Origin of the sequence: Streptococcus sp. SK643 (genome assembly GCF_000259505.1) — a bacterium.
Classification (GTDB): Bacteria; Bacillota; Bacilli; order Lactobacillales; family Streptococcaceae; genus Streptococcus.
This window is the reverse complement of the sequence record NZ_AJMM01000026.1, coordinates 1-115343: the sequence shown is the minus strand read 5'-3', so window position 1 is coordinate 115343 and position 115343 is coordinate 1. Positions and strand designations below refer to the sequence as shown.

The window sequence follows — 115343 nt, the reverse complement described above, 5'->3', positions numbered from 1 at the left end:
CATTTTTTCCTTTATAATTTCCCATAAACTTCTCCTTTTTGTATTAGTAGTTTTATTATCTCTTAAATAGAATAAAAAGGCAAGTATATTTTAAGGGGATACCTTGTATAAATCTAAATAAATAAGAAAGAGCAGTTGAAAAATTACTGCTTTTTTGTTACACTAGATAGAAAGACTGTAAAGGATAATCTGGCTTTTTGCCATTATTCTAGAGAAATGTTATTTCACAGACTGACTAAAAGGAGACACAATGGCAGACCGAGGCTTACTAATCGTTTTTTCTGGTCCTTCAGGGGTTGGAAAAGGAACGGTTAGAAGAGAGATTTTTGAGAGTTCTGAAAATCAATTTCAATACTCTGTATCGATGACGACACGCGCACAACGTCCTGGAGAAGTAGACGGTGTTGACTATTTCTTCCGTACTCGCGAAGAGTTTGAAGAGCTGATTCGTCAAGGACAGATGTTGGAATATGCAGAATATGTCGGCAACTACTATGGAACTCCTCTGACCTATGTCAATGAAACCTTGGACAAGGGAATCGATGTTTTCCTTGAAATTGAGGTTCAAGGTGCTCTTCAGGTCAAGAAAAAAGTTCCAGATGCTGTCTTTATCTTCCTGACACCACCAGATTTGGATGAATTACAAGATCGCTTGGTAGGTCGTGGAACAGATAGTGCAGAAGTGATTGCCCAACGAATCGAAAAGGCCAAGGAAGAAATTGCCCTTATGCGTGAGTATGATTATGCGATTGTCAACGATCAGGTGCCCCTAGCTGCTGAGCGTGTCAAACGTGTTATCGAAGCAGAGCACTTCCGTGTGGATCGTGTCATTGGTCACTATCAGGAGATGTTACCAAAATCTCCAACTACCCGATAAAATTTAGAAAATAGGTACAAGCAAATGATGTTAAAACCCTCTATTGATACCTTGCTCGACAAGGTTCCATCAAAATATTCACTCGTAATATTGGAAGCAAAACGTGCTCACGAATTGGAGGCAGGTGCACCAGCAACTCAAGGTTTCAAGTCTGAAAAATCAACTCTTCGCGCTTTAGAAGAAATCGAGTCAGGAAACGTTACGATTCACCCAGATCCAGAAGGAAAACGTGAAGCAGTGCGTCGCCGTATCGAAGAAGAAAAACGCCGCAAAGAAGAAGAAGAAAAGAAAATCAAAGAGCAAATTGCTAAAGAAAAAGAAGATGGTGAAAAAATTTAAGGTTGGGGGGACTCAATCTTATTTTTTCTATTGCAAGAATGTAGTGACAAGGAGGAGGTGAGAAGATGGCCGTAGCTAAGATTATCGTAGATGTGCCCTTGATGCAGACGGACCAGCCCTATAGTTACAGGATTCCAGAGGAATTTCTGGGAATGCTTGAAGTTGGGATGCGGGTTCATGTTCCCTTTGGTAAGGGGAATCGCCTGATTCAAGGGATTGTTCTTGGTTTGGAGTCTCAATCAGATGAAGAAGAGGCAAATCAAGATTTAAAAGATATTGCCGAAGTATTGGATTTTTCTCCTGTGCTCACGCAAGAACAACTCTGGCTTGCTGAGGAGTTACGCAAGTCCGTCTTCTCCTATAAAATCTCCATTCTCAAGGCTATGCTACCAGGATTTCTGAACTCCAGCTATGATAAGATTCTCTATCCTCTGGCAGGTCTGAGTCAGGAAGACCGAGAGCGCTTGTTTGGTTCAGAAGATTCGCTTGTTTTTTCTTCTCTAGATTTAGCTAAGCAAGCTGAAATGATGCGTTTGACTAGAAAAGGCCTGCTTGGTCTGGAATATCAGGCAGTCGATCAAAAGAAGGTCAAGACCCAGTCCTGGTATGAAGTTCATCTTGCTCAATTAGAAGGTGTCGAGATCTCTGCGCGCGCCAAGAAAAAGTTGGAATTGAGAGATTATTTGCTGTCTCATCTAGAGAGTGCTTCCTTGGCTAGTTTGCTAGAGTTCTATTCGCGGGAGCAAGTCAACTTCTTTGTGGAACAAGGTGCTGTTACCATAGTCCAAAAGGAAGTTCAACGCTCGGCAGCTTATTTTGAAGGCATTGAGGCAAGTAGGCCTTTGGAGTTGAATCCAGAGCAAAGGCAGGCGCGTGATGCGGTTGTCAGTGCTATTGGCAGTCATCAGCCTCCCTTCCTCCTTCAAGGGATTACAGGAAGTGGGAAGACGGAGGTTTACTTGCAGATTATCCAAGGGGCCTTGGACAAGGATAAAACAGCCATTTTACTGGTGCCTGAGATTTCCTTGACTCCTCAGATGACGGAGCGTTTTATTGCTCGTTTTGGGGACAAGGTGGCCATTCTTCATTCAGGCCTATCCAATGGTGAAAAGTATGACGAATGGCGTAAGGTCGAGCGTGGAGACGCCCAAGTTGTTGTTGGCGCCAGATCTGCCATCTTTGCTCCGCTGAAAAATCTGGGGGTTATGATTATCGATGAAGAGCATGAAGCGACTTATAAGCAGGACAGCAATCCCCGTTACCATGCCAGAGAGGTAGCCATTTTACGAGCCCACTACAACCAAGCAGCCCTGGTCCTTGGTTCGGCGACACCGAGCTTAGAGAGCCGTGCGCGTGCTGGAAAAGGTGTCTATCAACACTTGAGACTAACCCAACGGGCCAATCCTCTAGCCACTATTCCTGAGGTTCAAGTAATTGACTTTCGAGACTATATCGGACAAAATGAGACGTCAAACTTTACGCCACCTTTGTTAGAAGCTATTCAGGACCGTCTGGCTAAAAAAGAGCAGGTGGTTCTCATGCTCAATCGCCGTGGCTATTCTAGCTTTGTTATGTGTCGAGAGTGTGGGACCGTGGATACTTGTCCCAACTGTGACATTTCCTTGACCTTGCACATGGATACCAAGACCATGAACTGCCATTATTGTGGTTTTTCAAAGGAAATTCCCCATACTTGTCCTAACTGTAAGAGTCGCAGTATTCGTTACTACGGGACGGGGACACAGAAGGCTTATGACGAGCTGGCAGAACTCTTTCCCCAGGCTCGTATTTTGCGGATGGATGTGGATACGACTCGTAAGAAAGGTAGTCATCAAGCTCTCCTTGACCAGTTTGGGCGAGGAGAAGCAGATATTTTACTGGGTACTCAGATGATTGCCAAGGGATTGGATTTTCCAAATGTGACCTTAGTCGGAGTGCTCAATGCGGATACAGCTTTGAATTTGCCTGACTTCCGTTCTTCTGAGAGAACCTTCCAACTTTTGACCCAGGTTGCAGGCCGGGCAGGACGTGCTGAAAAAGCTGGGCAGGTCTTGATTCAGTCTTACAATCCTCAGCACTACGCTATTCGATTTGCAAAAGACCAGGACTACGAAGGCTTTTACGCTTATGAAATGGGAATCAGACGACAACTTGGTTATCCGCCTTACTATTTCACCATTGGCATTACCCTTTCTCACAAGAAAGAAGAAGAGGTGGTCAAACATGCCTATGAAGTTATGAACATTTTGCGCTCAGGCCTGTCCGAAACCAGTAATATTCTTGGGCCAACGCCCAAACCCATTGCCCGTACCCACAACCTCTATCATTACCAGATTTTAATTAAATACCGTTTAGAAGATGAGCTGGGGCCGACCCTCAACCAAGTCTTGGCCTTGACTCAAGAACGGGAAAATAGTGAGCTCCGTCTCAGCATTGACCATGAGCCGCAGCAATTTTTATAAGAAGGAGAAGATATGACAAAATTAATCTTTATGGGGACCCCCGACTTTTCAGCAACAGTCTTAAAAGGACTTTTGACAGATGATCGTTACGAAATTCTAGCCGTTGTGACCCAGCCAGACCGTGCTGTCGGCCGTAAAAAAGTGATCCAAGAGACCCCAGTCAAGCAGGCTGCCAAAGAAGCGGGTCTTCCAATCTACCAACCTGAAAAATTATCTGGAAGTCCTGAGATGGAAGCTATTATGCAGCTAGGAGCAGATGGAATTGTGACTGCTGCTTTTGGTCAGTTTCTCCCAAGTAAGCTCCTTGATAGTATGGATTTTTCGGTCAACGTTCACGCGTCACTCCTTCCTAAACACCGTGGTGGTGCGCCTATCCATTATGCCTTGATTCAAGGGGATGAGGAAGCTGGTGTGACCATTATGGAAATGGTTAAGGAAATGGATGCAGGGGATATGATTTCTTGTCGCAGTATTCCTATCACAGATGAGGACAATGTTGGAACCTTGTTTGAGAAATTAGCTCTTGTTGGTCGTGATTTGCTTTTGGATACTTTACCAGCTTATGTAGCTGGGGAAATAAAACCTGAACCTCAGGATCCAAGTCAAGTTACCTTCTCTCCAAATATCAAGCCAGAGGAAGAGAAGCTAGATTGGAATAAAACGAGTCGTCAGCTTTTCAATCAAATTCGTGGCATGAATCCTTGGCCTGTTGCCCATACTTTCCTTAAGGGTGAACGCTTTAAAATTTACGAAGCTCAAGTAGTAGAAGGTAAAGGTCTCCCAGGGGAAATCCTTTCAATCGGTAAGAAAGAATTGATTCTAGCTACCGGAGAAGGGGCGCTTTCTCTCAAACAAGTTCAACCAGCAGGAAAACCTAAGATGGATATTGCTTCTTTCCTCAACGGTGTTGGACGCACATTGACAGTAGGAGAAAAATTTGGTGACTAAAATAGAAACGGCAAGAAGCGTCGCCCTTGAGGTACTGGAAGATGTCTTTATCCACCAAGCATACTCAAATATTGCCTTAAATAAACACCTCAAAGGAAGTCAACTTTCACCTACAGATAAGGGCTTAGCAACAGAACTCGTTTATGGAACAGTAGCTCGCAAGCTCACTTTAGAATGGTACCTATCCCACTTCATCAAAGACAGGGATAAATTGGATAGCTGGATTTACTTTTTGCTCCTCCTAAGTGCTTATCAACTCAAATATTTGGACAAGGTTCCCGATCATGCTGTCGTAAATGAAGCGGTAGAACTAGCCAAAGTCCGTAAAAAAGGTAGTGAAAAGCTAGTCAATGCTATTTTACGCCGTATTCTACGAGAAGGATGGTCAGATATTGCCAGCATCAAACGTAAAAACAAGCGTGACTCCATCGCCTATTCCCTTCCGGTTTGGCTAGTTGCAAAGCTCAAGGAAGAATACGGAGAGGAGCGAGCACAGGCTATTTTTGAAAGCCTCTTGGTGCGTAACAAGGCCAGCATTCGTGTAACAGATCTAGGACGAAAAGAGGAAATCCAAGCCTTGTTGGAGGCCAGTACTTCATCCTTGTCTCCTTCTGGTCTGGTTAAAGATCAAGGGAATTTTGCTGCGAGTGATCTGTTTACTCAAGGAATGGTCACTATCCAAGATGAGTCGAGCCAATTGGTAGCACCTACTCTTGATTTAAAAGGGCATGAGCAGGTCCTAGATGCCTGTGCTGCTCCAGGAGGAAAAACAGCTCATATAGCTTCTTACCTGACGACAGGTCAAGTTACTGCACTAGATCTTTATGACCATAAGTTGAGCTTGATCCAAGAAAATGCAGAGCGTTTAGGTGTGGCAAACCGTGTCCAAACCCAAAAACTTGACGCCAGAAAGGTTCATGAGTTTTTTAGTAAGGATTCTTTTGACAAGATTTTGGTAGATGCCCCTTGTTCTGGGATTGGACTTTTAAGACGAAAACCAGACATAAAATACAACAAAGAAACGGCAGATTTCGCGTCATTACAGGAAATTCAGCTGGAAATATTAGGTAGTGTTTGTCAAACACTACGTAAAGGTGGTATAATAACTTATAGTACCTGTACTATTGTCTCTGAGGAGAACTTTCAAGTCGTTCAGGCATTTTTAGAAAAACATCCCGACTTTGAGCAGGTAACACTAGAACATGAATGTAAGGATATCTTGAAAGATGGCTGTATTCTCATTACACCAGAATTATACGGAAGTGATGGATTCTTTATCAGCCAATTTCGTAAGATATCTGATTAGGAAGGAACTGACATATGGAAATTTCAATATTAACGGATGTTGGTCAAAAACGAACAAATAACCAAGACTATGTCAACCACTACGTCAACAGAGCAGGTCGTACTATGATTATCTTAGCTGACGGGATGGGAGGACATCGTGCAGGAAATATCGCGAGTGAAATGGCGGTTACAGATTTAGGTATTGCTTGGGTAGATACCCAAATTGATACCATCAACGAGGTGCGTGAATGGTTCGCTTATTTCCTAGAAGTTGAAAATCAAAAAATTCACCAGATGGGACAAGATGAAGCCTATAGAGGAATGGGAACAACTCTTGAGGCACTAGCCATTATTGATAACCAAGCCATCTATGCTCATATTGGTGATTCTCGTATTGGTTTGATCCGTGGTGAAGAATACTACCAATTGACGAGTGATCATTCACTTGTAAATGAGTTGCTGAAAGCTGGTCAATTGACACCAGAAGAAGCGGAAAGTCATCCGCAGAAAAATATCATTACGCAGTCTATTGGACAAAAAGATGAGGTCCAACCTGACTTTGGTATGGTAACACTTGAAGCAGGTGATTATATCTTGCTCAACAGTGATGGTTTGACCAATATGATTTCAGGTAGTGAAATCAGTGATATTGTGAATAGCGATATTCCTTTAGCTGATAAAACGGCGACACTTATTCGTTTTGCTAACAATGCAGGAGGTATAGACAACATTACTGTTGCCCTTGTTTCCATAAACGAGGAGGCAGCAGAATGATCCAAATCGGCAAGATTTTTGCCGGGCGGTATCGGATTATTAAACAAATTGGTCGAGGAGGCATGGCAGATGTCTATTTGGCTAAAGATTTAATTCTAGATGGGGAAGAAGTGGCAGTTAAGGTCCTGAGGACCAACTACCAGACAGACCCGATAGCTGTAGCTCGTTTTCAGCGAGAAGCCAAGGCTATGGCAGATCTAGACCATCCTCATATCGTTCGGATAACAGATATCGGTGAGGAAGATGGTCAACAGTACCTAACTATGGAATATGTAGCGGGACTAGACCTCAAGCGCTATATCAAGGAACATCATCCTCTTTCTAATGAGGAGGCAGTTCGTATCATGGGCCAAATTCTCTTGGCTATGCGCTTAGCCCACACACGGGGAATTGTCCACCGTGATTTGAAGCCTCAAAATATCCTCTTAACACCTGATGGAACAGCTAAAGTCACTGACTTTGGTATTGCGGTAGCTTTTGCAGAGACGAGCTTGACTCAGACTAATTCAATGCTTGGGTCAGTTCATTACTTGTCACCTGAGCAGGCGCGTGGTTCAAAAGCGACTGTACAGAGTGATATTTATGCCATGGGAATCATTTTTTATGAGATGCTGACTGGGCATATCCCTTATGATGGAGATAGTGCTGTTACCATTGCTCTCCAGCATTTCCAAAAGCCTCTTCCATCGGTTATTGAAGAAAATTCATCTGTACCTCAGGCCTTAGAAAACGTGGTTATCAAGGCAACGGCTAAGAAATTGACAGATCGCTACCAGTCTGCTGCAGAGATGTATGTAGATTTGTCTAGCAGTTTGTCTTATAATCGACGAAATGAACCTAAATTGGTTTTTAATGATACCAATAAGGCAGATACTAAGTCACTACCTAAGGTTCCACAAAGTACTCTAACTGCGATTCCAAAACCACAAGTCCAAAGTCCGAAACCGCAACCTAAAAAGGTTGTGCAACCTACTTCAACTAATGAATATGTAGAAAAACCTGTTAAGAAACGGAAGTTTAGATTTCGTTATTTAATTCTCTTGGCTAGCATGGCATTGGTTGCAGCTTCTCTGATGTGGATTTTATCTAGGACTCCAGCTACGGTAGCAATTCCAAATGTAGCAGGTCAGACTGTTGCAGAAGCAAAGGAAATTCTCAAAAAGGCTAATTTTGAAATTGGTGAAGAGAAAACTGAAGCTAGTGAAAACATCGAAGAGGGAAAAATTATTCGAACAGATCCTGATGCTGGAACTGGTCGAAAAGAAGGTACGAAAATTAATCTAATCGTATCTTCAGGTAAGCAATCTTTCCAAATTAGTAATTACATTGGGCAAAAATCGGTTGATGTTATTGCAGACCTTAAACAGAAGAAGGTGCCTGAAAATCTGATTAAGATTGAAGAAGAAGAATCAAGTGACAGTGAAGTGGGAACTGTCCTAAGACAAACTCCGCCAGCTGGGACTACTTATGATTTAACAAAAGCATCTACCATCACTTTGACGGTTGCTAAAAAGGTAACTAGTGCCCCTATGCCAAATTATATTGGCTCAAGCTTAGAGTTTACCAAGAATAATTTGATTCAAATTGTTGGTGTTAAAGAAGCGAACATTGAGGTTGTAGAAGTGTCAACAGCACCTGAAGGGACTGCTGAAGGTACAGTTGTTGAACAAAATCCAAAAGTAGGTGAAAAGGTTGATTTGAACAAAACACGAATTAAGATTTCAATCTATAAACCAAAAACACCAGCAACTATTTCGCCTTCTATCCCTTCACAACGTAATAATCAAGGTTCTAATCCTGTAACACCAAGTCCAGGAAATACACAAGGGAATACCCCTTCAACTGGTCGACCAAATACAGAGGTAAATATTGAAGCTCCAGTAAACTAATCGAATCTTTGTCATGATTTCATGGCAAAGATTTTTTTTGAATCATAATTTGTGATAAAATAAAAAGAGCAAACATAAGGAGGAAATATGGAAGAGTCACTAGAGTTAAATGCCGTCATCGATGTCATTATGTTAGCTGGAACAATTCTTTTGAAAAGTGGTTCAGAAATCCATCGTGTTGAAGATACCATGATTCGGATTGCACACTCACAAGGAATTGTAGATTGCAATGTTCTTGCCATGCCAGCAGCTATTTTCTTCTCGATTGAAAATACCAATATCTCTCGGATGAAACGAGTGACGTCATCTTCTTATAACATCGAAAAAGTCTGTGATGTCAACCATATTTCACGTCAATTAGTCGGGGGCAAGATAGATTTATCTACAGCTTTGAAGAAACTATCGGACTTGCAAAAACAAGCCCTACCCTATACCAAATTTCAGGTTACCATGGCTGCAACCTTTAGTGCTCCTTTCTTTTCGGTCATGTTTGGGGGTAATAGCTATGATGCTGTAGGTGCGGCAATTGCTACCTTATTTGGCTTTGCTTTTTCACTCTATGTTGAGAAATTTATCAGGATTCCTTTTGTAACAGCCTTTGCGGGTGCCTTTGTATTTGGTCTCATAGCCCAATTTTGGGCCCGTTACACAGGATTTCCTGCTACGGCAGATCTGATTATTGCAGGTGCGGTCATGCCCTTTGTACCAGGTATTGCTCTAACAAATGCTGTTAGAGATATTATGACCAACCATATTAACTCAGGTATGAGCAAGATGTTTGAGTCTTTGCTGATTACCCTTGCTTTAGGGGCAGGAACTTCTGTTGCCCTAGTATTGATGACCTAATATGACACTAACAAATATTTTACTCCAAGCTATTGCCAGTTTACTGGCTATCATCACGTTTTTAATCGTATTAAACGTTCAACGCTCTATGCTCTTGCCTGCTGGGCTTTTGGGTATGGTTGTGTGGTTGATCTATCTCCTACTCAAGGATCCGACAAATGTTATTGTTGCGACCTTTATTGCAGCTGTTATTGGCTCTTGTGTTAGTCAGATTTTAAGTATTCTTTATAAGACCCCGGCTGTTGTCTTTATCTTAGCTATTTTAGCCCCTTTAGTACCAGGTTATTTAACTTATCGGACAACTGCTTTCTTCGTAACAGGGGACTACAGTCATGCTATTACTAATGCAACTTTAGTCGTCATGTTGGCTCTAGTTATTTCCATTGGAATGGCTAGTGGTACCATTATTCTGAAGTTATATTCTTATTTAAGAAAATAAGAAAAATAGTATAAAAATCAGTAGGGAAAGAAAAGTCTTGATTTGGTGAATCAAGGCTTTTTTCTCTATTTTCCATCCATTTATGATAGAATAGTAGTGGACGATTTTTACATGAATGAATATACAGAGGTAAATATGACAATCGGTATTGATAAGATTGGTTTTGCAACCAGTCAATATGTCTTGAAATTACAAGATTTAGCAGAAGCAAGAGGAGTTGATCCTGAAAAATATAGTAAGGGTCTCCTTTTAAATGAGATTGCTATCGCACCAATGACTGAGGATATTGTAACCTTGGCAGCTAGTGCAAGCGAGTCTATTTTGACAGAAAGAGAAAAAGAAGAAATTGACATGGTTATCGTGGCAACTGAGTCAGGGATTGACCAGAGTAAGGCTGCTGCAGTCTTTGTTCACAGTTTATTAGGGATTCAGCCCTTTGCTCGTAGTTTTGAAGTAAAAGAAGCCTGCTATGGGGCGACAGCAGCCCTTCATTATGCCAAATTGCATGTGGAAAGTTCTCCACAATCTAAGGTTTTGGTAATTGCCAGTGATATTGCTAAGTATGGTGCAGCCACTCCTGGTGAACCAACCCAGGGTGCTGGTAGTGTGGCTATGTTAATCACGCAAAATCCACGCATTCTGTCATTTAACAATGATAATGTAGCTCAAACCCGTGATATTATGGATTTTTGGCGTCCAAATTATTCAAGTACGCCTTATGTAAATGGGTTGTATTCGACACAACAGTATCTAGATTGTTTGACAACTACTTGGGAAGAATACCAGAAGCGTTATAACTGGACTTTGGATGACTTTGCTGCTATCTGTTTCCATTTACCTTATCCTAAATTAGCTTTAAAAGGCTTACGCAGTATGATGGATCAGACTTTATCTGAGGAGAAACAACATAGCCTCCAAGAAAACTTCGATAAATCAATTCTTTACAGTCAAATGATTGGGAATATTTACACTGGTTCTCTTTTCTTAGGTCTGCTGTCCCTTCTAGAAAATGCCGAAAACTTGAAGGCTGGAGATAAACTGGCTCTTTATAGTTACGGAAGTGGCGCTGTGTCTGAATTTTTCAGTGTGGAATTGGTTGAAGGTTACGAAGCCTATCTTGATAAAGACCGTTTGAAGAAACTGAGTCAACGTACAGCTCTATCTGTATCTGATTACGAGAAAGTCTTTTTTGAAGAAGTTCAGTTGGATGAGACAGGCTCTACCCAATTCACAGGATACGAAAATCAAGATTATGCCTTAGTCGAGATTTTTGAACACCAACGTCGTTATAGTAAGGTAGAAAAATCATGAAGATAAGTTGGAATGGATTTTCTAAGAAATCATACTATGAGCGCCTTGAGTTGTTAAAAGCTCAGGCGCTCCTTAGTGCCGATAAGCAAACTAGTTTAGAGCAGGATGAGCAAGTCAGCTTGGTTGTTGCAGACCAAATGAGTGAAAATGTAGTGGGAACTTTTTCCCTTCCTTATTCCATTATTCCTGAAATTTTAGTGAATGGTAAGGACTACACGGTTCCATATGTGACTGAGGAACCTTCAGTGGTTGCAGCAGCTAGTTATGCCAGCAAAATCATCAAGCGAGCTGGAGGCTTTACTGCCCAGGTACATGAGCGTCAGATGATTGGTCAAGTTGCCCTTTATCAAGTGCCTGATATGGATAATGCTCAGGTTCAAATTAACAGTCAGAAAGAGCAACTACTGGAACTTGCTAACCAAGCCTATCCTTCTATCGTCAAACGTGGAGGTGGGGCGCGTGATCTGCATGTAGAACAGATTAAAGGCGAAACAGACTTTCTAGTCATCTATCTCCATGTTGATACCCAAGAAGCTATGGGTGCTAATATGCTCAATACCATGCTGGAGGCCTTGAAACCAGTCTTAGAAGAACTCAGTCAGGGACAGAGTCTCATGGGGATTTTATCAAATTATGCTACGGATTCTCTGGTAACTGCAACTTGTCGTGTTGCCTTTCGTTACTTAAGTTCTCAAAAGGATGAAGGAAGAGAGATTGCGGAGAAAATGGCCTTGGCTAGCCAGTTTGCCCAAGCAGATCCCTATAGAGCAGCTACCCACAATAAAGGAATTTTTAACGGTCTAGATGCGATTTTAATTGCCACTGGTAATGACTGGCGTGCCATCGAAGCGGGTGCACACGCCTTTGCGAGTCGAGATGGACGTTATCAAGGTCTCAGCTCTTGGCGTCTGGATTTGGAGACAGAAGAATTGGTTGGTGAGATGACTCTTCCTATGCCTGTGGCGACCAAGGGTGGCTCTATCGGTCTCAATCCTCGTGTAGCCCTCAGTCACGAACTACTGGGAAATCCATCTGCTAAAGAATTAGCCCAGATCATTGTCTCTATCGGGCTTGCACAAAACTTTGCAGCCCTAAAAGCCTTGGTTAGCACAGGAATCCAACAAGGTCACATGAAGCTACAGGCCAAATCCTTAGCTCTCCTCGCAGGTGCCAGTGAATCCGAGGTAGCTCCCCTAGTCGAGCGTCTCATCGCAGATAAAACCTTTAACCTAGAGACAGCCCAGCGCTATCTCGAAAACTTAAGATCATAAAAAAACTCAGACGAATTGGTCTGAGTTTTCTTGTGCTTATACTCTTCGAAAATCTCTTCAAACCACGTCAGCTTCGTCTTGCCGTAGATATATGTAACTGACTTCGTCAGTCTTATCTACAACCTCAAAGCAGTGCTTTGAGCAACCTGCGGCTAGCTTACTAGTTTGCTCTTTGATTTTCATTGAGTATTAAATGCTTTTTCCTGGTAATAGGGTGACTGGTAAGAAGTAGCCTGTTGTTGCCACGTCCTTGCCTTCGATCTTCTGCAAAAGGAGATCAACAGTGAGTTGGGCAATTTCTTCCATAGGTTGCTTCACAGTCGTCAAATGAGGATAGTAATTTTCGATAAAGTAGGTACCATCATAGCCAATGACTTTAAGCTCTTCTGGGACAGAGATGCCCAGTTCTTGAGCGATTTTAATGACCAGAATAGCTGTTAAGTCATCTGAAGCAAAAATGGCATCTGGTTTTTGACGGGTCAAGATATTCTTGATTTCCATTTCTTTTCTGACAGGAGAAAAGTCACTGGAAACATTGATAATAGGAGCTTTGGGGAGTACAGAAGCAAAACCAGCGTGGCGTAGTCCAGTTGGCGAATTGGAATTGTCATTCCCTGTAATCATGATGATAGATTGGGCGCCTGTCTTAACCAAGGTCTGGGCAGCAAGAACCCCACCAGCATAGTTGTCAGAGGAAACGACAGGAATATCTGGAGACAGGTTTCGGTCAAAGGAAATAATCGGCGCCGTCACGCGATTGTAGTCTTCGATTCCCAAGTTGTGACTACCAGAAATGATGCCGTCTACCTGATTGGCCTCCAGCATTTCAATGTACTCCCGTTCTTTTTCAGAGTCGTGTTCGCTGTTGCAGATGATGGTCTTGTAGCCATTTTTGAAGAGTTGGTGTTCCAGCTTATCAATTAATTCTGCATAGAAAACATTGGAAATATTTGGGAAAATCAAGCCGATTAATTTAGCCGATTTTCCTTGCAGACTACGAGCTAGGTTGTTGGGTTTATAGCCCAATTCTCGCATAGCTTCATTGACTTTTTGAATGGTTTTTTCAGATAAATAACCTTTTTTATTGATAACCCGAGAAACGGTAGTAGGGCTAACGCCTGCAAGTTTTGCAACATCAGTTAGTTTTGCGACCATAATCTAATTCATAGTAAGTTCCAGTTGGGTTTCCAGATTTAATCAGGATACCATTTTGGTCCGCATGTGGGAAGACACGACCGGAAAATACTTTTTCTCCTTTATTGATGAAAATTTCAAAAACAGAGTTATCGATGAAAATCGTAGCAATAGTAGCTTGATTGTCGATAGGGCAAGAACGAGTTGTGCCAAATTCTTGGGCGTACTGTTCACCAGCCTGGCTACGATCCACTGTCACTTGACCATTTACAAGGTCAAAGTTGATGGAAAGTCCCTTGCCTTCTTGATCAGCAAGTAAGACAATCTCGCTCTGGATATTAGCTTCCAAATTGAGTTCAAGTTCGTAAGTGTTCTTAGTTTTGGAACGGTTTGAGAAGGTTTCTTCAGAAGCACGGAGTTCCTTGATAGCTGCGACTGGGTATTGGTAGAGTTTGCCGTCTTTGATAGTGAGTTCCTTGACCAAAGAGAAGGTTCCTTGGTGGTCAAAACGGTCAGATGGATATGAAACATCAGGCAAGCCAAGCCAGCTAATAGTTAGAGCACGTCCATCAGGAGCGTTGAAGGCTTGAGTTGCATAGGCTTCGAAACCATAGTCCATGTTTTGAAGTTGAGATACATTTACCATTTTGGCATTTTCAGGGTCAAAGGAAGACCCAATCTTGTACATATTTGGATAGATATTGTCGTAGTCTAGAACTTTCTTATCCAATCCTTGCGGGCAGTAGAGAAGAACAGGTTGCTCCCCGACAAAGACCAGATTTGGGCATTCCATCATGTAGGCAGTACGGTCGTTAGCAAAGTCAAGATCGCCAACTGCTTGCCAGTTTGTGTAGTCGTTGTCTACAGCCTTATAAAGACGAACGAAGCCTTTTTTCTCCAAGTCCTGTCCACCGACGATAGCATAGTATTGACCTTTAAAATTAAAAATTTGTGGGTCACGGAAGTGGTCAGTTGAGTCTGCTGGCTGGTCAATCAAGATCTTATCAATCTTGCTAATTTTACCATCTTTATCCATCAAAGCCCCAATCTGGTAAGGGTGACGGATCCAGTTTTCATCACGGACATTTCCTGTATAAAATAGGAACAAGTTATCGCCAAACTGCATAGCAGAACCAGAGTAGGCACCGTGGCTATCTAATGGAGTATCTGGCAAAACTTTGACCCCAGTTTCTCTAAAGTGAACCAAATCATCACTTTCAAGCTGAACCCAAGATTTTAAACCGTGGGCTGCACCAAAAGGGAAGTTCTGATAAAAAACAATCCACTTGCCATCAAAGTAAGAAAAGCCATTTGGATCGTTGAGAAGTCCTGTTTTTGACTCAACATGGTAATGAGTATGCCAGGGAGATTGTGCCATATTATCCTTAATTGTCTTGATTTCTTCTTGTGTCCAATCTTCGTAGCGTCTGTAACGACGCTCGGTTGTCCATTCCATTATATCTTTCCTCCGAAAATCTTATCACTTTTAATAGTAACCGTTTTCGACCAAAAAAGCAAGCCTTTTATGTTAAAAAAGAGAAAAAACTGTCAAACGTTTATCATAAAATAAAAGCAGGAAATCAATCATCTATCTACAGAAAATTGAAAGAAAGTGAAATATAATTCTTTTAAACTCAGATTTTAAAGTATTTTTTAAAGAATACTTTCATAAAACTCTCATAATCTATCAAAATAAAAGACCTTGCTCTAAGAAATAACTATTTTTTCTGCAAAACGCTTGACATATTTTTGAAACATGATAAAATAAAAGTCGTAGGGCGAATAAAATCGCTTTCAAACAAGAACAAAATTTTATATAAGGAGATTTTTGCAAATGAACAATCAGGAAATTGCAAAAAAAGTCATCGATGCCTTGGGCGGACGTGAAAATGTCAACAGTGTAGCTCACTGTGCGACTCGTCTTCGTGTCATGGTCAAAGATGAAGGAAAAATCAATAAAGAAGTGATTGAGAACTTGGAAAAAGTTCAAGGTGCTTTCTTTAACTCAGGTCAATACCAAATCATCTTTGGTACAGGTACAGTTAACAAGATGTACGATGAGGTTGTTGCACTTGGCTTGCCAACATCATCAAAAGATGACATGAAAGCAGAAGCTGCGAAACAAGGGAACTGGTTCCAACGTGCGATCCGTACTTTCGGTGATGTTTTCGTTCCAATCATCCCAGTTATTGTAGCGACTGGTCTCTTCATGGGTGTGCGTGGTCTTTTCAACGCTCTTGAAATGCCACTTCCAGGTGACTTTGCAACTTACACACAAATCTTGACAGATACAGCCTTCATCATCTTGCCAGGTTTGGTTGTGTGGTCAACCTTCCGTGTATTCGGTGGAAATCCTGCCGTTGGTATCGTTCTTGGTATGATGCTTGTTTCTGGCTCACTTCCAAACGCTTGGGCGGTTGCTTCAGGTGGTGAAGTAACAGCTATGAACTTCTTTGGTTTCATCCCTGTTGTTGGTTTGCAAGGTTCCGTTCTTCCAGCCTTCATCATCGGGGTTGTCGGAGCTAAATTTGAAAAAGCTGTCCGCAAGGTTGTTCCAGATGTCATTGACCTCTTGGTAACACCATTCGTGACACTTTTGGTCATGTCTATCCTTGGACTCTTTGTCATCGGACCAGTTTTCCACGTAGTTGAAAACTTTATTCTTGTCGGTACAAAAGCAATCCTTGGCTTGCCACTTGGTCTTGGTGGTTTCTTGATTGGTGGAGTTCACCAATTGATTGTCGTGTCAGGTGTACACCACATCTTCAACTTGCTTGAAGTGCAATTGCTTGCTGCTGATCATGCTAACCCATTCAACGCTATCATCACTGCGGCTATGACAGCTCAAGGTGCTGCGACTGTTGCGGTTGGTGTTAAAACGAAAAATCCAAAACTGAAAACACTTGCTTTCCCAGCTGCTCTTTCTGCTTTCCTAGGTATTACAGAGCCTGCTATCTTCGGGGTAAACTTGCGCTTCCGTAAACCATTCTTCCTTTCATTGATTGCTGGTGCAATCGGTGGTGGATTGGCTTCAATCCTTGGACTTGCTGGTACTGGTAGTGGTATCACTATCATCCCTGGTACAATGCTTTATGCCGGTAATGGACAACTTGCCCAATACCTTCTTATGGTAGCTGTATCATTTGCCCTTGGTTTTGCTCTTACTTACATGTTTGGTTACGAAGATGAAGTAGAGGTTGCTGAAGGAACTACTACAGAACGCTTCGTTGAAGAAGCAGTTACTGGAAATGTTGTTGCTCTTCAAAATGAAACACTTGTTACTCCTATCGTTGGTGATGTTGTCGCTCTTGCTGATGTCAATGACCCAGTCTTCTCAAGTGGAGCTATGGGACAAGGTATCGCTGTGAAACCTAGCCAAGGTGTGGTCTACGCACCAGCTGATGCTGAAGTTTCAATCGCATTTCCAACAGGACACGCTTTTGGTTTGAAAACAGCTGATGGTGCTGAAGTTTTGATCCACGTTGGTATTGACACTGTGTCTATGAACGGTGACGGTTTTGAAGCAAAAGTTGCTCAAGGTGATAAGGTTAAAGCGGGCGATGTTCTTGGAACATTTGACTCAAACAAAATCGCTGCAGCTGGACTTGATGATACAACAATGGTTATCGTTACAAACACAGCTGACTACGCTTCAGTAGCTCCAGTCGCAACAGGTTCAGTTGCGAAGGGGGATGCTGTGATCGAAGTGACAATATAATCAATCTCTCTAATGTGAAAACGAACAAATGAAATGTTTGTTCGTTTTTGCTTGAATGGTAAGATTTACAGAGGAAAATCTAAAAAATAGAGAAATTTAGATATTTAAAATATGCTATAATAAAGAAAATAGAAACAATAAAAAAATAAGAGGTTTATCATGACAAAATTATACGGAAGCTTGGAAGCGGGCGGGACAAAGTTTGTCTGTGCTGTCGGTGATGAAAACTTTAACGTTGTCGAAAAAACACAATTTCCAACAACAACTCCAATCGAAACAATCGATAAAACCATTGAGTTCTTCTCAAAATTCGACAACCTTGCTGGTCTTGCAGTTGGTTCATTTGGTCCGATTGATATTGATAAAAACTCAAAAACTTATGGCTTTATCACAACGACTCCAAAACCAAACTGGGCAAATGTGGACTTGCTTGGTGCCCTTCGTCGCGCCCTCAACGTGCCAATGTACTTCACAACTGACGTAAACAGCTCTGCTTATGGTGAAGTGGTTGCCCGTAACAATGCTGGTGGCCGTATCGAAAACTTGGTTTACTACACAATCGGTACAGGTATCGGTGCAGGTGTCATCCAACGTGGTGAGTTTATCGGTGGTGCCGGTCACCCTGAGATGGGCCATTACTATGTGGCTAGACACCCAATGGATATTGAAAAAGAGTTTAAGGGTGTTTGTCCTTTCCATAAGGGATGTTTGGAAGGCTATGCAGCTGGTCCAAGTTTGGAAGCTCGTACAGGTGTTCGTGGGGAAAACATTGAACTCAACAACCCTGTTTGGGATGTTCAAGCCTACTATATCGCTCAAGCTGCGGTTAATGCGACAGTGACTTTCCGACCAGACGTGATTGTCTTTGGTGGAGGGGTCATGGCTCAACAACATATGCTGGACCGTGTCCGTGAGAAATTTACAGCTCTTCTCAATGGTTACCTACCAGTACCTGATGTGCGTGACTACATCGTGACGCCAGCAGTAGCAGGAAATGGTTCTGCTACTCTTGGAAACTTTGTTCTTGCAAAAGAAGTTTCAAAATAAAACACAAAATCCGCTTGGGAAACCAAACGGATTTTTTACATGTCAAAGCATTTGCCAGAAGAAGTCGATAATATAGGTCAGACCGTAGGTATAAACCACGAGGGTAAAGGGCTTAGTCAGAATGATGATGGTCATATAGCGCTTGAAGCTCATCTTGGTCAGGGCAGCTAGCATACAGAGAAAGTCAGCTGGACTAATGGGCCAAATCATCATAAAAATAAAGAAACGGTCAAAACGATTGCCCTTATCCAACCAACCGATATACTTGTCATAGGTGCGCTTGCTGACGACAGACTGGACAAAGGCAGCTCCGTAGAGACGCACCAGATAAAAGATAATGGCACATCCAATCACGATGCCGATATAGTTGTAGATGGTGCCAATGATGTGACCGTAGATAAAGACACCTGCCACCGAGGTCAAGGCCCCAGGAATAATAGGGACGACCGTCTGTAAAATCTGTAAGAAGATAAAGAGAGGTGGTCCCCAGATGCCTGCTTGCTGGATAAAGTCAGATAGGGTTTCTTTGGAATGCAGTATCCCAGCTTGATAGGCCCAGACTAAAAAAATCAGAGTCCCAATTCCTCCAGCAATCGATGAAATATTGATAATCCGCTGTAGAAGGGGAGATACAGCTTTCATTTGTTTATCCTGTGACATGTGAACTCCTCGTGGATAGTATAATTCTACTATACCATATTTTGGATGAGAAAGGGGGAATGAGTCTTTTTAATGAAAAATAGATGGGAATACAGACCTTCGAGATTTAGAATAGGTCTATTTCCTAAAGTTTACATGTATTTTAGGTTTAGAACAATCGTAATTCCATAAATTTAAAAGCATTCTACTGTTGACGGTGGTGGTCAATTCTCAAGAGGAATATGACCAAGTGGAAAGTAAGGCGCGTGCTTCTAAGTCTGCCAAGGAAGTTGGCAAGACTAGACAACTCCGTACCGAACTTTCAACTATCTATGATCTTTATATGCGCTATACCGCAGCCAGTGCAGAAGCCTATCCTGAAAAGTAACACCTGACTCAACTCCTCAAGGAACTCAATAGCATCCGAGATAACAAGCGCCGCCTCATCACTAGTAGCAAGAAAGATAAAAAGATCAAACCAGCAGAACCAGCCCAAATAGCAGGCTAAGGACAACCCCTTAGAAGCGGATTTCTAAGGGAATTTTTGTGGTTTCGTGGTATAATTTTATAAAAGTATAAGGGGATATAATTTATTTTTGGAAGAAATACTATGGATGATAGATTTATTACATTAGGGCATATTGATACCTCAGTTGCCGCTAAGAATATTGCTAAATTGCTAGAGGAAAATAAAACCTATTTTCTAAGTGGAAACTGGGGTTCAGGAAAAACAGAATTTCTATCTGAGATTAATAATAACACACATAAAAAATTAGTAATAATCGATTTTTGGAGATTGACCGATCATCGCTCAACGATTGAAATCATTTTTTCAAAATTGCATCCGTGGAAATATAGATTTTTAAGATTTTTCATAGTTTTATGTGTAGCATTATCAATTCTAATAACAAATGTAGTTGATTTGGGTTTAAGTTCTTTTTTTGAATTTTTTGGTGTTAAATTAATAGTTGGTAGTATTGTCTTACTAGTAGCAATATATCAATTTTTCAAAATCAAATCTGATGGATTTTACAGTTATTTGCTAACATTTAAGTATTTTTCATTAACTCGAAACGTTCTAGTTATTGATGATTTTGATCGAATGTCTAACAACCAACAAGAGGAGAGTTATAAAGTTTTTAGTTTGCTTAATGGCAAACTTCCAATTATTTTTGTTGGAGATATTGAGAAAGTGCATCTTAACGACAATAATTTCCTTTCAAAAATTATTGATAGACGGATAGAACTACCATTTGTTCTTCACCCATCAAATATTTGGCAAGATTATTTTGAGTTGTTAAGTAAGAAACTCAATATGAGCTTGTCAGATGATTTTTGGAGAAGGTTTAGCTTTGAAAACAGAAACTTGCGAGATCGCAATCATTTTAATGATTATGTTAATCAAGAATTTTTTTCAAGGGGTAAGTTGGGACATGTCCAAGAGGAACAGCAACTTTGGATTATCTATGCGTATCTTTTTTATCCTGAATTATACCAAAAACTATTAAAGAATGAAGAAATAAAAGCTAAGGATGATGAAAAAACTAGTTTTACAGGGATGTTCAAGTTTGGGCGAAGCATACAAGAAATATTGTGCGATATTCAGCAGTCAGATTTTAACCAATATCCACCGAGCTATAAGAAGAATAGATTAGCCTATTTCCTCTATGAAGAATCTCTAAATCGTACAAAAGAGGAATTTGATACATTACTTGAAATAAGTGGTGATGAGTTATCAAGAGAGTTAAAAGAGGCAAATTACAACACAGATTTTTATCAATATCTTTCAAGTGAATATAAATCTTTTTCTGAAAATCAGAAAGCTAAACTACTACGTATGACTATACAGGAATCTCTGAAATCTTATAATAGCCCTGCAATGGACTATATTGTCGGAGAAAAGTTAAATGAAGAAATTCCCCGATATGAGAGGAATAGTCCTTTAAGTAAGGAAATAATAGGTAGGATTGTGAATTTCTGGGAAAGTATTCTGAGAAAAGAAGGTTTAGACCAATCTGAGATTCTTTATTTTATGGAAAAACATAGAGTACTGACCTTCTATGATTTGGGACGTCACTATTCAAACTTAGAAATTAATAATGAAAATTTCGCTAAGCTAAGACGAAAAGATTTCTTTCTCTTGACCTATCTTAGTTCAATTGAAAAATTTAATGAATTTGAAAGTTGGGATAGAAGTATCTGGGATGCCATGGAGCAGTTTGGAGGCAGAGAGTTCTTAGTATTTTGGGAATTTCAAGGAATTCTTTCAAATGGATTGGGTTACTACTGTTTTGATGTTGTTCCTAGAAATAAAAAATATTTTCTTATGATGGGTGAAAATCAAGATAAAATGAAAAAGAATAGGTCTATCATTGAAAAGATTCAGCCGCAACTTGAGCAATTGGAAGCTAAAGGATTTACATTCGAGGAAAAAATAGATAGGGAATACTGGTAGGCAATCTATGAGTTTTAAAGGATAATTGGTTAGTATGTTCTCCTTTTAGTAATATCCTTCATGCTTGAACCTTTTTTTCGTGTTAAATTTCGCTCCCACTCGTCCTCCTTAGTTCGAGTGGTTTTTCTTGAAATATGATAAAATAAAAATAATAATACATTTTTTGAAAGAGATTAAAATACAACTTTGTTTCCATATTTCCTGGAAACGGATAGAAAGTAAGGAGAAGTATGGGAAATAACAACCAACGTGCCCTTTGTCAGCAACTCTGGGCTCAAAACAAATACCTAGTCTTGAGTCATTCTAGCAATATTTACAATGAGATTCGTCAGTATCTCAAGAATGAAGAGGTGGAAGTGACTCATGTTCAGGAGATGATTGACCGTGCCTGTAAGATTCCAGAACACAGGGGTCAGGTTTGCAATGCTTTTCAGCATATTTGGGGTTATTTCAAAAAGAAAGCGACAGATGCTGAGCGCAAGGACTATATGCTCTTGCTTGATCGCTACCGCTTTGGTCAGGTTTCCAAGGAAGATGTGATTGCTAAAACCCGAGATTTGCTTGAACGCTATCCAAATACCTATTTGCAACATTCAACGTTACTGAAAGGAGATTCCCATGAGACTTTGGCATGAGGCGTTGATTTCACAGCTTCCTCGTCCTCAACTCTTGGGGCAACATCGAGAGTGTTGCGCCCTACGTGGCAATGGCTGGGGCAGAAAGCATGCGACGGTGGACTATGTCTTTACCCACTCGCCCTATCGTCTCTATGCCTATCATCGTTTGATCATGGAGGAAATGGCTGACCGTGGCTATAATGTCAGTCCAGAGTGGATGGACAAGAATTACCGTGGTAAGACCTGTCTTCCTTATCAAGGCTTATCAGAGGAAAAGTTGACTAGTCCTATTTACAGCGAATATGACGATGCTTACTATAAGGAGTGCCTGGACAATCTCCGAGAGAAGGGAATCAACCTATAGTCTTTTCTAATAACAATTCATAGTCACTTATAAGAATTACTAATAACGCATTTGAACCGTCTAACTGAAATAAAGCTATAAAACAAGCTACACAAAGGATTTGAGGCATTTATCTCAGGTCTTTTTCTTTTGTTTAAAACAGAGATATAGTTTCAAACTATATCAAAGCCTAATTTTTTACAATTATACAGACGCTTTCTTTTCTGTTAAGATAGTTTCAACAACAAATTTTGGAGGACACATCATGTCAACTACAATCATCGGTTTCCCTCGTTTGGGAGAATTCCGCGAATTAAAATTTACAACTGAAAAATACTTTAGAAAAGAAATCTCAGAAGAAGAACTCTTGGCAGCAGCAAAAGACTTGCGTGCTAAACACTGGAACATCGTCAAAGAAAAAGGCATCACTGAAATCCCATCAAATGACTTTTCTCACTATGACAACTTCCTAGATGCAGCTTTCCTTTTCAACGTGGTACCTGCTTCCGTTCAAAACTTGGACTTGTCTGACCTTGAGCGCTACTTCGCTTTGGGTCGTGGTTACCAAGGAGAAAAAGGGGACGTTCGCGCCCTTCCAATGAAGAAATGGTTCAACACTAACTACCACTACATCGTTCCTAAATTTGAAAAAGACACTCAAGTCAAACTTGCAGGTCACAAGATTTTCGATGAGTTCCAAGAAGCAAAAGAACTTGGATTGAATACTCGCCCAGTTCTTGTAGGTCCATTCACTTTCCTTCAATTGTCAGATTTTGAAGAAGGTGTAAAAGCAGAAGACTTCGTAGACAGCTTAGCTGCTGCTTACCAAGAAGTTTTTGCAAAATTGGCTGAACTTGGTGCGACTCGCATCCAATTGGATGAAGCGGCTCTTGTAAAAGACTTGACAGCTGAAGAAAAAGCTCTCTTCTTGAACCTCTACAACAAACTTTTGGCTGATAAGAAAGGTCTTGAAGTCTTGCTTCAAACTTACTTCGGAGATGTTCGTGACGTTTATGCTGACCTTGTAAACTTGCCAGTAGATGCTATCGGTCTTGACTTCGTTGAAGGTAAGAAAACTCTTGAACTCGTTAAAGGTGGTTTCCCAGCTGACAAGACTCTTTATGCAGGTATTGTCAATGGTAAAAACATCTGGCGCAACAACTATGAAAAGAGCTTAGCTATTCTTGAGCAAATTCCAGCTGAAAACATCGTTTTGACTAGCTCATGCTCACTTCTTCATGTGCCATTTACAACTGCTAATGAAGAATTTGAACCAGCTATCTTGAACCACTTTGCTTTTGCAGTTGAAAAATTGGATGAGATTCGTGATTTGGATGCTATCCGCAATGGTCAAGGTGAAGAAGCACTTGCAGCTAACAAAGAACTCTTTGCGACTGAGCGTGTTGGTGAAAATGCGGAACTTCGTGCGCGTATCGCTGGTTTGACTGATGCAGACTACACTCGTTTGCCAGCCTTTGCAGAACGTGAAGCTATCCAAGAAGAAGCTTTCAAACTTCCAGCTCTTCCAACAACAACTATCGGTTCATTCCCTCAAACTAAAGAAGTTCGTGCTAAACGTTTGGCTTACCGTAAAGGTGAATTGTCTCAAGAAGAGTACGACGCTTTTCTTGCTGAAACTATTGATGAATGGATCAAATGGCAAGAAGATATCGACTTTGATGTCCTTGTTCACGGTGAATTTGAGCGTAATGACATGGTTGAGTACTTCGGTCAAAACTTGTCAGGTTACCTCTTCTCTAAAAATGGTTGGGTACAATCATACGGTATGCGTGGGGTGAAACCACCAATCATTTGGGGTGATGTAACTCGTCTTAACCCTATCACTGTTAAATGGTCTAGCTATGCACAAAGCCGTACAAACAAACCTGTTAAAGGTATGTTGACTGGACCTGTTACCATCCTCAACTGGTCATTCCCTCGTGAAGACATCTCTATCAAGGATTCTACTCTTCAAATCGCCCTTGCCATCAAGGATGAAGTACTTGACCTTGAAGCTGCTGGTGTGAAAATCATCCAAATCGATGAGGCTGCTCTTCGTGAGAAATTGCCACTCCGTCGTAGTGACTGGTACGAAGATTACCTTGACTGGGCAATTCCTGCCTTCCGTTTGGTACACTCAACAGTAGCGCCAGATACACAAATCCACACTCACATGTGTTACTCAGAATTTACAGATATCATCCCAGCTATCGATAACATGGATGCAGATGTTATTTCCTTTGAAGCTAGCCGTTCAAACCTTGAAATCTTGGACGAACTCAAAGCGAAAAACTTCCAAACAGAAGTGGGACCAGGGGTTTACGATATCCACTCACCTCGTGTGCCAAATGAAGGCGAAATCGACCATACAATCGAAGCTATCCTTGCTAAAGTGCCAAGCAAGAAAGTTTGGATCAACCCTGACTGTGGTTTGAAAACACGTGGTATTCCAGAAACAAAAGAAAGCTTGATCCGCCTTGTGGAAGCAGCGAAAGCTGCGCGTGAGAAATTGTAAGATAAGGATTTCTCTAGAAGCACTGTTTGGACAATCTGCCTGTTTCACTTGGATTCTAAGAGTCCAGCTAACTAAAAATCAACTAGAAAAGGATAAGGACTATGTCACGCCAAACACCGTCACTCTCATTTGAAGTGTTCCCTCCAAACCCAGCCGTGGGTAATGATAACATTATTTCTGCTCTTCAAGATATGCAGGAGTTGGCTCCCCACTTTATCAGTGTGACTGCCAGCAATAATAAATTTAATATCAAGGAAACGACGGTTCGTTTGGCTGACTTTATCCAAAATGACTTGGCGATTCCGACTATTGCTCACTTGCCAGCTATCTATTTAACTAAGGACAAGGTTGCTGAAACCATTTCTGATTTGGACAAGGTTGGGGTGCAGAAAATCTTGGCTCTTCGTGGGGATATTATCCCTGATGTGGAACCACAAAAGGATTTCCACTACGCAACTGACTTGATCGAGTTCATCAAGGAACAAGCCCCTCACTTTGATATTGTTGGCGCTTGCTATCCAGAAGGGCATCCAGATTCACCAAATCAGATTTCAGATATTCAAAATCTTAAGAAGAAAGTAGATGCAGGTTGTTCGAGCCTCGTGACTCAGCTTTTCTTTGACAATGAGCGCTTCTATGATTTTCAAGATAAGTGTATCTTGGCTGGGATTGATGTTCCTATTCATGCAGGGATTATGCCAATTCTGAATCGAAATCAGGCTCTCCGCCTCTTGAAGACTTGTGAGAATATCCATCTTCCACGCAAATTTAAAGCTATCTTAGACAAGTATGAGCATGACCCTGAGTCGCTCAGAGCAGCAGGACTTGCCTATGCAGTGGACCAAATCGTGGACTTGGTAACTCAGGATGTTGCAGGTGTGCATCTCTACACCATGAACAATGCAGAAACAGCAAAATACATCCACCAAGCAACCCATGCCTTGTTTAATCATCAGTCTCTAGGATAATAAAAAGTAAACCATTCTTCTCAGGTGAGGGGAATGGTTCCTTTTTAATGGTAAAGACCGCACTTTTTAAGAAAAATATGATAAAATAGACTCTGTACGTACTTGATACAAAGATGAGGGTATAAACAGATTTTTAACTATTCAAATCTGCTATAAAAAGGAAAAATACTAAAGAATAATATTTTTAAACTTTTCAAAGTACCTAAATAGTTGAACACGGGCTAAATCCCTAGTGAAATAGATAGATTTCCTAGTGTGCATCGCACACTGCGTCAATCTCCTATTTTCATACGGGATTCTTCACGCCCTTTGTATCCTGATTTTTGTAGGCAAGACGTATAATATTATCAATCCAAAGGGGTTAAAAATGACAAAACAAGTGTTTCAAACGACTTTTGCGGGTCGTGAGTTAATTGTAGAGACTGGTCAGGTTGCTAAGCAGGCAAATGGCTCTGTTGTTGTACGTTACGGTGAGTCAACCGTCTTGACTGCTGCCGTGATGTCTAAGAAAATGGCAACTGGAGATTTCTTCCCTCTTCAAGTCAACTACGAAGAAAAAATGTATGCAGCTGGGAAGTTTCCTGGTGGCTTTATGAAACGTGAAGGACGTCCTTCAACGGATGCGACTTTGACAGCGCGTTTGATTGACCGTCCAATCCGTCCTATGTTTGCGGAAGGATTCCGTAATGAAGTACAAGTCATCAACACCGTGCTTTCTTATGATGAAAATGCATCTGCACCAATGGCTGCTATGTTTGGTTCATCCTTGGCACTTTCCATTTCAGATATTCCATTTGACGGACCAATCGCTGGGGTACAGGTGGGCTATGTAGATGGCCAAATCATCATCAACCCAAGTCAAGAACAAGCAGAGCAATCTTTCCTTGAATTGACAGTAGCTGGTACTAAACACGCCATCAACATGGTAGAGTCTGGTGCTAAAGAATTGTCAGAAGAAATCATGTTGGAAGCCCTTCTTAAAGGGCACGAAGCAGTCAAAGAATTGATTGCCTTCCAAGAAGAAATCGTTGTAGCAGTCGGTAAGGAAAAGGCTGAAGTAGAATTGCTTCATGTGGACGCTGACTTGCAAGCTGAAATCATCGCAGCCTACAACAGCGACCTCCAAAAAGCGGTTCAAGTAGAAGAAAAATTGGCTCGTGAAGCTGCAACACAAGCAGTTAAGGATCAAGTAACTGCTGTTTACGAAGAAAAATATGCAGATCATGAAGAATTTGACCGTATTATGCGTGATGTTGCTGAAATCTTGGAACAAATGGAACACGCTGAAGTGCGTCGTTTGATTACAGAAGACAAGGTTCGCCCTGATGGTCGTAAGGTCGATGAAATCCGTCCTTTGGATGCGGTTGTTGACTTCCTTCCTCGTGTACACGGTTCTGGTCTCTTCACTCGTGGTCAAACTCAGGCCCTTTCAGTCTTGACCTTGGCTCCGATGGGGGAAACTCAAATCATCGATGGTTTGGATCCAGAGTACAAGAAACGCTTTATGCACCACTATAACTTCCCTCAATATTCTGTAGGGGAAACTGGTCGTTACGGTGCGCCAGGTCGTCGTGAAATTGGTCACGGGGCTCTTGGTGAACGTGCCCTTGCTCAAGTCTTGCCAAGCTTGGAGGAATTCCCATACGCTATCCGTTTGGTAGCAGAAGTTTTAGAATCAAATGGTTCTTCTTCTCAAGCCTCTATCTGTGCGGGAACGCTTGCCCTTATGGCTGGTGGTGTGCCAATCAAGGCGCCAGTAGCAGGGATTGCCATGGGTCTCATCTCAGATGGAAACAACTATACAGTCTTGACAGATATCCAAGGTTTGGAAGACCACTTTGGAGACATGGACTTCAAGGTTGCAGGAACTCGTGACGGGATTACAGCCCTACAAATGGATATCAAGATTCAAGGGATTACTGCAGAAATCTTGACTGAGGCTCTTGCCCAAGCCAAGAAAGCCCGTTTTGAAATTCTTGATGTGATTGAAGCAACCATTCCAGAAGTTCGTCCAGAATTGGCTCCAACTGCTCCGAAAATTGATACCATCAAGATTGATGTGGACAAGATTAAGATTGTCATCGGTAAGGGTGGAGAAACCATCGACAAGATTATCGCTGAAACAGGCGTTAAGATTGATATTGACGAAGAAGGAAATGTATCTATCTACTCTAGCGACCAAGATGCCATTAACCGTGCTAAAGAAATTATTGCTGGTTTGGTGCGTGAAGCTAAAGTGGATGAAGTTTACCGTGCTAAAGTCGTTCGTATCGAGAAATTTGGTGCCTTTGTCAACCTCTTTGACAAGACAGATGCTCTTGTTCATATCTCTGAGATGGCATGGACGCGTACCAATAATGTCGAAGACTTGGTAGCAATCGGGGATGAAGTTGATGTTAAGGTTATCAAAATTGATGAAAAAGGACGTGTGGATGCTTCTATGAAAGCCCTTCTTCCTCGTCCACCAAAACCTGAACGTGATGAAAAAGGTGAAAAATCAGAGCGTCCTCATCGCCCACGTCATCACAAGGATCACAAACCTAAGAAAGAATTTACAGAAACACCAAAAGATTTAGAATAAGAAAAGGAGAAATGTATGGGATGGTGGCGCGAAACCATTGATATCGTAAAAGAAAATGATCCAGCGGCCCGCACCACTTTGGAGGTTTTGCTGACTTATCCAGGTGTCAAGGCCTTGGCGGCCCACCGTCTCTCGCATTTTCTATGGAAGCATGGCTTCAAACTCCTGGCTCGTATGCACAGTCAGTTTTGGCGCTTTTGGACTCAGATTGAGATTCATCCAGGTGCCCAGATCGATTCAGGGGTCTTTATCGACCATGGCTCTGGTTTGGTGATTGGGGAGACAGCGATTGTTGAAAAAGGTGTTCTCCTTTATCATGGAGTGACTCTTGGGGGAACAGGGAAAGACTGTGGCAAACGCCATCCTACCGTTCGCAAAGGAGCGCTTATATCCGCTCATGCCCAAGTCATTGGACCCGTTGAAATCGGTGAAAATGCCAAAGTCGGTGCAGCAGCAGTAGTTGTTGCAGATGTTCCAAGTGATGTGACAGTGGTTGGAATTCCTGCTAAGATCGTCCGAGTTCATGGACAGAAGGATGAGCCAACGATTCATGAAGTTGAAGAAAGACGAGAGTACTACGTTAATAAACTTGAGCAGGCTAAAGAAGCCAGTCACAGATCGTCTGGGTTGTAGAGGATGGCTATATGATTCAAGCAAGAAACAAGTTAAGCCAAGAGAATGAAGTCCAAATTAGGACAATTGAGGAGCAGCGAGAAGCAAGTTACTATTTTTCAAAATTATAAATTCTTGGAAGGACAAGCTTAGCTATACTGCTTTTGTACGATAACTGAGGAACTTTGAAAGAAAGGTTTTTTCAAGGACAATAAGTATTTTGCGTTCTATTTGGCAGGAAGTCTTGTTTCTGTTTTCAGTTTGTTTCGTACAGGAAATCTGATTTTCGGTCTTCTGATCCTACTCTTTCTGGTCCTGCTCTTTGCCTACCTTTACCATTTGAGCCGGAAGTATACAGGAGAGGCGCTTGAATGTTTAAGAATGAACCGTTCTGCTGCAGATTGGAATTGCTGTTGTCTGGTTTATTTTTCTTGTCCAGCAAGGATTTTGCTGAATACTTTGATTAGCTTAGGTATAATCATCTGGGTCTATCCTGCTAAGTGAAGGCGAAGCAGAACTAGAAAGGAAACTACAAGAATGGCAGTATATTTTTACGGCTGTATCACCTTGGATGGCTACTTGGCAGACAGCCAGCACAGGATAGACTGGCTGCATCAGCTTGGTTCTGTAGAGAATACAGGCTATGATGACTTTTACAGGCAAATGGATATCACCATCATGGGCAAGCGGACCTTTGAGGAAATCCAAGATTTGCAAGATGTAGAAAGTTTTTATCAAGCTACGGAAAACTATGTCTTTACGCATGATAGGCACCTGCCTGTCAGCAATTACCAGCCAGTAGCTGGGGATGTGGTGGACTTTGTTCACCAGATTGACAAAGGCAAAAATGTCTTTGTGATTGGTGGTAATTCCTTAGTAGGACCGCTCTTGGATGCGGATCTTTTCGACCACATCATTATTCAGATAGAGCCCCTTATCCTAGGAAAGGGGGTTCCCCTCTTTACCCAAGAGGAAGGGCAGCGCTTTTACCAACTGGATAGCCTCAGACAATTTGGTCCTTTTGCAGAGCTGGTTTTCAGCCGAAAAAATCAGAAATAGAGAAGGGAGTGGACCGCATGATTAAAATTTACGACACCATGTCTCGTGATTTGCGAGAATTTGTGCCAATCGAGGACGGCAAAGTCAAGATGTATGTTTGTGGGCCAACCGTGTACAACTATATCCACGTGGGGAATGCCCGCTCAACAGTGGCTTTTGATACCATTCGTCGTTATTTTGAGTACCGTGGGTATGAGGTTGCCTATATTTCCAATTTTACGGATGTGGATGATAAGATTATCAACCGTGCCAAGGAAGAGGGTATCACACCTCAGGAGGTTGCGGACAAGTACATCGCTGCCTTTCGTGAGGATGTGACGGCCTTGGGTGTCAAACCTGCGACCCGCCATCCGCGTGTAGTGGAATTTATGGCTGACATCATCCGCTTTGTGGAAGACTTAATTGAAAAAGGCTTTGCTTACGAGAGTCAAGGGGATGTTTACTTCCGTGTGGAAAAATCCCACAACTATGCCAAGTTGGCTAATAAAACCTTGGAAGATTTGGAGCTGGGTGCTTCAGGCCGTACCGATGAAGAAACGGCTCGTAAGGAAAATCCTGTAGACTTTGCCCTCTGGAAAGCTGCCAAACCAGGCGAGATTTCTTGGGATAGTCCTTGGGGACCTGGTCGTCCGGGTTGGCATATTGAGTGTTCAGTCATGTCGACAGAAATTTTGGGTGATACCATTGATATCCACGGTGGTGGAGCCGATCTCGAGTTTCCTCATCATACCAATGAAATTGCCCAGTCAGAAGCCAAAACAGGTCAGACCTTTGCCAACTACTGGATGCACAATGGCTTTGTCAATATCGATAATGTCAAGATGTCCAAGTCCTTGGGCAACTTTATCACAGTGCACGATGCCCTTAAAACTCTTGATGGACAAGTGCTTCGTTTCTTCTTCGCGACTCAGCATTATAGAAAACCAATCAACTTTACGGAAAAAGCAGTGCGTGATGCGGAGACCAATCTCAAGTATCTTAAAAATACTTACGAGCAACCGTTTATTGGAACTATAGATACTCAAGAGTTACAAGCATTTAAAGATAAGTTTGTAGCGGCTATGGATGAAGATTTTAACGCTGCTAACGGTATCACAGTGGTCTTTGAAATGGCCAAATGGATCAATTCTGGCAACTATGATACAAGTGTCAAGCAAGCTCTTGCAGATATGTTGGAAGTCTTTGGGATTGTCTTTGTTGAGGAAGTTTTGGACGCTGAGATTGAAGCCTTAATCCAAAAACGCCAAGAAGCGCGTGCCAATCGTGACTTTGCGACAGCGGACCAAATCCGTGACCAATTAGCTGCTCAAGGAATTAAGCTTCTTGACACCAAGGATGGAGTGAGGTGGACTCGTGATTGATGTCAATCTCATTAACGGGATTGCGTTAGCTTTTGAAGGGGATGCGGTGTATTCTATGTATATACGTCGTCACCTCATTTTAAAAGGTATGACCAAGCCCAATAAACTCCACCAAGAAGCGACCAAGTATGTGTCAGCCAAGGCTCAGGCTCGCCTGATTTCCCTTATGTTGGAGGAGCAGGTCTTAACAGAAAAAGAAGAAGAGATTTACAAGCGAGGCCGCAATACCAACAGCCATACAAAAGCCAAAAATGCCGATGTGGTGACTTACCGTATGTCCACAGGTTTTGAAGCCGTGATGGGCTATCTCCATATGACTGAGAATCTAGAGCGTCTTGAGAGCTTGATTTCGTGGTGCATTCAAAAAGTGGAGGGCTAGGACATGATGGCAAAAGAACTACAAGAGTGGTTTCCTGAAGCTCAGATTTCAGACCAACCAGTAGAGAAAGAGGGCTATCTTACTCTCCCTTTAGCTTCTCAGCAGTGGATTTTGCTGGAGGAAGATGGGCTCAGTGAGCGTGAAAAGCAGTTGATTTCCCTTTTGACTCAAGAGGAAGAAGCAATTTCATCCAATCCTTGGTATGCTTATTTAGTTGAAGGAAAGCGACAAGCGCCCCAAGTTTTTAAAAAGATTCAGTTGGTCTATTGTCATTTATCCTATTTTCAACAGGAAAATCTATCCTCTTGGCTAGAAATGATGCGAACCCTCTTTCCAAATTGTCAGACTGTGCTTCAAGTGGGAGCCCAGGAATATATCTTTGTCTTATTGCAGGATAAGTATACTTCTGTAAGAAGGATTTTAAGTGATACGATGGAAGCATTAGAGTATGATTTTGGACTTCGTCTCTCTATCATGTTGGGTCAGGTTTGGTCTCAGACAGGCCATCAAGCCCTATCAGACTTGATTAAAGCAGAGCGAGATTTGTTTAAGACTTGGTGGCGTCAGGGTCACCAAGGTGTTCATACTTTTTCTCAGCTCTATCTTTGGAGTATGGGAGAAAGACTCGTGGACTTGAAGGCAATCAAAGAATGCCTGTATCAGATGATCTTGGATCAAGATCAGATTCAGGAAATCATTCTCTCTCTTTGGGAAAATAGTGCAGTCTTAACCAAAACAGCCCAACAGCTTTTTCTCCATCGCAATTCTCTCCAATACAAGATTGATAAATGGGAAGAATTGACAGGGCTTCAGTTGAAGGATTTGACAGATCTAACTCTCTGCTACCAATTGATCTTATCAGACATTCTTTAAAGTTTTGTGCAAGTTGCACAGAACTTTTTTATTTTTTTGGTCACCTTGCCATAGAAAAATAAAGCGTTTTCATCTATAATAAAACTATCAAAAGACAAAAGGAGTTCACCTCATGGTAGAATTGAATCTTAAAAATATTTACAAAAAATATCCAAACAGCGAACACTACTCAGTTGAAGACTTCAACTTGGACATCAAAGACAAAGAATTTATCGTTTTCGTAGGTCCTTCAGGATGTGGTAAATCAACAACTCTTCGTATGATTGCTGGTCTTGAAGATATCACAGAAGGTACTGCATCTATCGATGGCGTGGTTGTCAACGACGTAGCTCCAAAAGACCGTGACATTGCCATGGTATTCCAAAACTACGCTCTTTACCCACACATGACTGTATACGATAACATGGCTTTCGGTTTGAAATTGCGTAAATACAGCAAGGAAGACATCGACAAACGTGTGCAAGAAGCAGCTGAAATCCTTGGATTGAAAGAATTCTTGGAACGTAAACCTGCTGACCTTTCAGGTGGTCAACGTCAACGTGTTGCCATGGGGCGTGCGATTGTCCGTGATGCAAAAGTATTCTTGATGGACGAACCTTTGTCAAACTTGGATGCAAAACTTCGTGTATCAATGCGTGCTGAAATCGCGAAAATCCACCGTCGTATCGGAGCTACAACTATCTACGTAACTCACGACCAAACAGAAGCAATGACACTTGCAGACCGTATCGTTATCATGTCTGCTACTAAGAACCCTGCTGGTACTGGTACTATCGGACGTGTAGAACAAATCGGTTCTCCTCAAGAAGTATATAAAAACCCAGTTAACAAATTCGTTGCAGGATTCATTGGAAGTCCAGCTATGAACTTCATCAACGTGAAATTGGTTGGTAGCGAAATTGTTTCTGACGGATTCCGCTTGAAAGTTCCAGAAGGTGCTTTGAAAGTTCTTCGTGAAAAAGGCTATGAAGGTAAAGAATTGATTTTCGGTATCCGTCCAGAAGACGTGAATGCAGAACCTGCTTTCCTTGAAACATTCCCAGAATCAGTTGTAAAAGCGACTATCTCTGTGTCAGAATTGCTTGGTTCAGAATCTCACCTATACTGCCAAGTTGGTAAAGATGAATTTGTTGCTAAAGTTGATGCTCGTGACTACTTGCAAACAGGTGCAACAGTTGAACTTGGATTTGACTTGAACAAAGCACACTTCTTCGATGTAGAAACTGAAAGAACAGTTTACTAAGATTTTAAAGATGTCAAACACTGTCAGTAAAATGACAGTGTTTTTTATACTTTTACAAGAGTAAGATTGGGCTTTTCTAGTTTTCTTATTAGTAAAAAAGTGATAAAATGGTAGGAAGAATTGGAGAGTACACATGCCAAAAGAAGAAAATTTAAGAGGCGATGAAGTTGTCGCTTTAACACAGAAATATTTATCGGAAGAAGATGTGGCTTTTGTCCATAAGGCTTTGGTCTATGCGGTTGAATGCCACAGTGGCCAGTATCGGAAATCTGGTGAACCCTACATTATTCATCCTATTCAGGTAGCTGGAATTTTGGCTAAACTTAAGCTCGATGCCGTAACGGTTGCTTGTGGTTTTTTGCATGATGTCGTTGAAGATACGGATGCTTCATTGGATGACCTTGAACGTGTATTTGGTCATGATGTCCGTGTTATTGTTGACGGAGTGACGAAACTCGGTAAGGTTGAATACAAGTCTTTGGAGGAGCAATTAGCTGAAAACCATCGTAAGATGCTCATGGCCATGTCAGAAGATATTCGTGTTATCTTGGTCAAGCTATCTGACCGCCTTCACAATATGCGGACTCTCAAACATCTTCGAAAAGATAAGCAGGAGCGTATTTCAAAAGAAACAATGGAAATTTATGCTCCACTAGCCCACCGTTTGGGAATTTCGAGTGTCAAATGGGAATTAGAAGATCTATCTTTCCGTTATCTCAATCCAACAGAGTTTTACAAAATCACCCATATGATGAAGGAAAAACGTAGAGAGCGTGAAGCCTTGGTGGATGAAGTGGTTACCAAATTAGAGGACTACACATCTGAGCGTCATTTGACCGGTAAGATCTACGGTCGGCCAAAGCATATCTACTCAATTTTCCGTAAAATGCAGGATAAGAAAAAACGTTTTGAGGAAATTTATGATCTGATTGCTATTCGTTGTATTTTGGATACCCAGAGTGATGTTTATGCGATGCTTGGCTATGTTCATGAGCTTTGGAAACCCATGCCAGGTCGTTTTAAGGACTATATCGCTAATCGTAAGGCTAATGGGTATCAATCTATCCATACAACAGTTTATGGACCAAAAGGACCGATTGAGTTCCAGATTCGGACCAAGGAAATGCACGAGGTAGCTGAGTACGGGGTTGCGGCTCACTGGGCCTATAAAAAAGGCATCAAAGGTCAGGTTAATAGCAAGGAATCGGCGATTGGAATGAACTGGATTAAGGAAATGATGGAGCTCCAAGACCAGGCAGATGATGCTAAGGAATTTGTGGATTCTGTTAAAGAAAATTACCTGGCTGAGGAGATTTACGTCTTTACCCCAGACGGTGCTGTTCGTTCCCTTCCAAAGGATTCAGGGCCGATTGACTTTGCCTATGAAATCCATACCAAGGTTGGTGAAAAAGCAACTGGTGCCAAGGTCAATGGCCGTATGGTTCCATTGACAACCAAGCTCAAGACAGGGGATCAGGTCGAAATTGTCACCAATCCAAATTCCTTTGGACCGAGTCGTGATTGGCTCAATATGGTCAAAACTAGCAAGGCACGTAACAAGATTCGCCAGTTCTTTAAAAACCAAGATAAGGAATTGTCTGTCAACAAGGGTCGTGAGATGCTGATGGCACAGTTCCAAGAAAACGGCTATGTGGCCAATAAATTCATGGACAAGCGTCATATGGACCAAGTTCTGCAAAAGACCAGCTACAAGACAGAAGAATCCCTCTTTGCGGCCATTGGTTTTGGCGAAATCGGTGCTATTACCGTCTTTAACCGTTTGACTGAAAAGGAACGTCGTGAAGAAGAACGTGCCAAGGCCAAGGCTGAGGCAGAAGAACTTGTCAAAGGTGGCGAAGTCAAGGTTGAAAACAAAGAAACCCTCAAGGTTAAGCATGAGGGTGGTGTGGTCATTGAAGGTGCCTCAGGTCTCCTAGTGCGAATTGCCAAGTGTTGTAATCCTGTTCCTGGTGACGATATTGTTGGCTACATTACCAAGGGGCGTGGTGTGGCTATTCACCGTGTGGACTGTATGAATCTTCGCTCTCAAGAAAACTATGAGCAACGCCTTCTCGATGTAGAGTGGGAAGACCAGTACTCTAGCTCAAATAAGGAGTATATGGCCCATATCGATATTTACGGCCTCAACCGTACAGGACTGTTGAATGATGTACTGCAAGTTCTTTCAAACACAACCAAGAATATTTCAACGGTCAATGCCCAACCAACCAAGGATATGAAGTTTGCTAATATCCATGTGTCTTTCGGCATTGCCAACCTCTCTACATTGACCACGGTCGTGGACAAGATTAAGAGTGTACCAGAAGTTTACTCTGTCAAACGGACCAACGGCTAATTGTCTGAGTTCTTACTAGAAAGGCTATTATGAAAATCATTATCCAACGGGTTACAAAAGCTCAAGTGAGTATCGAAGGTCAGATTCAGGGAAAAATCAATCAGGGGCTCTTATTGCTGGTTGGTGTTGGACCAGAAGACCAAGAGGAAGATTTGAACTATGCTGTGAGAAAACTGGTCAACATGCGTATTTTTTCAGATGCAGAAGGCAAGATGAACCTGTCTGTCAAAGATATTGAAGGAGAAATCCTCTCTATTTCTCAGTTTACCCTCTTTGCGGATACTAAGAAAGGAAATCGTCCAGCCTTTATAGGTGCAGCCAAGCCTGATATGGCATCAGACTTCTATGACGCTTTCAATCAAAAATTAGCGCAAGAAGTGCCTGTTCAGACAGGGATCTTTGGAGCGGATATGCAGGTTGAGCTGGTCAATGACGGACCAGTCACCATTATCTTAGATACTAAAAATAGATAAGAAAAACCAAGCCTAGCCGGCTTGGTTTTTCTCCTCTATTACAAAATACTCCAAAATGAAATCGATTTCTGATAGGCTTTTGGGAAGCCTTGTTTCAGTATTTTACTCATGCGATAGGAAGGGATGAGGTGGCCTAGGATGAGGAGAGTTACCTGAAGGAAAAGTGGCACACCACTCAAACATATCAGGGAGAGAATGATCAGGCTATCCCATAGGAGGATTTGTAAGGCAAATCGCCAGAATCTTGGTCTAATCTGGGAATAGAGTTGACTAAAGTGGTCACAAAGTTGGTTTGAAAGATAGGTCAATAGCACAGGATGAAAGAAAATGAGCCAACCGCTATAAATTAAAATCCAATCCCAAGTAAGTCCCTCTTTAAATGTCAAAAATGCCAGCATGATTCCATCAATGACAAGGAGTTGAATGGTTTTGATGAAGATGATTTTTTCATGCTAAAACCTCCTTTTCCTTATAGGCAGTCCCATAAAGTGATGTGTTTGTCGTAAAAGTCTGGATAGTTTTCTCTTAGGTAGTCAGTTGTCCTATAATAAAAAGTAGAATGGCAAGCAGTGATGATTGGCATAAGAGATGAAAAACGATGAGAACTAACGAAGGATAAAAGGACTAAAAATAGAAAATCAATGGAGAGAACCCCCAAATAGTAGAAGCGAATCTTTTTATTGATTTGAGGATAAATCTCAGAGAATTGATGTTTGAATCGGACAACCAAGCGAAATAACAGAAGTCCTTGAGTAAGGAGGAAAATAAAACCAGAGAGCAAGAGCCACTCCAAAGATGTCTCGGGTCTTTTGCTAAAAAATGCAAATAGTAGCAAATCGATAACTGCAATTGCTACAAAATGGATTCTAAAGAGTTTTTTCATAAGATGACCTCCCTCTTTTATCTAGCTTCATTCTACTCCAAAAGAATGGAAGGTACAAGTAAACTGATAAAAAATTTTAGTAAGGAGATTCTGTTAGATTTCTTTATTTGATTTCCCTCTTATTGTTCCACCTCTTCATCATTCCAGACAAATAAAGCTCCGATTGCATTGAGGATATAAAATATGTATTTACCGATATTGGCAAAATTTCCTTGAATACCAGCTTTTGTCAGCTGAACGAAATTGTAAATCAACCAAAAGCCCCACTGAGTTGTTAATTTCAATGCGTTAAAAGCATTGGCAATGAGGGACAGTGCAAAGGCAATAGTTGTCACGTAGGCAAGGAGATTCATCTTTCCTCCATAGCCGATATAGTTTGTCACAAAGGCAAAGAGGAAGGCGATGATTGAAATGATGATGGCTGCCAATTTTACCTGTTTTTGGCTCATTTGGTTGGGTCTGCCTTCTTGCGAAGCTTCCCATTTCTTAATAGCAAAGGTATAAATGAGGAAGGTGACGGGATAGGTGATAATAGCCGCCTTATTTCCAAGGATATAATCAATAGCACCGGACAAAATGGTATTAACAATACCAAAGTAATTTCCCCATTTGCTTAATTTTCCTGTGAAACGAGTGGACAACATGGAAATCCCAACGTTGGTTACGGAAATTAATCCAAAGGGAACAAGAGCTGTCCATGGGCCCCAGTCTACGAATTTGTCGAGACGGGAGTTGAGGTAACCAGATGCAATCGCAATCCCAACGACCAAAGCAACCCCGAAGAGGTCAAACCATTTAGATGTCGCAAAAATTTTTAGTGATTTTTTCATATATTAAAATATCTTTCTTTTTTTTAAAAAATATTATACAACTAAATGAAAGTAAAATCAAATGATAGAAATAAACCCCTGAAAATAAAATTTTCAGGGGTGGTTGGGGTACTTGAGAAATTAGTTAATTTTTTCAACATAGAGTTGTTTAGCAATCTCCATGCTCACTTGTAAATCTTTGTTTTTACTGAGGATCGTGAAGGTATTACTAAAACCATCAAACTGTTTGACTTGGAGCTGGTCACCGATGTGAAGTGAGTGCTTATCCAAATAATTGAGAATGTCAAAACTATCGTGCACACGAGTCAGGTGGTAGGCGCCAGCTTCCTTGATGTCAGCTAGTGGCAGGTTATTGATTTCAACCAAGAGTTCTCCCTTGGCTGGGATGGTTCCTCCATGTGGGCAGGTTTTGGGGAAGCCTAGTAATTTATCCAGTCTCTCTACAAATAGATCTGACACTGTATGCTCCAAAACCTCAGCTTCCTCGTGAATCTGGTCACTCGTATAGTCTAAATGATGGACTAGGAAGACCTCAATCAAGCGGTGTTTGCGATAGAGTTCAGAGACCAACTGGAGTCCAATTTCGGTTAATTGATAGCCGCGTTCCTTGTCTTTCAGGATAAGATTCTCACTTTTCATTCGTTTGATCATTTCTGTTACGGCAGGTGGAGAAACTTGCATGCGGGCAGCGATTTCCTTGTTGGTAATCTTATGCAAATCTATGCCAATTTCATAAATACATTTTAGATAGTCTTCTTTATTCGGGGTCATTCGTTTCCTCTTGTCTAATATCTTTATCTAGTATATCAAAAAAAGCTAGATTTCTCTAGCTGTGACTTTTTATGTTATACTTATTGCAAGAGAAAAAACGAGGAGATGGATATGACGAAAATTGCTCTTCTTTCTGATATTCATGGAAATACCACTGCATTGGAGTCTGTTTTGGCAGATGCCCAGCAGCTAGGAGTGGATGAATACTGGCTTTTGGGAGATATTCTCATGCCAGGTACAGGTCGGAGAAAGATTCTAGACCTTTTGTCAGAATTACCGATTACTGCTAAGGTTTTAGGAAATTGGGAAGATAGCTTGTGGCATGGTGTTCGTAAAGAATTAGATGTTACTAGACCAAGCCATCGTTATCTTTTGCGCCATAGTCAGTATATTTTAGAAGAAATTAGTCCTGAAGAAATAGAAGAACTCCACAATCAACCCATGCAAGTTCATCGTCAGTTTGGGGATTTAAGGGTGGGAATCACGCACCATCTTCCAGATAAAAACTGGGGCAGAGAGTTGATTCATACTGGAAAACAAGAGGATTTTGATCGCTTAGTGACGCATCCTTCCTGTGACATTGCTGTGTATGGGCATATTCACCAGCAGTTGCTTCGTTATGGGAGTGGAGGTCAGTTAATTCTAAATCCAGGGTCAATTGGCCAACCCTTCTTTTTAGATGCCCAGTTACGAAAAGATTTACGGGCTCAATATATGATTTTAGAGTTTGATAATCAGGGCTTGGTTGATATGGACTTCCGTCGTGTGGATTATGATGTGAAAGCAGAGTTGCAGCTAGCAAAGGATTTGAAACTTCCCTATTTTGAAGTTTACTACGAAAGTTTGGTCAATGGTATTCACCATACTCATAATCAAGAATTACTGACCCAACTTGCGGAAAGATATGGCTATGACAAGGAGCTTAATTCTTGGCTAGAGAAGTAACGATTGAGATTACATCTAAAAAGGGTATAATAATGGAAGTGGAATGGTAGATTTTATCTTATGAAAAGGAGAAGAACATGCAAATACCAAGTCGATTTACGATTGCAACTCATATGTTGATCATCATCGCTCTTAAGAGAAAAGAAAGCAAGGTAACCAGTGATTTTTTAGCGAGTAGTGTAGGAGTAAATCCTGTTATTATAAGAAAAACTTTGTCTCAGTTGAAGAATGCTGATTTGATTTCAGTAGCGCGTGGAACAGGAGGCACAGAGATTGTTAAAGATTTAAAAGACATTAGTCTGTTGGATGTTTATCAAGCGGTTGAGTGTCTTGGAAAGACTGGTCAACTCTTCAGTTTTCATGACAATCCAAATCCAAATTGCCCAGTTGGAGCTCATATTCATGATGTTTTGGATCAAAAATTGGAGAGAATTCAGCTGGCTATGGAGGCTGAACTTAGTCAGACTAGTCTAGAACAAGTCGTGGCTGATGCAGAGAGTCAAATGAAGGATTGAATTCTTCTTTAAAACAAAAAAGCTTATAAAAAGGCAAAAACCTTTTCATAAGCTTTTTATCTATTTTTCCAGACTTGGTAACGGGTATCAATCAAGAGCTGGGTCAGACGACCCATGATTTCCCTTTCTTCTGGTGAGAGTGCTTGGATTTGGAGAAATAGTTGGTGGATGTGTTCTATCCCTTTGAAGGAGGACAGATCATTAATCGAAGTAATTCCTGCTTCTAAAATGGTTCCAAAAAAGAGGTCGAAGTAAAGCTGAAGTTCCTTGTCAGGGACTGTGGCCACCCACTCCTTGAAAGTTGTATCCACCTGTTGGCTATCACTATTAGTTTCGTCTACTTGGACAAAATGTTTGTCCTCAATCTGCCAACTAAAGGTGTCATGCTGGGCGATACCACCCAAGGCAGTGCTTTGAACGATGATTTGGTGGTCAGGAATTTCCAGCATCATACCAATAATGGAACCTTGTGGGATGAAGACCTTAGTTCTATCCATTATCCTTTGATAGACCTCAGTTTGTGTCAGTTCTCTATGGAGGCCAGGCGCATCAAAGGTATAAACTGCTGTGATCTGATTTTGCAAACCTTGCTCAATGTGACTAGCAGCAAAGATGGCTAGATTTCCTCCCTTGGAATGCCCAGCTAGGATGACTTTTTTGTTTGGATGGTGGGCAAAAAAGTTCTTTAAATAGTGAAGAGCATGCTTTTGAGCTGGGATTTCCTTCATATAAGTCATATGGAAATCTTCCTTCCAACCAATAATACTATCATCTGTACCTCGAAAAACAATCAGATAAGTATCGAGATCAGTCTGGTAGGTCATAGCAGCAAATTGCTTTTGTAATTCAGGATCGATATCATTGATGAAGTGAGAGAGTTTGCAATTTTTGAAACGTTTATGTTGAGCTAATTCATCTAATAATTGGAGGCGATTTTTATTGGTCAACATGTTAGATTCTCTTGGAACCTGAGGTGCCAGGTCTAAAAGTCGCTGAGGAGTTGTTGAGACCAGATTGTCAAAGGAGAGGTAGGTTAGTTCAGTTAAAGCGAGAATATCTAATTCATTTAAGGTAAGGTCGTAAAAGGAATCGTGTGCGACATCTTTCAGATAATCAAAAATATTGGCCATAAGAACTCCTTTCTTTTTATTTATCTTATCACAATCACATAGAATTTACTAGTTGGTTTGTACGAGCTCTCTACATACCGACCTATAATGGTATGATTCAGACACATAGAAGACAGTTTGCTTTTATTTCAAACCTCTAAACATACTTGTTTGTATCTGTTTGTCGTCAATCCCATTCTCTTTTAAGAAATTTTTCATCTCATTTATATCATCAGGTTGGCCGGTTAAGAGATAAATAGCTTGGTTACCGTATTTCACAACCGCATTTTTTAAAAATGTTTGGCTTTGAGAAAAGGTTTCGCTAGTTTTATAAGTTAGATTCGGATTATTCTTACTAAGCTCTTTTAACTCATTATCAAAATTGTTTACTCCTTTGTCTAAATGATTAAGAATGATAGAGCGCTTACCAGCCCACTCTTTCACAACTGGACGTAGAGTAGAAATACCGACATCAGAGGCAAAACAAACCAGTGCTTGGTCATTGTCTTTAACAGATAAAGATGACTCCAGCCAACTCATCTCAATTTTACTACCAGCTGGTAAATGTGTTAAGGTTTCCTTAAACACGCTACCACTATTATGGGTTACAATAAGAATTTCATCCTCATCAGGAGTGGAAGCAAGGGTTAGCCATCGGCTAGCCTGATCCTCCTTTACTGGACTTTTGTCTGGACCAAACGAGCTGTCAGGAAGCTTAAACTGAGCATAGGAGCCAGCTTTCCATATTTGATTTTTTGGTTTTGTGATGTGAACTAAATACAAATCTCCGCTGGGATTTTCAATGGATTTTATCGATAAAGTTTGACTTCGTCCAAGATAGGTAATGATTCCCCAAGATATAAAGCCGAGCACTCCAAGTGTAGTTAGAATAATTATGAACATTTTTTTCCCTCGTTTCATTTTTAACTCCTATAGTGTAGTAATTTTCTATGAATGAATAATATTTTTTTTCATTCAATAATTTCCAAAAAATAAAGAAAAGATTTCTTTATTTCAGTATTCCTTTAATGAAGTTGGTTGCTAGTATTTCTACAGTTTTGCTAATATCTGGAAAATCATTTTCTGTGATATGCATATCCATGTAGTAAAATAGGTTGTAAACTTGTAAAATATCTTGAATTTTTTCTGGAGAATGGCCTTCAGCCTGCAAACGATGAGTAAAGGTTTTCACGAGAAATTGATGAAATGGATTCGTGACTTTTCCTTCTTCTGAGGAATAGTAGCTATGCAACTCATCTGCTATGGCAGGATTGTACCATTCTGCAAGGATTTTATTGGAGGAAACGAGTGCTCTGGATTGAGCAAAGAGTTGACTAATAAGATCAATCATATCAATTTCCCAATCCAGTTCTTCGATAATAGTTTGGCGAACACGGTTGTTTTCATCAATATAGATATCTAAAAAAATAGCTTCTTTACTTTCGTAATAGTTATAAAAAGATCCGACTGCCATATGAGCTTGTCTAGCAATTTCTGAAATTCCTGTCGCCTTGTATCCTTTTTTTGAAAAAACTTCATAAGCTGCGGATTTCAAAGTCTGTTTTTTGTCCAATTTGATTCACCTCTTTTCTGAATGAATATTAAATATTGTTCATTCATATCTTAACAAATCTTTTTCAGATTGTCAATCTGAAAGCTAGAACTTTTTACGGATACCACTCGATAAGGAGCTTTTCAATGTTAGAAGAGTATAGAGTGTCGTTTTAACTACACTCAAGGTTTGGAAGAATAGATATAAATTTTGGTTAAGGGGATGGATAAAAGAACTGAAATGAAGGTTGAAAAAATTAAAAATAAAAGGGTAGTGCTGGCACTATGTCTAAAAATAAGGTATGATATCAATGGGGTTATTCACTATCTGTTTTTGAGCTGTTGTGACAAGGAAATGTCAAAAAAGTATTAGATACTAAGCCCTCTATTTATACTAAAGGATTTAAGACTCCTAAAATTAGCAAAGGAGAATCAGATGCACAAGATTTTATTAGTAGAAGATGATCAGGTTATTCGGCAACAGGTCGGGAAATTGCTCTCTGAATGGGGATTTGAAGTGGTTCTTGTAGAAGACTTTATGGAGGTTTTGAGTCTATTTGTTCAGTCGGAGCCTCATCTGGTCCTCATGGATATTGGACTGCCTTTGTTTAATGGCTATCACTGGTGTCAGGAAATCCGCAAGATTTCCAAGGTGCCTATCATGTTTCTGTCTTCGAGAGACCAGGCTATGGATATTGTCATGGCAATCAATATGGGGGCGGATGACTTTGTGACCAAGCCTTTTGACCAGCAGGTCCTTTTGGCCAAGGTTCAGGGCTTGCTGCGCCGTTCCTATGAGTTTGGGCGTGACGAGAGTTTACTAGAGTATGCCGGTGTTATCCTCAATACCAAATCCATGGATGTACATTATCAAGGTCAAGTCTTGAATTTGACTAAGAATGAATTCCAGATTTTACGCGTTTTGTTTGAGCATGCGGGTAATATCGTAGCGCGTGACGACCTGATGCGGGAACTTTGGAACAGTGACTTTTTCATTGATGACAATACCCTTTCTGTTAATGTGGCTCGATTGCGTAAAAAGTTGGAAGAGCAGGGCTTGGTAGGATTTATCGAGACCAAGAAAGGGATAGGGTACGGATTAAAGCATGCTTGATTGGAAACCATTTTTTCTAGCCTATCTGCGCTCCCGTAGTCGTCTTTTTATCTATCTGCTTACCTTGACATTTCTGGTCTTACTCTTTCAGTTTTTATTTGCCAGTTTGGGAATTTACTTTCTCTACTTTTTCCTGCTGTGTTGCTTTGTAACCATCTTATTTTTCACTTGGGACATATTGGTGGAAATGCAGGTCTATCGTCAGGAAATTCTCTATGGGGAGAGGGAAGTTCAGGCTCCTTTGGAAATAGCCTTGGCTGAGAAATTAGAAGCGAGTGAGATGGAACTTTATCAGCAGAGGTCAGATTCTGAAAGAAAACTGACGGATTTGCTGGATTACTACACCTTGTGGGTCCATCAGATTAAGACCCCCATTGCAGCCAGTCAATTGTTAGTTACAGAAGTAGCTGACCGCCAACTGAAGCAGCAGTTAGAACAGGAAATTTTCAAGATCGACTCCTATACCAATCTAGTTTTACAGTACCTGCGCTTAGAAAGTTTTCATGATGATTTGGTCTTAAAGCAGGTTCAAATTGAGGACCTTGTCAAGGAAATAATTCGTAAATACGCTCTTTTCTTTATTCAAAAAGGCTTAAATGTCAATCTACATGACCTTGATAAAGAAATCGTGACGGATAAAAAGTGGTTACGAGTGGTTATTGAGCAAATCATCTCAAACAGTCTCAAGTACACCAAGGAAGGTGGTCTGGAGATTTATATGGAAGGGCAAGAGCTTTGTATCAAGGATACAGGAATTGGGATAAAAAATAGTGATGTCCTCCGAGTCTTTGAACGTGGATTTTCAGGATATAATGGACGCCTAACCCAGCAGTCCTCTGGACTTGGCCTTTACCTATCCAAGAAAATTTCTGAAGAACTGGGTCACCAGATTCGTATCGAGTCTGAGGTAGGAAAAGGAACGATAGTGCGGATTCAGTTTTCCGATATGAATCTGATAATTGAGTGAGCATAATAGATAAGAGCCCAGGATAAGACAACTGGGCTTTTTTATCTTTAACTGTTTATCCGAGTAAATTATTTTATCTACTATAAACAAATCTCTGAGGGATGTGAAGACCACGAACGAAAAGGTAGGTCTAGATCAAAAGCAGATTAAGCAAACCATTAACAAGCAAATCTTAACAGTTTGCTTCCTTCCTGTAATTTTCGCTTTTCTCCATTTGGCCTTTGCTTATCATACGCTTAGTTTGGTTCTAGAGGTTATTGAAGTAGTCGATGATACCATGAGGTTGACGATAACTTTCTCTATATGTTCAATTGATAGATTTCGCCAGAGAAAGAATGTAAAATTTTTGATATAATATTAAGGATGGACTGACGGATACTTAAAGGATAATTTTCAAAAGAATAACAGGTGAGAAGAAAAATATGTAAGATTGGACAGAAGTCTCTCTACCATCATCCATGCAGAAACAAGATTATATGAAATAAAAGGAGTAACCAATGACCGGAAACTATTCAACACGTGAATTCCGTGAGAAATTATATGATGATCTTCATGTTCGATTAAGAGATACAGTGATTTTGATGTGTGCGATTTTTATTGCCTCTATCGGTCTAAATATGAATTCAACAGCTGTCATTATTGGAGCCATGCTGATTTCTCCTCTTATGACACCGATTGTTGGACTCGGATTTGGTTTAGCTATTTTTGATACACGTTTAATCAAACAATCTCTAAAAGTTTTATTCACTCAAGTATTTGTCAGTTTGCTTATCTCGACTCTGTATTTCTGGATTTCTCCCTTATCTTATGCAAGTAGCGAATTGATTGCACGAACCTCTCCGACCATTTGGGATGTTCTCATTGCTATTGCTGGTGGGATAGCAGGCGTCATTGGTTCAAGGAAAAAAGAAGCAAACAATATCGTGCCAGGAGTAGCCATTGCAACAGCTCTGATGCCACCTATCTGTACTGCAGGTTACGGTTTAGCTAATGGAAATGTACGATTTTTATTTGGAGCTCTCTATCTTTTCTTGATCAACTGTGTTTTTATCATGCTAATCAATATTGTTGGAACAAGAATTTTGATGAGAAAATCTCCCTTAAGTTCATTTAAAGAGCTAAATATTAAAATGAGAATTGGGTTGATATCCTTGATTGTATTATTGATTCTTCCAGCCAGCTATTCAGCAATCACTCTGACGATAGATCAAGCGCGAAAAGAAGGAATCAAACAGTTTGTAGGAAAAGAGTTTGCCAATCACACAGTTATCAATCAAGTCTACAAGTCAAGGGATAATGAATTGGTCTTGACAATTGTTGGTGACCCGATTTCAGAAGAAGAATTAGAAAACATTCGCCAAAAACAAGCCTCTTACGGTATTCAATCTGTTCAATTGAAAGTCAATCAAGTCCATAATTCGACAAAATTAGATAGTGATTCGACCAAGGAATTTTATGAAACTATTAACAAGTATATCGATCAAAAACTCTCTGAAAAGGATTCACAAAAAGATCTCGTAAAAGAAAATGAAGCAGACAAGGACTGAGGATATTGACCTTATCTAACTCATGAAAGCAAATCTTTGGAGGGTGTCCTATATCCAAAAATTGGTGGATAGAAAGGATTGTTGATGAGGATATCATTTGTGGTGCTTTGACCAATCACTACTAGCTCAGATTAAATAAAATATAAAAAGCAACAGCTGAAATAGTTGTTGCTTTTTCTGGCTCTGAAAAATGTTTCTCAGACTGTGATTGTTTTATTTCTCAACGCGTGATTTGTTGGCGATATCAGCTAGGATAGCTTGAACAAAGTCATCTACTGAGACAGTTTGTGTCTCTTTTTGGCCGTAGCGACGAACGTTGACTGTTCCGTCTTCCATTTCCTTGTCCCCAACGATCAATTGGTAAGGAATCTTGCTTGTTTGTGAAGCACGGATCTTGAACTGCATTTTTTCATTGCGCTCATCGACATCTGCACGGACACCGCGGTCACGGAGTTTCTTAGCCACTTCCCAAGCGTAGTCCACGTGTTTTTCGTTAGATACTGGGATAAGGGTTACTTGGTGTGGTGCAAGCCATGTTGGGAAGGCACCCTTGTAGTTCTCAATCAAGATAGCTGTGAAGCGTTCCATAGTTGAGATAACTCCACGGTGGATCATAACTGGACGGTGCTCTTCGCCATCAGCTCCGATGTATTTAAGGTCGAAGCGTTCTGGAAGCAAGAAGTCAAGTTGGATAGTAGAAAGAGTTTCTTCTTTTCCAAGAGCGGTCTTAACTTGAATATCCAATTTTGGTCCATAGAAGGCTGCTTCACCTTCGGCTTCAAAGTAGTCCACGCCCATTTCATCAAGAGCTGCACGAAGCATGGTTTGAGCATTTTCCCACATCTCATCGTTATCAAAGTACTTATGAGTATCTTGAGGGTCACGAAGAGAGAGGCGGAAGCGGTATTCAGTCAAGTTGAAGTCTTCATAAACATCGATAATCAACTGAAGGGCACGTTGGAATTCTTCTTGGATTTGTTCTGGAGTCACAAAGAGGTGACCGTCGTTGAGAGACATTTCACGTACACGTTGAAGACCAGTGAGGGCACCAGATTTTTCATAACGGTGCATCATACCGATTTCGGCGATACGGATTGGCAACTCACGGTATGAGTGAACATGGTGTTTAAAGACTTGGATGTGGTGTGGGCAGTTCATTGGACGAAGGACAAATTCTTCCCCGTCACCCATGTCCATAGTTGGGAACATGTCTTCTTGGTAATGATCCCAGTGACCAGAAGTCTTGTAGAGTTCAACAGAAGCAAGTGGTGGAGTGTAGACGTGTTGGTATCCTGAAGCCAACTCCTTGTCAACGATATAGCGTTCCAACTCACGACGAATAGTCGCACCATTTGGCAACCAGAATGGCAAACCTTGACCAACCTCTTGAGAAATCATAAAGAGGTCAAGTTCTTTACCAAGCTTACGGTGGTCACGTTCTTTGGCTTCTTCACGCATTTGAAGATAGTTCTTCAAGTCTTTCTTGTCAAACCAAGCTGTACCGTAAATACGTTGCATCATAGCGTTGTCGCTATTTCCACGCCAGTAAGCACCTGCTACATGGAGAAGGTGGAAGATTTGGATGCGGCCTGTTGATGGGACGTGAGGGCCACGGCAGAGGTCTACATATTCACCCTGACGATAGATAGTCAAACCACCTTCGTCTTCTGAGTGTTCTTCAATCAATTCCAACTTGTAAGGGTCGTTCTTGAAGATTTCACGTGCCTCGTCTTTAGTCACTTCCTCACGAATAGATGGGAAGTTTTCTTTAACGATTTTTTGCATTTCTTCTTCGATACGAGGAAGGTCTTCGTTAGAGATTTGACCAGCTGTGTTGTCAGTATCGTAGTAAAAACCATCTTCGATGGCTGGACCAACTCCCAAGTGAATGTCTGGGAAAAGACGACGAGCTGCTTGGGCGAACAAGTGAGCAGCTGAGTGACGCAAGATTGGAAGGGCATCTTCGTGATCAGGTGTCACAATTTCGATGCTTCCGTCTTCAGTAATAGCACGAGTAGTATCGATAAGTTTGCCGTTGAATTTACCAGCCAAGGCTTTTTTAGCTAGAGAATTGCTGATTGATTGAGCAATTTCAAAAGTTGTTACGCCAGATTCGAATTCACGAACAGCGCCATCTGGGAAAGTAATTTTTACCATAATAATCTCCTTATATCATTTTATTTACTGATTGTCTCTGCCCTATTTCTGGAAACAGGTACAGAAGTGAATGAAAATAGAAAAACAAAAAGCGACATCCTAAAAAGGACGTCGCAACGTGGTTCCACCTTCATTTATGTTCCTCAAAAAGAGGGACACCTCTGATTGGCTCTAACGTAGCCACCGTTTTATGTTTTCATAAAAAACTCAAGAGTAGTATCAGTTTAGGCTTCCTATGCGTTTCCAGCAACCACGCACTCTCTTGTAGAAAGGAACTAAGTGACTTGTCTCTATGCATTATTATAGCATGATTGTGAGAATTTTCAAGGTTTTTGTAAATTTTTTTGAATTTTCCTTTTATTTTTTTAGATGCTTGATAAAAGTTCCAATGCTCATACCTAGTAGGGCAAAGATTTCATAGGCTAGGAAGTAGAAAAGGATAAATTCTCCGAAAGTAAAGATGGTAAAGCAAAAGAGTAATCCAACTCCGACTAACCACATAATAGAGAATTTAAAACGATAAGAGTAGAATAGAGATACTACAGAAGTGACTAGTGGAGAATAGATAAGAATGTTGTTGACGTAAAGTCCCTTTAAGATATCGGGATTAGCAATGGTCCGTGAGATTAGCTCATAAAGTGGCCAATAAAAGAAAAATATGACCAGATAGTAGGGGAGATATTTAGAGAATTTACGCATGGTCAATCACCTCTCGTTTTAAGTAATTTCCGTAGACATCCATCCTATAGTTATTATAGCATATATAAGAGAAGGATAGTAAATTAGTTGACAAAGAAGTCTCTTCTTGGTAGAATAGGAAATGTCGTAAAGACAAATAACTTCTTCTTGGTTACAGGCATGCCAACCTGTCACTCGGATGAAGCCAAATAAAAAGGAGAAACATCATGGCAATCTCAAAAGAGAAAAAAAATGAAATCATCGCACAATATGCACGTCACGAAGGTGATACAGGTTCAGTAGAGGTTCAAGTTGCTGTCCTTACTTGGGAAATCAACCACCTTAACGAACACATCAAACAACACAAAAAAGACCACGCTACTTACCGTGGATTGATGAAGAAAATCGGTCGCCGTCGTAACTTGCTTGCATACTTGCGTAAAAACGACGTTAACCGTTACCGTGAGTTGATCAACTCTCTAGGACTTCGTCGTTAATTCAAGATACAAAAGCCGTCAAAAGCACAAAGCCAAAATAGGAAAATTGACGAAGAAACTTCAGTTTGTAGGAGATTTTATCTTTTTTGCCAAGTGCTTAGGCCGTGTTCAATTGAGCATATCTTGATAATGAAGCTACTCTAAATTGGGTAGCTTTTTTACTTTTATCGCCTTGCCTCGATATACTCAAGTATTATCTTTACTTACGGTTCCTAGTACTGTAAGGTAAAATAAACCAGATATTCTCCCTTCGGGGAGATATTTTTGTTTCACTAAAATTTTTGTACAACCTTCGCCTCGTCTATAAATGTTTTATCAAGCAAGAATCATGATGCTAAGGGCGTCAAAAATCCGTATGAAAATAGGGAAAGGACACAGTGTTCGATGAACACAAGGAGTTTCATCTTTTTCACTAGGATTTTAGCCTGTGCTTAAATCAGCTCTCTGACTTCAGAGGGCTTTTTTATTGAGGTTTTATCGGTCACAATTTTGGAGACTACAAAAACTCAGACAGGCGCTTGTTAAATTAATTGAATGTTTTATCGGTCACAATTTTGGAGACTACAAAAACACTACTCGCAATTGCAAGAGCCTTGGTAGAGGTTTTATCGGTCACAATTTTGGAGACTACAAAAACGGAAATTGACTTCAGGCAAAGGCCCGTCACGTTTTATCGGTCACAATTTTGGAGACTACAAAAACCTCAAATGGTATCAGCTAATTACACCATAAGGGTGCGTAGCTACTCGGCTTGAAAAGCCGAGTAGCTGTCTGCAAGCCCCTTCGGAGAGCCCACACTTTACGAAGTAAAGTATAGTATGTTATACTTTACATGGAAGTAGTCACCGAATTCCAGTTAGAAATTACTTTGTAACTACGTTTTGAGGAGGAGTAAAATGCTTTCCTATGTTCGACATTACCCACTAGCGATAGCTAAATTAATGTGTCTGTGCTCTCCTAAAATCTGCTGATTTATTACTGACCAATACAGGAGGTTTTTTATGGGATAGACAATCATATCTGCTATTGGTGTTTATATTTCCACCAGTATCGATTATTTAATTATTTTATTTATTTTATTTGCACAGCTATCACAGAATAAACAAAAATGGCATATTTATGCGGGGCAATATCTAGGCACAGGCTTACTTGTAGGGGCGAGTTTAGTTGCTGCTTATGTCGTTAATTTCGTGCCTGAAGAATGGATGGTTGGATTGCTTGGTTTAATCCCTATCTATTTAGGGATTCGCTTTGCAATTGTTGGAGAAGGTGAGGAAGAAGAGGAAGAAGAGGAAGAAATTATTGAAAGATTAGAACAAAGCAAGGCAAATCAACTGTTTTGGACAGTTACATTGCTGACAATTGCGTCTGGCGGAGATAATTTAGGTATCTATATACCTTATTTTGCTTCGTTAGATTGGTCACAGACCCTCGTGGCGTTGCTTGTGTTTGTAATCGGCATAATTATCTTATGCGAGATTAGTCGGGTGTTATCCTCTATTCCGTTAATATTCGAGACAATTGAAAAATACGAGCGAATCATTGTGCCCTTAGTATTCATTCTACTTGGACTATACATCATGTATGAAAATGGCACGATAGAGACTTTTCTGACCGTGTAGATTTTTTTGTTTCACTAGGATTTTAGCCCGAGCTCAAATCAGCTCTCTGACTTCAGAGGGCTTTTTATGTTATCACCTTACCTTGGTATGCTCAAGCATTATCTTTGCTTATGCTTCCTGGCACTGTATGGAAAAATCAACCATAATTTTTTTGATTTTAATTGTATTTTTTCCATAGCTTGTTACACAGTTGAAAATATGGTATACTTTTCATGAGAATTTTCTAAAATTTTAATATTTTGTCAAAGGAGGTTTGCATGCTTTCCAAATTTTCTGGAAGCCGACAAGACCAGCAATTTGTGTTACTTTTAGTTATTTTGCTAGGTATTTTAGGGATTTCTCTCTTTCTAGCAGTTTCAATGGGATCCGTTGCGATTGATCTAGGAGATACCTATCGGATTATTTTGAATAGATTGGGGATTCCTCTTGAGATAGGAGAGGTTTCCAAGTCTACTCTTGCCATTGTATGGAACATGAGATTCCCCCGAGTATTGTTAGGTCTAATAGTAGGGGCTGGTCTTTCTATGTGTGGTAGCGTGATGCAGTCTACAGTGAACAATCCGATCGCAGAGCCTTATGTCTTAGGAATATCTGCGGGTGCAACTTTAGGGGCAACCTTGAGCATCATTCTTAGTTTAAAAGTGATGATTAGCCTTGGAGCTTTTCTTGGAGCTATTTTGGCAACAATTGCTGTCCTCATCATTGCCTCTATGCAGGGAAGGATGACGACTTCCAGTCTGATCTTATCAGGAACGGTGGTCAACGCTCTCTTTCTGGCTTTTTCAAACTTTATTATATCAGTTGGCGCTAATGCGGACAGTGTGATGACCATTAAGTTTTGGACCATGGGCTCGCTTGCCGGGACTACCTGGTCTGACTTAGTCCTGCCAACTATAGTAGTAGGATTGGCCTTTCTATTTTTCGCTACTCAGTATCGTGTTTTCAATGCGATGATGATGGGAGATGAGGCTGCTTTAACTTTGGGGATTCCTTTACGCTTCTATTGGTATCTTTATGTGACCATGGTGGCTGTGCTAACAGCAGTATTAGTGGCAACCTGTGGGATTATTGGATTTGTTGGTCTCATTACTCCACATTTAGCTCGAGGGTTAGTAGGAACGAATTACAAGAGACTTTTTCCTGTTGCAACCTTGCTAGGTGCCCTCTTTGTCATTTGGGCAGACGTACTCTCTCGTATCATCATTCCAAACGCAGAGCTTCCTATTGGTATTTTCACAGCCTTAGTAGGTGCTCCCTTCTTTGTCTACATTGTTGGAGGTAGGCGAAGGGAGGTGAGAGTCTGATATGGACTTGATTTGTCAGGATATCCATTTTGGACTAGGTGAGAAAAAAATCCTCAAAGGAGTCTCTCTTAAGGTTGAAGGGAATCAATTTCATACGATATTAGGACCAAATGGAAGCGGGAAAACCAGTCTACTTAAACTCCTCTATCGTCAGGAAAAGGCGGACAAAGGCTTGATAAGCCTAGATGGAAAGCCTCTGGAACAATGGACGCTCAAAGAAACAGCCAAGCAAATGGCAGTTGTGACCCAGTTTAACCAGCTGCAGTTTGATTGTACAGTTGAGGAAATCGTCTTGCTGGGAAGAACTCCCCACCTCTCTTTTTTACAGAAGGAAAGGGAAAGGGATTATGCGCTCGTTCAAGATGCCCTCGTCAAGGTGGATATGCTTGAGAAGAAAACACGTCTCTATTCGTCTCTGTCAGGGGGAGAGAAACAGCGAGTCTTACTAGCCCGCGCCTTGGCGCAAGAACCGACTCTCTTGCTCCTTGACGAACCAACCAATCACTTGGATATCAAGTATCAGCTAGACTTGTTAGCCATTGTAAAGGAGCTCAAGGTCAATGTTCTAGCTGTCCTGCATGATATTCAACTTGCTTGTCGCTATTCGGATTATCTCTATCTGATGAAAGAGGGAGAAATCCTTTACCAAGGGACTCCAAAGGAGACTATCACCCCTGAGTCATTGCAAACGGTATACGGAGTTCAAAGTCAGGTGACTTGGACCGAGGATCAGCAAGCCATGATTCACTATTTATAAGAATGAAAAGGAAAACAAGATGAAAAAAACACTAAGCATTTTACTCGTAACAGTAGCTACCCTAACCATGGCAGCTTGTGGCAATACTACTACAGAAAAAGCTACCACACAGTCTAGCACAGAAACAAGTAAAAAGGCGAGCACAGAGACGACTTATCCACTAACGGTCAAAACCTATGACGCGAAAGGAAATGAAGTCGAACAAGTTTTTGAAAAGGCACCTGAAAAAGTGATCACCAACAATCTATCAACTACTGAAATCTTATTGGAGTTAGGGTTGAAGGATAAAATTGTTGGCATGCTCAATCCAGACAATGCTGTGACGGACAAATATAAGGACGCGATTGCGACGATTCCTCAAATTGGAGATAAAAAAACAGTCTCACAAGAAACAGTCCTTTCTTATGAGCCAGACGCTGTGATGGGTCGAAACATGATGTTTTCTGAAAAATCCTTGGGGACAGTTAGCACTTGGAATGAAAATAAAATCCCAGTTTATACACAAAAAGCTTCTCTCTCAACGATTCAGCAAGATTTGGGGAATATCGTAGAAGATGTCAAAAATCTGGGAATGATTTTTAATGTTCAGGACAAGGCTAATGAATACGCAACCCAATTACAAACTAAAATTGACGCTGTTAAGAAAGCAAACCCAGCAAGCCAAGGTGAAAAGAAAAAGGCTTTGATTATGGTTGCTTATAATGATCAAACCTTCGGTGCCTACAAGTCTGCTTTGCAAGAAAGTTTGCTAAACCAACTTGGTTATACCAACGTTGCTACGGGGACATCAGGCTTGACCTTGGAAAACCTCGTGTCAATGGATCCTGAATTGATTATCTATGTAACCAGCGATCGCAATAAAAAATTGGATGCCACAGCTGTAGAGTTGATGAAGGCAAATGCTGTTTTGGAAGGCGTTCCTGCTATTAAGAATCAAAAAATCATGACCATCTCTTACGATGAGTTGATGGATTATGGTCCAGCAGTGATTGATTCCCTTGAGAAAATCAATGACTTTATCAATAAATAATGAGTTTGATTGGGAAGGAATTCAAGTCAAAGTCATCCTTCCTTCTAACTACGACCCCAATCAAATCTATCCGGCTATTTTATTGAATGATGGAAACTTGGACTTCCTATCGTCCCTTTCCGAATCTGTGATTTTAGTGGGCTTGACCTCTAAAAATCGCCTAGATGACTACACTCCTTGGAAGGTAGCTGCTCTGAGAGATGGAGCTCCAGATTTTGGAGGTCAGGCCAACGCCTATCATGATCATTTATTTGGAGGTCTTTTAGACAAGTTGCAGTCACTTTATCGCCTGGACGAAACTCGCCTTGCTTATGGAGGCTACTCACTAGGTGGTTTGGCGGCAGTCTACAGTCTTTTCCGTTTTGATAAGGTCTCCTGTCTCTTCTCTATCTGCGGTTCCTTTTGGTATCCTGATTTTGTGGCTTACTGCAAGGCAGAGACAGTGAAAAATATAGACTGTTTGCTGTATTTACAGAACGGTCAAACAGAAGGAGCCCATCATACTAATCGCTTGGCTCAAGCACCAGTCTATGCTGAGCAGATCCATATTAGTCTTCAGAAACGCTATCCGACTGGTCAGTTTGTCTTTGATTCGTATGGGCATCATGAACAAGTGGCTGAACGATTCCTAGCCTTTTCCAACTGGTTAGCCCAAAAATGGAAAATTGAATAAAAGAAATATCCCTTGGCTTTTGCCAAGGGATTGTTGTATTTATTTAACCAAGTTTTTCTCTTTTCTTATCTGGATTCCAGATGAAGCTTGCGATAAAGCTAAAGATGATAGTTAGGATAGCGAGGATAATGGCAAGGATGAGGGCGGGTATGCGGATAAACCACCAGAGTGGGTTTGGTTTTTTATCATTGTGCCATTGTTTCGTCTCTTGGTCTAAACGTTGAAATTCTGTTTGGATACGATTGGCGACTGTTTCAATGCCTTCATCATTCATTTTCTTGATATCTGAGATATCTATTGGATTTCCAAAGTTCATATCGACACGCTCACGGCTAACCAAGCCTTTTAAGGTCATAGGACCTGTATAGGTAACAGGCATGATACGGACCTTGGCCATTTTGGAAATCAGGGCTACGCCACCTTTGACATCGTTTGAGTGACGGCTCCCACTTGGAAATATGATGAGAGAGCGATCACTTTTTTTAAGAACATTGATAGGATATTTGATGGCAGAAGCACTAGGATTTTCACGGTCGATAGGAAAAGCACCACACATACGAATCCACCATCCAAAGATACGGTTGGTAAAGAGTTCTTTTTTGGCCATAAAGATAAACTGTTTTGGCTTGGTTGCAAAGGCCATGTAAACAGGATCCCACCAGGTACGGTGAGGCGCAACCAAAATATAATTTTCATCTTGATTAGGAATTTTATCAGTATTATGATAGTGGGCATTGCCATTGATGGACCATAGGAGCAATACAACCAATCCACGTAAATAAGTATAAAACATGCGTTCTCCTTCGATTATTTTCTTGTTATTATTATACCTTATCAAAGGAGGGCTGGCAAACTTTTCCCTTGACTAGGTGCATATTTGGGATGAGATTAGAATTCTTTTAGAAAAAATGATATGATAGAATTTATGGATAAAAATAAGATTATGGGATTAACCCAAAGAGAAGTCAAGGAAAGACATGCTAAGGGCTTGGCCAATGATTTTACCGCATCAGCCAGTACTAGCACTTGGCAAATCGTTAAACGAAATGTCTTTACTCTTTTTAATGCTTTGAACTTTGCGATTGCTTTGGCGCTAGCCTTTGTGCAGGCTTGGAGCAATCTGGTCTTCTTTGCTGTTATCTGCTTTAACGCTTTTTCTGGGATAGTGACTGAGCTGAGGGCCAAACACATGGTGGATAAGCTCAATCTCATGACCAAGGAAAAGGTCAAGACTATTCGCGATGGTCAGGAAGTTGCTCTTAATCCTGAAAAATTGGTGCTAGGAGATGTCATTCGTCTGTCTGCTGGAGAGCAGATTCCTAGTGATGCACGGGTTTTGGAAGGCTTTGCGGAAGTCAATGAAGCCATGTTGACTGGTGAGAGTGATTTGGTGCAAAAGGAAGTTGATGCCTTGCTTTTGTCAGGAAGTTTCTTAGCCAGTGGGTCAGTTTTGGCTCAAGTCCACCACGTTGGGGCAGACAACTATGCTGCCAAACTCATGCTTGAGGCTAAGACTGTGAAACCAATCAACTCTCGTATCATGAAATCGCTGGACAAGCTAGCAGGTTTTACTGGGAAGATTATCATTCCCTTTGGTCTGGCTCTCTTGCTAGAAGCCTTAATTTTAAAGGGCTTGCCTCTTAAGTCATCCGTTGTAAATTCGTCGACAGCCCTTTTGGGGATGTTGCCAAAGGGAATCGCCCTTTTGACCATTACTTCGCTCTTGACTGCAGTGATTAAGCTGGGCTTGAAAAAGGTTTTAGTGCAGGAAATGTACTCTGTTGAGACCTTGGCGCGCGTTGATATGCTTTGTCTGGATAAGACGGGTACCATCACCCAAGGAAAGATGCAGGTGGAAGCTATCCTTCCGCTGATGGAAGATTATGATGAAGAGGCTATTGCCAGCATTCTGACTAGCTATATGTCTCATAGTGAGGATAAAAATCCAACAGCCCAAGCTATTCGCCAGCGTTTTGTGGGAGAAGTTACTTATCCTATGATTTCTAATCTCCCTTTCTCAAGCGATCGCAAGTGGGGAGCCATGGAGTTAGAAGGCTTGGGAACAGTCTTCTTAGGGGCACCTGAGATGTTGCTAGACTCTGAGGTCCCAGAAGCCAGAGAGGCCTTGGAGAGAGGGTCACGTGTCTTGGTCTTGGCTCTCAGTCAGGAAAAGCTAGACCATCACAAGCCACAAAAGCCATCTGATATTCAGGCTTTGGCTTTGCTTGAGATTCTAGATCCGATTCGAGAAGGTGCTGCTGAGACGCTAGACTATCTTCGTTCTCAGGAAGTGGGATTGAAAATTATCTCTGGTGATAATCCAGTCACTGTTTCAAGTATTGCCCAAAAAGCAGGTTTTGCGGACTATGACAGTTATGTAGATTGCTCCAAAATCACGGATGAGGAATTGGTTGCTATGGCTGAGGAGACAGCTATTTTCGGACGTGTTTCCCCTCATCAAAAGAAACTCATCATCCAAACACTGAAAAAAGCGGGGCATACAACAGCTATGACAGGGGATGGAGTTAATGATATCCTGGCCCTTCGTGAGGCGGATTGTTCTATCGTAATGGCTGAGGGAGATCCTGCGACTCGTCAGATTGCCAATCTGGTTCTCTTAAACTCAGACTTTAATGATGTTCCTGAGATTCTCTTTGAAGGTCGTCGTGTGGTCAATAACATTGCCCACATTGCACCGATTTTCTTGATAAAGACGATTTATTCCTTCTTGCTCGCAGTCATCTGTATTGCCAGTGCTCTTCTGGGACGGTCTGAATGGATCTTGATTTTCCCCTTCATTCCAATCCAGATTACCATGATCGACCAGTTCGTGGAAGGTTTCCCACCATTCGTTCTGACTTTTGAGCGAAATATCAAACCTGTTGAGCCAAATTTCCTCAGAAGATCCATGCTTCGTGCCCTACCAAGTGCTCTCATGGTTGTGTTCAGCGTTCTTTTTGTGAAAATATTTGGAAGTAGCCAAGGTTGGTCTGAGTTAGAAATCTCAACCCTACTCTATTATCTCTTGGGGTCAATTGGTTTCTTATCCGTATTTAGAGCCTGCATGCCATTTACCCTATGGCGTGTCCTCTTGATTGTTTGGTCAGTAGGAGGCTTCCTAGCCACAGCTCTCTTCCCAAGAATTCAAAAACTGCTTGAAATTTCAACCTTAACAGGACAAACATTACCTGTTTATGGTGTCATGATGTTGGTCTTTACCGTGATTTTCATCCTGACTAGTCGCTACCAAGCCAGAAAATAAAGAAAGGCTGCAATCTGTGGATTGCGGTCTTTTTAGGTACAAGATTGCCAGCCGAAATGTGGTATAATAAGAGGTAATAGAGTTTTGGAAAGAGAGAGAGAATGATTTCAAAGAGATTAGAGTTGGTGGCGTCTTTTGTGCCGCAGGGAGCTATTTTACTAGATGTGGGGAGTGACCATGCTTATTTGCCTATCGAGTTAGTCGAAAGAGGAAAAATCGAAAGTGCCATTGCAGGTGAAGTTGTGGAGGGACCTTATCAGTCTGCTGTCAAAAATGTTGAGGCACACGGCTTGGAAGAAAAAATCCAAGTTCGTTTAGCAAATGGATTAGCAGCTTTTGAAGAGGCAGATCAAGTGTCGGTTATTACCATTGCTGGTATGGGTGGTCGTTTGATTGCTAGGATTTTAGAAGAAGGCTTGGACAAGTTAGCTGATGTAGAGCGTTTGATCCTCCAGCCCAATAATCGTGAAGACGACTTGCGTATCTGGTTGCAGGATCATGGTTTTGAGATTGTAGCAGAAAGTATTCTGGAAGAGTCTGGGAAATTCTACGAGATTTTGGTGGTGGAAGCAGGACAAATGAAGTTATCATCTAGTGATGTTCGCTTTGGACCTTTCTTGTCCAAAGAAGTCAGTCCGGTTTTTGTACAAAAATGGCAAAAAGAAGCTGAGAAGCTAGAGTTCGCCCTCGGACAAATTCCAGAAAAAAATCTGGAGGAACGTCAAGTTCTAGTAGATAAAATTCAAGCCATCAAGGAGGTTCTCCATGCTAGCAAGTGAAGTGATTAAAGCGTATGAAGCCTTTTGCCCTCAGGAGTTTTCAATGGAGGGAGACAGTCGTGGCCTGCAAATAGGAACTTTGGATAAGAATATCCAAAGAATTATGGTTACTCTTGATATTCGTGAAGAGACGGTGGCTGAAGCCATTGAAAAGGGTGTAGACTTGATTATCGTCAAGCACGCGCCGATTTTCCGTCCGATCAAGGATTTGGTAGCTAGTCGTCCACAAAATCAGATTTACATTGATCTCATCAAGCATGACATTGCAGTTTATGTCAGTCATACCAATATTGACATCGTTGAAAATGGTCTCAATGACTGGTTCTGCCAGATGCTAAGCATTGAGGAGACTACCTATCTACAGGAGACAGGTCCAGAACGTGGAATTGGTCGTATTGGGAATGTTCCGACTCAGACCTTTAGGGATTTTGCCCAACATGTCAAGCAAGTATTTGACCTAGATAGCCTTCGAATGGTGCATTATCAAGAGAGTGATTTGCAGAAGCCTATTTCAAGAGTAGCCATCTGTGGTGGAAGCGGGCAGTCTTTCTATAAGGATGCTTTAGCTAAGGGGGCAGATGTTTATATCACTGGTGATATCTACTACCACACTGCCCAGGAAATGCTGTCTGATGGGTTACTGGCATTGGACCCAGGTCACTATATCGAAGTGCTTTTTGTAGAAAAAATCGCAGCACTTCTTACTCAATGGAAGGAAGAGGAGGGGTGGTCTATTGACATCTTGCCTAGTCAAGCATCGACCAATCCTTTCCACCATATCTAGTTAGGAAGTGAAAACAATGAAAAAAGTTGCCATTATCGGAGCAGGAATTGTGGGAGCAACAGCTGCCTACTACCTCTCGAAAGAAAGTGACCTAGAAGTAACCGTCTTTGACCATGGACAGGGTCAGGCTACCAAGGCCGCAGCGGGAATTATCAGTCCTTGGTTTTCCAAACGCCGCAATAAGGCCTGGTATAAAATGGCGCGATTGGGGGCTGACTTTTATGTGGATTTACTAGCTGATTTAGAGAAGTCAGGGCAGGAAATCGACTTTTACCAGCGTTCGGGAGTCTTTCTCCTGAAAAAGGATGAACCCAAGTTGGAAGAACTCTACCAACTAGCTTTAGAGCGCAGAGAAGAGTCTCCCTTGATAGGGCAATTAGCCATTCTAGACCAAGCATCAGCTAATGAATTATTCCCTGGATTGCAGGGATTTGACCGCCTGCTCTATGCTTCGGGTGGAGCGAGAGTAGATGGTCAGCTTTTAGTGACTTGTTTGCTAGAAGCTAGTCAGGTTGAAGTAGTGAGAGAAGAGGTGGGTCTAAATCCTTTATCAGCAGGCTACCAGATTGGAGACCGCGTTTTTGATCAGGTTATTTTAGCGACAGGTGCTTGGTTGGGACAAATGTTGGAACCGCTAGGTTATCAGGTTGATGTTCGTCCTCAAAAGGGGCAACTCCGAGATTATCAAGTAGAGCAAGATATGGCAAACTATCCTGTTGTCATGCCAGAAGGGGAGTGGGATTTGATTCCTTTTGCAGGTGGGAAATTATCATTAGGTGCCACCCATGAAAACGATCAAGGATTTGACCTTAGGGTAGATGAAATCTTGTTGCAGCAAATGGAAGAGGCCGCTTTGCCTTGCTATCCTAGATTAGCAGAAGCTACTAGAGCTGGTGAACGTGTGGGTACTCGCGCCTATACCAGCGATTTTTCTCCATTTTTTGGGCAAGTGCCAGGTTTAACAGGTGTCTATGCGGCTAGTGGACTAGGGTCTTCAGGTCTCACAACTGGACCTATTATTGGTTATCATTTAGCTCGATTGCTTCAAGGAAAGTCTGTGACATTAGAAAGTTCTAATTACCCGATTGAAAAGTATGTAAAACGAATAGAAAACTAGTCATTTTTTACTAAATTTTCACTAAAGGTTTTAGTATGGCAAATGACATTCCCTATCAAAAATGGTAAAATAAGAAAAAATAATCCGAGAATCGAGGAAAGAAGATGCAAGAAAAGATTTTGGTAACGGGTGGAGCAGGTTTTATCGGAACCCACACAGTTATTGAGTTAATCCAAGCAGGACATCAGGTTGTTGTGGTGGATAACCTTGTTAATAGTAACAGAAAAAGTTTAGAAGTTGTTGAGAGAATTACAGGAGTTGAAGTACCTTTCTATGAGGCAGATATTCGTGATACAGATACCCTCAGAGATATTTTCAAGCAGGAAGAACCAACAGGTGTTATTCACTTTGCTGGCTTGAAGGCTGTAGGAGAATCAACACGCATTCCTCTTGCCTATTATGACAATAATATCGCTGGTACTGTTAGTCTTTTGAAAGCAATGGAAGAAAACAACTGTAAAAACATCATTTTCAGTTCTTCTGCGACTGTTTACGGGGATCCTCACACTGTTCCAATTCTAGAAGATTTCCCACTTTCAGTGACAAATCCATATGGTCGTACTAAGCTTATGCTAGAGGAAATTTTGACGGATATCTACAAGGCAGACTCAGAGTGGAATGTAGTCTTGCTTCGTTACTTTAACCCAATCGGAGCCCATGAGAGTGGAGATTTGGGAGAAAATCCAAATGGTATTCCAAACAACCTCTTGCCATATGTGACTCAAGTAGCCGTTGGTAAACTGGAACAAGTTCAGGTTTTTGGTGATGACTATGAAACAGAAGACGGAACTGGTGTTCGTGACTATATCCACGTTGTCGATTTGGCTAAAGGTCACGTTGCAGCTCTGAAAAAAATCCAAAAAGGTTCAGGACTGAACGTTTACAATCTTGGAACAGGTAAAGGCTACTCTGTTCTTGAGATTATCCAAAATATGGAAAAAGCAGTTGGGCGTTCAATTCCTTATCGTATTGTAGACCGTCGCCCAGGTGATATTGCAGCATGCTATTCAGATCCTGCAAAAGCCAAAGCAGAACTCGGCTGGGAAGCAGAACTCGACATCACCCAAATGTGTGAAGATGCATGGCGTTGGCAAAGCAAGCATCCAAATGGATTTGAAGACTAAGATGGTGATGTCAATCATTGTCCCTTGTTTAAACGAAGAGGAAGTACTTCCTCTTTTTTATCAGGCTTTGGAAGCGTTACTTCCAGATTTGGAAACAGAAATCGAGTATGTCTTTGTCGACGATGGATCAAGTGATGGGACCTTGGAACTCTTAAAGACCTATCGGGAGCAAAATCCGGCAGTTCATTATATTTCTTTCTCGCGAAATTTTGGCAAAGAAGCAGCCCTCTATGCAGGCTTGCAATATGCGACAGGAGACCTAGTGGTGGTGATGGATGCAGACCTCCAGGATCCTCCTAGTATGTTGCTTGAGATGAAAAATTTACTAGACAAGAATGCAGATTTAGACTGTGTAGGAACACGGAGAACTAGTCGGGAGGGAGAGCCCTTCTTTCGCAGTTTCTGTGCTAATGTCTTTTACCACCTCATGCAAAAAATTAGTCCTGTAGCCCTGCCGGCAGGTGTCCGTGATTTTCGCATGATGAGAAGGTCTGTGGTCGATGCCATTTTAACCCTAACAGAGTCCAATCGTTTTTCTAAGGGACTCTTTGCTTGGGCCGGTTTTAAAACCCACTATCTCGACTATCCAAATGTAGAACGACAGGCTGGTAAGACAAGTTGGAGTTTTAGACAGCTTTTTTTCTACTCTCTTGAAGGAATTGTTAACTTTTCAGATTTTCCCTTAATCATATCCTTTTTAGCTGGTCTTATTTCTTGCCTGATATCCTTACTTATGACCATGTTTGTTGTGATTCGAACTCTTATCTTAGGGAATCCTACATCAGGTTGGACATCTCTGATGGCTGTCATTCTCTTTCTTGGAGGCATTCAACTCTTGACCATTGGGATTCTCGGTAAATATATTAGTAAGATTTATCTAGAGACTAAAAAAAGACCACTCTATCTCATCAAAGAAAAAAGTGATCTTCCCGTTATTAAAGAAAAAAATAAAGTTAAAAGACTATAATTTTACTTGAAAATATGCTAAACTAGAAGTGATGGTAAACCATCCAAAGTTTAAGATTTTATTTTAAGACTGATCTTTAATCAAGGCACGTGTAGGGCAGTTTCTAACAGCTTCTAAAATGTCTTGACTAGGACAAATTTCTTTTTCTAGTTGATCAGGATCATCGTAAAAGCGCACGATACCATTATCGTGGTAATCAAATAAATCAGAATAAGTTTGGCAAAGCCCACAGGCAATGCAACGTTCAGGTATAAGTGTGATTTTCATATTTATATTGTAATAAGAAAAGTAAAAAAAAACAAGGAGTAAGGTATGGCAAAAGAACCGTGGCAAGAAGATATTTATGAAGAACAAGAAGAAACAAGATCTGAACGACGTAGAACTGAACTTGGAGAAACAACAGCTAATCGTGTTTTGACAATTTTAGCGAGTATTTTCTTTGTAATTGTATTAGTGATGATTATTGTTTTGGTTTATCTTTCATCTGGAGGGAGTAATCGTACAGAAGCATTAAAAGACTTTCATGACTCTAGTACAAATGTAGAACAGGTATCTTCTTCTACAAGTACTGAACAAGCAGCTTCTGCCACAGAACAAAAAGAAGAATCATCACCTAATTCTGAAAATCAAGAAGGGACTACAAAAGTTTTACCAGGAGAAGGTGAAGCTGCGATTGCTGCTCGTGCTGGTATTTCGATAGCCCAATTAGAAACCTTGAATCCTTCACACATGTCGACAGGATCTTGGTATGCTGATCCTGGTGATGTTGTTAAGACTAGATAGGAGTCAGTAATGAAAACAATTCAAATTGCAATTGATGGCCCTGCATCAAGTGGTAAAAGTACAGTTGCGAAGATTATTGCTAAGGATTTTGGATATACGTACTTAGATACAGGTGCTATGTATCGGGCTGCAACTTATATAGCTCTTAAACACCAGTTGGAAGATGAAAATGTAGAGCAATTACTTGAACTTCTAGACCAACATCCTATTAGTTTTGGACGATCAGAAGCAGGTGAACAACTTGTTTTTGTAGGAGATGTGGATATCACTCATCCGATTCGTGAACATGAAGTGACAAATCGTGTATCTGCCATTGCAGCACTACCAGCTATTCGTAAAAAGTTGGTGAACCTCCAACAAGAAATTGCCCAAAAAGGTGGCATTGTCATGGATGGTCGTGATATAGGAACTGTTGTATTGCCACAAGCAGAGTTAAAAGTTTTTCTAGTAGCTTCTGTTGATGAGAGAGCAGAACGACGGTACAAAGAAAATATAGCCAAGGGAATTGAGACAGACCTCGAAACACTCAAAGAGGAAATTGCAGCACGTGATTATAAAGATAGTCATCGTGAAACATCACCTCTGAAACAAGCTGAGGATGCAGTCTACCTTGATACAACTGGTTTAACTATTGAAGAAGTAGTGGATAAAATCAAGGTAGAAGCTGAAAAGAAAATGTGAAATGAAAAAACCGATCTTTGAGTATCGGTTTTTTCTCTATTTGTCAAAATGTTGATTTTAGGGTATAATAGTTGCTGTTCGAGAAAATTTGATTTTCAAAGAATAGTGAAAAGTAAAAAGGAGACGTTATGAACAACCTACCAAATTGTAAAGAATGTAATTCAGAATATGTTTACGAAGATGGAGCTATGCTAGTTTGCCCTGAGTGTGCTTATGAGTGGAATCCTGCTGAAGTCACAGAAGTAGAAGAAGGTATTGTTGCCATTGATGCAAATGGAAACAAATTAGCAGATGGTGATACAGTCACTTTGATTAAGGATTTAAAAGTAAAAGGTGCGCCAAAAGATTTGAAACAAGGTACGCGCGTCAAGAATATCCGTATTGTAGAAGGCGACCACAATATTGACTGTAAGATTGATGGCTTTGGTGCTATGAAACTCAAGTCAGAATTTGTGAAGAAAATTTAAACATGTCTAATAAATTTAAATTTATTTTTTATAGTCGTATCTTCTTGTTTCTAGCGGCTTTTACTGGCGTCTATCTTGAAATTGTTAACCGTGGTGGCTTTGGGATGCTTCTCTATTATACGGTTCTATCCAACCTTTTAGTAGCGATTTTTATCCTCTATCTGTTAAGGGTTATGAAGCGTGATGGTGAAAATTGGCAAAGTCCAACTCTTTTGCGTTTAAAGGGTGGTGTCACCATGAGTATTATGATTACCTGTGTGATTTATCATTTTCTCTTGGCACCTATCGCAACTAATTTCTATACTCTAGAAAATTTCCTCTGCCATTATATTGTTCCTCTCTGGTTTTTTGCAGATACTCTTTTCTTTGATAAACAGGGGCAATACAAGATTTGGGATCCAGTTGTGTGGACAATTTTACCCCTACTTTATATGATTTTTGCTCTTTTTAATGGCTTGGTTTTGAAATTGGATATCCCAAATTCTAAGGTTAGCCCCTTTCCCTATTTCTTTTTGAATGTAGCTAAAGGATGGGACGTGGTTATCAAGTGGTGTGCCATTATCTTTGTCGCTTATATGTTGGCAGGATTTGTCTTTTACTTTATCAAGCAAATCAAGAGAAAATCATCTTAAAATATACGAAAAACTTTTGTCGGTTAGGAAGGAGTCTGTCAGTAAATGAGACTTCTTCTTTTCATACATTGGTTTTAATAGTTGATGAAGAGAAAAAATAGAAAGAGATTTCATGAAACAATTTTTAGAAAGGGCTAGTATTCTCGCACTATCCCTCGTTTTAATTACTTCCTTTTCCATTTCGAGTGCCTTACCAGCCATGTTTGACTATTACCAAGGATATCCTAAGGAACAAATTGAACTCTTGGCGAGCTTGCCATCCTTTGGAATCATGATCATGTTACTACTAAATGGTTTTTTAGAAAAAATATTTCCTGAGCGATTACAGATTAGTTTAGGATTGCTGATTTTATCACTGAGTGGAACAGCACCCTTTTGGTATCAAGCCTATCCCTTTGTCTTTGGAACACGGATTCTTTTTGGTTTGGGTGTTGGGATGATTAATGCCAAGGCTATTTCCATTATCAGTGAACGCTATCAAGGAAAAACGCGAATTCAGATGTTAGGGCTACGTGGTTCTGCAGAGGTCGTTGGGGCTTCTCTCATTACCTTGGCAGTCGGTCAGTTGTTGGCCTTTGGTTGGACAGCTACTTTCTTAGCCTATAGTGCTGGATTTTTGGTGCTGACCCTTTATCTGCTCTTTGTCCCTTATGGAAAGGAAAAGAAAGAAATCAAGAAAAAGGAGAAGGAAGCAAGTCGCTTAACTCAGGAAATGAAAGGCTTGATTTTTATCCTAGCTATTGAAGCAGCGGTTGTAGTTTGTACCAATACGGCTATTACTATTCGTATTCCAAGTTTGATGGTGGAAAGAGGACTTGGAGATGCCCAGTTATCTAGTTTTGTCCTTAGTGTCATGCAGTTGATCGGGATTGTGGCTGGTGTGAGTTTTTCTTTCTTGATTTCTATCTTTAAAGAGAAACTGCTCCTCTGGTCTGGTATTACCTTCGGCTTAGGGCAAATCGTGATTGCCCTCTCTCCATCCTTGTGGGTGGTAGTGGCAGGAAGCATTCTGGCTGGTTTTGCCTACAGTGTAGCCTTGACGACGGTCTTTCAACTTGTCTCTGAAAGAATTCCAGCTAAACTCCTCAATCAAGCAACTTCATTTGCTGTATTAGGCTGTAGTTTCGGAGCCTTTACGACCCCATTCGTTCTAAGTGCAATTGGGTTACTAACACAAAATGGAATGTTGGTCTTTAGTATCTTAGGAGGTTGGTTGATTGTAACCTCTATCTTTGTCATGTACCTACTTCAAAAGAGAGCTTAGGATTGGTTCTAAGTTTTTCTTTTTAGGATTTTTGTACCCATACAGTATTTGTTTTAGGACCTTGTTTATAGACTAATTTCTTGATAAAATAGAAGTTATGACAAGATACAAAGCAACTATTTCCTATGATGGTTACGCCTTTGCTGGTTTTCAGCGCCAGCCTCATGCGCGTAGTGTTCAGGAAGAAATTGAAAAAACCTTGACGAGACTCAATAAAGGGAAAGCAATCACTGTTCACGGTGCTGGTAGGACTGATAGTGGGGTTCATGCTTTGGGACAGGTGATTCATTTTGACTTGCCCTATCAAATGGATGAGGAAAAACTTCGCTTTGCCTTGGACACCCAGTCCCCTGAAGATATTGATGTGATTTCGATTGAGATCGTGGCGGATGATTTTCATTGTCGTTATGCTAAGCACAGCAAGACCTATGAGTTTATCGTGGATAGGGGGCGTCCTAAAAATCCCATGCGCCGTCACTATGCTACTCACTTTCCTTATCCGCTTGACGTGGAACGGATGCAGATGGCAATCAAAATGCTAGAGGGAACACATGATTTTACAGGTTTTACAGCCTCTGGGACTAATGTGGAGGATAAGGTTCGCACCATTACAGAAGCTAGTCTCAGGGTTGATGAGACAGGCCAGTTTTTGACTTTTACCTTTTCAGGAAATGGTTTCTTGTATAAGCAGATTCGCAATATGGTGGGGACACTGCTCAAAATCGGAAATAATCGTATGCCAGTGGAGCAGATTGACCTGATCTTGGAGAAAAAAGACAGGCAGCTTGCAGGTCCCACTGCAGCCCCAAATGGTCTATATTTGAAGGAGATTACTTATGAAGAATAATCGTATTTTAGCACTTTCTGGAAATGATATTTTTAGTGGTGGTGGTTTGTCCGCTGATTTGGCTACCTATACCATGAACGGTTTGCATGGTTTTGTAGCAGTGACTTGTTTGACAGCCTTGACGGAAAAGGGCTTTGAAGTCTTTCCAACTGACGATGCCATTTTTCAACATGAATTAGATAGCTTGCGTGATGTGGAGTTTGGGGGAATTAAGATTGGTCTTCTTCCTACTGTCAGTGTGGCTGAGAAGGCTTTGGACTTTATCAAACAACGCCCAGGAGTGCCTGTGGTTCTGGATCCTGTCTTGGTTTGCAAGGAAACACACGACGTAGCTGTAAGTGAACTCTGCCAAGAATTGATTCGCTTTTTCCCTTATGTCAGTGTGATTACGCCTAATCTTCCTGAAGCAGAATTATTGGCAGGTCAGGAAATTAAAACCTTGGAAGACATGAAAACTGCATCTCAGAAATTGCATGACTTAGGAGCGCCAGCAGTCATTATCAAGGGAGGCAATCGCCTTAGTCAGGACAAGGCTGTGGATGTCTTTTATGATGGACAAAACTTTACAGTCCTAGAAAATCCTGTTATCCAAGGGCAAAATGCTGGTGCAGGTTGTACCTTTGCCTCTAGCATTGCCAGTCACCTAGTCAAAGGTGATGAACTTTTACCAGCAGTAGAAAGCTCTAAGGCTTTCGTTTACCGTGCCATTGCACAAGCAGATCAGTATGGAGTAAGACAATATGAAGCAAACCAAAACAACTAAAATCGCCCTTGTATCCCTATTAACCGCCCTCTCTGTGGTTCTAGGTTATTTCTTAAAAATTCCAACACCGACAGGCATTCTAACTCTTTTAGATGCGGGTGTCTTCTTTACGGCCTTTTACTTTGGTAGTCGTGAAGGGGCTATTGTTGGAGGATTGGCTGGATTCCTCATTGACCTCTTATCAGGCTATCCTCAGTGGATGTTCTTTAGTCTGGTAAACCATGGCTTGCAGGGATTTTTCGCAGGATTTAAAGGAAAAACTCAGTGGTTAGGCCTTATCTTAGCAACGATTGCCATGGTAGGAGGTTACGCCTTGGGTTCTACATTGATGAATGGCTGGGCTGCAGCTCTACCAGAAATTTTACCAAATTTCATGCAAAATATCGTGGGAATGGTTGTCGGATTTATTTTGAACCAAAGTATCAAGAAGATAAAGTAAAAAGTTAGCTATTTGAGCTAACTTTTTTGTGTAGATTTAATCAAAATAAAGTAAGTCTTTGCTGGTGCTTGTAAAGAGGTCAAAGCCATCCTTGGTAACAACACCACAGTCTTCGATACGGACACCTACTTTACCAGGGATATAGATACCAGGTTCAACAGAGAAGCACATGCCTTCTTCGATGACCATGTCGTTTCCTTCCATGATAGATGGGAATTCATGGACATCCATACCTATTCCGTGACCAAGACGGTGGTTGAAGTACTCACCATAACCAGCTTTTTCGATGACTTCACGGGCAGCGCGGTCTACTTCATGAGCAGTCACACCTGGTTTGATAAAGTCAAGAGCAGCTTGTTGGGCTTCGAGGGTCAAGTTGTAAATATCTTTCTTGAATTGGTCAGGTTTTCCGACAGCGACTGTACGAGTCATATCTGACGCATAGCCGTTAACTAGAACACCCAGGTCAAAGAGGAGAAGAGCATCATTTTCAACCTTGTTAGCTGCTGGAATACCGTGTGGATTTGCAGCGTTATCGCCAGTCAAGACCATGGTATCAAAACTCATTTCATAACCTTCACGTTTCATGGCAAAGTCGATTTGAGCAATGATATCTGTCTCTGTCTTATCAAGAGAAATATTATCAAAACCAACATTAACAGCCTTGTCCGCATAGAGACCTGCAACCATCATTTTTTGCACTTCGTCAGCAGATTTGATGAGGCGCATGCGTTGGATACGAGGTGTGAGGTTTTCAAACTCAGCAGTTTCAAAGACTATTTTCAAGCCATGATATTTGGTCAAGATGAGATTGTCAAACTCAACAGCGACACGTTTGAAGTCAAGCTGTGGAAGGGCATGTTTCATTTTTTGCCATGGATTTTCAGAATCTACATAGCCCACAACTGGGAAGGAAACAGTGCTAGTAGCACGCTCAACCTCAAGGGCTGGGACAAAGAGGAGAGGTTCCTGATCTGCTAGGACAAAAAGAAACATTTGGCGTTCATGGGGATCACTGTAAAAGCCAGTGAGGTAATTGATTGTGACGGGGTCAGATACGACAGCGACGTCTAGTTTTTCAGTTTCAAGATATGTTACGATTTGTTGTAATTTAGACATATGCTACCTTCTTTCTACCCCTCTATTTTGGCAAAAAATGAGAGAAAATGCAAGGGAGAAGGGTAAAAGAATAGGTAAAAAGAACCCCAACAATTTAGTGGAGTTCTTTTGAGTATGGCTTTGTCTTTATGAAAAGTCAGCCTTGCTTTTCACGTCACTGTACTCTTCAGCGATTTCTTGGCTGAGAATATCTTCATAGGCTGGTAAAACAAGGTCTTGATCATATTTTTTCTTGAGGGCAGTGGTAACAAGGCGATAAGCTAGATTGGCATTGCGAGATAGGATAGGTCCGTGGAAGTAGGAACCAAAGACATTCTTGTAATGAACCCCTTCTCCGACTTTTTCTTCGTTATTTCCATTTCCATATACCACCTGTCCCAGCGGTTTTTGATCGTCTGAGAGGAAGGTACGGCCCTGGTGATTTTCAAATCCATAGTAGGTTTCATCGAAGTCTTCATTGTGAATCTTGATATCGCCGATAAAGCGATTATTGGTCTGGTTAAGGGTATAGTGACCCATAACTCCTAGCCCTTCAATACGTTTTCCTGAAGCTTCAATATAATATTGCCCCAGTAGTTGGAAGCCACCGCAGATAGCAAGAACTACACCGTCGTTTTGAATGTAGTTGTCAATGCTCTCTTTTTTAGCAGGTAAATCACTAGCAATGATACTTTGTTCAAAGTCTTGACCACCACCGAAAAAGGCGATATCATAGTAATTTTCATCAAAATCATCATGGAGAGAAACGATGTCAACTGTTACATAAGCACCTAGCTTTTCAGCTACATACTTGAGCATGAGGATGTTTCCATTGTCCCCATAGGTATTCATGAGATTTCCATAGAGGTGGGCAATGTTGAGTTGATATGGATAGATGCCATCTTTTGAGGAAAGTGAAGTATAAACCATTAATTCATCTCCTTTCTAACAATCTGCCGACTAGCCAGTAGTTCGCGGAATTCAAGCATAGCAGTATAGGTTGCAAGGATATAAGCATGTTTACATTCTTGATTTTCGATGGTTTTAAGGACTTGCTCTAGGTTGCTTGTTTCAGTGATTTGACTAGCTGGATAGCCTGTGACACGTAAGCGACGGGCAATTTCAGAATGCCGAACACCGCCAGCGTTGATTTCAGGGATGTCCATTTCAGTAATTTGCTCAAAGTCAGCATCCCAAATCCAGCTGGTATCAATACCGTCAGCGTAGTTGGCATTGAGGAGAACAGATAGGCTAAATGGATAAGGAGCTAGCTTAATCATTTCAATCGCCTGAGTTGCACCGACAGGATTCTTAATGAGGACCAGAGTACATTCCTTATCCCCGATATGGAAGGTTTCCTGGCGTCCAAAGACAGCACGACTCTTATCAAATCCTTGTTTGATGAGTTGCGAATCTGCGCCGAGGAAACGGGCGATGGCAACTGCAGCTAGGGCGTTGTAGATATTATAGAGTCCGCCGATTTGGATACCGTATTCTTGGCCGTCAATGACAAAGCGAGAGCGATTATTGGTTAACTCAACTAAGTCTGTCAAGCGATAGTCGAGATCTGGACGTTTACATCCACAGCCTTCACAGATATAGGCACCCAAGTTTGCATAGGTATTGTGTTCATACTTGAGGATACCTTGACAATAAGGGCAGAGAATACCCTCTGTATTGTAGTGAGCTTCTCGAGCGGGTCCTTTTTCTAAGTCAAACCCAAAATACTGCACAGGATTTGGAATATCCGGTTTGTAGAAAAGTGGACTATCTCCATTGAGAAGTACAGTAGCGGTTGGAACTTTTCGAATGGCATCCAAAATCATCTTGTAAGTTGTGTAAATCTCCCCGTAGCGGTCCATCTGGTCACGGAAGATATTGGTAATGACAAAAAGACTGGGCTTGATGTAGTCACAGATACGAGAAAGACTGGCTTCGTCTATTTCTAATACTGCAATGTTTTTTCCAGTTTTAGAGGATTTGGCAGTCAAGAAGGTCGTAGTGATCCCTGTAATCATATTAGCACCACTTGGGTTAGTCAAAACATGACCATAAACCTCATTTAAAATACCAACAGTGAGGGCAGTTGTCAAGGTTTTTCCGTTGGTTCCAGTGACCACGACAATCTCGTAGTTCCTAGCAAGGTGTTGTAAAATATCTTTATCAAATTGAAGGGCGAGTTTTCCTGGAAGGGTACTCCCACGGCCAAGACGGCTTAAGATTAAGTGAGAAGAACGTCCAGCAAGGAGCCCAAAAGTCGTTTTTAAATTCATGTTTCTATTATATCACAAAAGAGGGAAAAGACGGATTTGAGATTTCGCAGAAGCAAAAACAGCCCCAAGAGGGCTGTTGGTTAAGATGAGACTTCAACTTAAATCGCAAACAAGTCATTCAAGTTCTCAGCCAAGGTTGGGTGAGTGAAGATTTGTTTTGTGAAGTAAGTGTAAGGAATCTTGTTGTCCATAGCAACAGTGATGATGTTGATGATTTCTTGAGAACCTTCTGAGAAGATGCTTGCTCCAAGAATTTCTTTTGTTTCAGTATTAACAACAGCTTTGAAAGCTCCGCGAAGATCTCCATTTACGTGACCACGAGGCATTGCTGCAACAGGAATTTCCTTAACGGCGTATGGAAGTTTCAAATCAGCTGCTTGGCTTTCAGTCAAACCAACTTGTGAAAGTGCAGGTGTGATAAACATAGTATTTGGTACATTGAGACGGTCTTCAAGAGTGTAGCTGCCATCTCCAGCAAGGTAGCTGTAGACAACACGGAAGTCATCAAGTGAAATGTAAGTAAATTGAAGGCCACCGTTGACATCTCCAACTGCAAAGACACCAGGAACGTTTGTTTGACAATGTTTGTCTACTTTAATAGCACCACGTTCAGTTAGTTCAATATCTGTATTTTCAAGTTGAAGTGGTTCTACATTTGGTTTGCGTCCAGTTGAGTAGAGAAGGGCGTCGAAACGGTAAGTTTCGTTTTCAGTTACGAGGAGCACTTGGTCACCATCGTTTTTGATTTCAGTAGTGCGGATATTTTGAAGCAATTCAATACCGTCTTCTTCCATATATTGCTTAGCAAGAGCTGCGATGGAAGGTTCTGCACGAGGTAGGAAAGTATCCAAGGCGTCTAGAACTGTAACCTTGCTTCCAAGTTTGTTGTAAAGACCAGCAAATTCAAGACCGATATTTCCTCCACCAAGAACTCCAAGTTTTTCAGGCAATTTGTCCAAGTTTTGAATACCTGTTGAGTCAAAGACGTTTTTGCTTGTAGCAAGTCCAGGGATTGGCAAGACGTTTGAAACAGCACCAGTGTTGATGACGATTGTTTCAGCGGTCAGTTCTTTCTTTTCATCACCAGCTTGGATTTCGATGACTTTATTTGAAAGGAAGTGAGCTTCCGCATCAAAGATGTCCACGCCTGTACCAGCAACAGTCGCATAGTTTTTACCGTTGAGGCGACCAGTGATAGTGTTTTTGGTAGCAATGACTTCTTCAAAAGACAAGTCTTTCTCAGCAGCAACCAGCAAAGTTTTAGTTGGGATACAACCAATGTTGATACAAGTTCCACCGTACATAGCCTTGCTACGTTCAACGAGGGCAACTTTTTTGCCAGCTGAAGCCAATTTACCAGCTAGTGTTTTACCAGCTTTACCAAATCCGATAACGATTAAATCATAAGTTAACATTTAGAGTTCCTCCTATTCGCATTTCATTCTAGCACAAGAAAAAAACTTTTGCACAATTCTGCTACGCTTTAAAAAAGTTTATGAAATGGTTGGTATTTTAGTCTCATTTTCTTAGAAAAATCGTTTACATGACTTTATCGACGGATTTAACTATCTTTTGCTCTGGTCTTGTGTTATACTAGATAGGTTGCAGAGAAAACAGTACTTTTCTTTTGTGGAAAAGAAGCAACACGATTTTATATCCAGTATATGAAAATACGTCATAAAAAGAAAAGTATAAACTAAGCCCTATAGGGTGGCTTCGCACCACCTTTAGAAAGAAGAATAACGTGAAATTTAATGAATTAAACTTGTCTGCTGATTTGCTAGCAGAGATTGAAAAAGCTGGTTTTGTAGAAGCCAGTCCTATCCAAGAGCAAACCATTCCATTGGCTCTAGAAGGCAAAGATGTGATTGGTCAAGCCCAGACTGGTACAGGTAAAACTGCTGCCTTTGGTCTACCAACTCTTGAAAAAATTCATACAGAAGATGCAACTATCCAAGCCTTGGTGATTGCTCCGACTCGTGAATTAGCTGTCCAAAGTCAAGAAGAACTCTTCCGTTTTGGTCGTAGTAAGGGAGTTAAAGTCCGTTCAGTATATGGCGGATCAAGCATTGAAAAACAAATTAAGGCTCTTAAATCTGGTGCCCATATAGTGGTGGGAACACCTGGTCGCCTTTTGGACTTGATTAAACGCAAGGCCTTGAAATTACAAGATATTGAAACTCTTATCCTTGACGAAGCGGATGAAATGCTTAACATGGGCTTCCTTGAAGACATTGAAGCTATCATCTCCCGTGTTCCTGAAAGCCGTCAAACCTTACTTTTCTCAGCAACTATGCCAGATGCCATCAAACGTATCGGTGTTCAGTTCATGAAAGAACCTGAGCATGTCAAGATTGCAGCTAAGGAATTGACAACAGAATTGGTTGACCAATACTATATTCGTGTTAAAGAACAAGAAAAATTTGATACAATGACTCGTCTTATGGATGTGGAACAGCCTGAGCTTGCTATCGTATTTGGTCGTACAAAACGCCGTGTAGATGAATTGACTCGTGGTCTTAAAATCCGTGGCTTCCGTGCAGAAGGAATTCATGGAGACCTAGACCAAAACAAGCGTCTTCGTGTCCTTCGTGATTTTAAAAATGGCAATCTTGATGTTTTGGTTGCGACAGACGTTGCAGCGCGTGGGTTGGATATTTCAGGTGTGACCCATGTCTATAACTACGATATTCCTCAAGATCCTGAAAGTTATGTTCACCGTATCGGTCGTACAGGTCGTGCTGGTAAGTCAGGTCAGTCTATTACTTTCGTATCACCAAATGAAATGGGCTACCTCCAAATCATTGAAAACTTGACTAAGAAACGCATGAAAGGTCTCAAACCTGCAAGTGCAGAAGAAGCCTTCCAAGCAAAAAAACACGTAGCTATCAAGAAAATCGAACGTGATTTTACAGATGAGACTATTCGTGCCAACTTTGAGAAATTTGGTAAGGATGCTCGTAAGCTAGCTGCCGAATTTACTCCAGAAGAGTTGGCCATGTATATCTTGAGTCTGACTGTTCAAGATCCAGATAGTCTACCTGAAGTTGAGATCGCGCGTGAAAAACCACTACCGTTTAAACCATCAGGTAATGGCTTCGGAGGTAAAGGTAAGGGAGGTCGTCGTGGAGATGACCGTCGTGATAATCGCCATGGAGACAACCGTCGTGGTGGTCGTCGTGATGATTTTAAAAAAGGAAGTCGTGGCAACGATCGTTTTGATAAAGACAGACGTTATCGTAATAAAGACAATAAAAAACCTCACAACACTTCAAGTGAGAAGAAGACAGGCTTTGTTATTCGTAATAAGGGTGATAAATAAGAAAAAGCGATTCACTAGAATCGCTTTTTTATATAAGGAGACCGAATTTTGAAAGAAGGATAAATAAAATAGTTATATTATCTTCTTATAATATCATCATACAAAAAAATATCTAACTTGTCAATAGATAATTAGAAAATTTAGTTAAAATATTCTTGTTTTTTTAAATTGCAATTAAATAAGCAATTTTCAGATAATAATTGAAAATTCAAGGTCTTTATGTTATAATGGAAGCGATTAAATACGAGGTGAAAAATGGCACATTTATTAGAAAAAACACGAAAAATCACATCTATTTTGAAACGTTCTGAGGAACGGTTGCAGGATGAATTGCCTTACAATGCCATTATGCGTCAATTAGCAGATATTATTGATTGTAATGCTTGTATTGTGAGTAGTAAGGGACGTCTGTTGGGATACTTCATGCGCTATAAAACTAACACAGACCGTGTAGAGCAGTTTTTCCAAACTAAGATTTTCCCTGAAGTCTATATTCAGGGAGCCAACATGATTTACGACACAGAGGCCAACCTGACTGTAGATCACGATTTGAGTATCTTTCCTGTAGAGAGCCGATCAGATTTTCCTGATGGATTGACAACGATTGCCCCTATCCATGTATCGGGGATTCGTCTTGGTTCTCTTATTATCTGGCGTAATGATAAACAATTTGACGATGAGGACTTGATTCTTGTTGAGATTGCAAGTACCGTTGTTGGTATTCAACTCCTAAACTTCCAACGTGAAGAAGATGAAAAAAATATTCGTCGTCGGACAGCAGTCACGATGGCGGTTAATACCCTTTCCTACTCAGAATTACGTGCTGTATCAGCTATTTTAGCTGAGTTAAATGGAAACGAAGGTCAATTAACAGCTTCAGTGATTGCAGACCGTATCGGGATTACACGTTCAGTGATTGTAAATGCGCTTCGTAAACTTGAGTCCGCTGGGATTATTGAAAGTCGATCGCTTGGAATGAAGGGAACCTATCTTAAGGTCTTGATTTCAGATATTTTTGAAGAAGTGAAGAAAAGAGATTACTAATGACAAAGGCTTTAATTTCGATTGATTATACAGAAGATTTTGTTGCAGATAGTGGAAAATTGACAGCAGGCGCTCCAGCTCAGGCAATTTCAGAAGCTATTAGCAAGGTGACTCGATTAGCTTTTGAACGCGGAGATTATATCTTCTTTACTATCGATGCTCACGAAGAAAACGATTGTTTCCATCCAGAAAGTAAACTATTTCCTCCTCATAATCTGATAGGGACTAGTGGACGGAATTTATACGGAGATTTGGAGACTTTTTATCAAGAGCATGGTTCAGATAGTCGTGTCTTTTGGATGGATAAACGTCATTACTCAGCTTTTTCAGGGACTGACTTGGATATCCGTTTGAGAGAGCGTCGAATTTCTACAGTTATCTTAACAGGAGTTTTGACGGATATATGTGTCCTGCACACAGCTATAGATGCCTATAATCTAGGGTATGAGATTGAGATTGTCAAGCCAGCGGTTGCTTCTATCTGGCCTGAAAACCATCAATTTGCCCTAGGACATTTCAAAAATACACTTGGAGCCAAGCTAGTAGATGAAAATCTAAATGAAATTTCAGAGTAATTTGGTTGATGAAATGAAAAATTTTTGAAAAAAAGTGTTGACAAGTATCCTAAAAGTTGATATACTAGTAAAGTAATCGACGCGGGGATGGCGGAATTGGCAGACGCGCAGGACTAAGGATCCTGTGACCGCTTTAGGTCGTGAGGGTTCAAGTCCCTCTCTCCGCATAGGATAAGAACTGGCATTTGCTAGTTCTTTTTTGTTGTTATAAAATTGAGCAAAATATTTTGCTCTTTTTTCTTATTTCATAAACATTTCATATTTGGATTTTATAATAGTCTTACAAATATGGAGGTGACACATGAATCCAATCCAAAGAGCTGGGGCTTATGTCAGTAGAAAACGACTGAGAAGTTTTATTTTATTTCTGATTTTATTTGTCCTATTGGCTGGAATTTCAGCCTGTTTGACATTGATGAAGTCCAACAAAACGGTGGAAACCAATCTTTATAAATCACTCAATACATCTTTTTCTATTAAGAAGATAGAAAATGGACAGACCTTCAAGTTGTCAGACCTAGCATCTGTCAGCAAGATTAAGGGACTTGAAAATGTCTCTCCTGAACTCGAGACGGTCGCAAAACTAAAAGACAAGGAAGCAGTGAGTGGCGAGCAGAGCGTGGAGCGTGATGATTTGTCAGCTGCAGACAAGAACTTGGTTAGTTTAACGGCTCATGAGGATTCATCCAAGGATGTTACCTTTATCAGCTCAGCTTTCAATCTAAAAGAAGGGCGACACCTTCAAAAAGGGGATTCAAAGAAAATCATCATCCACGAAGAGTTGGCTAAGAAGAATAGTCTTTCCCTTCATGACAAGATTAGCTTGGATGCTGGACAGTCAGAATCTGGCAAAGGACAAACTGTCGAGTTTGAAATCGTCGGAATCTTCTCTGGTAAAAAGCAAGAGAAATTCACAGGCTTATCTTCTGATTTTAGTGAAAACACGGTCTTTACTGACTATGCAAGCAGTCAAACTCTTATGGGAAATAGCCAACCTCAGGTCAGCGCAGCCCGCTTTTATGTAGAGAATCCTAAGGAGATGGATGGCCTCTTGAAGCAGGTGGAAAACCTATATCTGGAAAATCAAGGATATCAAATTGAGAAGGAAAATAAGGCTTTTGAACAAATCAAAGACTCTGTTGCTACTTTTCAAACTTTCCTAACAGTCTTTCTTTATGGGATTATGATTGCAGGGGCAGGAGCTTTGATCTTGGTCTTATCTCTCTGGTTGAGGGAGAGGGTCTACGAAGTTGGGATCCTCTTAGCCCTAGGAAAAGGAAAGGGGGCCATTTTACTACAGTTCCTACTAGAAGTATTTTTAGTTTCAGTGGGGGCCATTATACCAGCCTTCTTTGCAGGAAAAAGTATTACCTCCTATCTTTTAAAAACCATGTTATCAAGTGGAGATGAGACAGCCTTACAAGATACACTGGCAAAAATAGCGAATTTATCAAATAGTTTGCTATCCTTTATTGAATCCTATGCATTTTTGCTGGTGATTAGTTGCTTATCTGTAGCCTTATGCTTTATCTTTTTATTTAGAAAATCACCGAAAGAAATTTTATCATCTATTAGTTAAAAAGGAGAAATCATGACTTTATTACAATTGCAAGACCTTACCTACCGTTATAAGAATACTGCCGAAGCAGTTTTATATCAGATCAATTATAATTTTGAACCAGGGAAATTTTACAGTATTATTGGGGAGTCAGGAGCGGGGAAATCGACTCTCTTGTCTCTCCTAGCAGGTCTAGATAATCCTGTCGAAGGTTCCATCCTCTTTGAAGGGCAGGACATTCGTGACAAGGGCTATTCCTACCATCGTATGCACCATATTTCCTTGGTCTTTCAAAATTATAATTTGATAGATTATCTTTCTCCGCTGGAAAATATCCGCTTGGTCAATAAAAAGGCCAACAAGGAGACTCTTCTTGAACTTGGTCTTGACGAAAGTCAGATCAAGCGGAATGTTCTCCAGTTATCAGGTGGACAGCAACAACGGGTTGCCATTGCTCGCAGTCTGGTATCGGAAGCTCCAGTTATCTTAGCAGATGAGCCAACAGGTAATCTAGATCCTAAGACTGCTGGAGATATTATTGAACTTCTCAAGTCTCTTGCTCAAAAAACAGGGAAATGTGTCATTGTCGTAACTCACAGTAAAGAAGTGGCTCAATCATCTGATATTACACTTGAATTAAAGAATAAGAAATTAACAGAAATTCGCAATACCACTAAATAAAAGAGTTTATTCTATTAGAATAAACAAATCAATTCAAATCTAGAAAGGGAACCTATGTTACACAATGCATTTGCCTATGTTACAAGGAAATATTTTAAATCCATTGTCATTTTTCTCATTATTCTCCTAATGGGGAGCTTGAGTTTGGTTGGTTTATCCATCAAGGGTGCAACTACCAGAGCTTCTCAGGAGACCTTTAAAAATATCACCAACAGTTTTTCTATGCAAATCAATCGCCGTGTCAATCAAGGTACGCCACGTGGTGCAGGAAATATCAAGGGTGAAGATATCAAAAAAATCACTGAAAACAAGGCGATTGAGTCTTATGTGAAACGCATCAACGCTATTGGGGATTTGACTGGCTATGAACTCATTGAAACACCGGAAACAAAGCAAAATCTAACTGCTGATCGAGCGAAACGATTTGGAAGTAGCTTGATGATTACAGGTGTTAACGATTCGACTAAAGAAGACAAGTTTGTATCAGGTTCCTATACATTAGTCGAAGGTGAACACTTAACCAACGATGATAAGAACAAGATCCTCCTGCACAAGGATTTAGCAGCAAAACATGGCTGGAAGGTCGGAGATAAAGTCAAACTAGATTCCAATATCTACGATGCAGATAATGAAAAAGGAGCCAAGGAGACAGTCGAAGTAACCATCAAGGGTCTCTTTGACGGTCACAATAAGTCTGCAGTGACTTACTCACAAGAACTCTATGAAAACACAGCTATTACAGATATTCATACAGCTGCCAAACTCTACGGTTACACAGAAGAAACGGCTATTTATGGGGACGCAACCTTCTTTGTGACAGCAGATAAAAACTTGGATGATGTCATGAAAGAGTTGAATGGTATCAGTGGTATCAACTGGAAGAGTTATACACTCGTTAAGAGTTCTTCTAACTACCCAGCTCTTGAGCAATCTATTTCTGGTATGTACAAGATGGCCAATATTCTCTTCTGGGGCAGCTTGAGCTTTTCTGTGCTCCTTCTTGGCCTATTGCTCGGTCTTTGGATCAATGCTCGCCGTAAGGAAGTAGGGATTCTCCTTTCAATTGGGCTCAAACAAACTAGTATCTTGGGGCAATTTATCACCGAATCTATCTTGATTGCTATCCCAGCTCTTGTTTCAGCTTATTTCCTAGCCAACTACACAGCACGTGCGATCGGAAATACGGTTCTTACCAATGTCACGTCAGGTGTTGCCAAGCAAGCTAGCAAGGCTGCTCAAGCCTCCAACCTAGGTGGTGGTGCTGAAGTAGACGGATTTAACAAAACATTATCGAGCCTCGATATTTCCATTCAACCAGCAGACTTTATGATTGTATTTATTCTAGCCTTGGTTCTAGTGGTGCTTGTCATGGCGCTTGCTTCAAGCAATCTTCTTAGAAAACAACCTAAAGAACTACTAATTGATAGTGAATAAAGAAGGTGCTACCTATTCTCCCCTAAATGGGGTATAATATAGGTAGCATTTTTATGTGTTTAATCTCTCAAAAATCCCTGTTTTAAGGGTCATTGAGGAATTTTTTAAAGGAATGAGAAAGACTTTTCTATGAAAATATTAATTGTAGAAGATGAAGAGATGATCCGTGAGGGGATCAGTGATTATTTAACAGATTGTGGGTATGAAACCATTCAAGCTGCTGATGGTGAGGAGGCCCTTGCGCAATTTTCCAACTACCAAGTTGCTTTGATTTTACTGGATATTCAGATGCCTAAGCTTAATGGCTTAGAAGTTCTAGCTGAGATTCGTAAAACTAGTCAGGTTCCTGTCTTGATGTTAACAGCCTTTCAGGATGAAGAATACAAGATGAGTGCTTTTGCTTCACTAGCAGACGGCTATCTTGAAAAACCTTTTTCTCTCTCCCTTTTGAAAGTAAGAGTAGATGCTATTTTTAAGCGTTATTATAATAGTGGTAGAGTCTTTACTTACAAGGATGCTGAAGTGGACTTTGACAGTTATAGTGCAACCCTAGCAGGTGAGGAAGTATCTATCAATGCCAAAGAGTTAGAAATTCTTTATTATTTGGTGAAAAATGAAGGGCGGGCCTTGAGTCGGTCTCAGATTATTGATGCTGTTTGGAAGGTAACTGATGAGGTTCCTTTTGATCGCGTCATTGATGTCTATATCAAAGAATTACGGAAAAAGTTGGACTTGGACTGCATCCATACAGTACGTAATGTAGGTTATAAATTGGAGAGAAAATGAAGCGGACAGGTCTATTTACAAAAATATTTCTCTATACCTTCTCGGTTTTTAGTGTTTTGGTTATTTGCCTTCATTTAGCTATTTATTTTCTCTTTCCCTCCACTTATCTAAGCCACCGTCAGGAAACCATTGGTCAAAAGGCGACAGCCATTGCCCAATCACTTGATGGACAGGATAGAGAAAGGATTGAACAAGTTTTAGAGCTCTATTCTCAGACGAGTGATATCAAAGGTGCTGTCAAGGGCGAAGCAACAGAGAACAAGCTTGAGGTCAGCGAAAATCTTCCCCTAGACACCAATAGTCAGACAACCTCCCTCTTTATAGAGGAGCGGGAAGTGAAAACGTCTGATGGAGGAACTATGACTCTTCAGTTTTTAGCTTCTGTAGATTTACAAAAGGAAGCAGAGCAGATTAGCCTTCAATTTCTCCCTTATACCTTGCTAGCCTCCTTTATGATTTCGTTATTGGTTGCCTACATCTATGCACGGACTATTGTTGCGCCGATTTTGGAGATCAAGCGGGTCACTCGTCGCATGATGGACTTAGATGCCCAAGTGCGTTTGCGTGTGGATTCTAAGGATGAGATTGGTGATCTCAAAGAACAAATAAATAGCCTCTACCAGCACCTCTTGACCGTCATTGCTGACCTGCATGAAAAGAACGAGGCTATTCTCCAGCTTGAAAAGATGAAGGTCGAGTTCTTGCGTGGGGCTTCTCATGAATTGAAAACACCTCTAGCCAGTCTTAAAATTTTGCTTGAAAATATGAAGGAGAACATTGGGCGCTACAAGGATAGAGACCATTATCTTGGGGTTTCCTTGGGGATTGTGGATGATCTCAGTCATCATGTTCTTCAAATACTTTCCCTTTCATCGGTACAGGAATTGCGGGATCAAAAGGAAGAAATTGCTCTCTTTGACATGACACAATCACTACTAAACGATTATGAATTGCTGGCTAAGGAACGCCAACTATATCTACAAAACACCTTAAGTAAGCAGAAAGTCTACATGAATCCTTCTGTTATGAAATTGATTTTATCCAACCTCATTAGTAATGCAATCAAGCATTCAAGTATCGGAGGTTTGGTGCAGATTGGAGAAAAAGAAGGGAGCTTCTTTATCGAAAATAGCTCTTATCCTGAAGAACAGGAAAAGCTAGTTCAGTCTTTTTCAGGAAATGCTAACCGTAAAGCCAAGGGTTCAGGTATGGGACTTTTTGTAGTCAAAAGCTTATTGGAGCATGAAAAAATTGCTTATAATTTTGAATTGAAGGATTCTTCCTTGACCTTCTTTATAGATTTTCCAAAAGTCGCCAAAGACTAGGTAGAGAAAGGGTTTACATAGATTAAGATAGAAGAAATTCAATCGAAACTACGGGAAAAACTAGATTTTTTTGTCAAAAAGTGATAGAATGAACAATGTAAATGGGATGTCCCATAAAAATATACAGGAGGCCTGATAAAATGGCAATCGTTTCAGCAGAAAAATTTGTCCAAGCAGCTCGTGACAATGGTTATGCAGTTGGTGGATTTAACACAAACAACCTTGAGTGGACTCAAGCTATCTTGCGCGCAGCAGAAGCTAAAAAAGCTCCAGTATTGATCCAAACTTCAATGGGTGCTGCTAAATACATGGGTGGTTACAAAGTTGCTCGCAACTTGATCGCTAACCTTGTTGAGTCAATGGGGATCACTGTACCAGTAGCTATCCACCTTGACCACGGTCACTACGAAGATGCACTTGAGTGTATCGAAGCTGGTTACACTTCAATCATGTTTGATGGTTCACACCTTCCAGTTGAAGAAAACCTTAAATTGGCTAAAGAAGTTGTTGAAAAAGCACATGCTAAAGGTATCTCAGTAGAAGCTGAAGTTGGTACTATCGGTGGTGAAGAAGACGGAATCATCGGTAAAGGTGAATTGGCTCCAATCGAAGACGCTAAAGCAATGGTTGCAACTGGTATTGACTTCTTGGCAGCTGGTATCGGTAACATCCACGGTCCTTACCCAGCAAACTGGGAAGGTCTTGACCTTGACCACTTGCAAAAATTGACAGAAGCTCTTCCAGGATTCCCAATCGTATTGCACGGTGGATCAGGTATTCCTGATGAGCAAATCCAAGCAGCTATCAAACTTGGTGTTGCTAAAGTTAACGTTAACACTGAATGCCAAATCGCATTCGCTAACGCAACTCGTAAATTTGCTCGTGACTACGAAGCAAACGAAGCAGAATACGACAAGAAAAAACTCTTCGACCCACGTAAATTCTTGGCTGACGGTGTAAAAGCTATCCAAGCATCAGTTGAAGAACGTATCGACGTATTCGGTTCAGAAGGTAAAGCTTAATCTAGCTGAATAATACAGATGAAACCTGCCTATTGGGTGGGTTTTTTGGTGTTTATTTTTATGGAGAATATACTTAAGACTACTATATCCAAAGCTGCTAAACGAATGTAATTTTTTACAATGATTCTAAGACTACCCTTGGCTAACAAATATAACAGCTTTACGCCTGTTTTCAAAGGAAATCACTGTCTTTCCCAAAGTAAATTGGAACACCTAATTTTTAGGCATACAGAGTAGCTAAATTAATGATAGAACATTCATTCAAAATAACAATATGATTTTTCTAGTTTCGTGATCTAAGTATTAAAAGTATCCAAATAGATGAGGGAGATAAAAAAATAATAATAAAAACCAATAATAGTTGACTTTTTTGAAATAAAATCTTAAAATAAGACTATAAATTTCAAAGAGGTGTTCTATGGAAAATTTACCAACCCAAATCTTTAAGTTTGCTCGAGTATTTTCAACAAGTCGCAAGAAAGATATTGAGAAAATATTTTATGATAATGAGTTTGAAACTAAGAATAGTCTACCAATTTTAACTTGGGATTTTATTTATCGTGATATTGTAAACACCGCCAAAGTAAATGGTTTAATATCACCCACTATGTATATGGGCGCTCTGTGGACGGCAAGAGGAGTAATTATTGAGGGTGTCCTATATGTTTTTATGATGAAGAAAAGATTTGAAGATGTAACTAATAAATACGAAAAGCATCACTATCTTACTTGTATAGCACGTGCGAAAAATTCTCATTTAAATGGAAAAGAAGACGGTAAACTATCCATTGAATTATTTAATGACCTGGATGATGATGGGTTGAGTGATTCACAAATTGAACAAGCGAAGAAATTATTGGGAGATCATTATAATTCGATTGATGAGATTAGGGTTGTTACCTTTGATAAAAAAACTAAAGAAGTGATTGTTAATCAGGTAAATGCCTTTTGTGAATTTATTGATGCTGTAAATATCACAGAATTTGATTTTACAAAACTTGAAGAAGATGGACGTGGAAATAATCCTGAAAAACCACTTGTTGCATTGAAATCTGACGTACAGAAACAATTGGAGTCACAAAAGCATGTTAGTCTTCCTGTTGAAAAGAAGGAAGAGAATACTAAATTATAATATTTTATATAAAATAGGAGTAAATAATGCTTCAGATTAGTTTTAATGGTGCTCGCTTAAAAGAGGCAAGACTTTTTAACAAAAAAAGTATTACTCAGATTGCAGAGTTTTTAAACGTTTCAAAACAAATGGTTTCTAAATATGAAAAAGGACGAGCAACGCCAAGTGAAGAATCGTTAGAAATATTGGAAAAGAAATTAAAGTTTCCGAGAGATTTCTTTTTTGGAAATGATAATTTTAGCTTAAGTTCTACAGGCACATTTTTTAGAAGTCGTTACACAGCGACTCAAACAGAAAAAATGCCTGCAGAAATAAATAAAAACTATGTTGCTTTAATAAGAGATTATTTGGGAGAATTTATTGATTTTCCAAATCTTGACTGGGGTCTTTCTGGTTTAGACTATACTCCACAAGAATACGCAAGCTACATAAGAGAGAAATGGGAACTTGGAGATAGACCAGTTGATAACTTGTCGTTGTTGATGGAAGAAAAAGGTTTTGTTATTTCTAGAATAGACACTCAGAGTGATAAAGTTGATGCTTTTGGTTCAGCTGTCAAAGTAAATAATAATGAGTATTATGTTGTTATGTTAGAGGGGACAGAGTATTCATTCTATCGTCAGCAGTTTAGTTTAGCCCATGAATTAGGACATTGGTTAATGCATGAAAGTTGTAAGTCACCTCAAGACATGGGAGCAATTGAATATAAGCAAATGGAAGACGAAGCGAATGAGTTTGCGGCTGAATTTCTATTGCCAATGGATTCGTTTAAAGCTTCTCTCATTGGGTATGAAAATGATCTAGAGTACTACAGGTATCTAAAAAGAATTTGGCAAGTCTCAATTAGTATGATGATAATGCGTGCTAAGTCATTGAATATCATAGATTCCAATGAGTATACAAACTTGTATAAGAAGCTTAGTTACAGAGGTTGGAGAAAAAATGAGCCCTTAGACTCAACGAAATTGATTAGTAATCCTCTATCTTTAAAACAGTCAGTAGAGCTATTAGTGGAAAATAGAATTGTGATGGATATATCTGCTGATATATATAGAGTATACAATAAATTATTGCCGAATTTTTTAATTGAGGATTTATGTGGCTTAGAGGCAGGATATCTTGATGAACTGAATGATAGGTATCCAAATATTATTAGTCTTACTAAAGAAAGAATAAGAAGAACATAGAATAGTCTAAAGTGTACTTTTTACAATTCGTAGCCTGCCCAATGGGCAGGTTTTTTGGTGTTTTAGGGAAACGATTATGACAAAGTTTTGGACTAAAAATTCCGCTTTAAGAAAAAAATTTAACTTCATAAACTTTAGGCAAACGCTTGCATTCTGTTTTTTATTGGACTATAATAGGTTGGTATAAAGCCTTTTGTAGTAATAAAATGTAGAAGGTATAGAAAGTAAGGATTTAGAAGACTTGTAGTCAAAAATACAATGTTGCTATTCCTTGCATAGGGAGATAGATATGGCAATGATAGAAGTGGAACATCTTCAGAAAAATTTTGTGAAGACTGTTAAGGAACCGGGCTTGAAGGGGGCTTTGCGCTCTTTTATTCATCCTGAAAAGCAGACCTTTGAAGCGGTCAAGGATTTGACCTTTGAGGTTCCCAAGGGTCAGATTCTAGGCTTTATCGGGGCAAATGGTGCTGGGAAGTCGACAACCATCAAGATGTTGACAGGGATTTTGAAACCGACATCTGGTTTTTGTCGGATTAATGGCAAGATTCCGCAGGACAATCGCCAAGATTATGTCAAGGATATTGGGGTTGTTTTTGGACAACGCACCCAGCTATGGTGGGATTTGGCGCTGCAAGAAACCTACACGGTCTTGAAAGAGATTTACGATGTGCCAGACTCACTTTTCCATAAGCGCATGGATTTTTTGAATGAAGTCTTGGATTTAAAGGATTTTATCAAGGACCCTGTGCGAACTCTTTCACTGGGTCAAAGGATGCGGGCGGATATTGCGGCTTCCTTGCTTCACAATCCCAAGGTTCTCTTTTTAGATGAGCCGACCATTGGTTTGGACGTTTCGGTCAAGGATAACATTCGTCGTGCTATTACTCAGATTAATCAGGAGGAAGAAACAACTATTCTCTTGACCACTCACGACTTGAGTGATATTGAGCAACTCTGTGATCGAATTTTTATGATTGATAAGGGGCAGGAGATTTTTGATGGAACGGTGAGCCAGCTCAAGGAAACATTTGGTAAGATGAAGACTCTTTCTTTTGAACTTGTACCAGGTCAAAATCACCTCCTTTCTCACTATGAAGGCCTGCCTGATATGATTATTGATAGACAAGGAAATAGCCTCAATATTGAATTTGATAGTTCCCGCTACCAGTCGGCTGATATTATTAAGCAAACCCTGTCTGATTTTGAAATCCGCGATTTGAAGATGATGGATACGGATATTGAAGATATTATCCGTCGCTTCTACCGAAAGGAGCTCTAAGATGGTCAAATTGTGGAGACGTTATAAGCCCTTTGTCAATGCAGGTGTTCAGGAGTTGATCACCTATAGAGTCAACTTTATTCTCTATCGGATTGGCGATGTCATGGGGGCTTTTGTGGCCTTTTATCTCTGGAAGGCTGTCTTTGATTCCTCGCAAGAGTCTTTGATTCAGGGCTTTAGTATGGCAGATATCACCCTCTACATCATTATGAGTTTTGTGACAAATCTTCTGACTAGGTCAGATTCGTCCTTTATGATTGGGGAGGAGGTCAAGGATGGTTCCATTATCATGCGCTTACTGAGACCAGTGCATTTTGCGGCTTCTTATCTCTTTACCGAGCTTGGGTCAAAGTGGTTGATTTTTATCTCTGTAGGGCTTCCATTTTTAAGTGTCATTGTGTTAATGAAAATCATATCGGGTCAAGGGGTTGTAGAAGTGCTAGGACTAACTGTCCTTTACCTCTTTAGCTTAACGCTCGCCTATCTGATTAACTTTTTCTTTAATATCTGTTTTGGTTTTTCAGCCTTTGTGTTTAAAAATCTATGGGGTTCCAATCTACTCAAGACTTCCATAGTTGCCTTTATGTCTGGAAGTTTGATTCCCTTGGCTTTCTTTCCTAAAATCGTTTCTGATATCCTGTCCTTCTTGCCTTTTTCATCCTTGATTTACACTCCAGTCATGATCATTGTTGGGAAATATGATGCCAGTCAGATTCTTCAAGCACTCGTTTTGCAGTTTTTCTGGCTCTTAGTGATGCTTGGCTTGTCTCAGCTGATTTGGAAACGAGTCCAGTCATTTATCACCATTCAGGGAGGATAGTATGAAAAAATATCAACGTATGCATCTGATTTTTATCAGACAATACATCAAGCAAATCATGGAATACAAGGTGGATTTTGTAGTTGGTGTCTTGGGAGTCTTTCTGACTCAAGGATTGAACCTCTTGTTTCTCAATGTCATCTTTCAACATATTCCATCCCTAGAAGGCTGGACCTTTCAAGAGATTGCTTTTATCTATGGCTTTTCCTTGATTCCTAAGGGATTGGACCATCTCTTTTTTGACAATCTCTGGGCTCTGGGTCAACGCTTGGTGCGAAAAGGAGAATTCGACAAATACCTGACTCGTCCTATCAATCCTCTCTTTCACATCCTGGTTGAGACTTTTCAGATTGATGCTTTGGGAGAACTCTTGGTCGGTGGCATTTTACTAGCAACAACTGTGACCAGCATTGCCTGGAGCTTTCCAAAATTTTTACTTTTCCTAGTCTGCATACCATTTGCGACCTTAATTTATACTTCTTTGAAAATCGCAACAGCCAGCATCGCTTTTTGGACCAAGCAATCAGGAGCAATGATTTACATTTTTTATATGTTCAATGACTTTGCCAAGTACCCCATTTCCATTTACAATTCAGTCCTTCGCTGGTTGATTAGCTTTATCGTGCCTTTCGCTTTTACGGCCTACTATCCTGCTAGCTATTTCTTACAGGACAAGGATGTTATCTTTAACATTGGTGGTTTGATGTTGATTTCCCTTGTTTTCTTTGTCATTTCCCTTAAACTTTGGGATAGGGGCTTAGATGCCTACGAAAGTGCGGGGTCGTAAATAATAGAATATCAAAGCTTTGTCTCAGGACAGGCTTTTTCTGATAGAGATGAAAATTTCTTGACACCTATTCTCAGAGCGCTATACTGTAAGTGTAATCACCGATTTAGCTTATACTCTTCGAAAATCTCTTCAAACCACGTCAGCTTCGCCTTGCCGTATATATGTTACTGACTTCGTCAGTTCTATCTACAACCTAAAAGCAGTGCTTTTAGCAACCTGCGGCTAGCTTCCTAGTTTGTTCTTTGATTTTCATTGAGTATTAGTTGCTAGAGCAAGGCACTCGTAAAGCCTAGGTCACAGGTGAATAAATGATCGAATATCTGAAAAATTTATATATAGAAAATAACCGTTAAGCCTTTTTCTTAGCGGTTATTTCTATTATTTAATAGCATTCATATTTCATCAATTATGTCTGTTTCTGTGATTCTGGTAGAGGTTCAACTTGATTGCTACTATTTTTAATGGTGTGAATATGCTTATAATGTACCCCAGTTAAGTACGAAACTTTTTGATTCAATCTTATTTTTAACATGTGTTAAAAAAAAAATTAACCCATGTTAATTTTTCTTGACTTAAATTTTTTAAATTGATATACTATTTTTCAGAGAGCTAACAATTATATATAAATGTACTACTCTATTTTCTAGATAACACTTAGTAAAACTTTTTATAACAAAGGCTAGCAAAGTTAAAGTTTTTCTATCTATTGGAATTTAAATAAATATGTAAGGAATTAAAATGAAAAAAAGTACAGTATTGTCACTAACCACAGCTGCAGTTATTTTAGCAGCATATGTCCCTAATGAGGTAGTTTTAGCAGACACATCTAGCTCTGAAGATGCTTTAAACATCTCTGATAAAGAAAAAGTAGTAGTAGGTAAACAAAACGAAAACAAAGAAAAACATGAAGATATTCATAATGCTATAGAAACTTCAAAGGATATTGAAGAGAAGAAAACAACAGTTATTGAGGAAAAAGAAGTTGTTAGTAAAGAATCTGTGATAGATAATAAAACTAACAATGAAAACGTAACAATCAAAAAAGAAGATTCCAATCAATACAAAGGAGATAATGCAGACTCGGCTGCAAGTAAAGACACGGAAAGTCCCAAAAAAGAAGATAGACTTGTCTATATTGCTGAATTTAAAGATAAAGAATCTGGCGAAAAAGCAATCAAGCAACTATCCAATCTTAAGAATACAAAAGTTTTATATACTTATGATAGAATTTTTAACGGTAGCGCTATTGAAACAACCAAAGATACTCTGGACAAAATTAAACTAATAGAAGGTATTTCATCGGTTGAAAGGTCACAAAAAGTCCAACCTATGATGAATCATGCTAGAAAGGAAATTGGAGTTGAGGAAGCTATTGATTACCTAAAATCTATCAATGCACCATTTGGGAAAAACTTTGATGGCAGAGGTATGGTTATTTCAAATATCGATACGGGGACAGATTATAGGCATAAGGCTATGAGAATCGATGATGATGCTAAAGACTCAATGAGATTTAAAAAAGAAGACTTAAAAGGTACTGATAAAAATTTCTGGTTGAGTGATAAAATTCCTCATGCTTTCAATTATTATAATGGTGGTAAAATTACTGTAGAAAAAGCTGATGATGGAAGCGATTATTTTGATCCACATGGGATGCATATTGCTGGGATTCTTGCGGGAAATGATACTGAAAAAGATATCAAAAACTTTAACGGAATAGATGGAATTGCGCCTAATGCACAAATTTTCTCTTATAAAATGTACTCTGACGCAGGATCTGGCTTCGCAGGAGACGAAACAATGTTTCATGCTATTGAAGACTCGATCAAACACAATGTCGATGTTGTTTCAGTATCATCTGGCTTTACAGGAACAGGTCTTGTAGGTGAGAAATATTGGCAAGCTATTAGAGCGTTAAGAAAAGCAGGCATTCCAATGGTGGTAGCTACGGGTAACTATGCGACTTCTGCTTCAAGTTCTTCATGGGATTTAGTGGCAAATAATAATTTGAAAATGACCGATACTGGAAATGTAACACGAACTGCAGCACATGAAGATGCGATAGCAGTTGCTTCTGCTAAAAATCAAATAGTTGAGTTTGATAAAGTTAACATAGGTGGAGAAAGTTTTAAATACAGAAATATAGGGGCCTTTTTCGATAAGAATAAAATCATAACAAACGAAGATGGTTCAAAAGCTCCTAGTAAATTGAAATTTGTATATATAGGAAAAGGTCAAGACCAAGATTTGATAGGTTTGGATCTTAAGGGCAAAATTGCAGTAATGGATAGAATTTATACAAAGGATTTAAAAAATGCTTTTAAACGTGCAACGGATAAGGGCGCACGCGCCATTATGGTTGTAAATACTGTAAATTACTACAATAGAGATAATTGGACAGAGCTCCCAGCTATGGGATACGAGGAGGATGAAGGAACTACTAGTCAAGTTTTCTCAATTTCAGGAGATGATGGTGTAAAGCTATGGAACATGATTAACCCTGATAAAAAAACTAAAGTCAAAAGAAATAATAAAGAAGATTTTAAAGATAAATTGGAGCAATACTATCCAATTGATATGGCAAGCTATAATTCTAATAAACCGAATGTAGGTGATGAAAAAGAAATTGACTTTAAGTTTGCACTTGACACCGACAAAGAACTTTATAAAGAAGATATCATAGTTCCAGCAGGGTCCACATCTTGGGGACCGAGAACAGATTTACTTTTAAAACCGGATGTCTCAGCACCCGGTAAAAATATTAAATCCACTCTCAATGTCATTAATGGTAAATCAACTTATGGTTATATGTCAGGGACTAGTATGGCGACTCCAATCGTAGCAGCTTCTACTGTTTTGATTAGACCAAAGTTAAAGGAAATGCTTGAAAGACCTGTATTGAAAAATCTTAAGGGAGATGACAAAATAGATCTTACAAGTCTTACAAAAATAGCCCTACAAAATACTGCACGTCCTATGATGGATGCGACTTCTTGGAAAGAAAAAAGTCAATACTTTGCATCACCTAGACAACAGGGGGCAGGGCTAATTAATGTTGCCAATGCTTTGAGAAATGAAGTCGTAGCGACTTTCAAAAACACGGATTCTAAAGGTTTGGTAAATTCTTATGGTTCTATTTCTCTTAAAGAAATAAAAGGAGATAAAAAATATTTTACAATTAAGCTTCACAATACATCAAACAGACCTTTGACCTTTAAAGTTTCAGCATCTGCTATAACTACAGATGCTCTAACTGACAGACTCAAACTGGATGAAACATACAAAGATGAAAAATCTCCAGATGGGAAGCAAATTGTTCCAGAAATCCACCCAGAAAAAATCAAAGGAGCAAATATTACATTTGAGCATGACACTTTCACTATAGGCCCAAATTCTAGCTTTGATTTAAATGCGGTTATAAATGTTGGAGAGGCTAAAAACAAAAATAAATTTGTAGAATCATTTATTCATTTTGAGTCAGTGGAAGAAATGGAAGCTCTAAACTCCAACGGAAAGAAAATAAACTTCCAACCTTCTTTATCGATGCCTCTAATGGGATTTGCTGGGAATTGGAACCACGAACCAATTCTTGATAAATGGGCCTGGGAAGAAGGATCAAAATCAAAAACAATGGAAGGTTATGATGATGATGGTAAACCAAAAATTCCAGGAACCTTAAATAAGGGGATTGGTGGAGAACATGGTATAGATAAATTTAATCCAGCAGGAGTTATACAAAATAGAAAAGATAAAAATACAACATCCCTAGATCAAAATCCAGAATTATTTGCTTTCAATAACGAAGGGATCTACGCACCATCATCAAGTGGTTCTAAGATTGCTAAAATTTATCCTTTAGATTCAAATGGAAATCCTCAAGATGCGCAGCTTGAGAGAGGATTAACACCTTCTCCACTTGTATTAAGAAGTGCAGAAGAAGGATTGATTTCAATAGTAAATACAAATAAAGAGGGAGAAAATCAAATCGACTTAAAAGTCATTTCGAGAGAACACTTTATTAAAGGAATTTTAAACTCTAAGAGAAATGATGCAAAGGGAATCAAATCTTCTAAACTAAAAGTTTGGGGTGACTTGAAGTGGGATGGTCTCATCTATAACCCTAGAGGGAAAGAAGAAAATGCACCAGAAAGCAAGGATACCAAAGATCCTGCTACTAAGATAAGAGGTCAATTTGAACCAATTGCAGAAGGTCAATATTTCTATAAATTTAAATATAGATTAACCAAGGATTACCCATGGCAGGTTTCCTATATTCCTGTAAAAATTGATAACACACCTCCAAAGATTGTTTCGATTGATTTTTCAAATCCTGAAAAAATTAAGCTGATTACAAAGGATACTTATCACAAGGTCAAAGAGCAATACAAGAATGAAACTTTATTTGCAAGAGATCAGAAAGAACATCCTGAAAAATTTGACGAGATTGCCAACGAAGTTTGGTATGCAGGAGCCGCTCTTGTTAATGAAGATGGAGAGGTTGAGAAAAATCTTGAAGTAACTTATGCAGGTGAGGGTCAAGGAAGAAATAGAAAACTTGACAAAGACGGAAATACCATTTATGAAATTAAAGATGCAGGAGATTTAAGAGGAAAAATCATTGAAGTCATTGCACTAGATGGCTCTAGTAATTTTACAAAGATTCATAGAATTAAATTTGCTGATCGTGCTGATGAAAAGGGGATGATTTCCTATTATCTAGTAGATCCTGATCAAGATTCATCTAAATACCAAAAGCTTGGCGAGATTGCCGAATCTAAATTTAAAAATTTAGAAAATAGAAAAGAGGATAATCTTAAAAAAGATACATCTGAGGTAGAAAATCATCAAGGAAATGAAGAGTCTATCGAAGAAAAATCTAGCTTTACTATCAATAAAACTATTTCAACAATTAGAGACATTGAAAGCAAAGACTTAAAGAAACTCATTAAAAAGAAATTTAGAGAAGTTGATGACTTTACAAGTGAAACTGGTAAGAGAATAGAGGAATACGATTATAAATACGATGATAAGGGAAATATCATTGCTTATGACGATGGTAGTGCCTTACAATATGAAACTGAAAAACTTGACGAAATCAAATCAAAAATTTATGGTGTTCTAAGTCCGTCTAAAGATGGACACTTTGAAATTCTTGGAAAGATAAGTAATGTTTCTAAAAATGCCAAGGTATATTATGGCAATAACTATAAATCTATAGAAATCAAAACGACCAAGTATGATTCACATTCAAAAACGATGACATTTGATTTATACGCTAATATTAATGATATTGTGGATGGATTAGCTTTTGCAGGAGATATGAGATTCTTTGTTAAAGATGATGATCAGATAAAAGCTGAAACGAAGATTAGAATGCCTGAAAAAAATAAGGAAACTAAAACAGAATATCCCTATGCATCAAGTTATGGGAATGTCATAGAATTAGGAGAAGGAGATCTTTCAAAAAACAAACCAAACAATTTAACGGACATGGAATCTGGTAAAATCTATTCTGATTCAGAAAAACAACAATATCTATTAAAGGATAACATCATTTTAAGAAAAGGCTATGCACTAAAAGTGACTACCTATAATCCTGGAAAAACGGATATGTTAGAAGGAAATGGAGTTTATAGCCAGGAAGATATAGCAAAAATACAAAAGGCCAATCCTAATCTAAGAGTCTTATCAGAAAAAATAATTTATGCTGATAGTAGAAATGTTGAAGATGGAAGAAGTACTCAATCCGTATTAATGTCGGCTTTGGACGGCTTTAACATTGTAAGGTATCAAGTGTTTACCTTTAAAATGAATGATAAAGGGGAAGCAATCGATAAAGATGGAAATCTTGTGACAGATTCTTCTAAACTTGTATTATTTGGTAAGGATGGTAAAGAGTACACAGGAGAGGATAAGTCCAATGTAGAAGCTATAAAAGAAGATGGCTCTACGTTATTTATTGATGCAAAACCAGTAAATCTTTCAATGGACAAGAACTACTTTAATCCATCTAAATCTAATAAAATTTATGTACGAAATCCAGAATTCTATTTAAGAGGTAAGATTTCTGATAAGGGTGGTTTTAACTGGGAGTTGAGAGTTAATGAATCAGTTGTAGATAATTATTTAATCTATGGTGATTTACACATTGATAACACTAGAGATTTTAACATTAAGCTAAATGTTAAAGACGGTGACATCATGGACTGGGGGATGAAAGACTATAAAGCAAACGGATTCCCAGATAAGGTAACAGATATGGATGGAAATGTTTATCTTCAAACTGGCTATAGCGATTTGAATGCGAAAGCGGTTGGAGTCCACTATCAATTTTTATATGATAATGTTAAACCAGAAGTAAACATTGATCCAAAAGGAAATACTAGTATCGAATATGCTAACGGAAAATCTGTAGTTTTTAACATCAATGATAAAAGAAATAATGGATTTGATGGTGAGATTCAAGACAAACATATTTATGTAAATGGAAAAGAATACAAATCATTTGACGATATTAAACAACTAACAGATAAGACACTAAACATTAAGATTGTTGTAAAAGATTTTGCAAGAAATACGACCGTAAAAGAATTCATTTTAAACAAAGATACGGGAGAGGTAAGTGAGTTAAAACCTCATATGGTAACTGTAACCATTCAAAATGGAAAAGAAATGAGTTCAACGATAGTGTCGGAAGAAGATTTCATTTTACCTGTCTATAAGGGTGAATTAGAAGAAGGCTATCAATTTGATGGTTGGGAAATTTCTGGTGTCAAAGGGAAAAAAGATGCTGGCTATGTTCTTAATCTATCAAAAGATACCCTTATAAAACCTGTATTCAAGAAAATAGAGGAGAAAAAGGAAGAGGAAAATAAACCTACTTTTGATGTATCCAAAAAGAAAGATAACCCACAGGTAAATCCTAGTCAATTAAATCAATGTCATAGAAAAGAGGACTTACAAAGAGCAAATCATTCTCAAAAATCTGATTCAACTAAGGGTATAACAGCTACAATTCTTGATAAAAACTTTGCAAATAAGAAGGAAGTTTATATTAATGAACAAGAGAACATAGCTAATAAACATACCAATATTGATAGTAAGTCGGATACTAACCATTCTGATAGGTTGCCAAAAACCGGAACAGTTAGAGAAGTCTTTTCAATGTCAGTTGGTGGATTATTATTTACATTGGGAGCATTTCTTGGATTGAAGAAAAAACAAGATTAAGACAAATCCTGTAGATAAAATGGTTTTTGTACTGATATTAGATACTGTGATGGTTAAACAGTTTGCTGACAATTACTATTTAATACTTAATTCATAAGTTTACATTGATAATTATACTCTTTTAGAATGTATTAATGGACTTCATTTAGATAACAAAAAATCTTCTTATTACAGATAGGAAGATTTTTTGAATTTTACCAATTTCATAAAATACGGTATCGAACTATATATTAAAAATTGTGTTTTTAAAATGATCGTAAAAACTCGAGATTGATTTGATTAAGTACAGGATAATTTTTCTCGAATTGAATCCTAACAAGCGTGAGATAATATCTTGATTTAATCACTTTGAGGTTATTTATTTCAAGTATAGTCTATATGCAATATGATAAGTAAATACGTCTATTATAATTTTTATAAAGATAAGTGAATAATACGAAAGAATAGCTTCCCTTAATTATTATAGTTAGGCTATAAAAATATATAAAATTCTTAAAAATTATGGTATAATTTATGTTAATAAACTCGATATAGGGTTTAATGGATGATTCTATTGATGCCAATATTTTAGGATTAGTTGATTGGTTTTCTTTTGAAAATTTATTCATTCATGGATACTGACAAAACCTTGCGAATTTGTCTAAGATATAGGTGAAATATAGTGAAAACGGGAGGAATACTATGACTAAGAAAAATTTTGAAGAGAAACATGATTCTAAATCAACTGTCTCGAAGGTAGTGAAAGGATCTTATCCAGCTACAATTAGGAGCAAGGTCTTTAAAATAAAAGTGTATATTGGTATTGCTATTAGTCTTTTGGTTGTTGCAATCCTAGCATGTATCTTCTTATTTTCATCTAATAAGGCAAAGAAAGAGTCAAGTCCAGCATCGTCTGTAACTTCAACTAAAGAGTCAACAAGTCAAACATCTACAAGCCAAGGAAAAACAGATGAGACTGATAAAGATAAGCAAGTAGAGATCAGGAAACTCAAGGATCAGTTAGCTAGTTTAGATAGCAAAATCGCTGAGTCAGAAGCACTTGTTGGTAAACTAAAAAAAGAAACTGCTGTTCCGAAACTGGATTTTGAAGCCCTTAGAAATAATGATTTATCCAGTTTAGAAGGAACTTGGCTTACTCCATCCGGAAATCAATACATTATTAATAATTCTGGTGAAGTAAGGTCAACTTGGTTATCAAATGGAGAGAAACAAGAGTCTATTGTCCAATTGTCTGGAGCAAGAAAATTAAATGAAAACCCAGAAACTGTTATCATTGGTGCTGGGGTCAAAGATTCTCTTGTGGGTGGTTTTGTTGTACTTGCTGTACCTAGTGGGGTTGTTTTGCAACCTAGTGATGATGGGAAGTTTACAGATAAATCTAATCATTCTGAAGAAAGGCTTCTAGGTGGTCAAGGATATAATGCTATGTTGATGCATCCAGAAGATGTTTATTATCGTGTTAAACCAGACACTAGTAAACTAGAGGCTGAGGAAAAGAATCTAGAAAATCTAAAAGCTGAACGAGAAACGATCAAAACAAAATTAGAAACCAAGGAACAGAAAAATACGAGTGAATAATCTAGTTTCAGATTATATTCGGTCAAAAATATTTTTTAATCGGTAAAATCTAGAAGTCCTTTGGACTTCTTTTTTATTTGTAACAACGACCACATAGATAAGAATAGTTACCAGATAGACAGATGGGCTTGTTTTAAAAAAATGACCTGCTATAATAGTCAATGTAAGGGGTATTCGTATTTTAAAATAGTTGACGAGGTCCAGAAAAAATGAAGATGGAGATAAACAAATGAAAAAGTTATTGGGGATTGTATTTTTACTAGCAGCAGCGACAGTATTGTGTTTTGGTTCTGTAGGCTGGCCTAGTTTGGATGTCAACCTATGGTCACTGATTCCGGTTGGATTGTTCATCTTTTTCACTCTAGAGAATCTTTGGAAAAAGGATTACAAGGCTAGCCTCATGTGTTTGATTATTGCCTTCATCATTGCAAATGCCATTTTTGATTTACTACCAATTTCAAGTGGCTTGATTATTGGAGCAGGGATTTTAGCCTGCGTGGGGATAGGTTACCTTTTTCCAGATCACGATAAAAAAGATTAAGTTTTCATAAACGATTTATGTACAATACAAAAAGCAAACAAGATGATTTCCCAGTATCAGGATCTCAGCTCGTTTGCTTTTATTATTTTTGTATATTGTCTTTAAAGATTTATTCTGCGGCTTGTTGCCAGCGTCTAGCAAGCATGCGTGATAGGTTCGAAATAGCTAGGTTAAAGATGAAGTAGATGAGGGCTATTAGGATATAGAGACTAAAGACTTGCTCTGGTTCGAAATAGCGGCCCATGAGGATTTGGCTAGCACCAAAGAGTTCTTGAAGGGCGATAACTGAATAGAGAAGGCTAGTATCTTTTATAACAGTTACGAACTGAGAAATGATAGCTGGCAACATCTTACGGATTGCCTGAGGCAAGATAATGTGGTAAAGGATTTGTAGTGAAGTAAAACCTTGCGACATCCCTGCTTCGTACTGTCCCTTGTCTACTGCATTGAGACCACCTCGAATGATCTCAGCTAAGGCTGCTGAAGTAAAGATGGTAAAGGCAGTAATCCCTGCTGGTGTTGATTTCATCTTAAATACTAAAAAGATTGTAAAGATCCAGAGGAGATTAGGAACGTTTCGTACAAACTCTATATAGATACTTGCAATGATACGCAGGAAAGGATTTTTTCCATTTCGCATGACTGCAAGCACAGTTCCAATAAGAGTTGAGAGGATGATAGCAATTAAGGAAATATAGAGGGTTAAGCCGAATCCTTTAAAAATGAAGATGATATTATCTGGGGTTAGAACTTCTAAAATTGATTCCATAGTAACCTCCTATAATGAATAAGCTTTTTTGTTGGCTTGTTCCATCTTGCGACCAAATTGGGCAACTGGGAAGCAAAGAGAGAAGTAGAAGAGGGCAGCTCCCAAAAAGGCAGGAATGTAGTTGCCGTTTAGGGCTGACCAAGACTTGGTCACAAACATCAAGTCCACTCCAGAGATAATAGCCACTGTAGAGGTATTCTTGATAAGGTTTACGATTTGATTTGTCAATGGTGGAAGAATGATACGAAAGGCCTGAGGCAAGATAATCAAGCGCATAGCACTGATATAGGTAAAGCCTTGCGACAAGGCTGCTTCCATCTGACCTCTAGGAATAGCTTGAATCCCTGAACGAATAACCTCAGCGATATAGGCTCCATGATAGAGTCCTACACAGAGAACTGCAGTCCAATAAATAGGAAGCATGATGACATAATTGGTGATCAGAGGTAAACCATAAAAAACAATTACAAACTGCACTAAGAGTGGAGTATTTTGGTAAAATTCAACAAAGATTCGAGCTAGGATTCGTAAGCTAGTTCGTTTGCTTGTTGACATGGCTCCAAAAAAGATACCTAAGAGCATAGCTAAGATAAAGGATCCAATAGCTAAGGCAAGGGTAAAGAGAAAACCATTAAAAAATTGTCCAAAATCTTGAAAATAAGCAGTCCAAGATGATAAATCTGTCATGAGGTATCCTCCTTACTCTGCAGTGTGGCTAGATGGTTTGAGTTTGTATTGGTCATAGAGTTTCTTCAAACTGCCATCCTTGCTCCATTTTGTAACCAATGTATCTAAGTAGTTGTTAAGTTCAGTATTTGATTTCTTAGTAACGATACCGTAGTCCGATGGTTTGAAGCTATCATCAAGTAGTTCTGTCCGCTTGCTAATATAGCCAGATAGGATAGAGCGGTCAACCGAAAAAGCATCAATACGATGAGCGTGTAGAGAAGTAATCAATTCTGGATAGGAACCGAGTTCTACAAACTTGAATGTTAGCCCTTTCTTTTTACCAAGTTCTGTAATTAGGCGTTGGGTAATGGAACCTTGGGCAACTCCGATTGTCTTACCATTTAAGTCTTCGATATTTTTGATTTTGGCAGATTTATTGACCAAAAATCCTGAAGCGTCCGTATAGTAGGGGCTGGTAAAGTTGTAAAGTTTCTTACGTTCCTCTGTAATGGTAAAGGTCGCGATGTCCATATCGACTTGCTCATTGTCCAAAAGAGGGCCACGAGTTTGAGCGGTAACAGGCACATAACGAATTTTTACTTTGAGTTCATCTGCTACCATTTTGGCTAGATCGGTTTCGATACCTGAGTAGATTCCTGTCTTAGGGTCTTTGTAGCCAAAGTTTGGTACATCTTGTTTGACACCAACAACTAGCTCGCCTCTTTTTTGAATATCTGCGACACTGGTATCAGCTTGGACTGGTTTTACAGTAGCAAGGCCGAAAAGGCTAATCACTAATGCTGATAAAAAGAATTTCTTTTTCATAGAGACCTCCTTATTTTACTTTGTCACTTTCGTGGTTGATAATCTTGCTGAGGAATTGTTGAGCGCGAGGTTCACTTGGATTGTCGAAAAAGGCATCGACATCTGTTGTGTCCACCAAAACTTCTCCGTCAGCCATAAAGATGATGCGGTCAGCAACTTCACGGGCAAAGCCCATTTCATGAGTAACGACAATCATATTCATACCATCACGGGCTAATTTTTGCATGACTGCTAGAACATCACCGATAGTCTCAGGGTCAAGGGCAGATGTTGGTTCATCAAAGAGGAGGAGTTCAGGATGCATAGCGAGGCCACGTGCGATGGCAATCCGTTGTTTTTGTCCACCAGATAGCATGGCAGGATAGGAATCTTTCTTGTCCCACATATTTACGAATTTCAGGTATTTTTGGGCTGTTTTTTCAGCTTCTTTTTTATCAATTCCTAGAACTTTTATGGGTGCGAGTGTTACGTTTTCTAACACTGTTTTGTGGGGGTAGAGGTTGAAATGCTGGAAAACCATGCCGACTTCCTTACGAAGAGGCACCAGATCTTTCTGGCTGGCACCAGCAACTTGGTGACCATTTACTAGAAGACTTCCCTTGTCAACAGCCTCCAAACCATTGATAGTACGAATAAGAGTAGACTTTCCAGAGCCAGAGGGACCTAGAAGGACAACAACTTGGCCTTTCTCAAATTGGAGATTGATGTCACGGAGTGCGTGGTAGTCTCCGTAATATTTTTCGACGTGTTGAAATTCTACTAAAGCCATAAGGAATCTCCTTTGTGTTAGATTTTATAACATGATTCTACACCAAAAGATTTGTCTTGTCAAATCATATCAGAAAAAAGTTAGTAAAATTTTTGTAGAAAGCAATCAGGATAGAGAAAAAGGCTAAATCATGTTATAATGAAGCAATAGAATTCTTAGAAAGAGTGGATGTCTTTTTGATAACACCTACTTATGAATGGCAATTTGCCCCGCAAGTTGAAGATGCGGATTTTACAAAGATAGCCAAGAAAGCTGGACTGGGTCCTGAGGTGGCTCGATTATTGTTTGAGAGAGGGATTCAGGACCAAGAAAGTCTGCAGAAGTTTTTAGAACCTTCCTTGGAGGAGCTACATGACCCTTATCTACTCCATGATATGGATAGGGCCGTGGCACGCATTCGTCAGGCCATTGAGGATGGAGAATTTATTCTCATTTATGGTGACTACGATGCGGATGGTATGACTTCGGCTTCTATTATCAAAGAAAGTTTGGAACAGCTTGGTGCGGAGTGCCGTGTGTATCTTCCGAATCGTTTTACCGACGGCTATGGACCCAATGCAAGCGTCTATAAATATTTTATCGAACAAGAAGGAATTTCCTTGATTGTAACGGTGGATAATGGAGTTGCAGGTCATGAGGCTATTGAAGTCGCTCAGTCAATGGGAGTAGATGTCATTGTCACAGATCACCATTCCATGCCTGAAACTCTGCCCGATGCCTATGCTATTATCCATCCAGAGCACCCTGATGCTGACTATCCTTTTAAACATTTGGCAGGTTGCGGTGTAGCCTTCAAGTTAGCTTGTGCCCTTTTAGAAGAAGTACAAGTGGAACTGCTTGATTTGGTTGCCATCGGGACCATTGCTGATATGGTTAGTCTGACGGATGAAAACCGTATCTTAGTTCAGTATGGTCTGGAGATGTTGGGACATACCCAGCGCATTGGTCTGCAAGAAATGTTGGACATGGCTGGGATTGCTGCTAGCGAGGTGACAGAAGAGACAGTTGGTTTCCAGATTGCCCCTCGTTTGAATGCCTTGGGCCGTCTAGATGATCCCAATCCTGCCATTGACTTATTGACTGGATTTGATGATGAGGAAGCGCATGAGATTGCCCTCATGATTCACCAGAAAAATGAAGAGCGCAAGGAAATTGTGCAATCTATCTATGAAGAAGCTAAGACCATGGTGGATCCTGAGAAGAAGGTACAGGTATTGGCTAAGGAAGGCTGGAATCCTGGGGTTCTGGGTATCGTGGCTGGGCGCTTGTTGGAAGAACTAGGGCAGACAGTCATCGTCCTCAATATAGAGGACGGTCGTGCCAAGGGTAGTGCTCGTAGTGTGGATGCGGTGGATATTTTTGAAGCTCTTGATCCTCACAGAAATCTGTTTATTGCTTTTGGAGGCCATGCGGGTGCAGCAGGGATGACCCTGGAAGTGGAGAATTTGGAAGCTTTGTCTCAGGTTTTAGAAAACTATATCCTAGAAACAGGGATAGGCCTTAGTGGAAAGAAGACTTTAAATCTAGATGAAGAGCTAGACTTGGAGACGCTCAACTTAGAAATGGTCAAAAGTTTTGAACGCTTGGCACCTTTTGGGATGGACAATCAAAAACCAATCTTTTATATCAGAGATTTCCATGTCGAAAGTGCTCGTACCATGGGGGCAGATAATGCCCATCTCAAACTAAAAATCTCAAAAGGAGAAGCTAGTTTTGAAGTGGTAGCCTTTGGCCAAGGTAGATGGGCAACGGAATTTTCTCAAACCAAGAACCTAGAATTGGCAGTAAAACTGTCTGTCAACCAGTGGAATGGTCAAACAGCTTTGCAGTTGATGATGGTGGATGCGCGTGTGGAAGGGGTTCAACTCTTTAACATTCGTGGGAAAAATGCAGTATTGCCAGATGGAATTCCAGTCTTGGATTTTGCTGGAGAAATGCCAAATCTGGCGAACAGTGAAGCTGTTGTCGTAAAAAGCATTCCAGAGGATATGAATCTGCTAAAGAACATATTCCAAGAGCAGAATTTCTCTGCTGTTTATTTTAAAAATGACATTGACAAAGCCTACTATCTGACAGGTTATGGGACTAGAGAGCAGTTTGCGAAACTCTATAAGACTATTTACCAGTTTCCAGAGTTTGATATTCGTTACAAACTTAAAGATTTGGCAGCTTATTTGAATATTCAACAAATTTTATTAGTCAAAATGATTCAAGTCTTTGAAGAATTGGGATTTGTAGTGATCAATGATGGAGTCATGACGGTTAATAAAGAAGCACCGAAAAGGGAAATTGCAGAAAGTCAAATTTACCAAAATCTCAAACAAACCGTTAAAGACCAAGAAATGATGGCCTTAGGTACCGTGCAAGAAATTTATGACTTTTTGATGAAGAAAGACTAGACACTATAAAGAGAGTTGGGCAACCAGCTCTTTTTTGAAAAGAATTCTAGATTTTGAAAATCATCAAAAAAATGGTATAATGGAAGGACGAGATTCGGCTGAAAGTTTTAGAACTTTTAGAAAAAGGGTAAAAATCCCTATTATCAAGAGAATGTAAGATTTCGGAGGAAAAATGAATAATATTAGATTAACAACGCTTGGTGGTGTACGTGAAAATGGGAAAAATATGTATATTGCTGAAATCGGGGACTCCATTTTTGTTTTGGATGCAGGTTTAAAGTATCCTGAAAATGAGCAATTAGGGGTTGATGTAGTCATTCCGAATATGGACTACCTTTTTGAAAATAAAGAGCGAATTGCTGGGGTATTTTTAACTCACGGACATGCGGATGCTATTGGTGCCCTACCTTATCTTTTGGCTGAAGCTAAGGTTCCAGTATTCGGTTCAGAGTTAACTATCGAGTTGGCTAAGCTCTTCGTCAAAGGAAATGATGCCGTTAAGAAATTTAATGATTTCCATGTTATTGATCAAGATACAGAAATTGATTTTGGTGCAACTATTGTTTCATTCTTCCGTACGACCCACTCTATTCCAGAAAGTTTAGGGATTGTCCTTAAAACTTCTGAGGGAAGTGTCGTCTATACAGGTGATTTTAAATTTGACCAAACAGCTAGCGAGTCTTATGCCACTGATTTTGGTCGTTTGGCTGAGATTGGTCGTGATGGTGTCCTAGCTCTTCTCAGTGACTCGGCTAATGCGGATAGCAATATCCAGGTAGCGAGTGAAAGTGAAGTTGGGGATGAAATTACCCAAACTGTTGCAGATTGGGGTGGTCGTATCATCGTTGCGGCGGTAGCCAGCAATCTCTCTCGTATCCAACAAGTGTTTGATGCTGCTGATGCGACAGGCCGTCGTGTGGTATTGACAGGATTTGATATTGAAAATATTGTCCGTACTGCGATTCGACTTAAAAAATTATCTCTAGCTAATGAGAGTCTGTTGATTAAACCAAAAGACATGTCTCGTTTTGAAGACCATGAGTTGATCATCCTTGAGACAGGTCGAATGGGTGAGCCGATTAATGGACTTCGTAAGATGTCAATCGGTCGCCACCGTTATGTCGAAATCAAGGATGGAGACTTGGTTTATATCGTTACCACACCATCTATTGCTAAAGAAGCGGTTATGGCGCGTGTGGAAAATATGATTTATCAAGCTGGTGGTGTTGTCAAACTGATCACTCAAAGTTTGCGCGTGTCAGGACACGGAAATGCGCGTGACCTTCAGTTGATGATCAATCTCTTGCAACCCAAGTATCTCTTCCCTATCCAAGGGGAATACCGTGAGTTGGATGCCCATGCCAAGGCTGCGATGGCAGTTGGGATGTTACCAGAGCGTATTTTCATTCCTAAGAAGGGAACAACCATGGCTTATGAACATGGAGATTTTGTTCCTTCAGGGGTAGTATCGGCAGGAGATGTCTTAATTGACGGAAATGCTATTGGTGATGTTGGAAATGTCGTTCTCCGTGATCGTAAGGTCTTGTCAGAGGATGGTATCTTCATTGTAGCCATCACTGTAAACCGTCGCGAGAAGAAAATCGTTGCCAAGGCGCGTGTTCATACACGAGGATTTGTTTACCTCAAGAAGAGTCGCGACATTCTCCGTGAAAGTTCAGAATTGATTAATCAAACAGTTGAAAACTATCTTCAAGGTGAAGAATTTGACTGGGCAGATTTAAAAGGTAAGGTTCGTGATAGTTTAGCTAAGTATCTTTTCGACCAAACGAAACGTCGCCCGGCAATATTACCAGTCGTGATGGAAGCAAAATAATCGTAAAATAAGTAGAGAGAAAGTCGAGTTTCGGCTTTTTCTTATAGAAAAAAGGGAGAATAAAAATGGCAGTTATGAACATTGAGTACTACTCACAAGTTTTGGATATGGAGTGGGGAGTGAATGTCCTCTACCCTGATGCCAATCGAGTGGAAGAACCAGATTGTAAAGATATCCCCGTTTTGTATCTTTTACATGGTATGTCTGGTAATCATAATAGTTGGTTAAAGAGGACCAATGTCGAACGCATACTCAGAGGAACTAATCTTATCGTTATTATGCCTAATACCAGTAACGGTTGGTACACTGATACCCAGTATGGATTTGACTACTACACAGCTTTAGCAGAAGAATTGCCCCAGGTTATGAAGCGTTTCTTTCCCAATATGACTAGTAAACGTGAAAAGACCTTTATAGCTGGTCTTTCTATGGGAGGATATGGATGCTTTAAATTGGCTCTAGCGACAAACTATTTTTCTCATGCAGCAAGTTTTTCAGGTGCTCTCAGTTTTCAAGATTTTTCTCCTGAAAGTCAAAATCTAGGGAGTCCTGCCTATTGGAGAGGTATTTTTGGAAAGATAACAGATTGGGAAAAGAGCTCCTATTCTCTTGAAAGTATCTCTAAAAAGTCAGATAAAAAGACCAAACTTTGGGCTTGGTGTGGGGAGGAAGATTTCTTATATGCTGCTAATAATCTAGCAGTCAAAAATCTAAAAAAACTAGGATTTGATATAAGCTATAGTCATAGCTCAGGAACTCATGAGTGGTATTACTGGGAAAAACAATTGGAGAGATTTTTAGCAACCTTACCAATTGATTTCATCTTGGAGGAGAGATTGAGTTAGTATCAGAAACATTAATTTTTAAATGCTTATCAAAGATGGCCTAAGAATGAAAATTTGTTTTACTAGACTTTTTTATTGAAAGTAGTAAAATAGTATAAGACTTTATTGTAAAGAGAGTAGATTATGTATCACTATAAAATTGGCATACCGGCATCTGAACATGATAATTTTGTCAAACAAAACGCTTTAATTAATATATTACAGACTAGTGCTTGGCAAGAAGTTAAATCTGATTGGCAACATGAACGGCTAGGTATCTATAAGGAAGAAACATTAGTAGCTGTTGCTAGTATTCTGATAAGATCCCTTCCGCTAGGATATAAAATGTTTTACATTTCTAGGGGGCCTATACTAGACTATAAAGATACAGAACTACTTGAATTTGTTCTTCAGTCTATAAAATCATACGCACGCAGTAAGCGAGCTGTATTTGTTATGTTTGATTCAAGTATTTGCATATCTCAGACATTGATAGGTCAAGAAAAAATTGAATATCCTGAGAATCTGGCTATCATTGACAGTTTAAAAAAATTGGGAGCAAAATGGTCAGGACTTACCAGTGATATGGGAGATACCATTCAACCTAGGGTTCAAGCAAAGATCTATAAGGAAAATTTTGGAGAGGATGTCCTTTCAAAATCCACTAAGCAGGCTATTCGAACAGCTCGAAATAAGGGGATTGAAATCCAAGTTGGTGGATTAGAGTTGTTGGATTCTTTTTCAGCTTTGATGAAAAAAACGGAGCAGAGAAAAGATATTCATTTGAGAAATCAAGATTACTATAGAAAATTATTGGATAGCTTTAAAGATCATTCTTATATTACACTTGCGACACTAGATCTTTCGAAACGCTCACAAGAATTAGCTCTGCAATTAGAAAAAAATAAATCTAAGCTAGAAAGGTTTACAGATTCAACTAAGCCTTCTAAAGTGCAGGAACATTTGAAAGAGAAGGAACGTATAGAAGAGGAACTAACTTTCTTACAGGATTACATCGATAAAGGTTATACAAATGCACCCTTGTCTGCAACATTAGTTGTTGAATTTGGTCATTCTTCTGTCAATTTATATGCCGGTATGGATGATGATTTTAAGCGTTATAATGCGCCAATTTTAACATGGTATGAAACAGCACGCTATGCTTTTGAACGTGGAATCTTGTGGCAAAATCTAGGAGGAATCGAAAATAACTTAGATGGTGGACTCTATCGATTTAAAGCAAACTTTAATCCGACAATTGAAGAATATTTAGGTGAATTTACCCTAGCGACTCATCCTTTGTATACTTTATTAAGATTTGCCCTAAACCTACGTACCAAACTAAGAAAAAGAAATCATAGAAAGTAAGTAAATAAATGACATTAACTGTATTAACAAAAGAAGAATTTCAAAATTATTCGGAAAAAGTTACGCATCGTTCCTTTGTTCAATCTGTCCAAATGGGAGATTTGATGGAAAAAAGAGGGGCAAAAGTTGTTTATCTTTCTCTAAAGAATGAAGAGGAAATTCAAGTTGCTGCTATGGTTTATAGTTTATCTATGCTAGGTGGTCTGCACATGGAACTCAATGCGGGGCCGATTTATACTCAACAAGAAGCTCTCCCAATTTTTTATGCGGACTTAAAAGAATATGCCAAGCAAAATGGTGTATTAGAGTTGCTTGTGAAACCTTATGAAACTTATCAAACTTTTGATAGTGATGGGAATGCGACAAGTGATGAAGAAAAAGGTCTCATTACTACTTTGACTGGTCTAGGTTATCAATTTCATGGTTTAACAACCGGTTACCCAGGTGGAGAACCGGATTGGCTATATTATAAGGATTTGACTGAATTAACTGAAAAAACCTTGCTAAAGAGCTTTAGTAAAAAAGGTAAGCCCCTGGTAAAAAAAGCTGAAACATTTGGCATTCAGTTGAAAAAGTTAAAACGTGAAGAGCTATCGATTTTTAAAGATATAACAAGATCAACTTCTGAACGTAGAGAATATAGTGATAAAAGTCTAGAATACTACGAAAAATTTTATGACGTATTTGGAGATAAAGCTGAATTTCTTATTGCCACACTGAATTTTTCAGAATATTTGAGTAAGTTAGAAAGTGAACAGAGCAAATTAGCAGAAAAACTGGATAAGTTGAGACTTGATTTGAGCAAAAATCCTAATTCTGAGAAAAAACAAAATCAACTAAGAGAATACTCTAGTCAATTTGAAACTTTTGAAGTTCGAAAAGCAGAAGCGAGTGACTTGATTGAAAAATATGGAGATGAAGATGTTGTATTGGCAGGGAGCTTATTTGTCTACATGCCTCAAGAAACAACTTATCTCTTCAGTGGATCCTATACTGAGTTTAATAAGTTTTACGCACCAGCTCTACTTCAGAAATATGTGATGTTAGAAAGCATTAAACGTGGCATACAGAAATACAACTTTCTAGGTATTGAAGGTGTTTTTGATGGAAGTGATGGCGTTTTACGATTTAAGCAAAATTTTAATGGCTATATTGTACGAAAAGCAGGTACTTTCCGTTATTATCCAAGACCTTTAAAATTTAAAGTACTTCGTCTTATAAAAAAATTATTGAGACGTTAATTCTAGTTTTTAGGTAGCTAGCTTAAAGTTATGAAGTCACATTAACTTATATAAGTGATTATTCAATTATTGATAGCTTGATACAGTATCGATTTTAGAATGTAAAATAGACTCCCAATGAACTGCACCCCAAAAGTTAGACAGAAAAAATCTAACTTTTGGGGTGTTTTGTTATGAAATAGAGTTATGAAGGTAAAGTTCAAGTCTATGAACTAAGAAAACAAGGATATAGTTTAAAGAAAATCTCAAAAAATTTGGGATACGTATTTCTACAGTTAGCTACATGTTTAGTTTGATTGATTGCTACGGGATAGAAATCGTCAAAAAAGAAAGAATCATTACATTTCCCCTGAATCAAAACAAGAAATGATTGATAATGGGAAAACGATTTTAAAATACATTTAATAAAATAAAAACGAACAAATTGGATATAACGACAATTATTGATAGTAAAACACTTTTTATTCAGAAAATTTGAAACATTATAATAAAATTATCTAAGAAATAAACATAATTTTCCTTGATATTTAAAAGCAAATGCCTTGAATATTCGGATTAATTATGATAGTATGAGTATACATGTTTAGGCGAATTTAAACATATTTGTTATATTGATTTTCATTTATTGAATATAATAAATATAAGATTGTTTTTCGATTAACATGAAAAAATATAAAAGGAGGTTGTTAGTCTCAATGAAAGGCAAACAACAACAAGATTATAGAACAGAAAAGTACATCCGTTACGGTATTCGTAAATATAGTTTTGGAGCAGCATCAGTAGCGATTGCGGCTGGTTTGATGTTCCTAGGAAATGGAGCGGTATCTGCCAATGAAGCCAAGCAGGTAGATGATACTGCTGTTACAGTGAAACAGGTAACTGACTTAACTGATAAGGTTGAGGATAAGAAGGACCAAGCTCCAGTTCAAAAAGAAGCAGAAGTTAAGAATTCAGCAGAAGAAAAAACAGTAGAAGCACCTAAGACAACTGCTGAAAAAGTTGCTGCTAACAAAACGCTTCTTTATCAAGCGATTTCAAGTTTAGAAGGCCGTATCGCTGTAGCTAAAAACGCTGATGCCAGCGCTCTTTCTGCTGCAAAGGGAGCTTTAGCAACTGCAAAATCAGTTTTTGCTAATCCAACAGCTGAACAAGCGGAAGTTGATAGCCAAACAGAAGTTCTCAAGGCTCTTGTGCCAGTTCTTGTAGAGTCAAACGCTGCTGAAACTGCAAAGAAAGAGGAAGTGGCTAAACAGAAAGAAGAAGTAGCTAAACAGAAAGAAGAAGCTCCTGCAGTAGATACCAAGATTTTGAGCCAAGTTTCATCTGAAGCAGAAGTTACCAATCAATTAGCTTATTCAGAAATGGACAAAAAAGACCTTGCTACTGAAGGTAAAGCTGCTATCGAAGCTGCAGTAGCCAAAAACCAAGCTGTTCTTGCAGAAACTAACAAACTCTTGGCAGATAAGAGCGTGACAAAAGAACAAGTGGATGCTCAGTTGAACCGTTTGAATGAGTCTATTCAGGCAGTTTATGTTGAATTGAAACGTAATGGGATTGGTCGTGATGGAAGATTTGCTGTAGCTCTTTCAGCTAACGAAGGATACACAGCTGCTTCTACAGAACTAAGAAAAGAAAATGGTGAATTTCTTGGTTCTACAGGTAAATCTTACAAAGTACTAGATGGTAACGCTAATTATAAAATTTATGTTCATGGATATCAATCTGAGAACACTGATGTACCTGCGGCTAATAGTGGACAAGCAGGGGTTAGTGGGCGTACAGACATCCCTTTATCAAAAACAGAAGCTCAAAAAGTGGGACGTGAAGCAGAACTATGGAAAGGGAAACTTCGTGCTACTGGTAAAGCTAACAACAATAATGTATGGGGTGCAGGTGGACCTTACGAATACTTAGCTACAGAAATCTACGGATATACTTATCAGCAAGGAGACCACTATGTATATCTTACAGATGTAAAAAAACGTTTTAGTTTATCACCAGAGGCAACTGCTGCAGGATACACAATTGCAAAAGTTGAAGCGAGCAACTTACCTCCTGGATTAGCTTATAATGCAACTACAGATACTGTAGAAGGATATGTAGCATCTACTCTTCAAAACGGTGTATATGACATGCGCTATATTGTAACTGTAGAGAAAGGTGGAGCTACTCAGCAAGTTACTTTCAGAGACTTAACAGCTGGATGGATTGGATGGCAAGATAGCTCTGCACCACGTATTCAAGGGTCATCAAAATTAGTAACAATAGGCGATCAAGTTAATCATAATATTAAATATGTTGATAACGATGGAATGAGTCGTGATGAAAGAACTGATTATGTATACAGAGATGGTGGAGCAAAAGTTGTTGCCGGTTCAAAAACAGCTTCTGGAACCACGAAGGGAGCAACCTTTACTGCAGTTGATGGATCTAAAATAAATACCGAGAACGGACCACAAACTGTCACAGCCCATACAGCCATAAACGGTAATTATACGGGAAGTAAAACTTCGATAAATGATGTTGTACCAGGATTAAATTACGATCCAAAAACTGGAGATATTACTGGAACAGCATCAGAAGCTGGAATTTATACAGCAACTGTTTATGCGAAAGACTATAATAACACAACCAACGCGAAAAATCAGGATTGGAATATGTATGGTCAAGAAGCCCATGAAAATATTACAATCGCAGTAGCACCTAAAATTACTGTTAAGAATGTTGAAGCTTATGCAACAAATGTACCTATGACAATTTCAAAAGGTGCTAATAAAGCGGAAATTACAATGCCAGATGGAACAGTTACAAAACTTGAAGTTAAAAATGGAAACTGGACAGTAGCTGCAGGTACTACAAACACGGCTGTACAAGAAGGTGCGGTATTAGGAGCTGCATCTACAACAGGAGATTCAACTGTTAACTTAACTGTAACACCAGAATCTACTAAATATGTAGGTGTGGATAATATTGTAGCAAAAGCAACAACTGATAAGGTTAAAGCGAATATTCAACGTGAATTTGCTATGGTAACTGACGCAGCAGGAAACACATACAAAGCAATGTTTAACAGTGCAACAGGTAAATATTCATTACCTACAGAAAAAGCTTATGAATTAACAGACAATGGTAATGGTACATCAACTCTTATTGAACGTCGTGTTTATACAGATGCTCAAGCAAATGGTGATGTTAAATTCGTTGTTTATGAATTTGAACGTACATGGAATAGAACATCTTCAGCGGCAACATTAGTAGATAAAATTGCTGAAATCCGTAAAAATGGTGAGGTAACAGCAGTAGGTAATGTTACACGTACAGAGACTTTAATTAAAAAAGATAACACATCTTCAGAACAAGGAATGGTAGTTACAGTAAGTTATGACTCAGTAACAAACCAATGGACATCTTCTGACGGTACAGCGGTAACAGCTAAAGAATCAAATGCTGGTTGGGAAGTAGAAACAGCATCAGGATTTAAAGGGTATGTAGCATACCGTGAAGCATCTTCTACAGATGTAGCATCAATTCAAAATGCTAAACCAACAGGGACTTCAACAAGTTATTCAGAAGCAAAAGGTACATCAGTAGACTTAATTAAATCAACTAAAGCAAATGTAGCATTCGCAGATACAATCGATGACAAATCATCAGCAACAGATTCTGATACTATTAAAACAAAAGTAACAGCAACTGCACCAGACGGAACAGTCACTACTTTTGATGGAGCTCAAGCTGAAGAAACTGCCTATATCACGGCTCAACGTACTGCGGCAGCTAAAACTCAAGCAGCTGCAACTGCTGTAAAAGAATATCAAGATACACAAAATGAATTAGCACGTCTTCAAGAACTATTAGATCGTCAAACAAGAATGGTAGAAGATGCTCAAAAAGCATTAGATAACTTAAAATTGCGTTCGATTTCTCCAACATCTCAAGATTTAGCAGAGAAAAGACTTGCGCGTGTTAAAGAGTTGAAAGCATCTATAGAAACACAATTAGAAACAGCTAAAGCAAATCTATCGACAAAAAATACTGAAGTAGAGTCAGCGCGTACTGCAGCTTTAGAAGCTGAAAGAGCGGTAGAAACTGCGCGTGCAGCTCTTAAAACAGCTGCAGAAGCAAACTTAGCTAAAGCTAACGCTTATGTATTATCTCAAAAAGGACGTTACAAAGTAACAGTAAGCGCAGTAGATTCAAATGGGGTTGTAACAACTCCAACAGTAGGGGGAACAGATGCTGGAGAAGTAACAGAAGATGCAGTAGCAGAAACAACTTACTACATCGTAGTAACAGATCCAGAGAAATCATCAGGAGCTCAAGGTCAAAAACAAACTGACTCAATGGCAGATAATTTCAATGATGGAAAAGAAGGAACTACAGTATCAGATTACAAACTAGTAGATCCAGCAACAGGAAACAAAGCTTCTTCAGTAACAACTGCAGAAGGGACTTACACAGTAGATCCAACAACAGGTGAAGTAAGCTTCACTCCTGCAGAAGGATTTGTAGGAACAGCTACACCGATGAAAGTTTCAGCGAATGTAACATTCAATGATGAATCAGGAAACCCAGTAACAGTAGCAGTAGAAAATACATATACACCAACTGTATATGGAGTTCAACCATCAACAGATGAAACTACAGGAAAACAAGGTCAATCTCAAACATCTAAATCAGGAAAAGATCGTTTCTCTGAATTAAATACAGCAACTAATACTCCAGACGGTACAAATGTAGACTGGACAACAGCTGCATACTCACTAGAAGGAGCTAATGCTGAAGGTAAAGTGGTAGTTGATGGAGAAGGAACATACTCAATCGATCCAACAACAGGTGTAGTAACATTTGAACCACTTCCAACATTTACAGGAAAAGCTAAAGGTGTTAATGTACAAGTATCAGTAACAGCAACTGACTCAGAAGGAAACAAAGTTCCAGTTACTTCAAAAGGAAAATATACTCCAGAAGTAACACCAGTAACACCGACAGGAGCACCAGTTACATCTGAAGGTAAACAAGGTCAAGAACAAACAGGTAAACCTGTCTTTACACAAGGTGATGAAACAGCACCAATTACAATCAACGAACAGCAACCAGCTAAATTCGTAGTAAATGGACAACCAGTTGATGACAAAGAAATTCCAGCAACAAAAGATGGAAAAGAAGTTGGTAAATACGTAATCGATCCATTAACAGGTTTTGTAACCTTTAAACCAAATAAAGACTTCACAGGCACACCAGATCCAGCAACTGTTGAAGCTAAAGATAAGAATGGAACACCAGCTACAG

The 115343-nt window shown here is 39.7% G+C and carries 98 protein-coding genes, 1 tRNA gene, 3 pseudogenes and 1 other annotated feature (1 of these 103 running past the window's edge); of the genes and pseudogenes, 79 read left to right on the top strand and 23 right to left on the bottom strand.

Annotated features, from left to right (window positions below; genetic code table 11):
• A protein-coding gene (locus HMPREF1117_RS10190) for a DUF4839 domain-containing protein (protein WP_000528910.1) crosses the window boundary here: on the bottom strand, positions 1 to 25 show its start. 788 nt of this gene lie to the left of the window's left edge; 25 of the gene's 813 nt are visible here — the first part of the coding sequence; the start codon lies at positions 23 to 25; the stop codon falls past the left edge of the window.
• A 225-nt stretch (positions 26 to 250) separates the two neighbouring features.
• Between HMPREF1117_RS10190 and gmk the strand changes: the two genes are divergently transcribed.
• The 11 genes from gmk (at position 251) to HMPREF1117_RS10135 (ending at position 12443) form a co-directional block, all read left to right on the top strand.
• Positions 251 to 877 (top strand): guanylate kinase, encoded by a 627-nt coding sequence (gene gmk, locus HMPREF1117_RS10185; protein WP_000775041.1) that lies wholly within the window; start codon positions 251 to 253, stop codon positions 875 to 877.
• A 24-nt stretch (positions 878 to 901) separates the two neighbouring features.
• A complete protein-coding gene (rpoZ, locus tag HMPREF1117_RS10180; protein ID WP_000979235.1) occupies positions 902 to 1216 on the top strand; it encodes a DNA-directed RNA polymerase subunit omega in 315 nt (104 codons plus the stop codon).
• 65 nt (positions 1217 to 1281) lie between these two features.
• Positions 1282 to 3678 (top strand): primosomal protein N', encoded by a 2397-nt coding sequence (locus HMPREF1117_RS10175; RefSeq protein ID WP_000257359.1) that lies wholly within the window; start codon positions 1282 to 1284, stop codon positions 3676 to 3678.
• Positions 3679 to 3690: 12 nt separating this feature from the next.
• Positions 3691 to 4626 carry a methionyl-tRNA formyltransferase gene (gene fmt, locus HMPREF1117_RS10170; RefSeq protein ID WP_000163678.1) on the top strand — a complete coding sequence of 312 codons (936 nt, stop codon included), beginning with the start codon at positions 3691 to 3693 and terminating at the stop codon, positions 4624 to 4626.
• The gene (gene rsmB, locus HMPREF1117_RS10165; protein ID WP_007557369.1) at positions 4619 to 5932 is read left to right on the top strand and encodes a 16S rRNA (cytosine(967)-C(5))-methyltransferase RsmB; all 1314 of its coding nucleotides are present in this window, start codon (positions 4619 to 4621) and stop codon (positions 5930 to 5932) included. Before fmt ends, rsmB begins: the two co-directional genes overlap by 8 nt.
• 14 nt (positions 5933 to 5946) lie before the next feature.
• On the top strand, positions 5947 to 6687 hold the full coding sequence (locus HMPREF1117_RS10160) for a Stp1/IreP family PP2C-type Ser/Thr phosphatase (RefSeq protein WP_000406151.1): 741 nt from the start codon (positions 5947 to 5949) through the stop codon (positions 6685 to 6687).
• Positions 6684 to 8576, top strand: a complete 1893-nt coding sequence (gene pknB, locus HMPREF1117_RS10155) for a Stk1 family PASTA domain-containing Ser/Thr kinase (protein ID WP_000614499.1) — start codon at positions 6684 to 6686, stop codon at positions 8574 to 8576. The genes HMPREF1117_RS10160 and pknB overlap by 4 nt, the downstream gene beginning before the upstream one ends.
• Before the next feature lie 87 nt (positions 8577 to 8663).
• The gene (locus HMPREF1117_RS10150; RefSeq protein ID WP_000392922.1) at positions 8664 to 9422 is read left to right on the top strand and encodes a threonine/serine exporter family protein; all 759 of its coding nucleotides are present in this window, start codon (positions 8664 to 8666) and stop codon (positions 9420 to 9422) included.
• Between the two features lies 1 nt (position 9423).
• Positions 9424 to 9861, top strand: a complete 438-nt coding sequence (locus tag HMPREF1117_RS10145) for a threonine/serine exporter family protein (RefSeq protein WP_000176663.1) — start codon at positions 9424 to 9426, stop codon at positions 9859 to 9861.
• Positions 9862 to 9996: 135 nt separating this feature from the next.
• Entirely contained in the window at positions 9997 to 11172 is a 1176-nt protein-coding gene (locus tag HMPREF1117_RS10140) for a hydroxymethylglutaryl-CoA synthase (RefSeq protein WP_000151970.1), read from the top strand.
• The gene (locus HMPREF1117_RS10135; protein WP_000704407.1) at positions 11169 to 12443 is read left to right on the top strand and encodes a hydroxymethylglutaryl-CoA reductase, degradative; all 1275 of its coding nucleotides are present in this window, start codon (positions 11169 to 11171) and stop codon (positions 12441 to 12443) included. The genes HMPREF1117_RS10140 and HMPREF1117_RS10135 overlap by 4 nt, the downstream gene beginning before the upstream one ends.
• 189 nt (positions 12444 to 12632) lie before the next feature.
• Here HMPREF1117_RS10135 and HMPREF1117_RS10125 read toward each other — a convergent pair whose 3' ends face one another.
• Complete coding sequence (locus HMPREF1117_RS10125) at positions 12633 to 13598, bottom strand: LacI family DNA-binding transcriptional regulator (protein WP_000226008.1); 966 nt, start codon at positions 13596 to 13598, stop codon at positions 12633 to 12635.
• On the bottom strand, positions 13579 to 15033 hold the full coding sequence (locus HMPREF1117_RS10120; RefSeq protein WP_000455348.1) for a sucrose-6-phosphate hydrolase: 1455 nt from the start codon (positions 15031 to 15033) through the stop codon (positions 13579 to 13581). Before HMPREF1117_RS10120 ends, HMPREF1117_RS10125 begins: the two co-directional genes overlap by 20 nt.
• Before the next feature lie 378 nt (positions 15034 to 15411).
• Between HMPREF1117_RS10120 and HMPREF1117_RS10115 the strand changes: the two genes are divergently transcribed.
• Positions 15412 to 17295, top strand: coding sequence for a sucrose-specific PTS transporter subunit IIBC (locus HMPREF1117_RS10115; protein WP_001064573.1), 1884 nt, complete (start codon positions 15412 to 15414; stop codon positions 17293 to 17295).
• Between the two features lie 159 nt (positions 17296 to 17454).
• Positions 17455 to 18342, top strand: a complete 888-nt coding sequence (scrK, locus tag HMPREF1117_RS10110) for a fructokinase ScrK (RefSeq protein WP_000164305.1) — start codon at positions 17455 to 17457, stop codon at positions 18340 to 18342.
• 42 nt (positions 18343 to 18384) lie between these two features.
• Here scrK and HMPREF1117_RS10105 read toward each other — a convergent pair whose 3' ends face one another.
• The gene (locus HMPREF1117_RS10105) at positions 18385 to 19002 is read right to left on the bottom strand and encodes a TVP38/TMEM64 family protein (protein ID WP_000076180.1); all 618 of its coding nucleotides are present in this window, start codon (positions 19000 to 19002) and stop codon (positions 18385 to 18387) included.
• Positions 19003 to 19189: 187 nt separating this feature from the next.
• Here HMPREF1117_RS10105 and HMPREF1117_RS10100 point away from each other — a divergent pair.
• The 15 genes and pseudogenes from HMPREF1117_RS10100 to dtd form a co-directional block, all read left to right on the top strand.
• Positions 19190 to 19489, top strand: a pseudogene (locus tag HMPREF1117_RS10100) (DUF6261 family protein); the annotation flags it as partial.
• Between the two features lie 102 nt (positions 19490 to 19591).
• Positions 19592 to 21436 carry a P-loop NTPase fold protein gene (locus tag HMPREF1117_RS10095; RefSeq protein WP_000342691.1) on the top strand — a complete coding sequence of 615 codons (1845 nt, stop codon included), beginning with the start codon at positions 19592 to 19594 and terminating at the stop codon, positions 21434 to 21436.
• A gap of 230 nt (positions 21437 to 21666) precedes the next feature.
• Positions 21667 to 22071, top strand: a complete 405-nt coding sequence (locus HMPREF1117_RS10090) for a YbgA family protein (protein WP_000527883.1) — start codon at positions 21667 to 21669, stop codon at positions 22069 to 22071.
• A complete protein-coding gene (locus HMPREF1117_RS10085; protein ID WP_001241797.1) occupies positions 22055 to 22417 on the top strand; it encodes a TIGR02328 family protein in 363 nt (120 codons plus the stop codon). Before HMPREF1117_RS10090 ends, HMPREF1117_RS10085 begins: the two co-directional genes overlap by 17 nt.
• A gap of 244 nt (positions 22418 to 22661) precedes the next feature.
• Positions 22662 to 24911 (top strand): 5-methyltetrahydropteroyltriglutamate--homocysteine S-methyltransferase, encoded by a 2250-nt coding sequence (gene metE / locus HMPREF1117_RS10080; protein WP_000108226.1) that lies wholly within the window; start codon positions 22662 to 22664, stop codon positions 24909 to 24911.
• Between the two features lie 101 nt (positions 24912 to 25012).
• A complete protein-coding gene (gene metF / locus HMPREF1117_RS10075; RefSeq protein ID WP_000089969.1) occupies positions 25013 to 25879 on the top strand; it encodes a methylenetetrahydrofolate reductase [NAD(P)H] in 867 nt (288 codons plus the stop codon).
• A gap of 367 nt (positions 25880 to 26246) precedes the next feature.
• Positions 26247 to 28460, top strand: a complete 2214-nt coding sequence (gene pnp, locus HMPREF1117_RS10070) for a polyribonucleotide nucleotidyltransferase (protein WP_000166418.1) — start codon at positions 26247 to 26249, stop codon at positions 28458 to 28460.
• A gap of 15 nt (positions 28461 to 28475) precedes the next feature.
• Positions 28476 to 29093 (top strand): serine O-acetyltransferase, encoded by a 618-nt coding sequence (gene cysE, locus HMPREF1117_RS10065; RefSeq protein WP_000539975.1) that lies wholly within the window; start codon positions 28476 to 28478, stop codon positions 29091 to 29093.
• Between the two features lie 516 nt (positions 29094 to 29609).
• Positions 29610 to 30131, top strand: a complete 522-nt coding sequence (locus HMPREF1117_RS10060; RefSeq protein WP_000301969.1) for a dihydrofolate reductase family protein — start codon at positions 29610 to 29612, stop codon at positions 30129 to 30131.
• 17 nt (positions 30132 to 30148) lie between these two features.
• The gene (gene cysS, locus HMPREF1117_RS10055) at positions 30149 to 31492 is read left to right on the top strand and encodes a cysteine--tRNA ligase (RefSeq protein ID WP_000591107.1); all 1344 of its coding nucleotides are present in this window, start codon (positions 30149 to 30151) and stop codon (positions 31490 to 31492) included.
• On the top strand, positions 31485 to 31871 hold the full coding sequence (locus HMPREF1117_RS10050; RefSeq protein ID WP_000567927.1) for a Mini-ribonuclease 3: 387 nt from the start codon (positions 31485 to 31487) through the stop codon (positions 31869 to 31871). The genes cysS and HMPREF1117_RS10050 overlap by 8 nt, the downstream gene beginning before the upstream one ends.
• Before the next feature lie 3 nt (positions 31872 to 31874).
• Positions 31875 to 32744: a helix-turn-helix domain-containing protein gene (locus HMPREF1117_RS10045; protein WP_000968028.1), complete on the top strand. Its 870-nt coding sequence runs from the start codon at positions 31875 to 31877 to the stop codon at positions 32742 to 32744.
• Between the two features lie 112 nt (positions 32745 to 32856).
• Positions 32857 to 33987: an ABC transporter ATP-binding protein gene (locus HMPREF1117_RS10040; protein ID WP_000229948.1), complete on the top strand. Its 1131-nt coding sequence runs from the start codon at positions 32857 to 32859 to the stop codon at positions 33985 to 33987.
• Between the two features lie 133 nt (positions 33988 to 34120).
• Positions 34121 to 36343, top strand: a complete 2223-nt coding sequence (locus HMPREF1117_RS10035) for a RelA/SpoT family protein (protein WP_001123652.1) — start codon at positions 34121 to 34123, stop codon at positions 36341 to 36343.
• 29 nt (positions 36344 to 36372) lie between these two features.
• Entirely contained in the window at positions 36373 to 36816 is a 444-nt protein-coding gene (gene dtd / locus HMPREF1117_RS10030; protein WP_000691437.1) for a D-aminoacyl-tRNA deacylase, read from the top strand.
• 38 nt (positions 36817 to 36854) lie between these two features.
• Here the strand turns inward: dtd and HMPREF1117_RS12090 are convergent, their stop codons facing one another.
• From HMPREF1117_RS12090 to HMPREF1117_RS10010, 4 genes are all read right to left on the bottom strand, one after another.
• Positions 36855 to 37214: a hypothetical protein gene (locus HMPREF1117_RS12090; RefSeq protein ID WP_081480299.1), complete on the bottom strand. Its 360-nt coding sequence runs from the start codon at positions 37212 to 37214 to the stop codon at positions 36855 to 36857.
• A 71-nt stretch (positions 37215 to 37285) separates the two neighbouring features.
• Positions 37286 to 37699: a hypothetical protein gene (locus tag HMPREF1117_RS10025; protein ID WP_000732791.1), complete on the bottom strand. Its 414-nt coding sequence runs from the start codon at positions 37697 to 37699 to the stop codon at positions 37286 to 37288.
• Between the two features lie 119 nt (positions 37700 to 37818).
• The gene (locus HMPREF1117_RS10020) at positions 37819 to 38529 is read right to left on the bottom strand and encodes a nicotinamide mononucleotide transporter (RefSeq protein WP_000749113.1); all 711 of its coding nucleotides are present in this window, start codon (positions 38527 to 38529) and stop codon (positions 37819 to 37821) included.
• Positions 38530 to 38649: 120 nt separating this feature from the next.
• Positions 38650 to 39300, bottom strand: a complete 651-nt coding sequence (locus HMPREF1117_RS10010; RefSeq protein WP_000188521.1) for a metal-dependent transcriptional regulator — start codon at positions 39298 to 39300, stop codon at positions 38650 to 38652.
• A gap of 111 nt (positions 39301 to 39411) precedes the next feature.
• On the opposite strand from HMPREF1117_RS10010, the gene HMPREF1117_RS10005 reads away from it, so the two are divergent.
• Both HMPREF1117_RS10005 and HMPREF1117_RS10000 read left to right on the top strand, forming a co-directional pair.
• On the top strand, positions 39412 to 40245 hold the full coding sequence (locus HMPREF1117_RS10005) for a metallophosphoesterase family protein (protein WP_000160964.1): 834 nt from the start codon (positions 39412 to 39414) through the stop codon (positions 40243 to 40245).
• 77 nt (positions 40246 to 40322) lie between these two features.
• Positions 40323 to 40760, top strand: a complete 438-nt coding sequence (locus HMPREF1117_RS10000) for an Rrf2 family transcriptional regulator (RefSeq protein WP_001166801.1) — start codon at positions 40323 to 40325, stop codon at positions 40758 to 40760.
• Positions 40761 to 40816: 56 nt separating this feature from the next.
• Here HMPREF1117_RS10000 and HMPREF1117_RS09995 read toward each other — a convergent pair whose 3' ends face one another.
• From HMPREF1117_RS09995 to HMPREF1117_RS09985, 3 genes are all read right to left on the bottom strand, one after another.
• On the bottom strand, positions 40817 to 41890 hold the full coding sequence (locus HMPREF1117_RS09995; RefSeq protein ID WP_001273808.1) for a DUF2974 domain-containing protein: 1074 nt from the start codon (positions 41888 to 41890) through the stop codon (positions 40817 to 40819).
• Positions 41891 to 42013: 123 nt separating this feature from the next.
• Positions 42014 to 42790: a hypothetical protein gene (locus HMPREF1117_RS09990; RefSeq protein ID WP_000820270.1), complete on the bottom strand. Its 777-nt coding sequence runs from the start codon at positions 42788 to 42790 to the stop codon at positions 42014 to 42016.
• An 88-nt stretch (positions 42791 to 42878) separates the two neighbouring features.
• Positions 42879 to 43448, bottom strand: coding sequence for a TetR/AcrR family transcriptional regulator (locus HMPREF1117_RS09985; RefSeq protein ID WP_155811827.1), 570 nt, complete (start codon positions 43446 to 43448; stop codon positions 42879 to 42881).
• Between the two features lie 408 nt (positions 43449 to 43856).
• Here HMPREF1117_RS09985 and HMPREF1117_RS09980 point away from each other — a divergent pair, with 408 nt between their 5' ends.
• From HMPREF1117_RS09980 to HMPREF1117_RS09970, 4 genes and pseudogenes are all read left to right on the top strand, one after another.
• Entirely contained in the window at positions 43857 to 44534 is a 678-nt protein-coding gene (locus tag HMPREF1117_RS09980; protein WP_000548983.1) for a response regulator transcription factor, read from the top strand.
• A complete protein-coding gene (locus HMPREF1117_RS09975; protein ID WP_000887941.1) occupies positions 44527 to 45501 on the top strand; it encodes a sensor histidine kinase in 975 nt (324 codons plus the stop codon). Before HMPREF1117_RS09980 ends, HMPREF1117_RS09975 begins: the two co-directional genes overlap by 8 nt.
• A 75-nt stretch (positions 45502 to 45576) precedes the next feature.
• Positions 45577 to 45814 (top strand): annotated as a pseudogene (locus HMPREF1117_RS12030) (hypothetical protein); the annotation flags it as partial.
• Positions 45815 to 45998: 184 nt separating this feature from the next.
• Positions 45999 to 47048, top strand: a complete 1050-nt coding sequence (locus HMPREF1117_RS09970; RefSeq protein WP_000147499.1) for a DUF389 domain-containing protein — start codon at positions 45999 to 46001, stop codon at positions 47046 to 47048.
• 213 nt (positions 47049 to 47261) lie between these two features.
• Here the strand turns inward: HMPREF1117_RS09970 and thrS are convergent, their stop codons facing one another.
• Positions 47262 to 49205 (bottom strand): threonine--tRNA ligase, encoded by a 1944-nt coding sequence (thrS, locus tag HMPREF1117_RS09965; RefSeq protein WP_000239115.1) that lies wholly within the window; start codon positions 49203 to 49205, stop codon positions 47262 to 47264.
• A gap of 101 nt (positions 49206 to 49306) precedes the next feature.
• Positions 49307 to 49507: a binding site (T-box leader), on the bottom strand.
• Positions 49508 to 49562: 55 nt separating this feature from the next.
• A complete protein-coding gene (locus HMPREF1117_RS09960) occupies positions 49563 to 49904 on the bottom strand; it encodes a hypothetical protein (RefSeq protein WP_001225011.1) in 342 nt (113 codons plus the stop codon).
• Between the two features lie 206 nt (positions 49905 to 50110).
• On the opposite strand from HMPREF1117_RS09960, the gene rpsO reads away from it, so the two are divergent.
• The 6 genes from rpsO (at position 50111) to HMPREF1117_RS09930 (ending at position 55766) form a co-directional block, all read left to right on the top strand.
• The gene (rpsO, locus tag HMPREF1117_RS09955; protein ID WP_001018251.1) at positions 50111 to 50380 is read left to right on the top strand and encodes a 30S ribosomal protein S15; all 270 of its coding nucleotides are present in this window, start codon (positions 50111 to 50113) and stop codon (positions 50378 to 50380) included.
• A 1013-nt stretch (positions 50381 to 51393) separates the two neighbouring features.
• Positions 51394 to 52002: a CadD family cadmium resistance transporter gene (locus HMPREF1117_RS09950; protein ID WP_231160769.1), complete on the top strand. Its 609-nt coding sequence runs from the start codon at positions 51394 to 51396 to the stop codon at positions 52000 to 52002.
• 257 nt (positions 52003 to 52259) lie between these two features.
• Positions 52260 to 53306 carry a FecCD family ABC transporter permease gene (locus HMPREF1117_RS09945; protein WP_000949309.1) on the top strand — a complete coding sequence of 349 codons (1047 nt, stop codon included), beginning with the start codon at positions 52260 to 52262 and terminating at the stop codon, positions 53304 to 53306.
• Between the two features lies 1 nt (position 53307).
• Positions 53308 to 54063, top strand: coding sequence for an ABC transporter ATP-binding protein (locus HMPREF1117_RS09940; RefSeq protein ID WP_000364114.1), 756 nt, complete (start codon positions 53308 to 53310; stop codon positions 54061 to 54063).
• Between the two features lie 19 nt (positions 54064 to 54082).
• Positions 54083 to 55093 (top strand): ABC transporter substrate-binding protein, encoded by a 1011-nt coding sequence (locus tag HMPREF1117_RS09935; protein WP_000753250.1) that lies wholly within the window; start codon positions 54083 to 54085, stop codon positions 55091 to 55093.
• Complete coding sequence (locus HMPREF1117_RS09930; protein ID WP_000175772.1) at positions 55074 to 55766, top strand: alpha/beta hydrolase-fold protein; 693 nt, start codon at positions 55074 to 55076, stop codon at positions 55764 to 55766. The genes HMPREF1117_RS09935 and HMPREF1117_RS09930 overlap by 20 nt, the downstream gene beginning before the upstream one ends.
• 43 nt (positions 55767 to 55809) lie before the next feature.
• Here HMPREF1117_RS09930 and HMPREF1117_RS09925 read toward each other — a convergent pair whose 3' ends face one another.
• Positions 55810 to 56559 carry a lysophospholipid acyltransferase family protein gene (locus HMPREF1117_RS09925; RefSeq protein WP_000500189.1) on the bottom strand — a complete coding sequence of 250 codons (750 nt, stop codon included), beginning with the start codon at positions 56557 to 56559 and terminating at the stop codon, positions 55810 to 55812.
• A 132-nt stretch (positions 56560 to 56691) separates the two neighbouring features.
• On the opposite strand from HMPREF1117_RS09925, the gene HMPREF1117_RS09920 reads away from it, so the two are divergent.
• From HMPREF1117_RS09920 to HMPREF1117_RS09895, 6 genes are all read left to right on the top strand, one after another.
• A complete protein-coding gene (locus tag HMPREF1117_RS09920) occupies positions 56692 to 59028 on the top strand; it encodes a cation-translocating P-type ATPase (protein ID WP_025171611.1) in 2337 nt (778 codons plus the stop codon).
• Positions 59029 to 59129: 101 nt separating this feature from the next.
• Entirely contained in the window at positions 59130 to 59807 is a 678-nt protein-coding gene (locus HMPREF1117_RS09915) for a tRNA (adenine(22)-N(1))-methyltransferase (protein WP_000624059.1), read from the top strand.
• The gene (locus tag HMPREF1117_RS09910; RefSeq protein WP_000881130.1) at positions 59794 to 60591 is read left to right on the top strand and encodes a Nif3-like dinuclear metal center hexameric protein; all 798 of its coding nucleotides are present in this window, start codon (positions 59794 to 59796) and stop codon (positions 60589 to 60591) included. Before HMPREF1117_RS09915 ends, HMPREF1117_RS09910 begins: the two co-directional genes overlap by 14 nt.
• Positions 60592 to 60607: 16 nt before the next feature.
• Positions 60608 to 61708, top strand: a complete 1101-nt coding sequence (locus tag HMPREF1117_RS09905) for an NAD(P)/FAD-dependent oxidoreductase (RefSeq protein ID WP_000754634.1) — start codon at positions 60608 to 60610, stop codon at positions 61706 to 61708.
• Between the two features lie 104 nt (positions 61709 to 61812).
• Positions 61813 to 62832 carry a UDP-glucose 4-epimerase GalE gene (gene galE / locus HMPREF1117_RS09900; RefSeq protein WP_001156554.1) on the top strand — a complete coding sequence of 340 codons (1020 nt, stop codon included), beginning with the start codon at positions 61813 to 61815 and terminating at the stop codon, positions 62830 to 62832.
• A gap of 1 nt (position 62833) precedes the next feature.
• Complete coding sequence (locus tag HMPREF1117_RS09895) at positions 62834 to 63799, top strand: glycosyltransferase family 2 protein (RefSeq protein ID WP_025171610.1); 966 nt, start codon at positions 62834 to 62836, stop codon at positions 63797 to 63799.
• A 63-nt stretch (positions 63800 to 63862) separates the two neighbouring features.
• Here the strand turns inward: HMPREF1117_RS09895 and HMPREF1117_RS11710 are convergent, their stop codons facing one another.
• The gene (locus tag HMPREF1117_RS11710; RefSeq protein WP_007557368.1) at positions 63863 to 64066 is read right to left on the bottom strand and encodes a ferredoxin; all 204 of its coding nucleotides are present in this window, start codon (positions 64064 to 64066) and stop codon (positions 63863 to 63865) included.
• Positions 64067 to 64111: 45 nt separating this feature from the next.
• Between HMPREF1117_RS11710 and HMPREF1117_RS09890 the strand changes: the two genes are divergently transcribed.
• From HMPREF1117_RS09890 to HMPREF1117_RS09855, 8 genes are all read left to right on the top strand, one after another.
• The gene (locus HMPREF1117_RS09890) at positions 64112 to 64582 is read left to right on the top strand and encodes an SAG1386/EF1546 family surface-associated protein (RefSeq protein WP_001040915.1); all 471 of its coding nucleotides are present in this window, start codon (positions 64112 to 64114) and stop codon (positions 64580 to 64582) included.
• 9 nt (positions 64583 to 64591) lie between these two features.
• On the top strand, positions 64592 to 65263 hold the full coding sequence (gene cmk / locus HMPREF1117_RS09885) for a (d)CMP kinase (protein ID WP_000849394.1): 672 nt from the start codon (positions 64592 to 64594) through the stop codon (positions 65261 to 65263).
• A gap of 128 nt (positions 65264 to 65391) precedes the next feature.
• Positions 65392 to 65730 (top strand): zinc ribbon domain-containing protein YjdM, encoded by a 339-nt coding sequence (locus HMPREF1117_RS09880; protein WP_001061579.1) that lies wholly within the window; start codon positions 65392 to 65394, stop codon positions 65728 to 65730.
• A gap of 2 nt (positions 65731 to 65732) precedes the next feature.
• Positions 65733 to 66362 (top strand): Pr6Pr family membrane protein, encoded by a 630-nt coding sequence (locus tag HMPREF1117_RS09875; protein ID WP_000066171.1) that lies wholly within the window; start codon positions 65733 to 65735, stop codon positions 66360 to 66362.
• A gap of 112 nt (positions 66363 to 66474) precedes the next feature.
• Positions 66475 to 67626: an MFS transporter gene (locus tag HMPREF1117_RS09870; protein ID WP_000808689.1), complete on the top strand. Its 1152-nt coding sequence runs from the start codon at positions 66475 to 66477 to the stop codon at positions 67624 to 67626.
• A 97-nt stretch (positions 67627 to 67723) separates the two neighbouring features.
• Complete coding sequence (gene truA / locus HMPREF1117_RS09865; RefSeq protein ID WP_000199181.1) at positions 67724 to 68473, top strand: tRNA pseudouridine(38-40) synthase TruA; 750 nt, start codon at positions 67724 to 67726, stop codon at positions 68471 to 68473.
• Positions 68463 to 69236, top strand: coding sequence for a bifunctional hydroxymethylpyrimidine kinase/phosphomethylpyrimidine kinase (locus tag HMPREF1117_RS09860; RefSeq protein ID WP_000794799.1), 774 nt, complete (start codon positions 68463 to 68465; stop codon positions 69234 to 69236). The genes truA and HMPREF1117_RS09860 overlap by 11 nt, the downstream gene beginning before the upstream one ends.
• Positions 69214 to 69675 (top strand): ECF transporter S component, encoded by a 462-nt coding sequence (locus tag HMPREF1117_RS09855; RefSeq protein ID WP_000814987.1) that lies wholly within the window; start codon positions 69214 to 69216, stop codon positions 69673 to 69675. The genes HMPREF1117_RS09860 and HMPREF1117_RS09855 overlap by 23 nt, the downstream gene beginning before the upstream one ends.
• A gap of 36 nt (positions 69676 to 69711) precedes the next feature.
• Here the strand turns inward: HMPREF1117_RS09855 and HMPREF1117_RS09850 are convergent, their stop codons facing one another.
• The 4 genes from HMPREF1117_RS09850 to HMPREF1117_RS09835 all read right to left on the bottom strand — a co-directional run bounded on the left by HMPREF1117_RS09850 (position 69712) and on the right by HMPREF1117_RS09835 (position 74461).
• On the bottom strand, positions 69712 to 70794 hold the full coding sequence (locus HMPREF1117_RS09850) for a M24 family metallopeptidase (protein ID WP_000040948.1): 1083 nt from the start codon (positions 70792 to 70794) through the stop codon (positions 69712 to 69714).
• Between the two features lie 126 nt (positions 70795 to 70920).
• Positions 70921 to 71703: a lipid II isoglutaminyl synthase subunit GatD gene (gatD, locus tag HMPREF1117_RS09845; protein ID WP_000263186.1), complete on the bottom strand. Its 783-nt coding sequence runs from the start codon at positions 71701 to 71703 to the stop codon at positions 70921 to 70923.
• Positions 71703 to 73046, bottom strand: coding sequence for a lipid II isoglutaminyl synthase subunit MurT (gene murT / locus HMPREF1117_RS09840; RefSeq protein WP_001050224.1), 1344 nt, complete (start codon positions 73044 to 73046; stop codon positions 71703 to 71705). The genes gatD and murT overlap by 1 nt, the downstream gene beginning before the upstream one ends.
• A 98-nt stretch (positions 73047 to 73144) precedes the next feature.
• Positions 73145 to 74461, bottom strand: a complete 1317-nt coding sequence (locus HMPREF1117_RS09835; protein WP_000958932.1) for an FAD-containing oxidoreductase — start codon at positions 74459 to 74461, stop codon at positions 73145 to 73147.
• Between the two features lie 329 nt (positions 74462 to 74790).
• Here HMPREF1117_RS09835 and HMPREF1117_RS09830 point away from each other — a divergent pair, with 329 nt between their 5' ends.
• From HMPREF1117_RS09830 to HMPREF1117_RS09745, 18 genes are all read left to right on the top strand, one after another.
• Complete coding sequence (locus HMPREF1117_RS09830) at positions 74791 to 76368, top strand: DEAD/DEAH box helicase (protein ID WP_000671104.1); 1578 nt, start codon at positions 74791 to 74793, stop codon at positions 76366 to 76368.
• A 255-nt stretch (positions 76369 to 76623) separates the two neighbouring features.
• Positions 76624 to 77412 (top strand): GTP-sensing pleiotropic transcriptional regulator CodY, encoded by a 789-nt coding sequence (gene codY / locus HMPREF1117_RS09825; protein ID WP_000940741.1) that lies wholly within the window; start codon positions 76624 to 76626, stop codon positions 77410 to 77412.
• Positions 77412 to 77987 carry a cysteine hydrolase family protein gene (locus tag HMPREF1117_RS09820; protein ID WP_000158734.1) on the top strand — a complete coding sequence of 192 codons (576 nt, stop codon included), beginning with the start codon at positions 77412 to 77414 and terminating at the stop codon, positions 77985 to 77987. The genes codY and HMPREF1117_RS09820 overlap by 1 nt, the downstream gene beginning before the upstream one ends.
• 81 nt (positions 77988 to 78068) lie before the next feature.
• A tRNA-Leu gene (locus tag HMPREF1117_RS09815) sits at positions 78069 to 78154 on the top strand.
• A 134-nt stretch (positions 78155 to 78288) separates the two neighbouring features.
• Positions 78289 to 79566: an ABC transporter permease gene (locus HMPREF1117_RS09810; protein ID WP_001068246.1), complete on the top strand. Its 1278-nt coding sequence runs from the start codon at positions 78289 to 78291 to the stop codon at positions 79564 to 79566.
• Positions 79567 to 79578: 12 nt separating this feature from the next.
• On the top strand, positions 79579 to 80226 hold the full coding sequence (gene vex2 / locus HMPREF1117_RS09805) for an ABC transporter ATP-binding subunit Vex2 (RefSeq protein ID WP_000173724.1): 648 nt from the start codon (positions 79579 to 79581) through the stop codon (positions 80224 to 80226).
• Positions 80227 to 80280: 54 nt separating this feature from the next.
• Entirely contained in the window at positions 80281 to 81660 is a 1380-nt protein-coding gene (vex3, locus tag HMPREF1117_RS09800) for an ABC transporter permease subunit Vex3 (protein WP_000903011.1), read from the top strand.
• A gap of 129 nt (positions 81661 to 81789) precedes the next feature.
• The gene (locus HMPREF1117_RS09795) at positions 81790 to 82446 is read left to right on the top strand and encodes a response regulator transcription factor (RefSeq protein ID WP_000697947.1); all 657 of its coding nucleotides are present in this window, start codon (positions 81790 to 81792) and stop codon (positions 82444 to 82446) included.
• Positions 82443 to 83771: a sensor histidine kinase VncS gene (gene vncS, locus HMPREF1117_RS09790; RefSeq protein WP_000831386.1), complete on the top strand. Its 1329-nt coding sequence runs from the start codon at positions 82443 to 82445 to the stop codon at positions 83769 to 83771. The genes HMPREF1117_RS09795 and vncS overlap by 4 nt, the downstream gene beginning before the upstream one ends.
• Positions 83772 to 83911: 140 nt before the next feature.
• Positions 83912 to 84793, top strand: coding sequence for a class II fructose-bisphosphate aldolase (locus HMPREF1117_RS09785; protein ID WP_001018994.1), 882 nt, complete (start codon positions 83912 to 83914; stop codon positions 84791 to 84793).
• Between the two features lie 418 nt (positions 84794 to 85211).
• Positions 85212 to 85925, top strand: a complete 714-nt coding sequence (locus HMPREF1117_RS09780; RefSeq protein ID WP_000429398.1) for a DUF5986 family protein — start codon at positions 85212 to 85214, stop codon at positions 85923 to 85925.
• 26 nt (positions 85926 to 85951) lie between these two features.
• Positions 85952 to 87112, top strand: coding sequence for an XRE family transcriptional regulator (locus HMPREF1117_RS09775; RefSeq protein ID WP_000939333.1), 1161 nt, complete (start codon positions 85952 to 85954; stop codon positions 87110 to 87112).
• Between the two features lie 289 nt (positions 87113 to 87401).
• Positions 87402 to 88394, top strand: coding sequence for an ABC transporter ATP-binding protein (locus HMPREF1117_RS09770; RefSeq protein ID WP_001240798.1), 993 nt, complete (start codon positions 87402 to 87404; stop codon positions 88392 to 88394).
• Position 88395: 1 nt separating this feature from the next.
• The gene (locus HMPREF1117_RS09765; RefSeq protein WP_000240175.1) at positions 88396 to 89214 is read left to right on the top strand and encodes an ABC transporter permease; all 819 of its coding nucleotides are present in this window, start codon (positions 88396 to 88398) and stop codon (positions 89212 to 89214) included.
• A 1-nt stretch (position 89215) separates the two neighbouring features.
• On the top strand, positions 89216 to 90001 hold the full coding sequence (locus tag HMPREF1117_RS09760) for an ABC transporter permease (protein ID WP_000760732.1): 786 nt from the start codon (positions 89216 to 89218) through the stop codon (positions 89999 to 90001).
• A gap of 741 nt (positions 90002 to 90742) precedes the next feature.
• Entirely contained in the window at positions 90743 to 97234 is a 6492-nt protein-coding gene (locus tag HMPREF1117_RS09755) for a S8 family peptidase (RefSeq protein WP_000750100.1), read from the top strand.
• Positions 97235 to 97915: 681 nt separating this feature from the next.
• Positions 97916 to 98812: a hypothetical protein gene (locus HMPREF1117_RS09750; RefSeq protein ID WP_000162898.1), complete on the top strand. Its 897-nt coding sequence runs from the start codon at positions 97916 to 97918 to the stop codon at positions 98810 to 98812.
• A gap of 229 nt (positions 98813 to 99041) precedes the next feature.
• Positions 99042 to 99353 carry a hypothetical protein gene (locus HMPREF1117_RS09745; RefSeq protein ID WP_000734647.1) on the top strand — a complete coding sequence of 104 codons (312 nt, stop codon included), beginning with the start codon at positions 99042 to 99044 and terminating at the stop codon, positions 99351 to 99353.
• A 109-nt stretch (positions 99354 to 99462) separates the two neighbouring features.
• On the opposite strand, the gene HMPREF1117_RS09740 is transcribed toward HMPREF1117_RS09745, so the two are convergent.
• Genes HMPREF1117_RS09740 through HMPREF1117_RS09725 form a run of 4 tightly spaced genes read right to left on the bottom strand, consistent with a single transcriptional unit; the run spans position 99463 to position 102385 of the window.
• On the bottom strand, positions 99463 to 100122 hold the full coding sequence (locus tag HMPREF1117_RS09740; RefSeq protein WP_000443844.1) for an amino acid ABC transporter permease: 660 nt from the start codon (positions 100120 to 100122) through the stop codon (positions 99463 to 99465).
• A 9-nt stretch (positions 100123 to 100131) separates the two neighbouring features.
• Positions 100132 to 100809: an amino acid ABC transporter permease gene (locus HMPREF1117_RS09735; RefSeq protein WP_000131122.1), complete on the bottom strand. Its 678-nt coding sequence runs from the start codon at positions 100807 to 100809 to the stop codon at positions 100132 to 100134.
• A gap of 12 nt (positions 100810 to 100821) precedes the next feature.
• Positions 100822 to 101616 carry a transporter substrate-binding domain-containing protein gene (locus HMPREF1117_RS09730; RefSeq protein ID WP_000726199.1) on the bottom strand — a complete coding sequence of 265 codons (795 nt, stop codon included), beginning with the start codon at positions 101614 to 101616 and terminating at the stop codon, positions 100822 to 100824.
• A gap of 10 nt (positions 101617 to 101626) precedes the next feature.
• On the bottom strand, positions 101627 to 102385 hold the full coding sequence (locus HMPREF1117_RS09725; protein WP_001229616.1) for an amino acid ABC transporter ATP-binding protein: 759 nt from the start codon (positions 102383 to 102385) through the stop codon (positions 101627 to 101629).
• 176 nt (positions 102386 to 102561) lie between these two features.
• Between HMPREF1117_RS09725 and recJ the strand changes: the two genes are divergently transcribed.
• The 7 genes and pseudogenes from recJ to HMPREF1117_RS09690 all read left to right on the top strand — a co-directional run.
• Positions 102562 to 104784 carry a single-stranded-DNA-specific exonuclease RecJ gene (gene recJ / locus HMPREF1117_RS09720; RefSeq protein WP_000632602.1) on the top strand — a complete coding sequence of 741 codons (2223 nt, stop codon included), beginning with the start codon at positions 102562 to 102564 and terminating at the stop codon, positions 104782 to 104784.
• A 172-nt stretch (positions 104785 to 104956) separates the two neighbouring features.
• Entirely contained in the window at positions 104957 to 106618 is a 1662-nt protein-coding gene (locus tag HMPREF1117_RS09715) for a ribonuclease J (RefSeq protein ID WP_001059980.1), read from the top strand.
• 65 nt (positions 106619 to 106683) lie between these two features.
• A complete protein-coding gene (locus HMPREF1117_RS09710; protein WP_000290060.1) occupies positions 106684 to 107463 on the top strand; it encodes an alpha/beta hydrolase in 780 nt (259 codons plus the stop codon).
• A 123-nt stretch (positions 107464 to 107586) separates the two neighbouring features.
• Entirely contained in the window at positions 107587 to 108810 is a 1224-nt protein-coding gene (locus HMPREF1117_RS09705; protein ID WP_000274933.1) for an aminoacyltransferase, read from the top strand.
• An 8-nt stretch (positions 108811 to 108818) separates the two neighbouring features.
• Positions 108819 to 110051, top strand: coding sequence for an aminoacyltransferase (locus tag HMPREF1117_RS09700; RefSeq protein ID WP_000176945.1), 1233 nt, complete (start codon positions 108819 to 108821; stop codon positions 110049 to 110051).
• Between the two features lie 182 nt (positions 110052 to 110233).
• A pseudogene (locus tag HMPREF1117_RS11925) lies at positions 110234 to 110426 on the top strand (IS3 family transposase); the annotation flags it as partial.
• 320 nt (positions 110427 to 110746) lie between these two features.
• A partial coding sequence (locus tag HMPREF1117_RS09690) for a YSIRK-type signal peptide-containing protein (protein ID WP_000676872.1) occupies positions 110747 to 115343 on the top strand: 4597 nt, incomplete at its 3' end.

What these genes read in the sequence shown, in the direction of transcription:
- gmk (WP_000775041.1), top strand. Translation starts at nt 251, where the DNA reads ATGGCAGACCGAGGCTTACTAATCGTTTTTTCTGGTCCTTCAGGGGTT.
- rpoZ (WP_000979235.1), top strand. Translation starts at nt 902, where the DNA reads ATGATGTTAAAACCCTCTATTGATACCTTGCTCGACAAGGTTCCATCA.
- HMPREF1117_RS10175 (WP_000257359.1), top strand. Translation starts at nt 1,282, where the DNA reads ATGGCCGTAGCTAAGATTATCGTAGATGTGCCCTTGATGCAGACGGAC.
- fmt (WP_000163678.1), top strand. Translation starts at nt 3,691, where the DNA reads ATGACAAAATTAATCTTTATGGGGACCCCCGACTTTTCAGCAACAGTC.
- HMPREF1117_RS10160 (WP_000406151.1), top strand. Translation starts at nt 5,947, where the DNA reads ATGGAAATTTCAATATTAACGGATGTTGGTCAAAAACGAACAAATAAC.
- pknB (WP_000614499.1), top strand. Translation starts at nt 6,684, where the DNA reads ATGATCCAAATCGGCAAGATTTTTGCCGGGCGGTATCGGATTATTAAA.
- HMPREF1117_RS10150 (WP_000392922.1), top strand. Translation starts at nt 8,664, where the DNA reads ATGGAAGAGTCACTAGAGTTAAATGCCGTCATCGATGTCATTATGTTA.
- HMPREF1117_RS10145 (WP_000176663.1), top strand. Translation starts at nt 9,424, where the DNA reads ATGACACTAACAAATATTTTACTCCAAGCTATTGCCAGTTTACTGGCT.
- HMPREF1117_RS10140 (WP_000151970.1), top strand. Translation starts at nt 9,997, where the DNA reads ATGACAATCGGTATTGATAAGATTGGTTTTGCAACCAGTCAATATGTC.
- HMPREF1117_RS10135 (WP_000704407.1), top strand. Translation starts at nt 11,169, where the DNA reads ATGAAGATAAGTTGGAATGGATTTTCTAAGAAATCATACTATGAGCGC.
- HMPREF1117_RS10125 (WP_000226008.1), bottom strand. Translation starts at nt 13,598, where the DNA reads ATGGTCGCAAAACTAACTGATGTTGCAAAACTTGCAGGCGTTAGCCCT.
- HMPREF1117_RS10120 (WP_000455348.1), bottom strand. Translation starts at nt 15,033, where the DNA reads ATGGAATGGACAACCGAGCGTCGTTACAGACGCTACGAAGATTGGACA.
- HMPREF1117_RS10115 (WP_001064573.1), top strand. Translation starts at nt 15,412, where the DNA reads ATGAACAATCAGGAAATTGCAAAAAAAGTCATCGATGCCTTGGGCGGA.
- scrK (WP_000164305.1), top strand. Translation starts at nt 17,455, where the DNA reads ATGACAAAATTATACGGAAGCTTGGAAGCGGGCGGGACAAAGTTTGTC.
- HMPREF1117_RS10105 (WP_000076180.1), bottom strand. Translation starts at nt 19,002, where the DNA reads ATGTCACAGGATAAACAAATGAAAGCTGTATCTCCCCTTCTACAGCGG.
- HMPREF1117_RS10095 (WP_000342691.1), top strand. Translation starts at nt 19,592, where the DNA reads ATGGATGATAGATTTATTACATTAGGGCATATTGATACCTCAGTTGCC.
- HMPREF1117_RS10090 (WP_000527883.1), top strand. Translation starts at nt 21,667, where the DNA reads ATGGGAAATAACAACCAACGTGCCCTTTGTCAGCAACTCTGGGCTCAA.
- HMPREF1117_RS10085 (WP_001241797.1), top strand. Translation starts at nt 22,055, where the DNA reads ATGAGACTTTGGCATGAGGCGTTGATTTCACAGCTTCCTCGTCCTCAA.
- metE (WP_000108226.1), top strand. Translation starts at nt 22,662, where the DNA reads ATGTCAACTACAATCATCGGTTTCCCTCGTTTGGGAGAATTCCGCGAA.
- metF (WP_000089969.1), top strand. Translation starts at nt 25,013, where the DNA reads ATGTCACGCCAAACACCGTCACTCTCATTTGAAGTGTTCCCTCCAAAC.
- pnp (WP_000166418.1), top strand. Translation starts at nt 26,247, where the DNA reads ATGACAAAACAAGTGTTTCAAACGACTTTTGCGGGTCGTGAGTTAATT.
- cysE (WP_000539975.1), top strand. Translation starts at nt 28,476, where the DNA reads ATGGGATGGTGGCGCGAAACCATTGATATCGTAAAAGAAAATGATCCA.
- HMPREF1117_RS10060 (WP_000301969.1), top strand. Translation starts at nt 29,610, where the DNA reads ATGGCAGTATATTTTTACGGCTGTATCACCTTGGATGGCTACTTGGCA.
- cysS (WP_000591107.1), top strand. Translation starts at nt 30,149, where the DNA reads ATGATTAAAATTTACGACACCATGTCTCGTGATTTGCGAGAATTTGTG.
- HMPREF1117_RS10045 (WP_000968028.1), top strand. Translation starts at nt 31,875, where the DNA reads ATGATGGCAAAAGAACTACAAGAGTGGTTTCCTGAAGCTCAGATTTCA.
- HMPREF1117_RS10040 (WP_000229948.1), top strand. Translation starts at nt 32,857, where the DNA reads ATGGTAGAATTGAATCTTAAAAATATTTACAAAAAATATCCAAACAGC.
- HMPREF1117_RS10035 (WP_001123652.1), top strand. Translation starts at nt 34,121, where the DNA reads ATGCCAAAAGAAGAAAATTTAAGAGGCGATGAAGTTGTCGCTTTAACA.
- dtd (WP_000691437.1), top strand. Translation starts at nt 36,373, where the DNA reads ATGAAAATCATTATCCAACGGGTTACAAAAGCTCAAGTGAGTATCGAA.
- HMPREF1117_RS12090 (WP_081480299.1), bottom strand. Translation starts at nt 37,214, where the DNA reads ATGCTGGCATTTTTGACATTTAAAGAGGGACTTACTTGGGATTGGATT.
- HMPREF1117_RS10025 (WP_000732791.1), bottom strand. Translation starts at nt 37,699, where the DNA reads ATGAAAAAACTCTTTAGAATCCATTTTGTAGCAATTGCAGTTATCGAT.
- HMPREF1117_RS10020 (WP_000749113.1), bottom strand. Translation starts at nt 38,529, where the DNA reads ATGAAAAAATCACTAAAAATTTTTGCGACATCTAAATGGTTTGACCTC.
- HMPREF1117_RS10010 (WP_000188521.1), bottom strand. Translation starts at nt 39,300, where the DNA reads ATGACCCCGAATAAAGAAGACTATCTAAAATGTATTTATGAAATTGGC.
- HMPREF1117_RS10005 (WP_000160964.1), top strand. Translation starts at nt 39,412, where the DNA reads ATGACGAAAATTGCTCTTCTTTCTGATATTCATGGAAATACCACTGCA.
- HMPREF1117_RS10000 (WP_001166801.1), top strand. Translation starts at nt 40,323, where the DNA reads ATGCAAATACCAAGTCGATTTACGATTGCAACTCATATGTTGATCATC.
- HMPREF1117_RS09995 (WP_001273808.1), bottom strand. Translation starts at nt 41,890, where the DNA reads ATGGCCAATATTTTTGATTATCTGAAAGATGTCGCACACGATTCCTTT.
- HMPREF1117_RS09990 (WP_000820270.1), bottom strand. Translation starts at nt 42,790, where the DNA reads ATGAAACGAGGGAAAAAAATGTTCATAATTATTCTAACTACACTTGGA.
- HMPREF1117_RS09980 (WP_000548983.1), top strand. Translation starts at nt 43,857, where the DNA reads ATGCACAAGATTTTATTAGTAGAAGATGATCAGGTTATTCGGCAACAG.
- HMPREF1117_RS09975 (WP_000887941.1), top strand. Translation starts at nt 44,527, where the DNA reads ATGCTTGATTGGAAACCATTTTTTCTAGCCTATCTGCGCTCCCGTAGT.
- HMPREF1117_RS09970 (WP_000147499.1), top strand. Translation starts at nt 45,999, where the DNA reads ATGACCGGAAACTATTCAACACGTGAATTCCGTGAGAAATTATATGAT.
- thrS (WP_000239115.1), bottom strand. Translation starts at nt 49,205, where the DNA reads ATGGTAAAAATTACTTTCCCAGATGGCGCTGTTCGTGAATTCGAATCT.
- HMPREF1117_RS09960 (WP_001225011.1), bottom strand. Translation starts at nt 49,904, where the DNA reads ATGCGTAAATTCTCTAAATATCTCCCCTACTATCTGGTCATATTTTTC.
- rpsO (WP_001018251.1), top strand. Translation starts at nt 50,111, where the DNA reads ATGGCAATCTCAAAAGAGAAAAAAAATGAAATCATCGCACAATATGCA.
- HMPREF1117_RS09945 (WP_000949309.1), top strand. Translation starts at nt 52,260, where the DNA reads ATGCTTTCCAAATTTTCTGGAAGCCGACAAGACCAGCAATTTGTGTTA.
- HMPREF1117_RS09940 (WP_000364114.1), top strand. Translation starts at nt 53,308, where the DNA reads ATGGACTTGATTTGTCAGGATATCCATTTTGGACTAGGTGAGAAAAAA.
- HMPREF1117_RS09935 (WP_000753250.1), top strand. Translation starts at nt 54,083, where the DNA reads ATGAAAAAAACACTAAGCATTTTACTCGTAACAGTAGCTACCCTAACC.
- HMPREF1117_RS09930 (WP_000175772.1), top strand. Translation starts at nt 55,074, where the DNA reads ATGACTTTATCAATAAATAATGAGTTTGATTGGGAAGGAATTCAAGTC.
- HMPREF1117_RS09925 (WP_000500189.1), bottom strand. Translation starts at nt 56,559, where the DNA reads ATGTTTTATACTTATTTACGTGGATTGGTTGTATTGCTCCTATGGTCC.
- HMPREF1117_RS09920 (WP_025171611.1), top strand. Translation starts at nt 56,692, where the DNA reads ATGGATAAAAATAAGATTATGGGATTAACCCAAAGAGAAGTCAAGGAA.
- HMPREF1117_RS09915 (WP_000624059.1), top strand. Translation starts at nt 59,130, where the DNA reads ATGATTTCAAAGAGATTAGAGTTGGTGGCGTCTTTTGTGCCGCAGGGA.
- HMPREF1117_RS09910 (WP_000881130.1), top strand. Translation starts at nt 59,794, where the DNA reads ATGCTAGCAAGTGAAGTGATTAAAGCGTATGAAGCCTTTTGCCCTCAG.
- HMPREF1117_RS09905 (WP_000754634.1), top strand. Translation starts at nt 60,608, where the DNA reads ATGAAAAAAGTTGCCATTATCGGAGCAGGAATTGTGGGAGCAACAGCT.
- galE (WP_001156554.1), top strand. Translation starts at nt 61,813, where the DNA reads ATGCAAGAAAAGATTTTGGTAACGGGTGGAGCAGGTTTTATCGGAACC.
- HMPREF1117_RS09895 (WP_025171610.1), top strand. Translation starts at nt 62,834, where the DNA reads ATGGTGATGTCAATCATTGTCCCTTGTTTAAACGAAGAGGAAGTACTT.
- HMPREF1117_RS11710 (WP_007557368.1), bottom strand. Translation starts at nt 64,066, where the DNA reads ATGAAAATCACACTTATACCTGAACGTTGCATTGCCTGTGGGCTTTGC.
- HMPREF1117_RS09890 (WP_001040915.1), top strand. Translation starts at nt 64,112, where the DNA reads ATGGCAAAAGAACCGTGGCAAGAAGATATTTATGAAGAACAAGAAGAA.
- cmk (WP_000849394.1), top strand. Translation starts at nt 64,592, where the DNA reads ATGAAAACAATTCAAATTGCAATTGATGGCCCTGCATCAAGTGGTAAA.
- HMPREF1117_RS09880 (WP_001061579.1), top strand. Translation starts at nt 65,392, where the DNA reads ATGAACAACCTACCAAATTGTAAAGAATGTAATTCAGAATATGTTTAC.
- HMPREF1117_RS09875 (WP_000066171.1), top strand. Translation starts at nt 65,733, where the DNA reads ATGTCTAATAAATTTAAATTTATTTTTTATAGTCGTATCTTCTTGTTT.
- HMPREF1117_RS09870 (WP_000808689.1), top strand. Translation starts at nt 66,475, where the DNA reads ATGAAACAATTTTTAGAAAGGGCTAGTATTCTCGCACTATCCCTCGTT.
- truA (WP_000199181.1), top strand. Translation starts at nt 67,724, where the DNA reads ATGACAAGATACAAAGCAACTATTTCCTATGATGGTTACGCCTTTGCT.
- HMPREF1117_RS09860 (WP_000794799.1), top strand. Translation starts at nt 68,463, where the DNA reads ATGAAGAATAATCGTATTTTAGCACTTTCTGGAAATGATATTTTTAGT.
- HMPREF1117_RS09855 (WP_000814987.1), top strand. Translation starts at nt 69,214, where the DNA reads ATGAAGCAAACCAAAACAACTAAAATCGCCCTTGTATCCCTATTAACC.
- HMPREF1117_RS09850 (WP_000040948.1), bottom strand. Translation starts at nt 70,794, where the DNA reads ATGTCTAAATTACAACAAATCGTAACATATCTTGAAACTGAAAAACTA.
- gatD (WP_000263186.1), bottom strand. Translation starts at nt 71,703, where the DNA reads ATGGTTTATACTTCACTTTCCTCAAAAGATGGCATCTATCCATATCAA.
- murT (WP_001050224.1), bottom strand. Translation starts at nt 73,046, where the DNA reads ATGAATTTAAAAACGACTTTTGGGCTCCTTGCTGGACGTTCTTCTCAC.
- HMPREF1117_RS09835 (WP_000958932.1), bottom strand. Translation starts at nt 74,461, where the DNA reads ATGTTAACTTATGATTTAATCGTTATCGGATTTGGTAAAGCTGGTAAA.
- codY (WP_000940741.1), top strand. Translation starts at nt 76,624, where the DNA reads ATGGCACATTTATTAGAAAAAACACGAAAAATCACATCTATTTTGAAA.
- HMPREF1117_RS09820 (WP_000158734.1), top strand. Translation starts at nt 77,412, where the DNA reads ATGACAAAGGCTTTAATTTCGATTGATTATACAGAAGATTTTGTTGCA.
- HMPREF1117_RS09810 (WP_001068246.1), top strand. Translation starts at nt 78,289, where the DNA reads ATGAATCCAATCCAAAGAGCTGGGGCTTATGTCAGTAGAAAACGACTG.
- vex2 (WP_000173724.1), top strand. Translation starts at nt 79,579, where the DNA reads ATGACTTTATTACAATTGCAAGACCTTACCTACCGTTATAAGAATACT.
- vex3 (WP_000903011.1), top strand. Translation starts at nt 80,281, where the DNA reads ATGTTACACAATGCATTTGCCTATGTTACAAGGAAATATTTTAAATCC.
- HMPREF1117_RS09795 (WP_000697947.1), top strand. Translation starts at nt 81,790, where the DNA reads ATGAAAATATTAATTGTAGAAGATGAAGAGATGATCCGTGAGGGGATC.
- vncS (WP_000831386.1), top strand. Translation starts at nt 82,443, where the DNA reads ATGAAGCGGACAGGTCTATTTACAAAAATATTTCTCTATACCTTCTCG.
- HMPREF1117_RS09785 (WP_001018994.1), top strand. Translation starts at nt 83,912, where the DNA reads ATGGCAATCGTTTCAGCAGAAAAATTTGTCCAAGCAGCTCGTGACAAT.
- HMPREF1117_RS09780 (WP_000429398.1), top strand. Translation starts at nt 85,212, where the DNA reads ATGGAAAATTTACCAACCCAAATCTTTAAGTTTGCTCGAGTATTTTCA.
- HMPREF1117_RS09775 (WP_000939333.1), top strand. Translation starts at nt 85,952, where the DNA reads ATGCTTCAGATTAGTTTTAATGGTGCTCGCTTAAAAGAGGCAAGACTT.
- HMPREF1117_RS09770 (WP_001240798.1), top strand. Translation starts at nt 87,402, where the DNA reads ATGGCAATGATAGAAGTGGAACATCTTCAGAAAAATTTTGTGAAGACT.
- HMPREF1117_RS09765 (WP_000240175.1), top strand. Translation starts at nt 88,396, where the DNA reads ATGGTCAAATTGTGGAGACGTTATAAGCCCTTTGTCAATGCAGGTGTT.
- HMPREF1117_RS09760 (WP_000760732.1), top strand. Translation starts at nt 89,216, where the DNA reads ATGAAAAAATATCAACGTATGCATCTGATTTTTATCAGACAATACATC.
- HMPREF1117_RS09755 (WP_000750100.1), top strand. Translation starts at nt 90,743, where the DNA reads ATGAAAAAAAGTACAGTATTGTCACTAACCACAGCTGCAGTTATTTTA.
- HMPREF1117_RS09750 (WP_000162898.1), top strand. Translation starts at nt 97,916, where the DNA reads ATGACTAAGAAAAATTTTGAAGAGAAACATGATTCTAAATCAACTGTC.
- HMPREF1117_RS09745 (WP_000734647.1), top strand. Translation starts at nt 99,042, where the DNA reads ATGAAAAAGTTATTGGGGATTGTATTTTTACTAGCAGCAGCGACAGTA.
- HMPREF1117_RS09740 (WP_000443844.1), bottom strand. Translation starts at nt 100,122, where the DNA reads ATGGAATCAATTTTAGAAGTTCTAACCCCAGATAATATCATCTTCATT.
- HMPREF1117_RS09735 (WP_000131122.1), bottom strand. Translation starts at nt 100,809, where the DNA reads ATGACAGATTTATCATCTTGGACTGCTTATTTTCAAGATTTTGGACAA.
- HMPREF1117_RS09730 (WP_000726199.1), bottom strand. Translation starts at nt 101,616, where the DNA reads ATGAAAAAGAAATTCTTTTTATCAGCATTAGTGATTAGCCTTTTCGGC.
- HMPREF1117_RS09725 (WP_001229616.1), bottom strand. Translation starts at nt 102,385, where the DNA reads ATGGCTTTAGTAGAATTTCAACACGTCGAAAAATATTACGGAGACTAC.
- HMPREF1117_RS09715 (WP_001059980.1), top strand. Translation starts at nt 104,957, where the DNA reads ATGAATAATATTAGATTAACAACGCTTGGTGGTGTACGTGAAAATGGG.
- HMPREF1117_RS09710 (WP_000290060.1), top strand. Translation starts at nt 106,684, where the DNA reads ATGGCAGTTATGAACATTGAGTACTACTCACAAGTTTTGGATATGGAG.
- HMPREF1117_RS09705 (WP_000274933.1), top strand. Translation starts at nt 107,587, where the DNA reads ATGTATCACTATAAAATTGGCATACCGGCATCTGAACATGATAATTTT.
- HMPREF1117_RS09700 (WP_000176945.1), top strand. Translation starts at nt 108,819, where the DNA reads ATGACATTAACTGTATTAACAAAAGAAGAATTTCAAAATTATTCGGAA.